This window comes from Arthrobacter sp. LAR12-1-1.1 (assembly GCF_040676555.1).
GTDB lineage: Bacteria > Actinomycetota > Actinomycetes > Actinomycetales > Micrococcaceae > Arthrobacter.
On the sequence record NZ_JBEGIG010000034.1, the window covers coordinates 455,256 to 537,289 of the forward strand.

General features: G+C 67.4%; 75 protein-coding genes and 1 rRNA gene (1 of these 76 only partly in view). 55 read left to right on the forward strand and 21 right to left on the reverse strand.

Annotated features, from left to right (window positions below; all coding sequences use genetic code 11):
• On the reverse strand, positions 1-147 hold the 5' portion of the coding sequence (locus tag MRBLAR12_RS18185) for a MarR family winged helix-turn-helix transcriptional regulator (protein WP_229992966.1). It extends 378 nt beyond the left edge of the window; 147 of the gene's 525 nt are visible here — the first part of the coding sequence; it begins with the start codon at positions 145-147; its stop codon lies beyond the left edge, outside the window.
• A 41-nt stretch (positions 148-188) separates the two neighbouring features.
• On the opposite strand from MRBLAR12_RS18185, the gene MRBLAR12_RS18190 reads away from it, so the two are divergent.
• The 6 genes from MRBLAR12_RS18190 to dapF all read left to right on the forward strand — a co-directional run bounded on the left by MRBLAR12_RS18190 (position 189) and on the right by dapF (position 6,015).
• Positions 189-425: a DUF3046 domain-containing protein gene (locus MRBLAR12_RS18190; protein ID WP_026266606.1), complete on the forward strand. Its 237-nt coding sequence runs from the start codon at positions 189-191 to the stop codon at positions 423-425.
• A gap of 211 nt (positions 426-636) precedes the next feature.
• Positions 637-1,689 carry a recombinase RecA gene (recA, locus tag MRBLAR12_RS18195; RefSeq protein WP_018774457.1) on the forward strand — a complete coding sequence of 351 codons (1,053 nt, stop codon included), beginning with the start codon at positions 637-639 and terminating at the stop codon, positions 1,687-1,689.
• 133 nt (positions 1,690-1,822) lie between these two features.
• Entirely contained in the window at positions 1,823-2,335 is a 513-nt protein-coding gene (locus tag MRBLAR12_RS18200) for a regulatory protein RecX (protein ID WP_229993023.1), read from the forward strand.
• A 208-nt stretch (positions 2,336-2,543) separates the two neighbouring features.
• On the forward strand, positions 2,544-4,007 hold the full coding sequence (gene miaB / locus MRBLAR12_RS18205; protein WP_290369336.1) for a tRNA (N6-isopentenyl adenosine(37)-C2)-methylthiotransferase MiaB: 1,464 nt from the start codon (positions 2,544-2,546) through the stop codon (positions 4,005-4,007).
• Positions 4,008-4,104: 97 nt separating this feature from the next.
• Positions 4,105-5,010, forward strand: coding sequence for a tRNA (adenosine(37)-N6)-dimethylallyltransferase MiaA (gene miaA / locus MRBLAR12_RS18210; protein ID WP_364747530.1), 906 nt, complete (start codon positions 4,105-4,107; stop codon positions 5,008-5,010).
• Between the two features lie 51 nt (positions 5,011-5,061).
• Positions 5,062-6,015, forward strand: a complete 954-nt coding sequence (gene dapF / locus MRBLAR12_RS18215) for a diaminopimelate epimerase (protein WP_229992962.1) — start codon at positions 5,062-5,064, stop codon at positions 6,013-6,015.
• Here dapF and MRBLAR12_RS18220 read toward each other — a convergent pair.
• The gene (locus MRBLAR12_RS18220; RefSeq protein WP_364747443.1) at positions 5,996-6,610 is read right to left on the reverse strand and encodes a class I SAM-dependent methyltransferase; all 615 of its coding nucleotides are present in this window, start codon (positions 6,608-6,610) and stop codon (positions 5,996-5,998) included. The genes dapF and MRBLAR12_RS18220 overlap by 20 nt on opposite strands.
• A 555-nt stretch (positions 6,611-7,165) precedes the next feature.
• Between MRBLAR12_RS18220 and hflX the strand changes: the two genes are divergently transcribed.
• Both hflX and MRBLAR12_RS18230 read left to right on the forward strand, forming a co-directional pair.
• Complete coding sequence (hflX, locus tag MRBLAR12_RS18225) at positions 7,166-8,773, forward strand: GTPase HflX (RefSeq protein ID WP_229992960.1); 1,608 nt, start codon at positions 7,166-7,168, stop codon at positions 8,771-8,773.
• Positions 8,766-10,919, forward strand: coding sequence for an ATP-dependent DNA helicase (locus MRBLAR12_RS18230; protein ID WP_290369335.1), 2,154 nt, complete (start codon positions 8,766-8,768; stop codon positions 10,917-10,919). The genes hflX and MRBLAR12_RS18230 overlap by 8 nt, the downstream gene beginning before the upstream one ends.
• 58 nt (positions 10,920-10,977) lie before the next feature.
• Here the strand turns inward: MRBLAR12_RS18230 and lexA are convergent, their stop codons facing one another.
• Positions 10,978-11,727: a transcriptional repressor LexA gene (gene lexA / locus MRBLAR12_RS18235; RefSeq protein ID WP_229992959.1), complete on the reverse strand. Its 750-nt coding sequence runs from the start codon at positions 11,725-11,727 to the stop codon at positions 10,978-10,980.
• A 363-nt stretch (positions 11,728-12,090) separates the two neighbouring features.
• Here lexA and MRBLAR12_RS18240 point away from each other — a divergent pair, with 363 nt between their 5' ends.
• The 8 genes from MRBLAR12_RS18240 to MRBLAR12_RS18275 all read left to right on the forward strand — a co-directional run bounded on the left by MRBLAR12_RS18240 (position 12,091) and on the right by MRBLAR12_RS18275 (position 18,438).
• Complete coding sequence (locus MRBLAR12_RS18240; RefSeq protein WP_364747446.1) at positions 12,091-12,519, forward strand: LysM peptidoglycan-binding domain-containing protein; 429 nt, start codon at positions 12,091-12,093, stop codon at positions 12,517-12,519.
• An 87-nt stretch (positions 12,520-12,606) separates the two neighbouring features.
• Positions 12,607-13,725: a histidinol-phosphate transaminase gene (locus MRBLAR12_RS18245; protein WP_229992957.1), complete on the forward strand. Its 1,119-nt coding sequence runs from the start codon at positions 12,607-12,609 to the stop codon at positions 13,723-13,725.
• Positions 13,726-13,795: 70 nt separating this feature from the next.
• Positions 13,796-14,422, forward strand: coding sequence for an imidazoleglycerol-phosphate dehydratase HisB (gene hisB / locus MRBLAR12_RS18250; protein ID WP_091557762.1), 627 nt, complete (start codon positions 13,796-13,798; stop codon positions 14,420-14,422).
• Entirely contained in the window at positions 14,419-15,168 is a 750-nt protein-coding gene (hisH, locus tag MRBLAR12_RS18255; protein ID WP_364747448.1) for an imidazole glycerol phosphate synthase subunit HisH, read from the forward strand. Before hisB ends, hisH begins: the two co-directional genes overlap by 4 nt.
• Positions 15,169-15,327, forward strand: coding sequence for a hypothetical protein (locus tag MRBLAR12_RS18260; protein ID WP_364747450.1), 159 nt, complete (start codon positions 15,169-15,171; stop codon positions 15,325-15,327).
• A gap of 43 nt (positions 15,328-15,370) precedes the next feature.
• Entirely contained in the window at positions 15,371-16,117 is a 747-nt protein-coding gene (priA, locus tag MRBLAR12_RS18265) for a bifunctional 1-(5-phosphoribosyl)-5-((5-phosphoribosylamino)methylideneamino)imidazole-4-carboxamide isomerase/phosphoribosylanthranilate isomerase PriA (RefSeq protein WP_229992955.1), read from the forward strand.
• A 13-nt stretch (positions 16,118-16,130) separates the two neighbouring features.
• Positions 16,131-17,063, forward strand: coding sequence for an SseB family protein (locus MRBLAR12_RS18270; RefSeq protein WP_229992954.1), 933 nt, complete (start codon positions 16,131-16,133; stop codon positions 17,061-17,063).
• A 61-nt stretch (positions 17,064-17,124) separates the two neighbouring features.
• Positions 17,125-18,438 carry an MFS transporter gene (locus tag MRBLAR12_RS18275; protein WP_364747452.1) on the forward strand — a complete coding sequence of 438 codons (1,314 nt, stop codon included), beginning with the start codon at positions 17,125-17,127 and terminating at the stop codon, positions 18,436-18,438.
• Positions 18,439-18,546: 108 nt separating this feature from the next.
• Here the strand turns inward: MRBLAR12_RS18275 and MRBLAR12_RS18280 are convergent, their stop codons facing one another.
• Complete coding sequence (locus tag MRBLAR12_RS18280; RefSeq protein WP_229992952.1) at positions 18,547-18,933, reverse strand: DUF1844 domain-containing protein; 387 nt, start codon at positions 18,931-18,933, stop codon at positions 18,547-18,549.
• Positions 18,934-19,363: 430 nt separating this feature from the next.
• Between MRBLAR12_RS18280 and infC the strand changes: the two genes are divergently transcribed.
• From infC to MRBLAR12_RS18300, 4 genes are all read left to right on the forward strand, one after another.
• On the forward strand, positions 19,364-20,446 hold the full coding sequence (gene infC, locus MRBLAR12_RS18285; protein ID WP_229992951.1) for a translation initiation factor IF-3: 1,083 nt from the start codon (positions 19,364-19,366) through the stop codon (positions 20,444-20,446).
• Positions 20,447-20,561: 115 nt separating this feature from the next.
• On the forward strand, positions 20,562-20,756 hold the full coding sequence (gene rpmI, locus MRBLAR12_RS18290; protein ID WP_009358635.1) for a 50S ribosomal protein L35: 195 nt from the start codon (positions 20,562-20,564) through the stop codon (positions 20,754-20,756).
• A gap of 121 nt (positions 20,757-20,877) precedes the next feature.
• Positions 20,878-21,348 (forward strand): 50S ribosomal protein L20, encoded by a 471-nt coding sequence (gene rplT / locus MRBLAR12_RS18295; protein WP_018774438.1) that lies wholly within the window; start codon positions 20,878-20,880, stop codon positions 21,346-21,348.
• 65 nt (positions 21,349-21,413) lie between these two features.
• Positions 21,414-22,310, forward strand: a complete 897-nt coding sequence (locus tag MRBLAR12_RS18300; protein ID WP_229992950.1) for a TrmH family RNA methyltransferase — start codon at positions 21,414-21,416, stop codon at positions 22,308-22,310.
• Positions 22,311-22,512: 202 nt separating this feature from the next.
• Here the strand turns inward: MRBLAR12_RS18300 and MRBLAR12_RS18305 are convergent, their stop codons facing one another.
• Positions 22,513-22,782: a GlsB/YeaQ/YmgE family stress response membrane protein gene (locus tag MRBLAR12_RS18305; RefSeq protein WP_229992949.1), complete on the reverse strand. Its 270-nt coding sequence runs from the start codon at positions 22,780-22,782 to the stop codon at positions 22,513-22,515.
• Between the two features lie 230 nt (positions 22,783-23,012).
• Between MRBLAR12_RS18305 and MRBLAR12_RS18310 the strand changes: the two genes are divergently transcribed.
• Positions 23,013-23,933 carry a cation diffusion facilitator family transporter gene (locus MRBLAR12_RS18310; protein ID WP_364747455.1) on the forward strand — a complete coding sequence of 307 codons (921 nt, stop codon included), beginning with the start codon at positions 23,013-23,015 and terminating at the stop codon, positions 23,931-23,933.
• A 166-nt stretch (positions 23,934-24,099) separates the two neighbouring features.
• On the opposite strand, the gene MRBLAR12_RS18315 is transcribed toward MRBLAR12_RS18310, so the two are convergent.
• Entirely contained in the window at positions 24,100-25,308 is a 1,209-nt protein-coding gene (locus MRBLAR12_RS18315; protein ID WP_364747457.1) for an MFS transporter, read from the reverse strand.
• A gap of 229 nt (positions 25,309-25,537) precedes the next feature.
• Between MRBLAR12_RS18315 and MRBLAR12_RS18320 the strand changes: the two genes are divergently transcribed.
• From MRBLAR12_RS18320 to MRBLAR12_RS18335, 4 genes are all read left to right on the forward strand, one after another.
• Entirely contained in the window at positions 25,538-26,002 is a 465-nt protein-coding gene (locus tag MRBLAR12_RS18320) for a (deoxy)nucleoside triphosphate pyrophosphohydrolase (RefSeq protein WP_364747459.1), read from the forward strand.
• A gap of 88 nt (positions 26,003-26,090) precedes the next feature.
• Positions 26,091-27,233, forward strand: coding sequence for a Re/Si-specific NAD(P)(+) transhydrogenase subunit alpha (locus MRBLAR12_RS18325; protein WP_364747461.1), 1,143 nt, complete (start codon positions 26,091-26,093; stop codon positions 27,231-27,233).
• Positions 27,233-27,619, forward strand: coding sequence for an NAD(P) transhydrogenase subunit alpha (locus MRBLAR12_RS18330; protein ID WP_364747532.1), 387 nt, complete (start codon positions 27,233-27,235; stop codon positions 27,617-27,619). Before MRBLAR12_RS18325 ends, MRBLAR12_RS18330 begins: the two co-directional genes overlap by 1 nt.
• Positions 27,616-29,004 carry an NAD(P)(+) transhydrogenase (Re/Si-specific) subunit beta gene (locus tag MRBLAR12_RS18335; protein ID WP_364747463.1) on the forward strand — a complete coding sequence of 463 codons (1,389 nt, stop codon included), beginning with the start codon at positions 27,616-27,618 and terminating at the stop codon, positions 29,002-29,004. Before MRBLAR12_RS18330 ends, MRBLAR12_RS18335 begins: the two co-directional genes overlap by 4 nt.
• 90 nt (positions 29,005-29,094) lie before the next feature.
• Here the strand turns inward: MRBLAR12_RS18335 and MRBLAR12_RS18340 are convergent, their stop codons facing one another.
• Complete coding sequence (locus MRBLAR12_RS18340; RefSeq protein WP_229992942.1) at positions 29,095-30,240, reverse strand: Rv2578c family radical SAM protein; 1,146 nt, start codon at positions 30,238-30,240, stop codon at positions 29,095-29,097.
• A gap of 89 nt (positions 30,241-30,329) precedes the next feature.
• Here MRBLAR12_RS18340 and pcp point away from each other — a divergent pair, with 89 nt between their 5' ends.
• Positions 30,330-30,971, forward strand: a complete 642-nt coding sequence (gene pcp, locus MRBLAR12_RS18345; protein ID WP_364747465.1) for a pyroglutamyl-peptidase I — start codon at positions 30,330-30,332, stop codon at positions 30,969-30,971.
• A gap of 68 nt (positions 30,972-31,039) precedes the next feature.
• Here the strand turns inward: pcp and MRBLAR12_RS18350 are convergent, their stop codons facing one another.
• The 5 genes from MRBLAR12_RS18350 to MRBLAR12_RS18370 all read right to left on the reverse strand — a co-directional run bounded on the left by MRBLAR12_RS18350 (position 31,040) and on the right by MRBLAR12_RS18370 (position 36,541).
• Entirely contained in the window at positions 31,040-31,678 is a 639-nt protein-coding gene (locus MRBLAR12_RS18350; RefSeq protein ID WP_229992941.1) for an SIMPL domain-containing protein, read from the reverse strand.
• 1 nt (position 31,679) lies between these two features.
• The gene (locus tag MRBLAR12_RS18355) at positions 31,680-32,159 is read right to left on the reverse strand and encodes an eCIS core domain-containing protein (protein ID WP_229993018.1); all 480 of its coding nucleotides are present in this window, start codon (positions 32,157-32,159) and stop codon (positions 31,680-31,682) included.
• Positions 32,160-32,312: 153 nt separating this feature from the next.
• A complete protein-coding gene (locus MRBLAR12_RS18360; RefSeq protein WP_229996144.1) occupies positions 32,313-33,962 on the reverse strand; it encodes an amidohydrolase in 1,650 nt (549 codons plus the stop codon).
• A 116-nt stretch (positions 33,963-34,078) separates the two neighbouring features.
• Positions 34,079-34,990 carry a carbon-nitrogen hydrolase family protein gene (locus tag MRBLAR12_RS18365; protein ID WP_229996143.1) on the reverse strand — a complete coding sequence of 304 codons (912 nt, stop codon included), beginning with the start codon at positions 34,988-34,990 and terminating at the stop codon, positions 34,079-34,081.
• Positions 34,991-36,541: an APC family permease gene (locus MRBLAR12_RS18370; protein WP_364747467.1), complete on the reverse strand. Its 1,551-nt coding sequence runs from the start codon at positions 36,539-36,541 to the stop codon at positions 34,991-34,993.
• 110 nt (positions 36,542-36,651) lie between these two features.
• Between MRBLAR12_RS18370 and MRBLAR12_RS18375 the strand changes: the two genes are divergently transcribed.
• Entirely contained in the window at positions 36,652-37,293 is a 642-nt protein-coding gene (locus MRBLAR12_RS18375; RefSeq protein WP_364747469.1) for a TetR/AcrR family transcriptional regulator, read from the forward strand.
• 101 nt (positions 37,294-37,394) lie between these two features.
• On the opposite strand, the gene MRBLAR12_RS18380 is transcribed toward MRBLAR12_RS18375, so the two are convergent.
• Positions 37,395-38,090, reverse strand: coding sequence for a TetR/AcrR family transcriptional regulator (locus tag MRBLAR12_RS18380; RefSeq protein WP_229993946.1), 696 nt, complete (start codon positions 38,088-38,090; stop codon positions 37,395-37,397).
• 232 nt (positions 38,091-38,322) lie between these two features.
• Between MRBLAR12_RS18380 and MRBLAR12_RS18385 the strand changes: the two genes are divergently transcribed.
• The 12 genes from MRBLAR12_RS18385 to MRBLAR12_RS18440 all read left to right on the forward strand — a co-directional run bounded on the left by MRBLAR12_RS18385 (position 38,323) and on the right by MRBLAR12_RS18440 (position 54,619).
• On the forward strand, positions 38,323-39,996 hold the full coding sequence (locus tag MRBLAR12_RS18385) for an amidohydrolase (protein ID WP_364747472.1): 1,674 nt from the start codon (positions 38,323-38,325) through the stop codon (positions 39,994-39,996).
• A gap of 14 nt (positions 39,997-40,010) precedes the next feature.
• Positions 40,011-41,696 (forward strand): ABC transporter substrate-binding protein, encoded by a 1,686-nt coding sequence (locus MRBLAR12_RS18390; protein WP_364747474.1) that lies wholly within the window; start codon positions 40,011-40,013, stop codon positions 41,694-41,696.
• Positions 41,693-42,646 carry an ABC transporter permease gene (locus tag MRBLAR12_RS18395; RefSeq protein WP_364747476.1) on the forward strand — a complete coding sequence of 318 codons (954 nt, stop codon included), beginning with the start codon at positions 41,693-41,695 and terminating at the stop codon, positions 42,644-42,646. Before MRBLAR12_RS18390 ends, MRBLAR12_RS18395 begins: the two co-directional genes overlap by 4 nt.
• A complete protein-coding gene (locus MRBLAR12_RS18400; RefSeq protein ID WP_229993942.1) occupies positions 42,643-43,503 on the forward strand; it encodes an ABC transporter permease in 861 nt (286 codons plus the stop codon). Before MRBLAR12_RS18395 ends, MRBLAR12_RS18400 begins: the two co-directional genes overlap by 4 nt.
• Positions 43,500-45,155 (forward strand): ABC transporter ATP-binding protein, encoded by a 1,656-nt coding sequence (locus MRBLAR12_RS18405; RefSeq protein ID WP_364747478.1) that lies wholly within the window; start codon positions 43,500-43,502, stop codon positions 45,153-45,155. The genes MRBLAR12_RS18400 and MRBLAR12_RS18405 overlap by 4 nt, the downstream gene beginning before the upstream one ends.
• A 92-nt stretch (positions 45,156-45,247) precedes the next feature.
• The gene (locus MRBLAR12_RS18410) at positions 45,248-46,669 is read left to right on the forward strand and encodes an NAD(P)/FAD-dependent oxidoreductase (protein WP_364747480.1); all 1,422 of its coding nucleotides are present in this window, start codon (positions 45,248-45,250) and stop codon (positions 46,667-46,669) included.
• The gene (locus MRBLAR12_RS18415; RefSeq protein WP_229993939.1) at positions 46,669-47,028 is read left to right on the forward strand and encodes a cupin domain-containing protein; all 360 of its coding nucleotides are present in this window, start codon (positions 46,669-46,671) and stop codon (positions 47,026-47,028) included. The genes MRBLAR12_RS18410 and MRBLAR12_RS18415 overlap by 1 nt, the downstream gene beginning before the upstream one ends.
• Before the next feature lie 57 nt (positions 47,029-47,085).
• Positions 47,086-48,468 carry an aspartate aminotransferase family protein gene (locus MRBLAR12_RS18420; protein ID WP_364747482.1) on the forward strand — a complete coding sequence of 461 codons (1,383 nt, stop codon included), beginning with the start codon at positions 47,086-47,088 and terminating at the stop codon, positions 48,466-48,468.
• Positions 48,469-48,581: 113 nt separating this feature from the next.
• Positions 48,582-50,057: a gamma-aminobutyraldehyde dehydrogenase gene (locus MRBLAR12_RS18425; protein ID WP_364747484.1), complete on the forward strand. Its 1,476-nt coding sequence runs from the start codon at positions 48,582-48,584 to the stop codon at positions 50,055-50,057.
• A gap of 183 nt (positions 50,058-50,240) precedes the next feature.
• Positions 50,241-51,302 carry a phenylalanine--tRNA ligase subunit alpha gene (gene pheS / locus MRBLAR12_RS18430; protein ID WP_090576206.1) on the forward strand — a complete coding sequence of 354 codons (1,062 nt, stop codon included), beginning with the start codon at positions 50,241-50,243 and terminating at the stop codon, positions 51,300-51,302.
• A 3-nt stretch (positions 51,303-51,305) separates the two neighbouring features.
• Positions 51,306-53,849, forward strand: a complete 2,544-nt coding sequence (gene pheT / locus MRBLAR12_RS18435; RefSeq protein WP_364747486.1) for a phenylalanine--tRNA ligase subunit beta — start codon at positions 51,306-51,308, stop codon at positions 53,847-53,849.
• Positions 53,850-53,893: 44 nt separating this feature from the next.
• Positions 53,894-54,619 (forward strand): 4'-phosphopantetheinyl transferase family protein, encoded by a 726-nt coding sequence (locus MRBLAR12_RS18440; RefSeq protein ID WP_229993935.1) that lies wholly within the window; start codon positions 53,894-53,896, stop codon positions 54,617-54,619.
• Between the two features lie 8 nt (positions 54,620-54,627).
• Here the strand turns inward: MRBLAR12_RS18440 and MRBLAR12_RS18445 are convergent, their stop codons facing one another.
• From MRBLAR12_RS18445 to MRBLAR12_RS18460, 4 genes are all read right to left on the reverse strand, one after another.
• Positions 54,628-56,052 carry a M1 family metallopeptidase gene (locus MRBLAR12_RS18445; RefSeq protein WP_414645533.1) on the reverse strand — a complete coding sequence of 475 codons (1,425 nt, stop codon included), beginning with the start codon at positions 56,050-56,052 and terminating at the stop codon, positions 54,628-54,630.
• Positions 56,053-56,100: 48 nt separating this feature from the next.
• Positions 56,101-60,033 (reverse strand): Pls/PosA family non-ribosomal peptide synthetase, encoded by a 3,933-nt coding sequence (locus MRBLAR12_RS18450; protein ID WP_229993949.1) that lies wholly within the window; start codon positions 60,031-60,033, stop codon positions 56,101-56,103.
• A gap of 113 nt (positions 60,034-60,146) precedes the next feature.
• The gene (locus MRBLAR12_RS18455; RefSeq protein WP_229993934.1) at positions 60,147-61,112 is read right to left on the reverse strand and encodes a quinone oxidoreductase family protein; all 966 of its coding nucleotides are present in this window, start codon (positions 61,110-61,112) and stop codon (positions 60,147-60,149) included.
• A gap of 165 nt (positions 61,113-61,277) precedes the next feature.
• Entirely contained in the window at positions 61,278-62,381 is a 1,104-nt protein-coding gene (locus MRBLAR12_RS18460) for a fatty acid desaturase family protein (RefSeq protein WP_229993933.1), read from the reverse strand.
• Positions 62,382-62,548: 167 nt separating this feature from the next.
• Here MRBLAR12_RS18460 and argC point away from each other — a divergent pair, with 167 nt between their 5' ends.
• The 10 genes from argC (at position 62,549) to MRBLAR12_RS18510 (ending at position 72,707) form a co-directional block, all read left to right on the forward strand.
• Positions 62,549-63,592, forward strand: a complete 1,044-nt coding sequence (gene argC, locus MRBLAR12_RS18465; protein ID WP_364747488.1) for an N-acetyl-gamma-glutamyl-phosphate reductase — start codon at positions 62,549-62,551, stop codon at positions 63,590-63,592.
• Positions 63,589-64,755 (forward strand): bifunctional glutamate N-acetyltransferase/amino-acid acetyltransferase ArgJ, encoded by a 1,167-nt coding sequence (gene argJ / locus MRBLAR12_RS18470; protein ID WP_229993931.1) that lies wholly within the window; start codon positions 63,589-63,591, stop codon positions 64,753-64,755. The genes argC and argJ overlap by 4 nt, the downstream gene beginning before the upstream one ends.
• 35 nt (positions 64,756-64,790) lie before the next feature.
• The gene (gene argB / locus MRBLAR12_RS18475; RefSeq protein ID WP_229993930.1) at positions 64,791-65,720 is read left to right on the forward strand and encodes an acetylglutamate kinase; all 930 of its coding nucleotides are present in this window, start codon (positions 64,791-64,793) and stop codon (positions 65,718-65,720) included.
• Complete coding sequence (locus MRBLAR12_RS18480; protein WP_364747491.1) at positions 65,717-67,048, forward strand: acetylornithine transaminase; 1,332 nt, start codon at positions 65,717-65,719, stop codon at positions 67,046-67,048. Before argB ends, MRBLAR12_RS18480 begins: the two co-directional genes overlap by 4 nt.
• A complete protein-coding gene (gene argF / locus MRBLAR12_RS18485) occupies positions 67,045-68,070 on the forward strand; it encodes an ornithine carbamoyltransferase (protein WP_414645535.1) in 1,026 nt (341 codons plus the stop codon). Before MRBLAR12_RS18480 ends, argF begins: the two co-directional genes overlap by 4 nt.
• A complete protein-coding gene (locus MRBLAR12_RS18490) occupies positions 68,070-68,600 on the forward strand; it encodes an arginine repressor (protein ID WP_079551248.1) in 531 nt (176 codons plus the stop codon). Before argF ends, MRBLAR12_RS18490 begins: the two co-directional genes overlap by 1 nt.
• 100 nt (positions 68,601-68,700) lie before the next feature.
• Positions 68,701-69,906 carry an argininosuccinate synthase gene (locus tag MRBLAR12_RS18495; protein WP_229993928.1) on the forward strand — a complete coding sequence of 402 codons (1,206 nt, stop codon included), beginning with the start codon at positions 68,701-68,703 and terminating at the stop codon, positions 69,904-69,906.
• Positions 69,906-71,321, forward strand: a complete 1,416-nt coding sequence (gene argH / locus MRBLAR12_RS18500; protein WP_364747493.1) for an argininosuccinate lyase — start codon at positions 69,906-69,908, stop codon at positions 71,319-71,321. The genes MRBLAR12_RS18495 and argH overlap by 1 nt, the downstream gene beginning before the upstream one ends.
• A gap of 63 nt (positions 71,322-71,384) precedes the next feature.
• Complete coding sequence (locus MRBLAR12_RS18505) at positions 71,385-71,912, forward strand: pyridoxine/pyridoxamine 5'-phosphate oxidase (RefSeq protein WP_229993926.1); 528 nt, start codon at positions 71,385-71,387, stop codon at positions 71,910-71,912.
• Positions 71,913-71,969: 57 nt separating this feature from the next.
• Positions 71,970-72,707 (forward strand): maleylpyruvate isomerase family mycothiol-dependent enzyme, encoded by a 738-nt coding sequence (locus MRBLAR12_RS18510; protein WP_229993925.1) that lies wholly within the window; start codon positions 71,970-71,972, stop codon positions 72,705-72,707.
• Between the two features lie 65 nt (positions 72,708-72,772).
• Here MRBLAR12_RS18510 and MRBLAR12_RS18515 read toward each other — a convergent pair whose 3' ends face one another.
• On the reverse strand, positions 72,773-73,291 hold the full coding sequence (locus MRBLAR12_RS18515; RefSeq protein ID WP_229993924.1) for a methylated-DNA--[protein]-cysteine S-methyltransferase: 519 nt from the start codon (positions 73,289-73,291) through the stop codon (positions 72,773-72,775).
• On the reverse strand, positions 73,288-74,796 hold the full coding sequence (locus tag MRBLAR12_RS18520; RefSeq protein ID WP_364747496.1) for an AlkA N-terminal domain-containing protein: 1,509 nt from the start codon (positions 74,794-74,796) through the stop codon (positions 73,288-73,290). The genes MRBLAR12_RS18515 and MRBLAR12_RS18520 overlap by 4 nt, the downstream gene beginning before the upstream one ends.
• Before the next feature lie 90 nt (positions 74,797-74,886).
• Between MRBLAR12_RS18520 and MRBLAR12_RS18525 the strand changes: the two genes are divergently transcribed.
• Together MRBLAR12_RS18525 and MRBLAR12_RS18530 are read left to right on the forward strand one after the other, a co-directional pair.
• A complete protein-coding gene (locus MRBLAR12_RS18525; protein WP_229993922.1) occupies positions 74,887-75,612 on the forward strand; it encodes a DNA-3-methyladenine glycosylase in 726 nt (241 codons plus the stop codon).
• Positions 75,613-75,695: 83 nt separating this feature from the next.
• On the forward strand, positions 75,696-76,295 hold the full coding sequence (locus tag MRBLAR12_RS18530) for a hypothetical protein (RefSeq protein ID WP_229993921.1): 600 nt from the start codon (positions 75,696-75,698) through the stop codon (positions 76,293-76,295).
• 6 nt (positions 76,296-76,301) lie between these two features.
• Here MRBLAR12_RS18530 and MRBLAR12_RS18535 read toward each other — a convergent pair whose 3' ends face one another.
• Complete coding sequence (locus MRBLAR12_RS18535; protein ID WP_229993920.1) at positions 76,302-76,919, reverse strand: GNAT family N-acetyltransferase; 618 nt, start codon at positions 76,917-76,919, stop codon at positions 76,302-76,304.
• Positions 76,920-77,084: 165 nt separating this feature from the next.
• Between MRBLAR12_RS18535 and MRBLAR12_RS18540 the strand changes: the two genes are divergently transcribed.
• From MRBLAR12_RS18540 to tyrS, 3 genes are all read left to right on the forward strand, one after another.
• Positions 77,085-77,642 carry an adenine phosphoribosyltransferase gene (locus MRBLAR12_RS18540; RefSeq protein ID WP_364747499.1) on the forward strand — a complete coding sequence of 186 codons (558 nt, stop codon included), beginning with the start codon at positions 77,085-77,087 and terminating at the stop codon, positions 77,640-77,642.
• Between the two features lie 150 nt (positions 77,643-77,792).
• Positions 77,793-80,021, forward strand: coding sequence for a HelD family protein (locus tag MRBLAR12_RS18545; RefSeq protein WP_229993918.1), 2,229 nt, complete (start codon positions 77,793-77,795; stop codon positions 80,019-80,021).
• Positions 80,022-80,112: 91 nt separating this feature from the next.
• Entirely contained in the window at positions 80,113-81,426 is a 1,314-nt protein-coding gene (tyrS, locus tag MRBLAR12_RS18550) for a tyrosine--tRNA ligase (RefSeq protein ID WP_229993917.1), read from the forward strand.
• A gap of 127 nt (positions 81,427-81,553) precedes the next feature.
• Here tyrS and MRBLAR12_RS18555 read toward each other — a convergent pair whose 3' ends face one another.
• Positions 81,554-81,883 carry a hypothetical protein gene (locus MRBLAR12_RS18555; RefSeq protein WP_364747501.1) on the reverse strand — a complete coding sequence of 110 codons (330 nt, stop codon included), beginning with the start codon at positions 81,881-81,883 and terminating at the stop codon, positions 81,554-81,556.
• Positions 81,884-81,926: 43 nt separating this feature from the next.
• Here MRBLAR12_RS18555 and MRBLAR12_RS18560 point away from each other — a divergent pair.
• Positions 81,927-82,034 (forward strand): 16S ribosomal RNA (locus MRBLAR12_RS18560); the annotation flags it as partial.

Genomic DNA, 82,034 nt, shown 5'->3' on the forward strand with positions numbered 1-82,034 from the left:
CGGGTGGACCTGGCGCGAGAGCTGGTGGGAAATCGACCGGCCCCGGCGCCAGAGCAGACTCAGCTGGTTCTCGACGGCGTCCAGTGCGGCGTCCGTGCCGGCGTTTCCGGGAGAGGAATCTCCCGCGGACTCAGTTGGGTTGCTCATGGCAACCATTCTAGAGTCCTGGGCCGTGAGAGACTTTACCCGTGCGAATCAGTGACTTTTGGCGGCTTATGGACGACGAGTTCGGGGCCGGGTACTCCCGTGTCCTGAGCAGCTCGCTGGTCCTGGCTGGGGTCGGCGGACGCACAGCGGACCAGGCCCTCAGTGCCGGCGTTCCTCCCCGCCAGGTGTGGCTTGCCCTGTGCGACGTCCAGGACGTCCCGCCGGAGCGCCGCCTGGGCCGGGACGTCAAACCCCGCGACACCACCGGACCGCGCTGACGGCCGACACGCCGCTGGCGTGGGCCGACGCCTGACACGCCGCCCGCTTGTTCGAATATCTGTTCGGATAGCGATATGCTTTTTTTCAGAGCGTTTTCCACATAAGTGGGTGCCTCGACAACTTTGTCGGAGGGTGCCAGTAGCGTCAGTGATGACAGACGAAGGGCCCACAGGGCCACTCCACAGCGAGAAAGTATTAGAGGTGTGAATCATGGCCGCAGCCCCGGATCGCCAGAAGGCGCTCGACGCAGCGCTTGCCCAGATTGACAAGCAGTTCGGCAAAGGCTCGGTCATGCGCCTCGGCGATGAAGTCCGTGCGCCCATCGAAGTCATCCCGACCGGCTCCATCGCATTGGACGTCGCCCTGGGAATTGGCGGCCTGCCCCGCGGCCGCGTCGTGGAAATTTACGGTCCGGAATCGTCCGGTAAGACCACGGTTGCGTTGCACGCGGTAGCCAACGCCCAGCGCCAGGGTGGCATCGCCGCCTTCATCGACGCCGAACACGCCCTCGATCCGGAATACGCCGCGAAGCTGGGCGTCGACACCGACGCGCTTCTGGTCTCCCAGCCGGACACCGGCGAGCAGGCACTGGAAATCATGGACATGCTCATCGGTTCCGGTTCCCTTGATGTCATCGTCATTGACTCGGTGGCCGCCCTCGTTCCCCGCGCGGAAATCGAAGGCGACATGGGAGACAGCCACGTGGGCCTGCAGGCCCGCCTGATGAGCCAGGCCCTCCGGAAAATCACCGGCCGCCTGAGCCAGACGAAAACCACGGCCATCTTCATCAACCAGCTGCGCGAAAAGATCGGTGTCTTCTTCGGCTCCCCGGAAACCACCACCGGTGGTAAGGCGCTGAAGTTCTACGCCTCCATCCGCATCGACGTCCGCCGGATCCAGACCCTGAAAGAGGGCGCGGATTCAGTCGGTAACCGCACCAAGGCCAAAATCGTCAAGAACAAGATGGCCCCGCCCTTCAAGATCGCCGAGTTCGACATCATTTACGGCCAGGGCATTTCCCGCGAGGGCGGCATTATCGACATGGGCGTTGAGCACGGCCTGATCAAGAAGTCGGGCTCCTGGTTCACCTACGACGGCGACCAGCTGGGCCAGGGCATGGAGAACTCCCGCCGCTTCCTGCGCGACAACCCGGAACTGGCGGCCGAACTCGAACGCCTGATCAAGGAAAAGCTCGGCGTCGGCGTGAAGGCCCCGGCCGAAACCGAAGAGTCGCCGAAGCTGAAGGCCGTTGACGGCTTCTAACGCAGGAGCGAACCGTGGGTCAGGGTTCCGTCAGAGGAACCCTGACCCGGACGGCGCTGCCGACCCGCATGCCGATTCCCACGGTTCCCGTGGGTTCCGCAGGTCGTCCGGCTCAAATGCACCGTCTGCGGAACTGGATCCGGACGCGGACCCCGCAGCGGTCGCTCGCGCCATCGTGCTGCGGCAGCTGACGAATTCGCCCAAGAGCCGGCTGCAGCTCTCGCGCAAGCTGGCCGAGCGCAACGTTCCCGAGGACGTCGCCGAGGCCGTGCTGGACCGCTTCGAGGAAGTACGGCTGGTTGACGACGCCGAGTTTGCCGACATGTGGGTCCGCAGCAGGTCCCAAACGCGCAAGCTCGCCAAGGGGGCCTTGCGGCGCGAACTGGCGGACAAGGGCATCGACCCGGAGATTGCCGCCGGCGCGCTGGATCAGCTCAGCGACGCCGACGAAGAATCGGCGGCCCGTGAGCTCGTGGAGCGCAAACTGCGGGGATTCACCGGCGGTGAGGACCGTGCGGAGCGCGACAAGATCACGCGCCGCCTCGCGTCGATGCTCGCCCGCAAGGGATACCAGCCTTCGCTTGCCTTCCGGATTGTGGGCGAGGTGCTCGACGCCGTTACCGCCCGTGCCAGGGGCGGGGATTAGGGCCACCGGTCCGGGGTCTGCGCAGGCCTGGCCACCGCCCCTTACCCGTTACCCTTAACAAGTGAGTTTTACCATTCCTTCCCCAGCGGCCAGCACGACTTCTCCAACAACGCCTCCGGCAGTGCCGCCAGCGGCGCCTGCGACATTCGATGCAGACCCGGCTGCCGCAACGGAAAGTTCCGGACCGGCCCAGCCCCGCACTTACCAGGTGCGCACCTTCGGCTGCCAGATGAACGTGCACGATTCCGAGCGGATGGCCGGCATGCTCGAAGCCGCAGGCTACGTTCCGTCCGCCGGCGAGCTGGCCGACGTCGTGGTCTTCAACACCTGCGCGGTCCGGGAGAATGCCGACAACAAGCTGTACGGCAACCTCGGCATCCTCGCCCCGGTCAAGGCAGCCAACCCGGGAATGCAGATCGCCGTCGGCGGATGTCTCGCCCAGAAGGACCGGGAGACCATCCTCAAGAAGGCGCCATGGGTGGACGCCGTGTTCGGGACCCACAACGTCGGTGCCCTGCCGGCGCTGCTGGACCGGGCCCGCCACAACAACGAGGCCCAGCTGGAGATCCTCGAATCGCTGGATGTCTTTCCCTCGACTCTCCCCACCAAGCGGGACTCCGTCTATTCGGGCTGGGTATCGATCTCCGTAGGCTGCAACAACACGTGCACCTTCTGCATCGTCCCGGCGCTGCGGGGCAAGGAAAAGGACCGTCGCCCCGGTGAGATCCTGGCCGAAATCCAGGCGCTCGTGGACGACGGCGCCATCGAAGTGACACTGCTGGGCCAAAACGTGAATTCCTACGGCGTCGAATTCGGCGACCGGCAGGCCTTCTCCAAGCTCCTGCGCGCGTGCGGTGACATCCCGGGCCTGGAGCGCGTCCGTTTCACCAGTCCGCACCCGGCCGCCTTTACCGACGACGTAATCGACGCCATGGCCGAGACCCCCAACGTCATGCCGCAGCTGCACATGCCCCTGCAGTCCGGCTCGGACAAGGTCCTCAAGGATATGAAGCGGTCCTACCGCTCCACCAAGTTCCTCGGCATCCTGGACAAGGTCCGCGAGAAGATCCCGCACGCCGCCATCTCCACGGACATCATCGTCGGGTTCCCCGGCGAGACGGAGGAGGACTTCCAGGCCACGCTCGATGTCGTGGAGAAGTCCCGGTTCGCCACCGCCTTCACCTTCCAGTACTCCAAGCGGCCAGGCACACCTGCCGCGGACCTCCCGGACCAGCTGCCCAAGGCCGTGGTCCAGGAACGCTTTGAGCGCCTCACGGCCCTGCAGGACCGCATTGCCGCAGAGGAAAACGCCCGGCAGCTTGGCCGCCGCGTCGAGGTCATGGTGACAGCCCAGTCGGGCCGTAAGGCTCAGGAAACCCACCGGCTCTCCGGCCGGTCCCAGGACCAGCGGCTGGTGCACTTCTCCGTGCCCGACGGCGCCGAGGTGCCCCGGCCCGGCGACCTGGTGACGGTCACCATCACGGAGGCGGCGGCGTTCCACCTCATCTCCGATCCTGCCTCGGCGGAGGACTACAGCCTGCGCCGGTCCCGTGCCGGTGACGCCTGGGACCGTTCCCAAGCCGATTCCTGCGGCGCCCCGGCTCCGGCCAGCGCGAAGGGTACCTCCGGCGTGTCGCTGGGCATGCCCAGCCTCCCGGTCCGCGGCCGTTAGCGCCGTGCCGGGCCCGCAGGGCACCACCCAGGCCACCGCGGCGGCCACCGCGGAGGCCACGGCGCCGCAACAGGCTGCACGGCCGGCTGCGCCGCCGGTGATCGCCGTCGTCGGCCCCACGGGCTCCGGCAAATCAGACCTGGCCGTCGCCCTTGCCCTCGAGCTCGACGGGGAAGTCATCAACGCCGACTCGATGCAGTTCTACCGTGGCATGGATATCGGCACCGCCAAGATCACCGACGCCGAACGCCGGGGCGTGCCCCATCACCTCCTGGACATTCTGGACGTGACCGAGGAAGCGTCCGTCTCGGACTTCCAACAGCAGGCCCGTGCCTTAATCGACGACATCCACGGCGGGGGAAAACGGGCCATCCTGGCCGGCGGCTCGGGACTGTACGTCCGCGCCGCGCTCGATGTTCTGGAATTCCCCGGCACGGATCCGGACATCCGACGCCGGCTCGAGATGGAACTGGCCACGGCGGGACCCGCGCCGCTGCGGGAACGTCTGGAGGCCGTGGACCCCGTGTCTGCGGGCAGGCTGGGCGACGACCGCAGAATCATCCGCGCCCTGGAGGTCTTCGAACTCACCGGCCGCCCGTTCAGCTCCTTCATGCCGGACCGCGAGTACTTCCAGCCTGCCATCCAGATCGGCCTCGACGTTGACCGGGAACTGCTCCGGGAGCGCCTGGCCCGCCGCGTCCACGCGATGGTGGACCAGGGGCTGCTGGACGAAGTCCGCCGGCTGGACGCCGCAGGCCTGCGCAACGGCAAGACCGCGCCACGAGCCCTCGGCTATGCCCAGTTCCTCAGGGTCCTCGACGGTGACTCCAGCCTGGAGCGGGCCGTGGACGAAACAATCATCGCCACCCGGCAGTTCGCGCGCCGCCAGCTGACCTGGTTCCGCGCGGATCCCCGGGTCACCTGGCTGGGCTGGCACGATCCTGACCTGGTGGCCGAGGCCGCCGCGCTGTGCCGGGCGACGCCCGTCCTGCCGCCGGCGTAGCGTTCGGGTCTCGGTGCCGGAGCGGTCAGGGCGGAACGGTAACCTTGGACCATGGACGAATCCCAAGCCGTAGCCGCTGACCGTACTGCCGGCGATACCGCACCCCTCAGCGGTCTGAAGTTTTCCAAAGGCCACGGAACGGGCAATGATTTTGTCCTGATCGCCGACCCCAACGGCACACTCTCGCTCAGCCCAGAGCACGTCGCGGCGCTCTGCGACCGGCACCGCGGCATCGGCGGCGACGGCCTGATCCGCGCCGTACCTTCCAGGCTCCTGCCCGAGGGGCAGGAACTGTTGACCGCGCACCCGGACGCCGAGTGGTTCATGGACTACCGCAACGGCGACGGTTCGCTGTCCGAGATGTGCGGCAACGGAGTCCGCGTCTTCGTGCACTTCCTCATCGCCGAAGGCCTCGTGGACCTTCCCGCCGGCGAGTCCCTCGTCATTGGAACCCGGGGCGGGGCCAAGACAATCGTCCGGACCGCTGCGGGCTACGCCGTGGACATGGGCCCCTGGGAGTTCATTTTCCCGGGCGAGGCGACCGCACGGGCCATGGATTCGCTCGTCAGCGCCGAGGGGCTCGAAGTCGCACGTCCGGCCCTTTCCGTCAGCATGGGCAACCCGCACACAGTGGTGGCCCTGGCCGAAACGGCCGAACTCGAGGCCACACAGCTGTTCACGGCCCCCCGGGTGGACCCGACTCCGCCGCACGGCACCAACGTCGAATTCGTTGTTCCGTCCGAACCGCTGGTCCACGACGGCACCGGCACCATCACCATGCGTGTCCACGAGCGGGGAGTGGGGGAGACCCAGTCATGCGGCACCGGCGCCTGCGCCGCCGCCGTCGCGATTCGCCACTGGGCCGGCCAGGGCGCACCGGACGCGTGGAACGTCCACGTTCCCGGCGGCGTCGTCGGCGTGAAATTCTTCCTGGGCCCGGAGGGGCACGAACACGTCGAACTCAGCGGCCCGGCCGTGATCGTCGCTAGCGGGACGCTTTCCTGACCCGAAGGATCCGGAATGACTTCGACGTGCTCTCCCGGGTCACGTTGAAGCTGGAGTCGAGCTCAGCCGCCAGCCAGCGCTGCAGCGAGTCCGAACCGAGGTTCTTCTGGACCACGAGCCAGGCCGATCCACCGGGTGCCAGCCTGGGAATCCACAGGCGCAGGAGGGCATGAAGCTCATCCTTGCCGATCCGGATCGGCGGGTTGGACCAGATCGTGTCAAAGCGCACTTCGGGGTCCACGGCTTCCGGCGTGCTGGCGGTGACGTTGCTCAGCCCCAACAGCCCGGCGTTTTCGTTGGTGAGGGTCACGCAGCGTTCGTTCACGTCCACTGCGTAGACGTGTGCGTGCGGCGCCCGCAGGGCCATGGTCAGGGCGATCGGCCCCCAGCCGCAGCCGATATCCAGCAGGTTGCCCTGCGGCGCCGGAGCCGGGACGTCGGCGAGCAGCACGGCCGTTCCCTTGTCGATCCCGTCCGGGCTGAAGATCCCTGAGGACGTCTGCAGCCGGCGCGTCTCACCGGCAAGATCCACGGTGAGCGGTTTGCGGGTGAAGGGCCCGGCCGGCTGGGCGCTGAAATAGTGTGCAGACTCCATAATGGGCCAGATTAGTTGGCGGCCCGGCCCAATGGGAAACCGGGAGGGAGCGTTGGCGTCTGCTAGGCTAAAAAACATGATCTTGATCTCCAAGTAGCCGGCACGGGTCTTGTCCCGTCTTGTAGCGACTCTGTAGCGACGCAGGTAAACGCCTTCCGCTGAGTGCGCCATCGCAAGGGTGAGTCTTCTCACCCGCGGGCGCCCGCACCACTTGGAATCCAGCCGCTTTCCTGAGCACCTTGTTTTCCAGCACCGTGTTTTGCTGGCACCGTGCTGCTTGGCCCGCTCCCGGGCCCGGCTCGGCGGACGGCACCTACCTCACTGTGTTTCCACAGGCAGCGTTTCCCCCAGCCAGTGGTCCCCACAGCCAGGCGCATTTGCCGCCTCTACCTTCACCCAGCCACCGCTCCGGACGGAGCCAGCCCTGCCCCGGCACCGTTGCCGCGGGCATTCCAGGAGGCCTGCATGACCCCCCGCCGTCAGCCCAGCGCGAATACCGCCCCACAGAGTAACAATCGGCACTATTCTGAAAGTGCCGAACCCTTGAAGGAGACCATGACCAGCCACCCCAACACCGGACCCGATTCAGCAGCCCAGGACATGAGTCCTGAGGAGATCCAGGCTGTAATCGACCGGATCCTTTCCAAGGACACCCCCGCCCCGGGCGCAGGCCGTGGCGGCGGCTCCGGAGCCGGCACCAACGGAGGCGCCGGTGCGGCCGGCGGCCCGACGTCGGTGCTCGGCAAGGCACAGGCCATCTCCCGCCTGGACGAGGTGTACACCAACTTCGACGGCGACCAGCAGGATCTTGAGGAACGCCACGCGCTGCGCCGCAAGGCTGGCCTGTCCACCGAACTCGAAGACGTCACCGAGGTCGAATACCGGCAGCTGCGCCTTGAACGCGTCGTCCTGGCCGGCCTCTGGACCGAAGGCACCCTCGCGGATGCCGAGAACTCCCTGCGCGAACTTGCGGCCCTCGCTGAGACAGCAGGCTCCGAGGTCCTCGACGGGCTCGTCCAGCGGCGGGCCAAGCCGGATCCCGGAACCTTCCTCGGCTCCGGCAAGGCGCAGGAACTGAAAGCCATCGTGATGTCCACCGGCGCCGACACCGTAGTGGTCGACGCCGAACTGGCCCCGTCCCAGCGGCGCGGACTGGAGGACATCGTCAAGGTCAAGGTCATTGACCGCACGGCCCTGATCCTGGACATCTTCGCGCAGCACGCGAAGAGCCGTGAAGGCAAGGCGCAGGTGGAACTGGCCCAGCTGGAATACCTGCTGCCGCGCCTGCGTGGCTGGGGCGAGTCGATGTCCCGCCAGGCCGGTGGCCAGGTGGGCGGCGCCGGCGCCGGCATGGGCTCGCGTGGTCCCGGTGAAACCAAGATCGAACTGGACCGCCGCCGCATCCGCACCCGGATGGCCAAGCTGCGCCGCGAAATCGCCGCCATGAAGCCTGCCCGGGAAACGAAGCGGGCCAACCGCCGTCGTAATGCGGTGCCCTCGGTGGCGATCGCCGGATACACCAACGCCGGGAAGTCCTCGCTGCTGAACCGGCTCACCGACGCCGGGGTCCTGGTGGAAAACGCCCTGTTCGCCACCCTGGATCCGACCGTCCGCAAGGCCGAAACCGCTGACGGGCTGGGGTACACCCTGGCGGACACCGTGGGATTTGTCCGGTCCCTGCCCACCCAGCTCGTGGAAGCATTCCGCTCCACGCTGGAAGAGGTGGCCGACTCGGACCTGATCCTGCACGTCGTGGACGTCTCGCACCCGGACCCCGAAGGCCAGATCGCCGCTGTCCGTACGGTCTTCAGCGAAGTCGACGCGCGCAAGGTTCCGGAAATCATTGTCCTGAACAAGGCCGACGCCGCAGACCCGTTCGTGGTGGAGCGGCTCAAGCAGCGGGAGCCGCGGCACGTGGTGGTCTCGGCCCGCACCGGTGAAGGCATTCCGGAGCTGCTCAAGGCCATCAGCGACGGCATTCCTCGGCCGAGCGTGAAGCTGGAACTGCTGATCCCGTACAACCGCGGGGACCTGCTCAGCAAGCTCCACGAGACCGACGCCGAGATCCTCAGCCTTGACCATGAGGAAACCGGAACCCGTGCCGTGGTGATGGTGCGTGAAGGACTCGCCGCTGAACTGGATCCCTTCATCAGCAATGACTGAGGCAGCGGTGACCAGGGCTGAGGCCGAACCTTCGGACGTTGATCCTGCGGACGTTGAATTGGCCGACGCTGAACCCGCGGACGCGGGAACTGCAGACGCCGATTCGGTTGCCGGTGCGGCCGGCGAGGAGTTCGTGGTGAAACTTCTCGACCGTGCCGTGTCCGGCATGGGCGGCCAGAGCCGCGATGGCCAGCACGAAATGGCCCGGCAGGTGGCGCGCGCGATAGACAGCGGCGACCACCTGCTGGTCCAGGCCGGCACCGGCACCGGCAAATCGCTGGCTTACCTGATTCCGCTGATCGCCCATTCGCTGACCAGCAACAAGCCCACCCTGGTGTCCACCGCAACCTTGGCGCTGCAGACGCAGATCGTGGGCCGGGACCTGCCCAGGCTGCTCAAGACCATCACCCCTGCCTTGGAACGGCCCGTCAAGGTCGCCCTGGTGAAAGGCCGGTCCAACTACGTGTGCAGGCACAAACTCGAGGGCGGTTTCCCGTCCGAAGAACCTTCCGAGGGACAGCTGTTTTCCCTTGGCGAGGACACGAGCGTGCCGCATTTCGCTGCCGCGCTTGGCGGGCCGTCCTCCCAGCTGGGCAAGGAAGTCGTCCGCCTCCGCGAATGGGCCGAGGAGACCGCGACGGGGGACCGCGACGAGCTCATGCCCGGCGTCACGGACCGGGCCTGGCGCCAGGTCTCGGTTACCTCCATGGAGTGCCTCGGCGCGCAGAAGTGCCCGCTCGCGGCCGAATGTTTCAGCGAGCTGGCACGGCAGAACGCCGCCGACGCCGACGTCGTGGTCACCAACCACGCCATGCTCGCCGTCAGCGCCTTCGAGGGTCTGGCGGTGCTGCCCGAGTACGACGTCGTGGTGGTGGACGAGGCGCACGAACTTCAGGACCGCGTCACGGGCGCGGTCTCAGGTCAGCTCTCCGTGGCGATGGTGCACGCCGCCGCGTCCGGGGCCCGGAAACATACGGGCATCACCGTGGACGCGCTGAACAATGCCGCGGCCCACCTGGAGCTGGCCATCGACGGGGTCCCCAGCGGGCTGATGCCCAACGGCCTGAACAGCGGGCAGTTGGACTGCATCGACCAGCTGCGCGACGCGTGCCGCGCCGCCCTGTCCGATTCCAAGGGCGACAGCTCCACGACGGCCGACGGCGGACGCCAGCTGGCGCGCTCACGCCTGATGGTCATCCTGGAACTCTGTGAGCGCCTCCTGGCCGCGCGCGAAAACCGCGAAGTAGTGTGGTTCTCCCGCAACAGCAGCTTCGACCCGGTGCAGGGCTACTCCCAGCCGGACGAGAGCGCGCCGGCCCTGATCAATGTTGCCCCGTTGAGCGTCGCGGGGCGTTTGCGCGAGGGTTTGTTCGCGGACCACACCGTCATCCTGACCTCGGCCACACTGGCCATTGGCGCTGCCTTCGAGCCTGCAGCCGGAGGCCTCGGCCTCGTTGGCAATGGCGCCCCGAGCTGGACCGGAGTCGACGTCGGGTCCCCGTTCGACTATCCGAAGCAGGGTATCCTCTATGTCGCCCGGCACCTGCCCAAACCCGGCCGCGGGACTTCCCCCGAGGCCTTGGATGAGCTGGAGAAGCTGATCCGCGCTTCCCGTGGCGGTGCCTTGTGCCTGTTTTCCTCGCGGCGCGCGGCGGAGGAAGCCGCCGAGGCCATGCGGCCCCGGCTGGGCCTCAGCATCCTGTGCCAGGGGGAGTCGACCATGACGGCGCTCGTGCGGCAATTTGCCGACGAGCCGGACACCTGTTTGTTCGGCACAATGTCCCTCTGGCAGGGCGTCGACGTTCCTGGGGTGTCCTGCCGGCTGGTGGTTATAGACCGGATTCCCTTCCCGCGGCCGGACGACCCGCTGATGACGGCACGCTCGCGGGCCGTCGCCCAGGCGGGCGGCAATGGCTTCATGTCCGTCTCGGCCACGCACGCCGCCATTCGGCTCGCGCAGGGCGCCGGACGGCTGATCCGTTCGACGTCGGACAAGGGCGTGGTGGCAGTGCTCGATTCGCGGCTGTCCACGGAGCGCTACGGCGGATTCCTCCGCGCCGCGCTTCCGCCGTTCTGGCCCACCACCGATTCATCGATAGCCATGGCTGCCCTGGAGCGCCTGGCGAAGGACTCCGCGAACGGCTGAGTCCCACGTTGAAGCGGGAGCTGGCCGGGACTGAAGCCGGCGGCCTCGCCGGGGATGGTTAGAGGGAGCGGAGTACCGAGACGACCTTGCCCATGATGACGGCGTGGTCGCCGAGGATGGGTTCGTACTGGGTGTTTTGCGGCAGCAGCCAGGTGTGGCCGTCCCGCTGGCGGAATGTCTTGACCGTGGCTTCGTCGTCCAGCAGGGCGGCAACGATGTCGCCGTTCACGGCGTCACCCTGGCGGCGGACAACCACCCAGTCACCGTCGCAGATCGCGGCATCAATCATCGAGTCGCCAGCCACCTTGAGCATGAAGAGTTCGCCATGGCCCACGAGCTGGCGGGGCAGCGGCATGACGTCCTCCACTACCTGGTCCGCGAGGATGGGTCCGCCGGCGGCGATGCGTCCGACGAACGGCACCATTGCCGTGTCGGTGGCGCTGGCGAGCTCAGACACCGAGAGGCCGCCGACGGCCCGCAGGCCGCTGGACTTCCCGACACCCGAAATCGGTGTGGTCCCCTCGTCCAGGGTCAGCGGCATGAGCACTTCCATGGCCCGCGGGCGCTTCGGATCGCGCCGCAGGTAGCCGAGCTTTTCAAGCTGGGAGAGCTGATGGGTCACGCTCGACAGGCTGGCGAGGCCGACGGTGTCGCCGATCTCGCGCATGGAGGGCGGGTAGCCCTTGTCCGTGACGGACCGCTGGATGGTCTCCAGGATTTTCTTTTGCCGGACGGTGAGGCTCTTGGGGGCCCGGGCGGGCTGCGGGCTCCGTGAGGTGGCCCTGCCGCCGGTGGCTTGTGCTGCCATGTTCGCCAACGCCTTTCCGTTCCGCCCGGCTGCCGTGGCTGCTGTCACCGGGACCTTCCGGCCTGAAATGTCAGACCCTGCTGATCAACTACTAACGAATTCACACAGGGAGTTCGTTAGTGGTTGTCCTGTCCCTCAAAAATAGGCCAGCCGCAGGGCTTTTTCAAACATTTGTTCTAGCGAGTCTCGACATCGTTCGTTAGTAAGTGCTAAAACAGAACGAGCAAGGTTCGAATATGTGTTCGATTTCGAGGTTTCCACTTCGGATCCGCTGTTCGGTTCTATGTTCGAAGGTTCGGCCGGTTGGCGGCGAGTACGTGGAGTACGCCGGGCGGCACCGTATGGTCCAGGAGGGCTCAGTTCATGTCAGCTTCAAGCGCGTTTCAAGACACTTTTGTTCAGGGCGTCTTTGTTCAGGGCGTCACGAATCACAACCGCAGCGGGGCGGGGGCCGCGGTTTCCGGCCGCCGGCCGAAGCAGCCGCCGCTGCGGCTTACCCAGCGCGGACGCTTCGTCTTCTTCGGTGTCCCGCTGATCCTTCTGGCGGCGTTCATCCTGTCGCTCAGCGGATTCCTCAACGCTCCCGCGAAAGCAGCGGATTCCGCTGACCAGCTCTCGCTGACGCCGACTGTCACCGTGACGGTGCAGCCGGGGGAGTCCCTCTGGGCCATTGCAGGGTCGTTGGCTCCGGAGCGCGATCCCCGCGACGTCGTGGCCGATATCGTGCAGCTGAACAACCTGGACGCCGCCCGTGTGATGCCGGGCCAGCAGCTGTTCGTCCCGTCCAAGTAGTACCCGCCAAGCCAAGCGACATCCCCCAAGTGCAGTCGCGGACGTCACAGTTTCAGTGCCCGTCCCGCTACCACTTAAACTGGTCACGTGACTGACCAGCTTGAGCGCCTCAACCGACTGCCCCTCCGAACCAATCTGCGTGGCCTGCGTCCGTATGGTGCGCCGCAGCTGGACGTCCCCATCCTGCTCAACGTCAACGAGAACACCCATGGTGTCCCGGCCGATGTCCGCGCGGCGATCACCGAGGCCGTCAGCTCCGCCGCTGCCGGGCTGAACCGCTATCCGGACCGCGAGTTCACCGAATTGCGCGAGGCCCTCGCCGAATACCTTGGCCACGGCCTGGACGCGGAGAATATCTGGGCCGCGAACGGATCCAACGAAGTCCTTCAGCAAATTCTCCAGGCATTCGGCGGCCCCGGCCGGACGGCCCTCGGGTTCCCTCCGACGTATTCGATGTACCCGCTGCTGGCTTCCGGCACGGATACGGAGTACATCGTCGGTGCCCGCGCCGCGGACTATGGGCTCAGCGCGGAATCGGCGGCCCGGCAGGTGCGCGAGCTTCAGCCCAACATTGTTTTCCTGTGCTCCCCGAACAACCCGACCGGTACGGGGCTGGGGCTTGATGTCGTCGAGGCCGTTTATGACGCCGGCGAAGCCAGTCAAACCATCGTGATCGTTGACGAGGCCTACCACGAGTTCGCCCACGACGGCACGCCCAGCGCGCTCACCCTGCTGCCTGGCCGGGAGCGGCTCATCGTCTCGCGCACCATGAGCAAGGCCTTCGCCCTCGCCGGCGCAAGGCTTGGCTACATGGCCGCCGCACCGGAAGTCGCGGACGCCCTGCGCCTGGTCCGTCTCCCGTACCATCTCTCCGCCATCACCCAGGCCGCGGCCCTGGCCGCCCTGCGCCACCGGGGAGCGCTCATGGCCGACGTCGAGGACATCAAGCGCCAGCGCGACCGGATCGTGTCGGAACTGACGCGGCTGGGCCTGAGCCCGGCCGCCTCCGATTCCAACTACGTGTTCTTCGGCGGCCTGGAAAACCCCCACGCGGTCTGGCAGGACATGCTGGACGCCGGTGTCCTGATCCGCGACGTCGGCATCCCGGGGCACCTTCGCGTGACCGCCGGCACTGAGACAGAAACCACAGCCTTCCTTGAGGCGCTTGAACGCATCCTGAACGGCTCCGCAAAGCCGCAGGCCTAGACTTGGTGGGGAGCCCGAGCGCCCCGCCAGACTGCCCAACACCCTGCCTTCTTCCAAAGGACACATCTACATGAGCAACACGGGATCCACCGCCGCCGAGGGCCGGACCGCACGCATGGAACGGACCACCAGTGAGTCCTCGGTCCTGGTCGAGATCAACCTGGACGGCACCGGCGTTTCAGACATCAGCACGTCGGTCCCGTTCTACGACCACATGCTGACCGCCCTCAGCAAGCACTCCTTGATTGACATGACCGTCAAGGCCACCGGCGACACCCACATCGATGTCCACCACACTGTCGAGGACGTGGCCATCACCTTCGGCGAGGTTCTGCGGACCGCCCTGGGGAACAAGGCCGGGATTCGCCGGTTCGGCGAGGCGACCGTGCCCCTGGACGAGGCCCTCGCACAGGCCGTCGTAGACGTCTCCGGCCGTCCGTACCTGGTCCACGCCGGTGAGCCGGCAGGCCAGGAATACCACCTGATCGGCGGCCACTTTACGGGCTCCCTGACCCGCCACGTCTTCGAGGCGATCACGCTGCACGCCGGGATCTGCCTGCACATGAACGTCACTGCCGGGCGCGACCCCCACCACATCGTCGAGGCCCAGTTCAAAGCCTTTGCCCGGGCGCTGCGCGCAGCCGTCGAACCGGATCCCCGCGTCGAGGGCATTCCGTCCACAAAGGGTGCTTTGTGACCGGCCCGCTGCTTCGCGACGGGGCCATCATCGACCCCGCCGCCGCGACCAAGCCGGTGTCCCCGGAGGGCAAGCCCACCGTCACGGTGCTGGACTACGGCTCCGGGAACGTCCGGTCCGCCGTCCGCGCGCTTGAGCGGGCCGGCGCCGAGGTCATCCTCAGCTCCAAGCCCGAAGACGTCCTCAACGCCGACGGCCTCGTTGTCCCCGGTGTCGGCGCCTTCGAAACCGTCATGCGCGAACTCAAAGCCGTTGACGCCATCCGCATGATCGGCCGCCGTGTCGCCGGAGGCCGCCCCGTGCTGGCCATCTGTGTCGGACTGCAGGTGCTGTTCGAGGCCGGCGTCGAGCACGGCACGGAAGCCGAGGGCATGGGGGAGTGGCCTGGCAAGGTGGAGCTGTTGCCGGCCGACGTCGTGCCCCACATGGGCTGGAACACCGTCTCCGTCCCGGAGGGGTCCAAGCTGTTCGCCGGGGTCGAGGGCGAGCGCTTCTACTTCGTGCACTCCTACGGTGTCCAGCACTGGGACTTCGACGTCATCCAGCCGAGGATGGCGGCGCCCCTGGTGACCTGGTCCGACCACGGTGCCCCGTTCATCGCGGCTGTGGAAAACGGCCCGCTGTGCGCCACCCAGTTCCACCCGGAGAAGTCCGGCGACGCCGGCGCCCGCTTGCTGCGCAACTGGGTCCAGGGCCTGCGCCCCACGTCCCCGGAACAAACCGCAGCCCCGGAACGGACCGCCTAGATGTGGTCCCTGGTGCTCATGGGCGTCGCCGGCCTGCTGGTTGGCGGCGCGATCTCCTTCCGGCAGCAGAAAAGTCCGCTCTGGGTGCAGATCGTTTTCTACATCCTGGCCGGAATGTCGCTGCTGGCTGCCTACCTCCTGACCCTGCCGGCGGCCTGACGGCCCCGCTCCCAACTACCATCCCCAAGCTGAGGACTCCACGATGACCACCGAAACCCCGCTGCCCGTACTTGAGCTACTGCCCGCCGTCGACGTCGTCAACGGCCAGGCCGTCCGGCTCGTGCAGGGCGAAGCCGGCAGCGAGACGAGCTACGGTACCCCGCTGGAGGCCGCCCTCAACTGGCAGCAGCAGGGGGCTGAGTGGGTGCATCTGGTTGACCTGGATGCCGCGTTCGGGCGCGGCTCCAACGCCGAGCTCCTGCGCGAGGTCGTCGGCCGGCTCGATATCAAGGTGGAGCTCTCCGGCGGCCTGCGCGACGACGAATCCCTCGAGAAAGCCCTCGACCTCGGCGTTGCCCGCGTGAACCTGGGCACCGCGGCACTGGAGAACCCGGAGTGGACGGCCCGGGTGATCGAACGCTTCGGCGACAAGATCGCCGTCGGCCTGGATGTCCGCGGCACCACCCTCGCCGGCCGGGGCTGGACCAAGGAAGGCGGGGACCTCTGGGAGGTGCTCGGCCGCCTCGAGGACGCCGGCTGCGCCCGGTACGTCGTCACCGACGTGACCAAGGACGGCACGCTCCAGGGCCCCAACGTCGAACTCCTGCGCCAGATGGTCGAGAAGACCGGCAAACCGGTGGTCGCTTCCGGCGGCATTTCCAGCCTTGAGGACCTCTTGGTCCTGCGTTCCCTGGTGCCGCTCGGCGTCGAAGGCGCCATCATCGGCAAGGCCCTCTACAACGGCAACTTCACCCTGCCTGAGGCCCTCGACGCAGCCGGCCGCCGCTAGGCGGTCAGTGCCCATGACGCACACCCACGATCCCCACGACTCCCATGACGCAGCGCAGCCGGGCACCGGGGCCGGTCCGGTCCGGCATCTGCCCGGACACATCGCGGCCGCCCTTGCCGGCGCCGGCGGGGCCACGGACTCCGCCGGCCAACCCTGGGCGGGCCGCAGTCTGTCCGGCGATGACGCAAAGATCCACAATTTCGAGGACGACGACGGCACTGCCGACGCCGGCTACCTGGCGGCATTGGCCGGCCTCGCCGCGGGCACGGGCGACGAGGCGGCCGTGGTGGCCGCGCTTGCCACCGCCCGGGTGTTCGTGCCAATCCTCGCCCAGCTCGCCGAAGAGGGCGAGGCCGCGGCCGGGCCCCACGGGGACCAGCTGCACTCGGACAAACAGGCCGACATGGCCCTCGTGACGCTCAAGGCTCCGGACGGGCGGACCGCCATGCCGGTGTTCACCTCGGCGGCGGCACTGAAGGCGTGGCACCCGGAAGCCAGGCCGGTCGCCGTGTACGCGGCCCGCGCCGCCCTGTCCGCGGTCGCGGAAGGCGCCGAGCTGCTGGTGCTCGATCCCGGCTCCGACCTGACGTTCGTGGTGCGCAGGCCGGCGGTTTGGGCCCTCGCCCAGCAGCAGACCTGGACACCGTCTTACGCCGATCCGGACCTCGCAGGGGCCCTCGGGGAGGGCGCAGTTAGCTTTCCGGCGGTCCGCCGTGTTGAAATTCATCCTGGGGGTGGAGTTGCCTCGGCCACGGCCGATGGCAGGCGGCTCCCCGGTGGGGGAGCCGGTCCGGAACTCCGTGTGGTCCTCTACCTTGAAGACGGGCTCGACGCCGCCGGCGTACAGTCCATCGTCGCTGGCCTCAACAACGCCTGGGCCCGGAATGAAATCTTTGCCGAGCGGGTTGATTCGATCGAGGTCAAGCTGCAGCGCGCAGCACCATAGCTGACGGCCCAACGGGGGGACTTCCCGGTGCTGCCGTGGCAGTACCAGAAGGAAGTAGTCCGTGAACTTCGCGCTTTACCGTCAGTTGCTGGCCGTCCGGCCCATCAGGCGGCTCCTGCTGGTCGGCATGATCGCCCGCATACCGCATTCGGCGGCCGGCGTCCTGCTGACCCTGCACATCGTCCTGACCCTCGGCCAGGGCTACGCGGCCGCCGGCGCAGCCGCCGCCGTGATGACGATCGGAATCGCTGTCGGCGCGCCCTGGCGCGGGCGCCGGGTTGACACCGCGGGGCTGCGTAAGGCGCTGATTCCGTCCGTCATCTCCGAGACCGTGATCTGGTCGATCGTGCCGCACGTGTCCTACGAGGCCTTGCTTCCCTTGGTGTTCGTCGGAGGCCTGCTGACCCTCCCCATCTTCAGCGTGGTGCGGCAGTCGCTGGGCGTGCTGGCCCCCGGTGAACAGCGCCGCACGGCCTTTACCCTGGACGCCATCGCCACCGAACTGGTCTTCATGATTGGCCCCGCTGTCGGAGCCGTCGTCGCCACCAGCGGGCACTCCGTCCTGGGCCTGACTGTAGTGGGAGTAGCCACGTCCGTCTCGGGACTCTTCCTCATGTGGTTCAACCCGCCCACCCGGAGCGCTTCCCCCGACGCCGCGCTCGAGGCGCAGGAACTGGAATGCGCGGAAGCCGCCGTCGTCGCCGCCGCGCCGGCCCATCTGCAGGAGGCCGCAGCCGAACTGGCACCCCTGGCAGCCGCCGCCGAGGAACGGCGCCAGCGGGGCTCCGGCCTGCGACACAGGGTCATCCACAACTTCAGCTGGTTCACCGCCGCCGTCGCCGCCGTATTTGCTGTCGCCGCCGGTGCCGGCATGGTCCTCAGCGGCACCGACGTCGGCATCGTTGCAGCCCTACAGACCGGCGGCCACGAGGCCGAAATCGGTATCGTGTTCCTCTTCTGGTGCGCGGCCTCGGTGGTGGGCGGCATCCTCTACGGCGCCATGCACCGGCCCATCTCCCCGATCCTCTTGCTGCTGGGGATGTCGGCGCTGACCATCCCGATGGCCTTCGCGACCGACGTCTGGACGCTCAGCCTGCTCGCGCTGCTGCCGGGCCTGCTGTGCGCGCCGGTGTTGTCGGCGGCCTCGGAAAAGGTGGCCGAACTGGTTGACGAAAGCCGGCGCGGCGAGGCGATGGGCTGGTACGGCTCATCGCTCACCGGGGGAGTGGCCCTGGGTGCGCCGCTCGCCGGGCTGTTCATCGACCTCATCGGCCCCTCGGCCGGCTTCGTGTCCGTGGGGCTGGCAGGCGTGGCCCTCTGCCTGGTGGGACTCGTCCTGCAGCACGTGCGGCGCCGCCGCCTGGCCCACGCCTGACCGTCCGCTGACGCCGCGTGCGGCACCGCAAACGAAGGGCGTTAACGACGACGGCGGCGGGCGGACCTCAGTGGTCCGCCCGCCGCCGCTTCATAGTGACGAAAGTACTTAGTTGACCGGGCCGGTGTACTTCTCGCCCGGGCCCTTGCCCGGAGCATCCGGGATGATTGATTCCTCGCGGAAGGCCAGCTGGAGCGAGCGAAGTCCATCGCGCAACGGTCCCGCGTGCTGGGAGCCAATTTCCGGCGCCGCCGCGGTCACCAGGCCGGCGAGGGCGGTGATCAGTTTGCGGGCCTCGTCCAGGTCCTTGAGGTCCTGGGCATTTTCCTCGGCGGCCAGGCCGAGCTTTACCGCGGAGGCGCTCATCAGGTGCACGGCGGCCGTGGTGATGACCTCGATCGCGGGGACTTCCGAAATGTCGCGGATCTGCTGCGAGACGTCGGCCTGGGGGGCTGCGGGCTCGAAGACGTGGGAATTGCTGTCTGAAGTGCTCATGCTGGTAAGCTTGTCACAGACCGACTAAATGTCGTTATTTTGCAGTGATTCAGGTTGTGCTTCTGGCTGAAGTTCGAGCCCGAAGATGGCGCCCGGCGACGCACATGTGCGTTGAACGGGTATCTTTCTGTAGAGTTGACTTTAGTTTGCAAGCGGAGTTCTCTCCCACCCGCGTCAGCCGCGAAACTTCCTTAGGGAAGCCCCTCCCTCACAGGAGACAAGGTTGCCGGGTACCTGGTCGGGCACTACTTCGGACTCCGGTCCGCAGGAAGTGCATGTCGCCCCACTGAGGGCGGCACTCCGATCTCGAGGCCTTCGATTGCTCTGGCAATTGGGGGCCTTCTCTTTTTGCCGGTGGAATACCCCTCACGAACACAGGAGCTTTAACATTAGCGAGCCAAGAATCAATGAGCGTATCCGCGTCCCCGAGGTGCGGCTGGTCGGCCCTGCAGGCGAACAAGTAGGAATTGTCCGTATTGAGGATGCCCTGCGTTTGGCTGCCGAGTCCGATCTTGATCTCGTTGAAGTTGCACCGCAGGCGAAGCCTCCGGTGTGCAAGCTGATGGACTTCGGCAAGTACAAGTACGAAGCCGCTGTCAAGGCACGCGAGGCCCGGAAGAACCAGACCAACACGGTCCTGAAGGAAATCCGCTTCCGCCTGAAGATTGATACTCACGACTACGAGACCAAGCGCGGCCACGCTCTCCGCTTCCTCGGTGCCGGCGACAAGGTCAAGGCCATGATCCAGTTCCGTGGCCGTGAGCAGCAGCGCCCCGAGATGGGCATCCGCCTGCTCCAGCGTTTCGCCGACGACGTCGCCGAAGTTGGTGTGGTGGAGTCCAGCCCGCGGATCGATGGCCGCAACATGGTCATGGTGGTTGGCCCGCTGAAGAACAAGGCTGAAGCCAAGGCGGAGGCGCGCCGCGCAACGCAGCGCGCAGAAGCCAAGGCTGAGAACGAAGCCAAGGCTTCGGGACGCGTCGATGTCTCCGGTGGCAACGCCCCGCTGACCCAGACGCTCTCTGACCTCCTGCCGGAAGGTTATGTCGTATCGCCGGAGGCTCCCGCAGCGGAGGCTCCCGTCGAGGAAACCAAGGTCGAAGAGGCCCCGGTTGAAGAAGCCAAGGTCGAAGAGGCCCCGGTTGAAGAAGCCAAGGTCGAAGAGGCCCCGGTCGAAGCAGCCAAGGCCGAAGAGACCAAGGTCGAAGAGGCTCCTGCCCAGGAAGCACCGAAGACGCCTGCTCCCAAGGTGGCCGAGAAGCCGGCGGAAGCCAAGGCTCCCGCGGCTCCGAGGGCAGCCGAGAAGCCGGTGGAAGCCAAGGCTCCCGCGGCTCCGAAGGCTGCTCCGGCCAAGGCTCCTGAGGAAAAGGCAGCCGCTCCGGCCGCTCCGGCGGCGGCACCGAAGCCGGTTGCTGCTCCGAAGCCGGTGCCGAGGCCTTCAGCGCCGAAGCCCGCCGCACGGCCGGCCGCCCCCCGGGCTGCCGCCAAGCCTGGCAGCAAGAAGACCAACTAGTTCACGGCTGCCGGACAGAAATGTCCGGCAGCAGGCAACCAGCATGCCGCCCGCAGGGGCGGCTGCACGAAAGAGCTGCAGACTTTTCTGCGGATACGTAAGGAGATCGGTTCCCATGCCGAAGATGAAGACCCACAGCGGTGCTAAGAAGCGCTTCAAGCTGACCGGTAGCGGCAAGCTGCGCCGCCAGCAGGCCAACCGCCGCCACTACCTCGAGCACAAGTCCTCCCGGCTGACCCGTCGCCTTGCCGGCGACAAGATCGTCTTCAAGGGCGACGCCAAGGTCATCCGGAAGATGCTTGGCATCTAAGTTCCAAGTTCTCTGACTGTTCGCCACCTGGCAGCAGTCAACTACCAAAAAGGCTTCTCAGGCCAGCCGGACCGATCCGGCAGTAGACGCTTGGGATCAGAATTTTCTAAGGAGTACGCACGTGGCACGTGTGAAGAGGGCGGTTAACGCCCACAAGAAGCGCCGGGTTATCCTCGAACGCGCAAAGGGCTACCGTGGACAGCGTTCACGCCTGTACCGCAAGGCAAAAGAGCAGCTGCTGCACTCGTTTGTGTACAGCTACGGTGACCGCAAGAAGAAGAAGGGCGACTTCCGCCGTCTTTGGATCCAGCGCATCAACGCCGCATCGCGCGCCAACGGCCTGACCTACAACCGACTGATCCAGGGCCTGAAGGCCGCTGAGGTTGAGGTTGACCGCCGCATGCTGGCCGAGCTTGCCGTTTCCGACGCCAACGCCTTTGCTGCGCTGGTCAAGGTCGCCAAGGACTCGCTGCCCGCCGACACGTCCGCTCCGGCCGTCCAGGCTGAGGCCGCTCCGGCTCCGAAGGCTGCCAAGAAGGCTCCCGCGAAGAAGCCTGCTGCCAAGAAGGCTGACGCCGAGGCCGCAAAGTAGTTCCTGCCGCCGTTGAAAAACTGCGCCGTTCGAGAACCGGCTGCGAAAGCAACTAAGGTTCTTATATGAACGAAACCGGGCGCCCGCAAGACTTTCCACTTTCCAATCCTCGAGCTGATCGAGTGAGGAAGGTGGCACAACTTGCCGGGCGCCCGGCCCGTTTAAAGCGCAGCGAGTTCCTTGCGGAGGGGCCGCAGGCCGTGCGCGAGGCCCTGACGCTGCACCAGAAAAGGATTGCCGCGGGCGAGCCCGGCATTGTTTATGAGGTCTACGCGAGCGAGGCCTGCCTCGACCGGCACCCGGATCTGGAGGCCCTCGCGGAGGGCACCACCGCGTACCTCGCCACCGACGAAGTGCTCGCCGCGATGGCGGACACGGTCACCCCGCAGGGCATTCTCGCGGTCTGCGGTTTCCTGGACGTGAGCCTCGAGCGGGTGCTTGACGCCGCGCCGCGGCTCATCGCGGTCCTGTGCCAGGTCCGCGACCCCGGCAACGCCGGCACCGTCCTGCGCGCGGCCGACGCCGCCGGCGCCGACGCTGTCATCCTGACCGCATCCAGCGTCGACATCTACAACCCCAAGGCCGTGCGCTCGACGGCGGGATCCCTCTTCCATCTGCCCGTGGTGCTCGGCGCTGACGCGGCGGAACTGGTGGCCCGCTGCAAGGAACGCGGCATCGGAATCCTCGCGGCGGACGGCCAAGGCCAGCTGAACCTGGACCGTCTCCAGGACGAGAACGCGGCCCGCCGCCTGGGAGCCGCCGCCTCCGAGTCGGTCTACGCGCTGGAGAACCCCACGGCCTGGCTCTTCGGCAATGAGGCACAGGGTCTGTCCGAGGAAGAGATCGCGCTGGCGGACCACAGAGTGGCCGTGCCGGTCTACGGGGGAGCCGAAAGCCTGAACCTCGGCACTGCAGCCACCGTCTGCCTGTACGCCAGCGCCCGCTCCCAGCAGGCGCGCTAGGGGTCGGCCCAGGGTTCAGCAGGGAGCAAGCACGTCCGGCAGCCGGCAGGGCAACCAACGGCAGTGCAAGCAACGGCGGTGTGACTAACGGCGGTGTGACCAACGGTGGTGTAAACGACGGCGGGGCCCACCGAATGGTGGGCCCCGCCGTCGTGCTGTCACTGCCGCTCCACACACAGTGTGCAGTCAGTGCCTTGAAGAATTATGTGGTGGTCTTGTTGCGTCCTGTGATGGCGCCGTAGATGAGGGCAGCCGCTATGCCACCGACAATGGCCAGCAGCCAGGAACCGAGATTCCAGAATTCCATCGTGCCGCCGCCGAACAGCAGGTCCCCGATCCAGCCGCCGACAACTGCGCCGACGACGCCGAGCGCGAGGCTGGTAACCCAGCCGCCGCCGACCCTGCCGGGCACGACTGCCTTGACGATTGCACCTACTATGAGTCCGAGAATGATCCAGCCAAGAAAGCCCATGTCTCCTCCTACATATTCGTCGGCATCCAAATTGTGAATCCCGAATATGGCTTCAAGCTAACATAGGGCCGATTGCTTGTCAGCAGGGGACTACCCAATCGTTACGTGGCTGCGTTGGTCACTGTCGCGGTTCGGCGGCAGCCTGGAAACGGGTACGGTATTCCTTGTGGGCGCTGGGTTCTTCCGGTGTTCGCATACACCCCCGAAGAACCCCACAAGGAGAAGCTCACGTGGCTGCAAATGGCGGTACCAAGGCGATTCTCGCGGCACTCGCCGCAAACCTGACCATCGCCGTTTTGAAGTTCGTCGCCTACTTTCTGACGCTTTCCTCGTCAATGCTGGCCGAGGCGATTCACTCGATCGCAGACTCCGGCAACCAGTTGCTGCTCTTGGTCGGCGGCAAGCGCGCGCAGCGGCAAGCCAGCCCCGAGCACCCCTTCGGCTACGGCCGCGAGCGTTACATCTACGCCTTCATCGTCTCGATTGTGCTTTTCAGCGTCGGCGGCCTGTTCGCACTCTATGAGGCCTGGGGAAAGATCCAGCACCCGCACGCCATTGAAGGGGACTTCTGGTGGGTGCCGCTTGCCGTCCTGATTGGCGCGATCATTGCCGAGTCCTTCTCGTTCCGGACAGCGATCATCGAATCCAACCACCTCAGGGGAAAGCAAGGCTGGATCAAGTTCATCCGCAATGCCAAGCAGCCGGAACTCCCGGTGATCCTGCTGGAGGATTTCGGCGCCCTCGTGGGCCTGGTGTTCGCGCTCTTCGGCGTGGGCCTGACGCTCCTGACCGGGAACGGCATCTGGGACGCCCTCGGCACCGCGATGATCGGTCTGCTGCTCGTGGCGATCGCTGTGGTGCTGGCCATGGAAACCAAGTCCCTGCTGCTGGGCGAGTCGGCCACCCGCGATGACGTCGCCAAGATCCGCAGCGCGATCGAAGCCGGCGGCACCACCATCATTCACCTCAAGACCATGCACCTTGGCCCTGAGGAGCTGCTGGTGGCGGCCAAGATCAGCATCGGCCGCTCGGACTCGGGCCAGGACATTGCGAAGGCGATTGATGACGCAGAGGTCCGGATCCGCGAAGCCGTCCCGATTGCCCGGGTTATCTACCTGGAACCGGACGTGCAGCGCGTCAGCGCCCCCTGAGCCGCATGGCGGTCCAGCCCGGCCCCAAATAAGACAACGGCCCTAAAGACAACGGCAGTCCCTAAAGAGAACGGCAGTCCTGTCCAGTTCACCACTGGACAGGACTGCCGTTCTTTTCGAGCATGTCCGCCTTTGCCCTACCGTCGTGCCTGGGCCAAGGGGCCGGCTAGGAGGCCAGCGGCCGCCTGCGTTCCACGGCGCCGCTGATGGCAGCGACCCCGAGCCCCAGCACGGCAAGGACCGCACCTACGAGCGCGGGCGCGACGTAGCCCCAGCCCCAGGCGATCACAAGGCCGCCCAGGAAGGCGCCCAGGGCGTTAGCGACGTTGAGCGCCGCATGGTTGAGCGAGGAGGCCAGCGACGGCGCGTCGGGGGAGGCATCCAGAAGCCTGGTCTGCAGGGCCGGCACCAGCATGGACCCGGCGGCGCCAACCACGAACACCATGACCAGAGCGGACCAGGCCCAATGGACGCCAACGGCATAGACCACGAGTGCCACCGCCGTGGCGGGCAGCACCCAGTAAATCGTGCCCATGACGGACTTGTCGGCGATCCTGCCGCCAACGATGTTGCCCACCACCATGCCCACGCCGTACAGTGCCACGACCAGCGGCAGCCAAGGCGCTGGGAGACCGGCCACGGAGGTCATGGTGTGCGCAATGTAGGTGTAGGTCGCGAAGAAACCGCCGAAGCCGACGATGCCGACCAGGATCGCAAGCCACACCTGGAGCCGCTTGAGCGCGCCGAGCTCACGGCGGAAGCTGGCGTCTGCGTGCGGTTTCTGGAACGGGACGAACTTCCACAGCATGGCGAGCGTAATGATGCCGATCAGGCCGACCAGCAGGAACAGGAGCCGCCATCCGTAGCTCTGGCCAAGCCAGGTTGCGAAGGGGACGCCGATGACGTTGGACACCGTCAGCCCCGCCATGACCATCGAAATGGCCCAACCACGCTTGGTCGGCGCCACCAGGGAGGCGGCAATCACGGCCGCGACCCCGAAGAAGGCGCCGTGGGGCAGACCCGCGGCGAACCGGGACACCAGCATGGAGCCGTAGTCCGGGGCGAGGAAGGAACTGAGGTTGGCGATGCTGAAGAAGAGCATGAGTCCCAGGGCCAGGTACTTCCGCGGGAGTTTGGCCCCGACGGCGGCCAGCACGGGCGCGCCGATCACGACGCCGAGGGCGTAGGCCGAAATTAGGTGACCGGCCTCGGGCGTGCTGATGTTCAGGCCCTGTTCGATCTCCTTGAGCAGGCCCATCATGGTGAATTCTGTGGTGCCGATGCCAAATCCGCCCATCGCCAGGGCAATAATGGCCAGGGCAACATGGCGGGTGCCGGTCTTGGACGGCGCCGGGGCGTATGTGGTGGTTGTCATTCGTCTTTTCGGGGAGATTTTCCGGGAAGGGTCCGGAGGGGATCGGACAGATAAATATGCTTTAAAGAACGGGGAGGGGGCGCCGAATATTCCGCAACTGGTTCGGGCGGCCGCCTCCACCATTGTCCCCTACCCGGCCGCTCGCGGTCCCCCGTCCCCGTTTCCCCGCTTCCGACCCGTTCCCCGTGCTCGCGACGCCGGACCCGGCGCCCGTCTTAGACTGGGGGGCGTGACTGGACTCATTGGCGTTGTTGGCGGCGCAGTAGTGGACTCCCTGGCCGAACCGGGCATGCTCCTGGTGGCCCGGCGCACGGCGCCGCCGCAGTTTGCCGGAATGTGGGAGTTCCCGGGCGGAAAGGTGGAGCCAGGCGAAGCAGCCGAAGACGCCCTGCACCGCGAGCTCCGGGAAGAACTGGGCGTGCTGGTGCGGCTCGGGTCCGAGCTGCCGGCGGAGGCCGCCACGGGCTGGCCGCTCAACGAAAAGGCGGCGATGAGGGTCTGGTTCGCCGAACTCGCTGAGGGAGAGCCCCGGCCGCTGGAAGACCACGACGAACTGCGTTGGCTCGATCTCCGCAACCCGGCGGAGGTCCTGGGCCTGCCGTGGATCCCGGCGGACTTCCCCATCGTAGAAGCCCTCCTGGCCGCAGTCCGGGCCACCGGGCCGCGCGGAGTGGGAGCCGGGATTAGCAGCTGACCCGGACGCGCCGACGGGTTTTGGATGCCCGCCTCTCGCCAAACCGTCAGGCATGTGCCTACTCTGAACGCAATCGAGAGGAGTGGCCGTGCAGGTCGGTGTCGGACGAGAGCAGCGAGCCGGGGAACGCCGCGTTGCGGCCACACCGGAGACGGTCCAGCAACTGACAGCCCTCGGGCTCCATCTCCTGGTGGAGAGCGGCGCCGGCACCGAAGCAGGGTTCGTGGACGCCGCCTTCAAAGAGGCTGGCGCCACGGTGATCTCCGACCTCCCGTTCGAGGCCCTCGACGTCCTCCTCCATGTGCGCCCGCTCACCCCGGAGACCGCGGCCCGGCTTCGGCCCGGCACGGTCACCATCGGCCTGGGGTCGCCGGCCTCGGAACTGCCGACTGTCCGCGCGCTGGCCGCCGCCGGGATCACCTCGTTCGCCCTGGAACTGCTTCCGCGGATTTCCCGGGCACAGTCCATGGATGCGCTCAGCTCGCAGTCCCTGGTGACCGGCTACCGCGCAGTGCTCGAAGCCGCCGTCCGGTACCCGCGGTTCTTCCCGCTCTATATGACCGCCGCCGGGACCATCCCGCCGGCGAGGGTGCTGGTCCTCGGGGCCGGTGTCGCCGGTCTGCAGGCGATCGGCACGGCGAAACGGCTCGGCGCCCGGGTGTCGGCCAACGACATCCGGGCCGCCTCCGCCGACGAGGTCGCCTCGATGGGGGGCACTTTCATCAACCTGGACGTCGATGCGGCGGCCGAAGGAACCGGAGGCTACGCCCGCGCCCTCGGCGAGGACCGGGCGCAACGCCAGCGCAGCCTCCTCGCCCCGCACGTCGCTGCAGCGGACATCCTGATCACGACAGCGGCCATCCCGGGCCGGGCCGCTCCCTTGCTGGTGACCACCGCTATGGTGGCCAGCATGCGGGCCGGATCGGTCGTCGTCGACCTCGCCGCGGAGTCCGGAGGCAACGTCGAAGGCGTGATCGCCGGCCAGGACGTCCAGGTGCCGGTCGACGGCGGGTCGGTCACGCTCGTGGGCCTGCAGGACGCTGCATCCGCCATGCCGTCCGACGCGTCCCGGCTTTTCGCCCGGAACGTCAGCAACTTCCTCGCCCTCATGACCGAAGGCGGTGCAGTGGCTCCGGACTTCGACGACGACGTGGTCGCCGGAACGTGCCTGACCCACGGCGGCGCCGTGCGGCATGCCCCCAGCGCTGCAGCACTGGAAACGGAGGCATGATGGGCCCGGTCGCGGTGCTGACAGTGGTGGTGCTCGCGGTGTTCGTCGGCTTCGAAGTCGTCTCCAAGGTCACCAGCAAGCTGCACACACCTCTCATGTCCGGCGCCAACGCCATCCACGGCATCATCCTGGTCGGCGCCATCATTGTGGCCGGACAGGCCAGCGACCCGTGGGTGCTTGGCATCGCGCTCCTGGCCGTGGTCCTGGCAACCGTCAACCTGGTGGGCGGCTTCGTGGTCACGGACCGGATGCTTGAGATGTTCAGCGGACACAAGCGGGCACGCACACCCGCCTCAACCGGCGCCGCCACAGCCGGCGGAACCGCGGGAGCAGGACACCCCGGTGACGGGGGCTCCGGCGGCGGCGTGGCGGGGGAGGGCCGATGAGTCTCCTGACCCCCGAATGGACGGCCCTGCTCTACCTTGCGGCTGCCGTCTGCTTCATCCTGGCGCTCAAAGGCCTCAGCTCGCCGCGGACAGCCCGCCGCGGCAACGCCATCGGTGCCGCCGGGGCGCTCCTCGCCGTCGTCACCGTGTTCTTCTCGGCGCGGCTGGAAAATATTCCGCTCATCCTCGTGGCCATTGCCGTCGGCTCCGCGATCGCCGTCCCCGTGGCCCGGCGGGTGCAGATGACCCAGATGCCCCAACTGGTGGCGCTCTTCAACGGCGTCGGAGGCGGGGCCGCCGCACTCGTGGCCGTACTGGAACTTGGCCACAACGAGGATCCATGGGTCCGCCTGGCCGTGGTCTTCACCATGCTGGTGGGCGCGGTGTCCTTCGCCGGCTCCGCGGTGACTGTGGGCAAGCTGCAGGAACTCATCAGCACCCGCCCGCTGCTGTTTCCCGGCATGCCCTGGGTCATGGGGGCCGTCCTGCTGGGGGCCGTCCTGCTGGGGGCAGTCATCTCGGGTGGGCTCGTGGTCCTGACCGGGTCGCTCGGCTTCTCGCTCGCGCTGCTGGGCCTGGGACTCGCTGCCGGGCTGCTCCTGGTGTTGCCCGTCGGCGGGGCGGACGTGCCGATCGTGATCTCCCTGCTGAACGCCTTCACGGGACTGGCGGTGGCAGCGTCCGGTGTGGTCCTGGGCAATGTCCTGCTGCTCGTCGCCGGGACGCTTGTTGGCGCCAGCGGCACAATCCTGACGAAGGTCATGGCCTCGGCCATGGGCCGCGGAGTCGCCGGCATCCTCTTCGGGGCGTTCAAGGGCGGCTCGACGGCGGGTTCCACCGCCCTGAGTGACCGGCCCGTACGTTGCTCGTCGCCGGAGGACGTTGCCGTCCAGCTCGGTTACGCCCAGCGGGTGGTGATCGTTCCCGGCTACGGACTCGCCGTGGCGCAGGGCCAGCACACCGTGGCGGAACTTGCCACGGCGCTGGCTGCCCGTGGCGTGGAGGTGGTCTTCGCCATCCACCCCGTGGCCGGACGCATGCCGGGCCACATGAACGTGCTGCTGGCCGAGGCCAACGTGCCGTACGAGTCGCTGCGGGAGCTGGCCGAAGTCAATCCCGAGTTCGCGAACACGGATATCGCGCTGGTGGTCGGCGCTAATGACGTCGTCAACCCGGCGGCCAAGTCCTCTCCGGGTTCGCCGATTTACGGGATGCCGATCCTGGAAGTGGTGCAGGCCCAGCAGATCGTGTTCCTGAAGCGGTCGATGCGCCCGGGATTTGCCGGCATCGAGAACGAGCTCCTGCATGATCCCAAGACCACGCTCCTGTTCGGGGATGCCAAGGATTCGCTCGCCAGGGTGCTGGGCGCGGTCAAAGCGCTCTAGGTTCACTGCGCTCTAGGTTCACTGCGCTCTAGGTCAAGTGGCTTCAGGTTCACTGCGCTCGAGGCAAGACGCGCTGCGGTGGGGCGGGCTTCAAAACAATGTGGGCTGGGCTGTGTTGGCCTGGGCTGAGCTGGTGAGGCCAGCATGCCGGGCGCCTGCGTGCCCGGCCGTGTCCGGGATGCTTCCCGCCGGGTACTGGGCCTCTTCCTGGCGGGCGTCGTCGTCGGTGCCGCCGTCCAGATCCCTGTGGCTGAATCCCTGCGAGCCGGAAAAGCCGTGCAGGCCCTTGAAATAGCGGATGCGGCCGGCCAGCCAGGCCCGGTATTCCTTGGACGCATAGGACCCGCTGCCGTACAGCCGGCGGTACTTGCCGGCCAGTTGCGGATGTTCGCGGGCGATCCACTGCATGAACCATTCACGGGTGCCCGGTTTCAGATACAGTGCGCCGGCCGTGACACCGGTGGCGCCGGCCGCCGCCAGGGCGCCGAAGAGGGAGTCGAGGGCGTCGTCGCTGTCCGATAGCCACGGCAGGATGGGCATGGCCATGACCCCGCAGGGAAGGCCGGCCTCCCGCAGCCGGGAGATGAGCTTCAACCGTGCCCGCGGCCCGGGCGTGCCCGGTTCCACGGCCTCGGACAGTTCTTCGTTGGTCATGGCCAGCGAAATGCCCACCCCCACCGGCACCTGGGCCGCGGCATGCTTCAGCAGTGGAATGTCCCGGGCCAGGAGCGTGCCCTTGGTGAGTATGGACAGGGGAGTGCCGGAATCGGCGAGGGCACCGATGATGCCGGGCATGAGCTGATAGCGGCCCTCGGCGCGCTGGTACGGGTCCGTGTTGGTGCCGAGGGCCACATGCTCGTGCTGCCAGGAGGGCTTGGCCAGCTCCTTGCGCAGGATCTCGGCGGCGTTGATTTTGACCACAACCTGGCTGTCAAAGTCCAGGCCGGCGTCGAAGTCCAGATAGGTGTGGCTCTTGCGCGCGAAGCAGTAGACGCAGGCATGGCTGCAACCGCGGTACGGGTTGATGGTCCATTCGAAAGGCATCCGCGAACCGGCAACCACCTTGTTGAGCACCGATTTGGCGGTGACCTCATGGAAGGTGATCCCGGCAAACTCCGGGGTGGACACGGACCGCACCAGCCCGGCCAGCGGCAGCAGGGCCGGTGCGGCTGGCGAATCGGCGGAAAGGGCGGCCGGGGAATCGCCGCGCTCAAGTGCTTGTGCGTCCCATCTCATGCCTATATTCGAATGTATGTTCGACTAAATGTCAAGGATGCCGCCTGGTCGCCGCGCGCAGCCTTAGGGCGCGTTGCTAGGCTGGGGCGATGATTCTCCTGACCGGGTTCGAGCCGTTCGGCGGCGAGACGGCCAATCCGTCGTGGGCCGCAGCCGGTGCGGCGGCACGGCTGCTCCAGTCCGAAGGGCTGGATGTCCAGGCGGTGGAACTGCCTTGCGTCTTTGGCGCCTCGGCCAAGGTATTGACCGAGACCCTCGAGCGCTTCCGTGCGGAGCTTGTGCTGTGCGCCGGCCAGGCTGGCGGGAGGGCGCGCATCTCGCTGGAGCGGGTGGCCATCAACTGCGATGACGCCCGGATCCCGGATAACGCCGGCAACCGGCCCGTGGACGAACCCGTGGTGCGCGACGGGCCGGCGGCTTATTTCACGTCGCTGCCCGTCAAAGCGGCGCTCGCGGCGTTGACGGCCGAGCAGATCCCGGCGGAAGTGTCCCAGAGCGCCGGGACCTACGTCTGCAACCACGTCTTCTACGCGCTCATGCACGCCCTGCGGCTCCGTCCGGGGACCAGGGGAGGGTTTGTCCACGCTCCCTACGCGGACACCCAGCTTCCGGCCGGGAGCAGCACCCCGTCGCTGCCAGCGCACCAGATGGCGGCGGCGCTCGCCGTCGTCGTCCGCACCGCGCTTGCGACGACGGCGGATCTCAGGCTCGCCGCCGGCGCAACGCACTAGCGGCGTGCCATCCGAGGGATCAAGCGGGCAGCGGCCGCCGTCGGCGACACGAGCAGTTACTCAAACAATTACTCGAGCAGTTCCCAGACGACGCCGATCGTGGCGGTGACGCTCGACTCGCCGGCCTCAACGGTGAGCGAGTCGGACGCCACCGCCCGCTGCATCTTCGCCACCGGGACCGGCGCCTGGAAACCGGTGTGCTGGGTAAGGGAAAGGACCCTGCCCAAGCCAGCGCCGGAGAGTGCGGCGTAGTGGGCGGCGGTGTTGCGGGCGTCCTGCCAGGCGGCCTCCCGGGCACGCGCCTCGACGGCGGCGGAGTCCGCGAAGCCGAGGCTCAGCCCGTTCAGCCGGACGGAGTCGCCGCCGGCCGTAACGGCAGCGGCAAGGATCTGCGAGGACGCGGACAACGCTCGGATCCTGACGGTGAGCGTGCTGGAGGCCAGATAGCCGGTCACGGTCTGGCCCTGGCCATCCTGCCAGTTCAGCTCGGCCCGGACGTTCAGCCCGGAGGTAGACATGTCAGCGCTGTCCACCCCATGTTGCCGGAGCTCCGCCGTGATGGCGGCCGATCGTGTGCCGGCCTCGGCGTAGGCCTCGACCACGGTCTCGCGGCGGCATTCAACGCCGATCGACACGGTCAGGAGGTCCGGCACCGCCTCGGCACTGCCGGTTCCTGTGACCGAGATGGTTCTGGGGGTCTCTGTCATGTCAGGCCTCATAACGTTCGGGGGCAGAAACGCCGATACTGCGTTTTCTTCGTTGGATCCGTGGAGCGGTCCCGGGCATGCCGGGCCGGGGGTAGCCGCCTGCTTCCAGACCGGCGTGGCGCTCGAAGAAGTTGGCGCTGCCCGGATTGCCCGTCCGCCAGAGGGACCAGCCCGCGGCGATGAAGTACAGCGGAAGGAAGGGCCACCCAAGGCACCAGGCGTACTGGGTACTGTGGCGCTCCTCGTGACCCAACAGCGCCGGATTGGCGCGGGCGGATTCCGGGCCGGCGCGGAACACGATCACGTTGCCCACGGTGAAGGCCGCGGCAAACGGAAGCCGCCAGCGGTAGCGGCTCGCGATCAGCAGTCCGCGCGGACCGGAGCTGACGGGCGTCCGGGCGCCGGCTGCCAGCAGCAGGCCCAGAAGGGTGGACCCGTTCAGCAAGTTGGCGATCTGGCGCAGCCGTTGTCCGGACGTCATGAGGCCATGGTAGCCGGGGGTGTGCCCGACGGTCAGGGAGCCGCAGAGACTAAACGGCCAGGGACGCCAGGACGCCGGGTGGGTGGGGCGGCCGCGGGACGTGGAATCCCGCTGGAACCGTCGCGTTGGCACGCCTTGGGCCGCGACGTCCGCTTAGTCTTGCCGGCTAAAGACAATTTCTCCATCCACCCAGGTCGACTCGATCGGGAGCCCGATGATGTCGTCGGCGGAAACCAAGAGTGGATCGTCGGCCCATACCGCGAGGTCGGCCTTGTTGCCGGGCCGGATGGTTCCTTGGTCATGGTCTCCTTGGGCCTCGGCGGCCCAGACCGAGAAGCCCTTGAGCGCTTCGAGCGCTGTCAACCTCTGTGAAGGTTCAAAGACGGGCGCATCGGTCCGGCCCGGGATCCGACGCAGGCGGGCCCATGCCATGCCGATGCGCGCGTCGTACTGAGCCACTGGCCAATCCGAGCCCAGCGCAACCGGAGCGCCTGAATCTATGACGTCGCGGATCCTCCAGGCCCGTTTCGATCGCTCGACCCCCAAACGACTGGACCATGAATCGGATCCGTCCGCCTTTCGCCACTGCATGTGCAGGGGCTGCATTGATGCTGTGATGCCCGCCGCGGAAAGACGTGCAAGATCCCTATCCGCAAGGCATTCCAGGTGCTCAATGCGGTGCGGAGCTCCTCGGCGGGACCGCACGCCGGCCGAGACATAGGCGTCGATCGCAGCACCGATGGCTCGATCACCGATAGCGTGCGTCGCGACTTGAAATCCTGCATCGCCATATTGTTTGACGGTTGCAGCATAGTCCGCCGGGTCGGGCCAGAATGATTTCAGTCCGCCGCCCAACGTGTCCGGTTCATAGAGCCAACCGGTTCCCGTATCGATAACACCATCAAGCAAGAGTTTGACGAGCCCACCGCGCCAGCGGCGACCCTGTCGATCCTTCGACAAAAGGTATGACCGCGCTTCCTCGGCAGCCAGGCCAGGGCTGTGCTCGAGTGCGCAAACCAGCCTGACCGGCAGACCCGGTCCGGTGCTATCGATCTTGTCGATGAAATCGAGCGAAGCAGTATCGCCATCCATGATCGTTCCCGAGGTAATGCCGGTTCTCGACAGGCAAGAGATCAGCTCCCGTGCCCTCTCAACGGCCTGCACTGCAGAAAGAGCCGGCGCGGTGGATCCCACCAATTCGTAGGCAGTGGATTCCCGCAACTCTCCGGTTGGGTTGCCTGCCTCGTCAACAACAATCTCTGACATGTCGCAAAACCGGCGCCCACCCGTGATGCCACTCAATCTCAGAGCTTCTTTGCTCGCCAGCGCGGTATGAAGATCAAACAGGAGAATGTACGTCGGCAGGCCGTAGACCGATTCCTCAATCAGGTCAGCGGATATTCGCCTTCCTGCAAAGACGCCGTAGTCAAGGTTCCATCCCCGGACCCACCCCGCTGAGTTCTCCGAAAGCACTCTGGCTGCTTCGGTGCGCAGGGCGGCGAGGAAACCGTCGAAAGTAGACACTGAGCCGAGATCGACGCCGACCGTGATTTCCGACCCTTGGATGGGATGGATGTGCCCGTCAATGAGCCCCGGCGTGATTGTCTGGCCGTTCGCATCGTGCACTTGGGTGCGTGGACCGCGATGTTCGCCAAGAAGGTGTTTGCCACCAGCGGCGAGGATCCTGCCGTTCGCGATGACGATTGTGCTGGCAGATGGCTGCCTTGGATCGAGTGTGTGCACCTTGGCATTGACGATGACAGTGTCCGCGGTTCTGAGGTTAGATGGCATCAGACTTCCCATGATTTTGAGTATTGAGCGTGTTTGCCGACGACTGTTGACGGGATCAGGGGTGCGTACCTCCGGAGGGGGCCGGAGGTACGCACCGGGCGTTGTAGGGGCGCTGCCTTATGCGGGTGTCAGAACCTCGAGGCGCTGAATTGTTTCGCGCGTGAAGCGTCGGGGTCCGAAGTGCTCCAGGCCGGGGGTTGGAAATGCGCTCCGCCGTACATCGGGTATGACAGGATCCCCTGCTGGTCGTGGAGCTGTGCCCAGGGCCGGTTGATGCCGTGGGTTCCGTAGCGGCGGACCTGTGTGACCCGGTCGAGATCAAGGACTCCGTAGAGGATTTCCTCGCCTCCTCTGGCGTGCTGCATGATGGTGCCTTCCGGGTCCACGATGACGCTTTCCCCGACTGCTGATGGGTCAGCGCCGTTGACGTTGACGACGTAGACCTGGTTTGCGAAGGCATTGGCACGTGACATCACGATTTCCATTTCCCTGTCCCGGGTCGTGGTCAGGGTGGGCTGGATGATGACTTCCGCTCCGAGCCATGCCAGTTGCCGGGCGACCTCGGGAAAGCTTCCATCGAAGCAGATGGCGAGGCCTACGCGTCCCCGGTCCGGGATGTCGAAGGTCACGAACGAACCGCCCGGCGTCGTTGTTTCGAACGGGCGCCAGGGAAAGAGCTTCCGGTACCGGGCCACGATCTCGCCTTCGGGGGAGACAGCGATTGCCGTGTTGTAGGTGTTTCCGCCGTCGGTTTCCAGCAGGGATCCGGGCACGAGCCAGACCCCCAGGCGGCGGGCCAGCTCCGCGATCCGGTCGGTGAGCGCGCTGGGGATGGGGCCGGCCGAGCGGGTTTCGCCCTCAGGGTCCGGGATCAGGAATTCCCCGGGTGCTGCGAGCAGAAGTTCGGGTGCGACGATGATGTCGACGTCAGGTCCGAGCTCTTTGGCGGTTTCGGCCTGGGCGGCGAAGCGTTCCCAGGTTGCTTCGACGTCGTAGGGAACGGGTTTCGTTTGGATTGCTGCAATGGATAGGACGCGCATTTATGCCTCGGTTTCGCTGCTCAGGATGGATTGCAGTTCGTTGCGGGTGGAGAAAGTTCCCCGGGGGATCGTTTGCCCGTAAAAGTAGGGCCGGAGTCTGGGGCGGATGATGGCAATGACCAGAACACCTAGCGCCAGGGCGCCGATTCCGATCCAGAACACGGTTCCGATGCCAAGCCAGGAGAGCCCGGCGTATTCGGGGGACATCATGTCGACGGCGCTGTACGCAAACGCTCCCGTCATCAGAAGGGCGCCCAGACCCGGAAGGATGCCCTTCAGGACAAGGGCTGAGGCGGACGTGCGCATCTGGGGAGCAAAATACACGACGCAGGCCAAGGCCGTCGCGGCGTAGTAGGCGGCGATCATCAGGCCGACTGAAAGTATGGCCAGGCCGATGAAGTCGGCGCTGATCGCTGTCAGAAGCAATGTCACGGCAATGCTCAGGAGCGCCCACCAGAGGATTGACGTGGTGGGTGTCCCCCTGGACGTATGCATCTTCGTGGTGGCCGCGGGCAGTGCGCCGTAAGTTCCCATGCTGAGCCAGGACCGGGGGTTGCTAACCGCGACCGTCATTAGGGCCGCCAAGGCCGAGATGCCGACGGCGAGGATGATGATCTGCCCGAAGAAGCCGCCGGTGGCTTGGGGGCCGAGCACAGACAGGACGTCCGAGACGGTTGCGGGGTCCGTGATGCCTGCGATCCCGGCAAAGCCGACGGCGGCCGTCGCGGTCACGACGTAGAAGAACAGAAGTATCACGGTGGTGATGACCACGGCCCGCCCGGGTGTTCCTTTGCGGTCGGTCGTTTCCTCATTGACCGCGATCAGCGCGTCCCAGCCCCAGTAGATGAACAGACACAGGATGACGCCGTGGACCAGGCCGGAGAGATCGCCGGAGGCAAAGGGATTGAACCAGTCCAGCCTTGGCTGCTCCGCACCTTCCGCCGCGGTGCCGGCGGCCATGGCAGTAAAGGCCCCGATGCAGAAGCCGCCCAGGGCAATCAGCTGCAAGGCAATCAGCGCGTATTGGAGCCACGCGGAGAGTTCAATTCCCCGGGCCGCCACAACGCCGCTCAGCGCGATCAGCCCGCACGCGATGGCGGCGATGATGACCGGTTGGGAAGCTGCCCAGCCGAGCCCCAGGAAGGTCAGAAGATACGTCGTGGCAACCTGCGCCAGGGCCGCGCTGGAGATGAAGGTGGCAATCTGGGGGACCCAGCCACCGAAAAACCAGCCCGTCCCCGGGCCGAAGACACGCGAGATCCACACGAATACCCCGCCACAATCAGGCATTTCCCGGTTGAGATCCCGGAAGGCGAAGGCCGTGAACAGGATCGGCACGAATCCCAGAAGGAACTCCGCGGGTGTGCTCGACCCGACCGCCAGGACAACGAAACCCAGGGTCACCGCGAGGCTGTACGCCGGGGCCACAGCGGCAAGACCCAATGCCACCGTCGGGCCGATACCGATCGATCCGGCCTTCAATCCCTTGCTCGCAGCGGCAACCGGAACGGCGGGGGGTGGGACGGTGGGGGGTGGAAGGGGATGTGACACGGAGACTCCTCATCGAATCAAAGTTATTTGAATCACATTCAAATTTGAATGCCATTCAATACGGGTCTAGACTCGTTGTCAATAGGCATCGGGCCAAAGGGGGAGTGGCAATGGCAAACCTCAGCAAGAGGGAAGGGCGCCGCAGGGAGATTGCGGCGGCAGCACAGGCCGTCGCCGCCCGTGACGGCGCAGAAGCTGCGACGTTGCGCGCGATTGCGGCGGAGGCAGGCATGGCCCCAAACGCCGTGCTGTATTACTACGGAAGCCTGGCCGAGATCACCGCGGCAGCCGTCCACGCCTCTTCCGCCAGATTTCTCACGCGGCTATCGGAGGCAGCGGACACCGGCATGAGTCCGACCGTCAGGCTCGCCGCCGTCATCAGCGCAGGCACGACGGCAGGGCTGGAGGATGATGCCTTCCGGATTCTTTACGAGTACTGGACCCATTCGCTCAGGGACGCGGAGCACCGACGGATCCAAGAGGAACTCACCCGCACCCAGCAGCTGATTTATGAACGGATCATTGCCGATGGAACGCAGGCCGGTGAGTTCTTTCCTGTCCTTGAACCGGCGAAGATTGCGCGTACCCTTGTGGCCCAGGAAGACGGTCTGGTCATGGATGTTCTCGCCGGCACCGCCAGCAGCGATGATGTGCTCGACCTGGTCGCCAGTCTTGCTTCGGCCCTTCTGGGCCTCGACCGGAACACGCTCCTCGATCACATCATTAGTCGCAACTTCTCCAACGCGCCTTAGTTTCCGGCGGTACCTGCACGCACTTTGTCCGTGGGCACGCCGTTGGCGTCAGCAGTCAGCCGGCAGCGGCGCTATTGCGGGACAAGGCCCTGGTGTGCCAGCTACCGTTTGCGGCGCTCGACGGTTGCGTCAACCGCGTCGAGCAGGGCGTCAACGCCCAGGAAGAAGACCTCGCGGTCACGCAGCGCGAGCAGCTGCTCCCGCAGCGCATTGATCTGCGGATGCGATGCCGACGTCACGGCCAGAGAGCGACCCATCCACGATCCGTGCTCCTCGGCCGCCACGCCCTCACGCATGCTCAGCCCGCGGGCGATACCGGCCGCATAAGAGAGGACGTAGGTCGACTGGGCCGCGTAATGCCGCACGATGTCCTCACCCTCAAGTCCGGCGACGCTGAGCCCATCGAGGATGAGTTCGACGATTTCGAGCTCCGCGGGACCCCCCGTGCTCAGCACGATCGCCTCGGCACCGATCGCCGGATATTCGGTGAACAGGTCGATCGTGGCAGTGGCCAGCTGCGTCAGGCGCGTGCGCCACTGCTCACGCGGGGCCGTCACGCGCTCAAGGCTCATCGCGAACAGCCGGTCCAGGAGCGACCCCATGAGGTTGTCCTTGCTGCGGAAATGCCGGTAGATCGCCGTCGGATCAGCGCCGAGCAGCGCACCCAATTCCCGCACCGTGACGGCCGTAGCGCCCGGCCTCGCCGCGATCTGCAGCCCGGCAGCAATGATCGTCTCGGCGTCGAGCCGCGGCTTAGCCCGCGCCGTCGCGCGCCGCTCAGCGAGAGGATTCGCCACTTGACCCACTCCTTCTTGCTGTCGGCTGACAGCAGTACATCACAATCACTGGCGGCGGATGTTTCTCCGCGCCGGGAAACGCGAATTCACCGTCCCCCAGCTACCAGTATGGCGCGGTCCCCAACGAAGTCAACTTTGTAGTCAACACCGTTGACATGGTTGCTGATTCGTGACTAATGTCACTGGGGATCGACCAGAGGTGCAACGACGCACCGCAACCCAGGAGGCTCACTTGGCGACAAAGACAGACTTGATCTTTACGGGCGGATGGACCTTCACCGCCGCATCGAACACGCCGGAACGGCTGGGAGTCGCAGTATCCGACGGCCGCATCAAGGCGATCGGGCCCGACGTCGAGATTCTCGCGGCGGCCACGGAGCAGACCCGGGTCGTCGACCTGGACGGCGCCCTCCTGATTCCGGGCTTCCAAGATGCGCACGTTCACCCGGCGTCCGCCGGAATGGAACTTCTGCAGTGCAATCTCAGTGGTGCGGAGAGCGCGGCCGACGCGCTTGAAACGATCGCCGCGTATGCCGCAAAATACCCGGGCGCGGAGTGGATCCTCGGCGGTGGCTGGTCGATGGACCATTTTCCGGGCGGCACGCCGACCCGGCAGGCGCTCGATCGGCTCGTGCCGGACCGCCCTGTGCTGCTCTTCAACCGCGACCATCACGGCGCTTGGGCCAACACCCGGGCCTTTGAACTCGCCGGCATCCACGCGGGGACCGCGGATCCTGCAGACGGCCGAATTGAGCGCGAGTCCGACGGCAGCCCGGCAGGTACGGTTCACGAAGGCGCGATGAACCTGTTTGACCACGTGCGGCCCGCCGCGCACCCCGATCTCGTCTACGCCGGGCTGCTCCGCGCCCAGGAGGAGCTGTTCGGATTCGGCATAACTGGCTGGCAGGACGCCGCCGTCGGCGCCCTGTTCGGCGCATCCGACACGCTCGAAACTTACAGCGCGGCCGTCTCCGAGAAGACGCTGCGCGCTCACGTCCGTGGAGCCCAGTGGTGGGAGCGCGATTCCGGCCTTGAGCAGCTGCCCCGCCTGACCGAACGCCGGGCAGACGTCGCCGCGCGGCTTCCGGGCGACGCGTTTTCGGCCGGGACTGTCAAGATCATGGTGGACGGGGTAGCGGAGAACTTCACGGCCGCCATGACGACCCCCTACCTGGACAATCACGGCCACTGCACGGACAACGCCGGGCTCTCCTTCATCGACCCGGAGCGGCTCAAGGAGTACGTGACGGCACTCGACGCGGCCGGTTTCCAGGTACATTTCCATGCACTCGGCGACCGTGCCGTCCGCGAGGCCCTGGACGCAGTCGAGGCCGCCCGCCGGGTCAACGGCCCCAGTGGTAACCGGCACCACCTGGCGCACCTGCAGGTAGTCAGCGAGGCGGATGCGCCGCGGTTCGCCGAACTCGACGTCGTCGTCAACATGCAGGCCTTGTGGGCCTGCCACGAAAGCCAGCTGGACGAGCTCACCCTGCCCTTCCTGCCGGCCGACGCCGAATCGCGCCACTATCCCTTCGGCGAACTCCTCGCCAGCGGGGCGCGCCTGGCCGCCGGCAGCGACTGGCCGGTATCGAGCGCAAACCCCATCGAGGCGATCCACGTCGCAGTCAACCGGGTGGCACCGCACTCTCCCTCCGGCCCCCTCGGCGACCCCAGCCAACGGCTCGACCTTGCCACAGCACTGACCGCGTACACGGCCGGCAGTGCCTATGTGAACCACCGGGACCACGACACGGGCATGATCGCGCCCGGCTACCTCGCCGACCTCGCCGTGCTCCGGCCGAACCCCTTCGAGCTGGCCCCGCAGGATCTCCACACGACCGCCGTCACCTCGACCTGGGTGCGCGGCGAACAGGTCTACGCGGCCGCCAGCAACACCAATCGATAGCACTGGAGGACGTCATGACCATAGAACCTCAACCACCCCTCTCCGCCGCGCGCCGTCCCCGTGGCGTTCCGGCCCGGCGTTCCCTCGCCGCCACCGCCGTCCTCCTCACGGGTTTGCTGGCGTTGGCCGCCTGCACGGGCGGCGCGAAGACCCCAGTGAGCGGAGCGGCGAACTACGAGCTGACCGCCACGACGCCGGCACCGGCGGGGGAACTGGGCTCCTTCACCTGGTCGATCTATGCGGAGCCCGCCTCCCTCGACTACGCGCACGCCTTCGACTACCCGGACAATCAGGTGCTCAGCAACGTGTGCGAGTCCCTGTTGCGCTGGAACGCGGACCTCAGTGTCTCGCCAGGCCTCGCGGAGAAGTGGGACAACCCGACGCCGACCACCTGGGTGTACTCCATCAGGCCGGGCGTCACCTTCCACGACGGCACGCCCCTCACGGCGGCGGACGTAGTCGCATCCCTCCAGCGCCATCTTGACCCTGCAGTCGGCTCATATTGGAACAGCTCGTACACCAACGTGTCCTCCATCGAGCAGACCGGCGAGATGCAGGTCACCGTCACCACCACGATTCCCGATTCACAGTTCAATCTCTCCATGGCAGCCAGCCCCGGCACCGTGGAGTCCGCCGCCACACTCGCCCGGGACGGCGCCGACTACGGCAACTCCACCGCCGGCGTCAACTGCACCGGCCCGTTCTCGCTCGGGAAGTGGGACTCGGGCGAGGCCATAACGCTCGAGCGCTACGACGCCTACTGGGACAAGAACCTCGTGGCCAAGTCCCAGCAGGTGAAGTTCGTGTTCCTGTCCGACCCGAACACACGCGTCAACGCCTTCAAATCCGGTGAGGTCGACGGCGGCTGGATGATCCCGTCGAACGCCATCGGAGGCCTTAAGTCCTCGCCGAACGGCAAGATCTACTTCGGCACCAGCACCGCGATCGCGAGCGAGATCGTCACGGACATGTCCGGCCCGCTCGGCGATGTGCGCGTCCGGAAGGCACTCATGATGGCGATCGACCGCCCAGGACTGGTTGCCGCGGCGGAACAGGGCCATGCCAAGGTGACGGACGCCCTGACCTCCCGCTCGGTCTGGAACGGGGCCCGGAAGGAGGTCTCTGACGGGGCATACGCCGGCCTGGAGAGCTACCCGCTGGATGTCGCCGCCGCCACAAAGCTTGTCAGCGACGCCGGGGCGACCGGCAAGGAAATCGTCATCGCCACCTCCCCGCTCTCCGCCGGAGCTGACGTCATCGCCCAGGCCGTCTCGTCCGCCGCGACCTCGATCGGCCTCAAACCGCGCATCGACTCGATTTCGCCCGCCAAGTACACGACACTGTTCTCCGACGCGGCCGCCCGGAAGGGCATCGACCTGCTGTACACCCAGTGGTATCTCTCGACCGCGGACCCGCTCGACATGTTCGGTGTCCTGCGCACCGGCCAGTTCAGCAACTACGGTGGATGGTCGAACCCGGAATACGACGCCGTCGTCAACAAGGCGGTTGGCATCGCCGATCCCAGCGACCGCGCCCGGGAAGCCGACAAGGCCCAGCACATCGTCAACGACGAGCTGCCGTGGCTGCCGCTCTATGAGGTGCCGACGACCGTGTGGCTGGGCTCCCGGATCACCGGGGTGTCGCCGTCGATCAATTACATGTACTTCCCGTGGGCGGCCACCATCGGTGCGCAGACATGACCATCGCCCTCATCCTGAAAAAGCTCGGCGCGCTTGTCCTGACCGTCTTCGTGGCCTCGGTCCTGGTCTTCTTCTCCATGTACCTCGTGCCCGGTGACCCCCTCGGTTTCCTCCTGCGCGGGCGCAGCCCTAGCCCGGAGGCCATCGCCGCGGTGACCGCACAGTACGGGCTCGACAAGCCGGTCCTGGCGCAGTACGTCGACTGGCTGGTCAATGTCCTGCACGGGAACTTCGGCCGGTCCTTCCAGTACCGCGAGGACGTCAGCACCCTGCTCGCCTCCCGCGCACCGACGACACTTGGGCTGATCGTCCTGGCCGGGCTCATCATCGCAGTGCTCGGTCTCGCGGCCGGTATCGTCTCGGCCCTCGCTCGCGGGAAGGCCGCGGACCGGATCATCCTCACCGCGTTGACGGGGCTCGCGGCGATCCCTTCCTTCGTCGGCGCCATCGTGCTCATCGCGCTCTTCGCCGTGCAGCTCGGCTGGTTCCCCTCATTCGGCAGCGGAACAGGGTTTCTGGACACGCTTTATCACCTCGTGCTCCCGGCCCTCGCCCTCGCTCTCGCCTTTGTGGCGCTCGTGGCACGGGTCACCAGATCCTCGATGCTGGATCAGCTCGGCCGGGAGCACGTGGAGGTCGCGGTGAGCCGCGGCGTCGCCCGCGGCGCCGTCGTGCGCCGGCACGTGCTGCGCAATGCGCTCGGGCCCATCCTCACGGTGAGCGGCGTCCTCGTCGCCGGCCTGCTCGTCGCCAGTGCCGTGGTGGAACAGGCCTTCGGGCTCTCCGGCATCGGCTCCCTGCTGGTCCAGTCCGTTGACCGGCTCGACTTCCCCGTCGTCCAGGTCATCGTGCTGCTCATTGTGCTGATCTTCGTGACCGTGAATACGGCCGTCGACCTGCTCGCTTCCGCCATCGACCCCCGCAGCAAGGCAGGTGCAGCAGCACGATGACCACGTCAACGTTCACCCGTACCGGGCTCCGCCCGTTCCGCCTCCCGGCAGGCAACGCCCTTTTCCTAACCAGCATCGTCATGGTGGGCATCATGGTCGCCGCCGCGGCAGCCGCGTCGATCATCGCTCCCTACGACCCCGACTTCGTCGACCTCGGAAACGTCCTGTCCGACCCCACGGCCGCGCACTGGCTCGGCACCGACGCCGCCGGCCGTGACACCCTGAGCCGGATGATGTTCGGCGCGCGGACCTCGCTGCTGGGCCCGCTTCTGGTCGTGGGGCTCTCGACGCTCCTCGGCATCGCGCTTGGGCTCCTGGCCGGTTGGTTCGGCGGCTGGATCGATTCGGTCCTGGGCCGGGTCTTCGACCTGCTTTTCGCGTTCCCCGCCCTGCTGCTCGCCATCCTTGCGGTCGCGCTCTTCGGCAAGGGGCTCACGGCGCCGGTGATCGCGATGATCATCGCCTACACCCCGTATGTAGCGAGATTCGTCCGATCGCTCGTCATCTCCGAACGCGCCCGGCCCTATGTTGCGGCCTACCGGGTGCAGGGATTCTCCGGTGGGTGGATCGCCGTCCGGCGGGTACTTCCCAATGTCATGCCGACCGTCGGGGCACAGTCCACCCTGAACTTCGGGTATGTGCTCGCTGACCTCGCGGCCCTGTCATTCCTTGGCCTCGGTGTGCAGCCACCGACGGCCGACTGGGGCTCAATGATCAACGACAGCCGGGGTGCGTTGCTGAGCGGCCAGGCGCTGCCCGCCTTGGTGCCGGCGATCGCCGTCGTGCTGGTCGTGATTGCTGTGAACGTCATCGGGGAAGAGCTCTCCGATCGAATCGGCGGAAGGCTGCCCTCATGACTTTGCTGGAGATTTCCGAGCTGACCATCGATTTGGCGGGCGGATCGGCTTCCCGCCTGCTGGACGGCATGTCCCTGCGCGTTGAAGCGGGAGAGACTGTGGGGCTCGTCGGGGAGTCCGGGTCAGGCAAGTCGCTGACCGCCCGGACCGTGCTCGGTCTCCTGCCGGCGGGCGCCCGCACCGGTGGATCCGTGCTTCTCGACGGAACGGACATGCTCCGCTGTTCCCCGGGGGAGGCCCTCGCGCGGCGACGCGGCACCGTCTCGATGGTGTTCCAGGATCCGCGTTCGGGGGTGAACCCGGTCCGGCGCATCGGTGACTTCCTCACCGAATCGCTCCGGCTGTGTCACGGCTGGTCGAGGCCCGATGCGGACAAGAGGGCGCTCGATCTGCTCCGTTCGGTCGGTTTGCCGCGGCCGGAGTCGCACCTTTCGCAGTTCCCGCACGAGCTCTCCGGCGGGATGCTGCAGCGGGTCATGATCGCCGGCGCTCTCACTACTTCGCCCCGCCTGCTCGTCTGCGATGAGCCGACGTCGGCGCTCGATGTAACGACCCAAGCGGAAATCATCGCCGTACTCAGGCAGCAACAGGAAACGCGCGGCATGGGAATGCTGTTCATTACGCATGACCTGAACCTCGCCTCGGCGCTGTGCGATCGGGTCTACGTGATCCACGCGGGGCTGATCGTCGAGCACGGCAACGCGCGGGCCGTCTTCGCGAACCCTCAGGCCGAGTACACGAAGCGGCTGATTGCGGCGACGCCGAGCATCACCTCCGCCGTTGCCCGGCCGGTGTTGGCCGATGCGAACGGCCCGAACCCCTTGGACGCACGCGTTGACGCCCCCGACCCGCGCACTCCGGCGCTCGAGGCCCGCGGGCTGACCAAGACATACTCGATTCGCGGCGCGGAGGACCTCCGCGCCGTCGACGACGTGTCCTTCTCGGTGGACCGGGGCGCAGCCCTGGCGCTCGTCGGCGAATCAGGCTCGGGCAAGTCCACACTGGCGAGAATGCTCGTGGGGCTGGAGCGTCCCGATGCGGGTGACATCCTTGTCGACGGGGTCTCGCGGTCCCAGCGCCCCGGCGGCCGCGAGGAAAGGCTGGGACGCGCCCGGGCCGTGCAGATCGTCTTCCAGGACCCGTATCTGTCCCTCGACCCCCGTATTTCGGCCGGGTCCGCGATCGAGGATGCCGTCCGCCTGCACTCGCCCTCGCGCCACGCCGACGCCCGGGCGCGTGTGCTGACGCTGCTCGATCAGGTCGGGCTCGCCGCAAAGCACGCCCAGGCCCGGCCGCGCACGCTCTCCGGCGGGCAGCGCCAGCGGGTCGCTATCGCCCGGGCCCTGGCAGCCTCACCGGAGGTCCTCGTGCTGGACGAGGCCACCAGCGCCCTCGACGTCTCGGTCCAGGCCCAGGTTCTCGACCTCATCGACGAAATCAGGCGCGAACGGGGGCTGACCCTTGTGTTCGTCAGCCATGACCTCGCCGTCGTCCGGCGCGTGTGCGAAACAACTGCCGTGATGCGTCAAGGCGCCGTGGTCGAATCCGGCGCAACGGCTGAGTTGCTCGAACACCCCCGGCACCCTTACACGCGGCTCCTGATCGACTCCATCCCGAAACCCGGCTGGAGCCTCGATGCCATTGCACGGTGAGGCTCCAGCCCGGATCCCCAAAGCCATGTCCGTAGGCCCGCCCCTCTGCTGCCGGACGGTCCACCCCCACCACACACCATCGGAGCGACGCCATGACCACTTACGACACCGCCGAATCATCGACCAGCCGGCAACAAATCACAACGGCGCTCGACGGCGCCTCCCGGGCGCCCTACTGGCTTGATGACCCGGCCCGTCCCCAGCCCCTGGCCGCACTGGCTTCGGACACCACCACGGATCTGGCCGTCGTCGGAGGCGGCTACACCGGGCTCTGGACGGCACTCATGGCCAAAGAACGTGACCCCGGCCGCCGGGTGGTGCTGCTGGAAGGAAACCGTATCGGTTGGGCCGCGTCCGGCCGGAACGGCGGCTTCTGCGACGCCAGCCTGACCCACGGCGAGGCCAACGGGGAAAAGCACCTCCCCGACGAATCAGCACGCCTCCATGAACTGGGGATGGAGAACCTGCAGGAAATCTCAGACGCGATCAAGAAGTACGGCATCGACTGCGGCTTCGAATGGACGGGGACTCTCAACGTCGCCACAGAAGACCACCAGGTCGCGTGGCTGCGGGCCGAGAAAGGCAAGAACCCGGACGTCCTATTCCTGGATGAAACGGCCATCCGCGCCGAAGTGGACTCTCCCGTCTACAGGGCCGGGCTCTGGGACAAAAAGGGCAGCGCCATGCTCAACCCCGCCCGGCTTGCCTGGGGCCTGCAACGCGCCTGCCTGGAACTCGGCGTCGAAATCTACGAACACACGCCCGTCCGCGGCCTCACCCGCACCCCCCACGGCGTCCGGCTTGCAACGGACGCCGGAACGGTCACGGCCGCCGACGTGGCGCTGGCCACCAACGTCTTCCCCTCCCTGCTCAAACGGACCCGCCTGCACACCGTCCCGGTCTACGACTACGTGCTGATGACCGAGCCGCTCAGCGCCGAACAGCTGGCCGCCATCGGCTGGTCCAACCGGCAGGGACTGTCCGACCTGAACAACCGCTTCCACTACTACCGGCTCACCGAGGACAACCGCATCCTCTTTGGCGGTTACGACGCGGTCTACTACTTCGGCCGCACCGTCAAACCGGAATATGACCAGCGCGAGCAGACCTTCGAACGGCTTGCGGCACATTTTTTCGCGACGTTCCCGCAGCTCGACGGCGTCAGCTTCACCCACAAGTGGGGCGGAGCCATCGATACTTGCAGCCGCTTCTTCTCCTTCTTCACCACCGCGCACGGCGGACGTGTCGCTTACTCCGCGGGTTACACCGGACTGGGCGTCGGGGCCACTCGCTTCGGGGCCAGCGTCATGCTGGACCTGCTCTCCGGATCCACCACCGAACGCACCCGGCTCCGCATGGTCCGGAAGCGCCCGCTGCCCTTCCCGCCCGAGCCGCTGGCCTGGCTCGGCGTCAAGATCACCACCGCGGCGATGGTCCGCGCAGACCGGAACCAGGGCCGGCGCGGGCCGTGGCTGAAACTCATGGACGCGGTTGGAATGGGGTTTGACTCCTGATGAGACTCGAACTGATTCCCGGCGCTCCGGTGGACACGACAGCGCTTTCCTTGCTGCACGAAGAAGTGCAACCCGGGAAGGTAGCCTCCGGCGCACCGACCACGGCCACCCATGCACTGGGCAGCTTTGCAGACCTGGCACTCGGTGTCTGGGAAATGTCTGCCGGCGGCATGTACGACGTCGAGGCGGAGGAACTCTTCATCGTCATCGCAGGGAGGGCCACCGTGGAAATCCACGGGGACGACCGCGGGGCGGGCAGCGCGGCCCTCTCGCCAGGAACACTGATGCGCCTGGGCGCGGGCATGCGCACCACCTGGACCGTCCACGAACGCCTGCGCAAGGTCTACCTCAGCCCCTAGCGACCCACACACTCTTGTAATCCAGCTCAACCACTGATTGAAGAAAAGGTGATATCCGTGACCAAGCTAGCTGAGCAGCGGAACCGGACCGATTTGAAGGCCGCAGCGCGGGACAATCTCTGGCTGCACTTTTCCGCCCACCCCCAGACGAACGACGAGCTGCCGATGATCGTGCGCGGCGAGGGCGCCTACATTTACGACGACAAAGGGCGCAAGTACCTCGACGGACTCGCGGGCCTGTTCACAGTACAGGTGGGCCACGGCCGCACGGAACTGGCCGACGTCATGGCCCGCCAGGGCTCCGAACTCGCGTTCTTCCCCCTGTGGTCGTTCGCCAACAAGCCCGCCACGGAACTGGCCGAACGCCTGGCGCAGCTCGCCCCTCAGGGCCTGAACAAGGTGTTCTTCACGAACAGCGGCTCCGAGTCGGTGGAGTCGGCATGGAAGCTGGCGAAGCAGTACTTCCGGCTGACCGGACGGCCGCAGAAGCACAAGGTCATCTCGAGGTCCACGGCGTACCACGGCACCACGCACGGCGCCCTGTCCATCACCGGGATCACGGATCTGAAGGTTGATTTCGAGCCGCTGGTGCCCTCCACGCACCGTGTCCCCAACACCAACTTCTACCGGGCCGCGCAGCACCCAAACGACCCTGCTGCCTATGGGCTGTGGGCTGCCAACGAAATCGAGGCCGCCATCCTGGCCGAAGGCCCGGAAACCATTGCCGCCGTCTTCCTGGAGCCGGTGCAGAACGCCGGCGGCTGCTTTCCGCCCCCGCCGGGCTACTTCCAGCGGGTGCGCGAAATCTGCGACCAGTACGACGTCCTGCTGGTCAGCGATGAGGTCATTTGTGCGTTCGGGCGGCTCGGCACCTACTTCGGTGCCGAGAAATTCAACTACGTTCCGGACATCATCACCTGCGCCAAGGGCCTTACCAGCGGCTACGTGCCCATGGGTGCCATGATCTCCTCGGACCGCCTCTTCGAGCCCTTCGCAAAGGGCGATGCCTTCTTCAAACACGGCTACACGTTCGGCGGCCATCCCGTTGCCGCCGCCGTGGCGCTGGCCAATCTGGACATCTTCGAGCGCGAGGGCCTCAACCAGCACGTCCTGGGGAACGAGGATGCCTTCCGCAACACCCTCGAAAAGCTCCTTGACCTGCCGGTCGTGGGGGACGTGCGCGGCAGCGGCTACTTCTATGGCATCGAACTGGTCAAGGACAAGGCGACCAAGGAAACGTTCACCCCGGAGGAAAGCCACCGGATCCTCAAGACCTTCCTCTCCAAAGAGCTCTTCGAAAACGGCCTGTACTGCAGGGCCGACGACAGGGGGGACCCCGTCATCCAGCTCTCCCCGCCGTTGATCGTCGGGCAGTCCGAGTTCGACGAAATGGAGCAGATCCTGCGGCACACGTTGACGGCCGCCGAAGCCCTGCTCTAGCCCGGCAACGGGGACGGTTCCCACCGCCCCGCTCTGAACGACCTCTTGTCGGCCAAGAGCGCCTCCGCCGCGCAGGCGCTTCGCCGACGTCAAACAAGAAAAGGAAGACACACATGCACCAGTTCATCTCCGGGCAATCCCAGACCGGCACCTCCGGCCGCAAACTGGATATTGTCGATCCGTCCACCGGTGCAGTGGTGGAAACGGTCACCCTCGCGAGTGCCGCCGACGTCGACCTCGCCGTGGCTGCCGCGCGGGCCGCATTCCCGGCATGGTCCACCACCACCCCGGGTGAGCGCTCAGCGGTGCTTTCCCGTTTCGCCCGGCTGCTGGAGGACCAGGCGGAGGACTACGCCCTGGCGGAAAGCCGTCAGACCGGCAAGCCGCTTCGTCTTGCCCGCGAGTTCGATATCCCGGGGACCATCGACAACGCGGACTTTTTCGCCGGGGCCGCCAGGAGCCTTGAAGGCAAAGCCACCGCGGAGTACTCCCCGGACCACACGTCCAGCATCCGCCGCGAACCCATCGGCGTGATCGGATCGATCTCGCCGTGGAACTATCCGCTGCAGATGGCGGCGTGGAAGATCCTTCCTGCCATCGCCGCCGGAAACACCATCGTCCTTAAACCGGCCGAAATCACTCCACTGACTACCCTGATGTTCGCCCGGACCCTGCAGCAGGCGGGCCTGCCGGACGGTGTGGTGAACATCATCGTCGGTGACGGGCCCGAAGCCGGCGCAGCACTCATGCGCCACCCGGAGGTCGACATGGTCTCCTTTACCGGTTCCACCAGCGTAGGCCGGACCGTCCTGGAAGCCGCCTCCACCAACTCCAAACGGGTCCATCTGGAGCTCGGCGGGAAGGCGCCGTTCGTCGTTTTCGAGGACGCCGACCTCGAGGCAGCCGCCCACGGTGCCGTCGCCGGAAGCCTGATCAACACCGGACAGGACTGCACGGCCGCGACGCGGGCCATCGTGCACCACAGTGTCTACGAGGAGTTTGTTACCAAGGTCGCTGAGCTCTACCGGGGAATCCGGGTGGGAGCGCCGGCGGACGAGGAGACCGACATCGGGCCCATGGTCTCCTACGCCCACCGGGACCGGGTGGCCTCGATCGTGGACCGCGCCCGGGGTTACGCCACAGTGGTCACCGGCGGCGTAATCCCCGGCGGAGACCTGGCCGCGGGCGCCTTCTACACCCCCACGCTGATCATCGACGCCGCGCCGGACAGCGAAATTGTCCGCAATGAGGTCTTCGGTCCCGTACTGACGGTGCTGCCCTTCGCCACCGACGACGACGCCATCGCCTTGGCCAACGACACCCCGTACGGGCTCGCGGCTTCGGCCTGGACCCGCGACGTGTACCGCTCCCTGCGGGCCAGCCGCGAGATCAAGGCCGGCTGCGTATGGATCAACGACCACATCCCGATCATCAGTGAAATGCCCCACGGCGGCGTGAAGGAGTCAGGCTTCGGGAAAGACATGTCCGCCTACTCGTTCGACGAATACACCCAGATCAAACACGTCATGTTCGACATCACCGGAATCGCCCACAAGGACTGGCACCGGACCATCTACCGGCTCCGCTGACGGCTGGGGACGGCCAAGGCGCGGACGAGGGTGGCGCGGGCTCCTGAAGCGACATTGCCTTGGGGCCGACGCCCGTCTACTAGACTGGGGACAGTGACCCTAAGCCTTGCCGAGAACCCGCGCCGTGCCCTGTGCCCGTGCCGTGTGCTGTGGCATGATCCGACTCGTAGCTAAGAACAGTAGATGACTGAAACTTTGCCGGGCGCCGCCGTCCCGAATCCTTTGGATGAAGCCGCCATTACCGCTGCCGTAGACCAGGCCGTTGCCGCCATCGCCGCTGCCGCGACCCTCGATGAACTCAAGGCCGTGCGCCTCGCGCACACGGGCGAAAAGTCCGCGCTGAGCCTCGCCAACCGTGAGATCGGGGCGCTTCCCAAGGACCAGAAGGCCGCCGCCGGCAAGCTCATGGGCGCCTCCAGGGGACGCGTCAACAAGGCCCTCGCGGACCGGACGGTAGAGCTCGAGGCCGAGAACGACGCGCGGATCCTCGTCGAAGAGACTGTGGATGTCACGGCGGCACCGCGCCGGCGCCGTGCCGGTGCACGCCACCCGCTGTCCACGCTGCAGGACCGGGTGGCGGACATCTTTGTCGGCATGGGCTGGGAAATCGCCGAAGGGCCCGAGGTCGAGTCCGAGTGGTTCAACTTCGATGCTCTGAACTTCAAGCCGGACCACCCCGCCCGCGACATGCAGGACACGTTCTTCGTCGAGCCGCCCGAAGCCCACCTGCTCATGCGCACGCACACCTCCCCGGTGCAGGTCCGCTCCATGCTGGAACGGGAGCTGCCCATCTACGTGCTGTGCCCGGGCAAGGTGTTCCGCACGGACGAGCTCGACGCGACGCACACTCCCGTGTTCCACCAGTTCGAGGGCCTGGCCATCGACAAGAAGCTGAGCATGGCGGACCTCCGCGGCACCCTGGAGCACTTCGCACGCCAGATGTTCGGTGCGGAAGCCCAGATCCGGCTGCGCCCCAACTATTTCCCGTTCACCGAGCCGTCCGCAGAGCTCGATATCTGGCACCCGGGCGCCAAAGGCGGCCCCAGCTGGATCGAGTGGGGCGGCTGCGGCATGGTCAACGCCAACGTCTTGCGCGCCGCGGGCATCGATCCGGACGTCTATTCCGGTTTTGCCTTCGGCATGGGCATCGAACGCACCCTCATGTTCCGCAACGAGGTTGGCGACATGCGCGACATGATTGAAGGCGACGTACGTTTCAGCGAGCACTTCGGGATGGAGATCTAAACAGTGCGTATCCCACTTTCCTGGCTGCGCGAATTCGCGCAGGTACCGGCCGAAGCAACGGCCGAAGACGTCATGGCCGAGCTCGTCAAGGTCGGACTCGAAGAAGAAGCAGTCCACCGCCCCACGGACACCCTCCAGGGTCCGATCGTGGTGGGCCAGGTGCTGAGCATCGTCAAGGAACCCCAGACCAACGGCAAGACCATCAACTGGTGCCAGGTCCGGGTTGTCCCCGAGGGCCAGCAGCAGACCCTGACCGGCGACGGCATCGACCCCTCCGGCGTGCAGGGCATCATCTGCGGCGCCCACAACTTCGTCGAAGGCGACAAGGTGGTGGTCACCCTCCCGGGCGCGGTGCTGCCGGGCGACTTCCACATTTCCGCGCGCAAGACCTACGGACACCTCTCCGCCGGCATGATCGCCTCCGTGCGTGAGCTCGGCATCGGCGAGGACCACGACGGCATCCTGGTGCTGTCGAGGATCGGGCTGGATCCCGAAATCGGCACCGACGCCATGGAACTGCTGGGCCTTTACGACCAGGCCGCGGAAATCAACGTCACCCCGGACCGCAGCTACTGCTTCTCCATCCGCGGTGCGGCCCGTGAATACGCGCACGCCACCGGCACCGCATTCACGGACCCGGTCTCCAAGGTCCGGGTCCCGGAGGCGCTGTCCGGCGGCTACGGCGTCAAGCTCAACGACGACGCCCCCATCTACGGCAAGCCCGGCTGCGACCGTTTTGTGGCCCGCACCGTGCGCGGTGTCGATGCCACCCGGCCCACCCCGCCGTGGATGACCTCCCGTCTCCGGCTCGCCGGCATCCGGTCCATCTCCTTGCCGGTGGATATCTCCAACTACGTCATGCTCGAGCTCGGGCAGCCGAACCACTGCTATGACCTGGACAAGCTGGCCGGCGACATCGTCGTCCGGCGCGCCACGGCAGGGGAGAAGATCACCACCCTGGACGAGAAGGAGCGCACGCTCGACGTCGAGGATCTGCTGATCACGGACGAATCCGGGCCGATCGGAATCGCCGGCGTCATGGGCGGTGCCCACACCGAGGTGTCCGATGCCACCACGAACGTCCTGGTTGAGGCCGCGCACTTCGACGAAGTCTCGATCGCCCGCGCCCGCCGCCGCCACAAGCTGCCATCCGAGGCGTCAAAGCGCTTCGAACGCGGCGTGGACTGGCAGGTGGCCGATGTCGCCGCCCAGCGTGTGGTGGACCTGCTGGTCGACCTCGCCGGCGGAACGGCCGACGAAGCCGGGACCGACGTCGGGACCGCGCCGGACGCCGTCACCATCGAACTGTCGGCAGAGTACGCGGCAGCCCGGATCGGGATCGACTTCACCGAGGAACAGATCCTGACCTCGCTCGAAGACCTCGGCGCCGTGGTTGCCAAGACCGGCAACGGCTACACGGTGACGGCCCCGAGCTGGCGCCACGACCTCGAGACGAAGGACGACCTCACCGAGGAAATCGCCCGGCTGGTCGGCTACGACAAGATCCCGGCCACCCTGCCGGTGGCGCCCCCGGGCCGTGGCCTGACCCGCGTCCAGCAGCAGCGCCGCCGCCTGATCCAGGCCCTCGCCGATGCCGGACTCACCGAGGTGCTGGCCTACCCGTTCGTCTCCAAGGCCGCCAATGACACCTTTGGCGTCCCCGTCGAGGGCGCGGAGCGCAAGGCTCTCAAGCTGGCCAACCCGATCAGCGAGGAGCACGGCTTCCTGCGGACCTCCGTCCTGCCGGGCCTGATCGAGGTTGCCAAGCGCAACCACTCCCGCGGTTTCCGCGATCTCGCCCTCTTCGAGGCCGGTCTCGTGTTCCTGCCCGGGGACCAGCTTGGCACCGCCGCGATTCCGCCGCTCGGCGTCAAGCCCAGCGACGAGGTACTGGACGGCCTGTACGACGGCGTCCCGGACCAGCCGCTGCACCTCGCCGCTGTGCTCACGGGGCACGACTCTCCTGCCGCCCCGGCCCACAGCCCGCGGGCGTGGGACTGGGCGGACGCGGTGGACATCGCCCGGATCGCCGGGGACGTGCTCGGCGTCGAACTCCTGGTCACGCAGGGCCGGCACCAGGCCTTCCACCCGGGCCGGGCAGCGCAGCTTGAACTGCGCACCGGCGAAGTCGTGGGCTACGCCGGCGAGCTGCACCCGAAGCTGCTGGCGGCACATGACATGCCGGCCCGTTCCGTGGCGCTGGAACTGAACGCCGACGCCCTCTTCGAGGCGGCTGCCGACGTGATCGTGGCCCGGCACATCTCGACGTACCCCGTGGCCACCCAGGACGTGGCCCTCGTGGTGCCGCAGGACGTCCCGGCGGAAGAGGTGCTGGCGGCCCTGCGTGAAGGCGCCGGCGAGCTGCTCGAAGACGTTGCACTGTTCGACGTCTACGCGGGCAAGGGCATCGAGGAGGGCAAGAAGTCGCTGGCCTTCAGCCTGCGCTTCCGCGCCAACGACCGCACCCTGACGGCCGACGAGGCCTCGGCGGCGCGTGAAGGTGCCGTTGCCGCTGCCCACGAACGCTTCGGAGCGGTGCAGCGCTGAGGACTGCGCTGGTGACAGCGCTGGCTTTCTGAAAGGGGCGGGTCATGGCACCACACCTTGTTGTGCGTGCCTGCCCGCCCTTTGGCGTTCCAGGAGACCGCGGTGTGCCGCGGCCTCCTGCGGAATCCCCGGCTGCGTCGGAGCTGGAACGCGACTCGCGTTCCCTGCTGGACGGGGCCGAGCTCGAGCGGGCCCGGGCCATGACCCCGCGGACCCGGCAGGACTTCCTCGCCGGCCGGCTCGCGCAGCGGCGGTTCGCCGCCGGCCTGCTCGGCGTCCCGGCGTCGGACCTCACAGCCTGGTACAGCTGTCCACGCTGCGGCACGGGCTCGAACATCTCACACGGCAAGCCCGGCTACCAGCTCCGCGGCGAGGCCGTGCCGCTGCTGCTGAGCCTGTCCCGCGCGGCCGGCTGGACGCTTCTGGCCGGGCTCGTGGACCCGGATCCGGGCCAGCGCCTGGGCATCGACGTCGAGGATCCGGCCCGGGCGGACTTCGATGGGTTCGACGATGTCGTGTTGACCCCGGCCGAACAACTGCACCTCGCCGGCCTGGACGGCATCGCTCTGCTGCGCGGCCGGGCACGGCTCTGGGCGCGCAAGGAGGCGTGGCTCAAGATGCTGGGCACGGGGCTGCAGACGGCGCCGGACACCCTCGACGTGCTCGCCCCGACCGTGGACGGCCGTGCCGGGCTCCGGGACCTGCCGCCGGCCGAGACAGGACTGCCCGCGGACCTCGTGGCCGCCGTCGCCGCCGCGGTCCTTCCCTAGTCCTTCCCTCAGAGCCTGGGCGGTGCTGCCTGCGGGAGCGGCGGGAGGGTGTGGTCAAACAGCCACGGGTGCAGCAGGGCCTCTGCGTCGAGGCCTGTCGTGTGGGCGGCCGCGACGATGAAGTCGGCAGTGGTCACGGTGCCGTGGCGGAAGCGGTCCGTCCAGTCGTGCAGCAGGGCGAAGAATGCGAGGTCGCCGCAGCGAACCCGCAGTGCGTGCAGGGCCAGGGCTCCGCGTTTGTAGACCCGGTCGTCAAACATCAGCTCCGGGCCGGGATCGCCCACCATCAGGTCCTGCGGGGCAGCGGCGAGCTTGCGCCAGGCGGCGCGGGCGCGGGCCGCCACCGACATGATGCCGGCCTCTTCAGACCAGAGCCATTCCGCGTAGCAGGCAAAGCCCTCGTGCAGCCAGATGTCTTTCCACGTCGCAGTGGTGAGCGAATTCCCGAACCACTGGTGGGCAAGTTCGTGGGCGACCATCCGCTGCGAATCCCAGTCCTGCCGCAAATGATTTGGGCCCAGGATGGACAGTGTCTGCGCTTCCAGCGGGATCTCCAGCACGTCTGAAGTGACCACCACGGTGTACTCCGGGAACGGATACGGGCCAAAGCAGTTGGTGAAGGTCCGCATCATGTCAGGCTGGCGGGCCAAGGCGGCCCGGGCGCCCGCCGCCAGCGCCGCCGGAACGGCCACGTACTGCGGCACATGCCCCGACGGCCGCTCGGCGTTGAGCGTCAGGAGTTCGTAGCGACCGATCTGCACCGTTGCGAGGTACGTGGCCATGGGTTCGGCCTGCTCGTACACCCAGCTCTCGCGGCTGGCCCGGCTGGTGCGGGAGAGCAGCACGCCGTTGCACACGGCCCGGTAGTTCGCGTCGGTGGTCACCGTGATGAGGTAGCTCGCCTTGTCCCGCGGGTGGTCATTGCAGGGGAACCAGGAGGCGGCGCCGTTGGGCTGGCCGGCGACCAGCACACCATCGGAGAGCTCTTCCCAGCCGACTTCGCCCCACAGGCCGCGGCGCGGCGCAGGGTAGCCCTCGTAGCGGATGTCCAGGGTGAAGGCCTCGTTGGCGAGCAGCGGACCGTCGGGGTAGATGACGAGCTGCTCGGCCCGCTGGGTGAACCTGCGCACCCTGCGTCCGTCGAGCTGGATCTTCGTGGCCCGCAGTCCGGCCAAGTCCAGGACGATCGCCGACGTCGGGAGCTGGGTGACGGCGTGCAGGACGGCGCGCCCGGCAAGACGGTTGCTGCTGACCCGGTAGTCCAGATCGAGTTCATAACGGGTGACGCGGTAGGCGTTGGTCCCGTGGCCCGGCATATAGGGGTCCGGTGCGCCGGCTGCCGGGCCGGTTGCCCGGCTGATCTCGCGGCTGATTTCCCGGCTGATTTCCCCGCCTGTGGCGGCGGCGCCGCTGCTTGGTGCGCTGGTGCTCAATGGACGGACCTTCGGGTTGTGGTGCGGGTGGACGTGCGCAGGCCGGGCCTACCGGGGCCCGGCGGGCGGCGCGGGCCCGTCCCACGGGCTGACCGGATTGCCCATCCAGTACGTCCCGGCGGGGACGGTTTCGCCCCGCATGACGAGGGACGCGGGACCCACCGTGCCGCCGCTGCCGATCCTGGCCTGCGGCAGGATGACGCCGTGCGGCCCCATGGTGGCTCCGTCATCGAGCGTAACAGTGTCGATGCTCATGACACGGTCATGGAACAGATGGGTCTGGACGACGCACCCGCGGTTGACGGTTGAGTTCCTGCCAAGGGTGACCAGGTCCGCCTCGGGCAGCCAGTAGCTTTCGCACCAGGTCCCCGCACCGATTTTCGCGCCGAGTGCCCGCAGCCACCACACGAGCGCCGGAGTCCCGGTGGCCGCCCGCGCGAACCACGGGGCGCTGACCATCTCAATGAAGGTGTCCACCACCTCGTTCCGCCAAATGAAGGAGCTCCACAGCGGGTGCTCGCCGGGGCGGATGCGGCCCACCAGCAGCCACTTGGCCGCTACGGCACTGCCCGCGGCTGTGGCCCCGGCAAGCAGGACCACCACCCCGCTCAGGACGGCGGCGATTCCATAATTGAAGACTGTCGCCATCGCGTCGAACGCGAGCATCACGCCGACGGCGATCGCGACTGTCAGCATGACCGGGACGAACCGGCACAGCTCCCACAGGGCGCGCGCGACCTTCAGCCTCCGGGGCGGCTGGTAGGTCCGGGTGTCGTCGGAGGCGATGGCGGTGCGCCGCAACCGCACGGGCGGGCTGCCGAGCCACGATGTGCCGGCCTTCGCCTTGGCCGGCGTCGCGGAGAGGACCGCCACGAGCGAGTTCTTGGGCACGTTGCGCCCGGCCGCCGTCATGCCCGAGTTGCCCAGGAAGGACCGTTTGCCGATCTTGGCCGGGGCAATCCGCATCCATCCGCCGTCGAGTTCGTAGGACGCCACCATGGTGTCGTCGGCCAGGAACGCGCCTTCGCCCACGGTGGTCATGCTCGGGATCAGCAGCACTGTCGAGGCTTCCACGTTGCGGCCGACCTTCGCGCCGAGGAGCCGCAGCCAGACCGGCGTAAAGAGGCTGGCGTAGACCGGGAACAGCAGATCCCGGGCCAGGTCCAGAACCCTCTCGGTCGCCCAGACCTGCCATCCGATCCGGCTCCTGACCCGGTAGTAGCCTTCTGCGAGGCCGACGCTGAGGAGCCTGGTCGTGGCCAGGATCAGCAGCAGGTTGGTCAGGAACCATGCCAGCGCTGCCAGGGGGATCGAGAGCACAATGCCGGGGAGGGCTGCGGGCAGGGAGGAGCTGCCCTGGATGAAGGCGAAGATCACGAAGGCCGCGACGGCGGCGGAGACATAGGGGATGAGCGCCAGCATGGCGGATGCCGCGGCGAAGCCGGCAAACCACAGCCGGCCCATCAGCCGGTGCTCGGGCGCGGAGTCCGGCCACGAGTGCCGCGCCTTGCCGCGGCGCTCGGCCGGTGACCCGGCTACCAGCTGCCCTGCCTTGACCTTCCCGATCACCGCGGAGCCCGGCTCCACCTGCGCGCCGGCACCCACGGTGGCGCCCGGCATGAGCGTGCTGCGGGCGCCGACGCTTGCGCCGGGGCCGATCCGGATCGCGCCGATGTGGACACGGTCGCCGTCGATCCACCAGCCGGACAGATCGACTTCAGGCTCGATGTTGGATCCGGCGCCGAGGGACAGCAGACCCGTGACGGGCGGCAGCGAGTGCAGCTGGACGTTCTCGCCGATCTTCGCGCCCAGCGCCTTCGCGTAGTAGGGCACCCAGGGCGCGCTGGCCAGGCTGATGGCGCCGGCGAGGTCCTGGATCTGTTCCGCGAGCCAGAGCCGGAGGTGCACCCGCCCGGACCGCGGATACGTGCCGGGCACGACGTTGCGGAGCAGGAGGCGCGCGGCGGCAACGGAGAGCAGCATCCGCCCGGCGGGGCTGACAAAGACCAGCCAGGAAGCGCCCACCCACCACCACGAGACCGTTGGCGCGGCGCTGAATCCGGCGAAGGCGGCCAGAAGATTGTTCGCGGCCATCAGGTAGGTCAGCCAGCGCATGCCGACGAGGATGTGCAAGGGAACGCCCAGGAGCGTCTGGAAGGCCTGGGACTTGCGCGCGGTGGGCCGGACGGTGCGCTCCTGGGCGGCGACCATTCCGCCCTCCGGCAGCGACTGCCGTGCCTCGTCCACCAGGGCGCCCACCCGGGGCGTCGCGTAGATATCGGCCACCGTGATGGTGGGGTAGCGGACGCGCAGGGCTGACACGAGCTGTGCAGCGGCCAGCGATCCGCCGCCGTAGGCGAAGAAATCGGCGTCGAGGCTGGTGACTGGGCTTCCCAGTACCGCGCTCCACTGCTCCACGATCCACTGCGCGTCATCGGGCAGGTTCAGCGGGGCGCCATCGGCCTCGACAGCTCCGGTTCCGCTCAGCGGCCAGGGCAAGGCGTGGCGGTCCACTTTGCCGCTGGTCTTGGTCGGCAGCGAATCGACGAGCGTCAGCAACGGGATGAGGGGCGCCGGCAGGCTCTCGCCCAGCAGTTCGCGCGCGGCCGCGAGGTCGATGTCCCGGCCCGAAACGGCGGCAAGGTAGCCGACCAGGATCTGGTTGCCGGCAGCGGTGGTCTGCACCGCCGCCGCGGCGCCGGCGACGTCCGGCAGCGACTGCAGGGCGGCGTCGATTTCGCCGAGCTCGATCCGGCGGCCGCCAAGCTTGACCTGTTCATCGGCGCGGCCCTGGAAAATGAGGCCCTCTGTTTCGTACTTCACGAGGTCGCCGGAGCGGTAGGCGCGCGGCCAGCCCAGGGACGGCATGGGGGCGTATTTTTCGGCGTCCTTGACCGGGTCAAGGTACCGGGCCAGCCCGACGCCGCCGATGATCAGTTCGCCCACCTCGCCTTCGGCGACGGGCAGCGAAGAGGCGTCGACGACGGCGAGGTCCCAGCCGTCCAGCGGCAGGCCGATCCGGACGGGGCCGGGCGCGCCGAGCCGCGCGGCACAGGCGACCACGGTGGCCTCGGTGGGCCCGTAGGTATTCCACACCTCGCGTCCTTCGACGGCGAGCCGCTCGGCAAGGTCAGGCGGACACGCTTCCCCGCCGAAGATGAGCAGCCGGACACTTTCCAGCGATTCCACGGGCCAGAGCGCGGCGAGCGTGGGGACGGTGGAGACCACAGTGATGCCGTGGCTGATCAGCCACGGGCCGAGGTCCATCCCGGTCCGGACCAGCGCCCGGGGTGCCGGAACAAGGCAGGCACCGTGGCGCCACGCGAGCCACATTTCCTCGCAGGAGGCATCGAAGGCAACGGACAGGCCGGCCAGCACCCGGTCCTGCGGGCCCACCGGATCGCCCTGCAGGAAGATGCGGGCCTCGGCGTCCACGAACGCGGCGGCCGAGCGGTGCTGGACCGCGACGCCTTTGGGTGTGCCGGTGGAGCCGGAGGTGAAGATGACCCACGCGTCGTCGTCGGGGCCTGGCGGCCTGGCATCGGGGAACGGCCGGGGGTGGTTGCTGTCCGTGACGATCTTCCCGCCGGCGCGGAGGATGGCGGCCACCCTGGCCTCGCCGAAGACCAGTTTGGCCCGCTCATCCGGATCGTCGGCGTCCACCGGGACGTAGGCCGCACCGACCAGCATTACCGCCAGGATCGAGACGTAGAGTTCGTTGGTGCCCGACGGTATCCGGACGCCGATCTTGTCTCCGGCGCCCAGCCCGGCGAGGTGCAGTTTCCGCGCGGTTGCCCGGACTTCGCCCATAAGCTGGGCGTAACTGAGCGAGCGGTGCCCGTCGTCGAGGGCGGAAGCGTCCGGGAACCGGGCGGCGGTATCGCGGAGGATGTCGATGAGCGTCCGCTCCGCCGGGGCGGAGCGTGCGCCCGGCAGCTGCGGCTCGTAGACGGTGGCGCTGGCAGCCGGAAGACTCTGCACCGTACCGGCGTCGGGGGCTTCACTCGGGGTCAGTCGTTGCTCGGTCACTGGCGCATTGTCCCTGCAGGAGATGAACGGATGGTGTTGCTGTGCGGCCTAGGAGACCGTACGGCTTAGGGGACCAGGATGACTTTGCCGGTGGTGCGGCGCTGTTCAAGGTCGTCGTGTGCACGCGCTGCCTCGGCGAGGGAGTAGCGGGCGCCGATCCTGACCTTGAGGCTGCCTTCGGCAGCGGCGGCAAAGACTTCGTCGGAGCGCCAGCGGCGTTCCCGGGCGTCGCGCAGGTAGTGGGCCATGGTCGGCCGCGTGAGGTAGAGCGAGCCGCCGGTGTTGAGCCGCTGCGGGTCGAACGGCGGGACCGGGCCGGAGGCTCCGCCGAAGAGCACCAGCATGCCCCGGATGCGCAGCGACGCCAGGGAGGCGTCGAAGGTGTCTTTTCCGACGCCGTCGTACACGACGTCCGCGCCGGTGCCGTTGGTCAGATCCCGGACGCGTCCCGCGAAACCTTCATAGCGCAGCACATGGTCGGCGCCGGCGTCGCGGGCCAGCTGCTCTTTCTCGTCCGTCGAAACGGTGGTGATGACACGGGCGCCCCTGGCCTTGAGCAGCTGGATCATTAGGAGTCCGACGCCGCCGGCGCCGGCGTGGAGCAGGACCGTGTGGCCGGACTCGACCTTGAAGGTGGAGTTGATCAGGTAGTGGGCGGTCACCCCCTGCAGCGGCAGGGCCGCGGCGGTGAAATCGTCCAGGCCGTCGGGAACCGGGAGGGCCTTGTCCTCGTCGACGAGTGCATAGCCGGCGTAGCAGTCAGCGCCCTCGGCCGTGGCCACCCGGTCGCCGGGAGCGAACCCGGTGACGGCATCGCCGACCTCCTCCACGGTGCCTGCGGCCTCGGAGCCGGGCGTGAAGGGGTAGCTGACCTTGTAGATGCCGCTGCGCTTGTAGGTGTCGATAAAGTTCACGCCCGCGGCGGCGACCTTGACGAGCAGCTGGCCGGGCCCGGGAACGGGACGAGCTGTTTTGTCGAGCTCCAGGACCTCGGGGCCCCCGGCCTGGCGGGCGACGATTGCGTGCATCATGTGGCTCCTTTTCCGGGCGGGAAAGTCTGTCCCGGTCCCTGGGTCCATCCTAGGGACACCGGCGGTAACCATGAAGGGGCGTTCCGTAACCGACCGTCACGTGATGCTTCACGTGCCAGCGTCCGGACGTGGCGGGTCCTGCGCGGACGCCGCCTGATGCGTCCCTTAGTAGCGGCGGGTGACCGTTGCCATCGGGCATTCGAAGTGCCGGCCCGCGGCGAGTCCGACATCGTTGAGGTAGCGGACGATGATGGCGTACGACTGCATCAGGGTGGTTTCCGTGTACGGGACCTGGTGCTTGGCGCAGTACTCGCGGACGATCTTGGCGGCCTTGTCCAGCTGGGGGCGGGCCATGTCCGGGAACAGGTGGTGTTCTGCCTGGCGGTTAAGGCCGCCGAGCAGGATGTCCATGAAGCGGCCGCCCGAGATATTCCGGGACGTCAGGACCTGGCGGCTGAAGAAGTCCACCCGGCTGTCCGCCGGCAGCACCGGCATGCCCTTGTGGTTCGGCGCGAACGACGCGCCCATGTAGAAGCCGAACACGGCCAGCTGGACGCCGATGAAGGCGAACGCCATGCCCAGCGGCAGGAAGGAGAACGCGAGAACGGGCAGCAGGCTGAGCCGGACGGCGAGGATCGGAATTTCAACCCAGCGGTGCGTGACCTTGGCGCGGCGGACGATGAATTTCACGGAGTCGATCTGGAGTCCCAGGCCCACCAGGAACAGGAGCGGGAAGAAGAACCAGCCCTGCTTGCGCGTCAGGAACGCGAGGCGCCCCTGGCGGTCGGCTACGGCTTCGGGGTGGAAGGCGATGGGGCCGGGCGCGATGTCCGGGTCCTTGGAAATGACGTTCGGGTGGTTGTGGTGCGCGCCGTGCTTCTGCTCCCACCAGGAGTAGCTGATCCCGGCCACGGACGTGGCGAGCAGCCGTGCTGCCCAGTCGTTGGCGCGGCGGGACGCGAAGATCTGCCGGTGCCCGGCCTCGTGGGCCAGGAAGCTCAGCTGCGTGCACAGGATGCCCAGGGCGGCGGCGATCAGGAGCTGGAACCAGCTGTCACCGATCAGCGCGAACCCGAACCATGTCGCGGCCATCAGGAGGGCAAGCACCGAAAACACGGTGACGTAGAAGCCGACTCGGCGTTCCAGGAGACCGGCAGCCTTCACGGTCTTGAGCAGTTCCGAATAGCTGAGAACGACGGCGTTGGGTTGCCTGACTCGCGATTTGGGGCGTACTGAATCTAGAGGAGGAGGAGTGAGCGTAGTGGTCATAGGGAGCCTGCCTCGTTGCTGTTTACGGGCAACGTTGCAGCTGACATTTGCAGCTGCACGGTCTGGATCACCCTTTACCAAGCATACGCCCCGGGGGTTCCCGGACACGGCCGCATCCATGCATAAATATCGGCATCTATGCATACTCTTGCTGTATAGTCGTGCTTATGACTATTTCTGTTGCCGTTTCCGGGGCGAGCGGTTATGCCGGCGGCGAGGTCCTGCGGCTCCTCGCCGGCCATCCCGACGTCACCATCGGCGCCATCACGGCCCACAGCAACGCCGGTTCCAGACTAGGGGAATTGCAGCCGCATCTCCATGGTCTGGCGGATCGGATCCTCGAGGACACCACCGTGGATAACCTGGCCGGGCACGACGTCGTGTTCCTGGCGCTTCCGCACGGAGCGTCCGCGGAGATCGCGGCGCAGCTGCCCGCCGGGACCCTGGTTATCGACGCCGGCGCGGACCACCGCCTCGAGGACCCGGCGGCCTGGGAGAAGTTCTACGGTTCCGCGCACGCCGGAACCTGGCCCTACGGTCTCCCGGAACTGCCCGGTCAGCGCGACGCCCTCCGCAGCGCCACCCGGATCGCCGTCCCCGGCTGCTACCCGACCTCGGCCCTGCTGGCCCTCATGCCCGGCTTCAGCAACCAGCTGCTGGAAGGCGACGACGTCGTGATCGTCTCCGCATCCGGCACCTCAGGGGCCGGCAAGGCCGCCAAGGTCAACCTGATCGGCGCCGAAGTCATGGGCTCCATGAGTCCCTACGGGGTAGGCGGGGGACACCGGCACACCCCGGAGATCGAGCAAGGACTCTCCAAGGCGCTTGGCGCTCCGGTCACCGTCTCCTTCACGCCCACCCTGGCGCCAATGAGCCGGGGGATCCTCACCACGGCGACAGCCAAGGTCCGGCAGCAGCCAGGACGCAGCGTCACTGCCGCGGAGCTGCGCGCGGCCTGGTCCGAGGCCTACGACGACGAACCGTTCGTCCACCTGCTCCCGGAGGGGCAGTGGCCCTCCACCAAGTCGGTCCAGGGCTCGAACCACACGGTCATGCAGCTGGCCTTCGATGAGCACACCGGCCGCGTGATCGTGTGCTGCGCCATCGACAACCTGACCAAGGGGACCGCCGGCGGGGCCGTGCAGTCCATGAATATCGCCCTCGGCCTGGCGGAATCCGCCGGCCTCAACCTCCAGGGAGTCGCACCGTGAGCATCACCGCACCGCAGGGATTCCGCGCCGCCGGCGTGACGGCAGGGCTCAAGGCTTCCGGCAAGCCGGACGTTGCCCTCGTGGTCAACGACGGTCCGTCCAAGGCCGCCGCGGCGGTCTTCACGTCCAACCGCGTCGCCGCGGCCCCCGTGCACTGGTCCCGCGAGGTGGTCAAGGACGGCCGCGTGGACGCCGTTTTCCTCAACTCCGGCGGAGCGAACGCCTGCACCGGGCCCCAGGGCTTCCAAAACACCCACACCACCGCGGAGAAGACCGCCGAAGCCCTCGGCGTCTCCGCCACCGACGTCGTCGTCTGCTCCACCGGACTGATCGGCGAACAGCTCCCCATGGAAAAAATCCTGGCCGGGATCGGTTCCGCCACCGCCGCTCTGGCCGCCGACGGCGGCCCCGCGGCAGCCACCGCGATCATGACCACGGACTCCGTCTCCAAGCAGGCCGTCTTCTCCGGCACCGACGCCGAAGGCACACCGTTCACCATTGGCGGCATGGCCAAGGGCGCCGGCATGCTGGCCCCGGGCCTGGCCACCATGCTGGTGGTCCTGACCACGGACGCCGACGTCCAGCCGGGCATGCTCGACGCGGAACTCCGCAACGCCACCCGGGTCACCTTCGACCGCGCGGACTCCGACGGCTGCATGTCCACCAACGACACCGTGGTGCTGCTGGCGTCCGGGGCCTCCGGCGCCGTGCCGTCCGCCGTCGACTTCCGCACGGGCCTGACCCAGGTCTGCGCCGAGCTGGCCCGCAAGCTGATCGGCGACGCCGAGGGTGCCAGCCACGACATCGCGATCCGGACCTTCAACGCCGCGAGCGAGGGGGACGCCGAAATCGTCAGCCGCGCTGTCGCCCGCTCCAACCTGTTCAAGACGGCGATTTTCGGCAAGGACCCCAACTGGGGCCGCGTGCTGTCCGCCGTCGGTACCACCGACGCGGCGTTCGATCCGGACCAGCTGAACGTGTCCATGAACGGCGTGCAGATCTGCCGCAACGGCAGCATCGGCGATGACCGGAACCTGGTGGATCTCGAACCGCGTGAGGTCCTGGTCGAAATCGACCTGCAGGCCGGCGGGGCCGAGGCCACGATCCTCACGAACGACCTCACCCACGACTACGTCCACGAAAACAGCGCCTACTCCAGCTAATCCGCCTGGAAGGACGAGCAGTAAGGACGAACAGCATGAACACCCAGACCCGCGAGACGACATCCCAGTCCGACGCCCGGGACAAAGCCGCCACGTTGATCGAGGCGTTGCCTTGGATCCAGCGCTTTGCCGGCAGCACCATGGTGATCAAGTACGGCGGCAACGCCATGGTCAACGACGAGCTCCGCCGCGCCTTCGCCGAAGACGTCGTGTTCCTGCACCACGTCGGCATCCACCCCGTGGTGGTTCACGGCGGCGGCCCGCAGATCAACGCCATGCTCAGCCGGCTCGGGATCGAATCCGAATTCAAGGGCGGGCTCCGCGTCACCACACCCGAGGCCATGGACGTGGTCCGGATGGTCCTCACCGGCCAGGTGGGACGCGAACTCGTGGGCCTGATCAACTCCCACGGCCCGTACGCCGTCGGCATGTCCGGCGAGGACGGCGGACTGCTCCGCGCCGTCCGCACCGGCACCGTGGTGGACGGCGAGGAGGTGGACCTGGGCCTCGTCGGGGAAGTGGTGGGCGTCAACCCGGAAGGGATCGTGGACATCCTCGCGGCCGGCCGGATCCCGGTAGTCTCCACCGTTGCCCCGGAGATCTCCGCAGACGGATCCACCACCGGGCAGGTACTTAATGTCAACGCGGACACGGCGGCGGCGGCGGTCGCCTCGGCCCTGGGGGCATCCAAGCTGGTCATCCTGACCGATGTCGAAGGCCTCTACGCCAACTGGCCGGACAGGTCATCGCTCATCTCGTCGCTGACGGCTTCGGAGCTGCGAGAGATGCTGCCGCGCCTTGAGTCCGGCATGATCCCGAAGATGGCGGCCTGCCTGAAAGCGATTGACGACGGCGTCGAGCGCGCCCACATCGTGGACGGCCGCCTGCCGCACTCGATGCTCCTGGAAACATTCACGACCGCCGGCATCGGCACCCAGGTCGTCCCCGACGAGGAAAGCAAATGAACCAGATCGAAACTGCACCTTCCACGGATCTCGAACACTCTCCGGTAGCCGACCTGGTCCACTCGCGCGCCACCGGCGCGCAGTGGCTCTCCCGCTACTCCTCCTCCCTGCTGGGCGTCTTCGGCACCCCGCAGCGGGTCCTGGTCCGCGGCGCCGGCTGCCTCGTGTGGGACGCCGACGGCAAGGAGTACCTGGACCTGCTCGGCGGCATCGCCGTGAACGCCCTCGGCCACGCCCACCCGTTCGTCACCTCGGTGATCTCCAGCCAGCTGGCCACCCTGGGCCATGTCTCCAACTTCTTCACGAGCCCCACCCAGATCGCCCTTGCGGAGAAGCTGCTGGAACTGTCCAAGGCACCTGCCGGGTCCAAAGTGTTCTTCGCCAACTCCGGTACCGAGGCCGTTGAGGCGGCCTTCAAGCTGGCGCGCCGGAACACAGGCCCGGACGAGACGCCGCGCACCAAGATCATCGCGCTCGAAGGCGCCTTCCACGGGCGCACCATGGGCGCCCTCGCGCTGACGGCGAAGGAAGCTTACCGGGCGCCGTTCGCGCCGCTGCCAGGCGGCGTCGTGCATGTCCCGTTCGGTGACATCGATGCCCTCCGCGCCGCCGTGGACGACACCACCGCCGCCGTCTTCCTCGAACCGATCCAGGGCGAGGCCGGCGTCCGGCCGCTGCCCGCCGGCTACCTGTTGGCCGCCCGCGAGGCCACCAGCGCCGCCGGCGCCCTGCTGATCCTCGACGAGGTCCAGACCGGCATCGGCCGCACCGGCAAGTGGCTGGCCAGTGAGGACGCCGGGATCGTGCCCGACGCCGTGACCCTCGCCAAGGGCCTGGGCGGCGGCTTCCCGGTCGGCGCGCTCGTGACGTTCGGACCGGAAACGTCCGAGCTGCTGACCGCCGGCCAGCACGGCACCACCTTTGGCGGCAACCCGGTGGCCACTGCGGCCGCCCTCGCCACGCTGCACGTCCTCGAAAACCAGGACATCCTGGCCCACGTCCGGGGCGTGGGGGAGCACCTGCGCGCCGGCCTCGCCGGAATCGCCGGCGTCACCGAGGTCCGCGGGGAGGGGCTGCTGATCGGCTTCGACCTCGACGCCGACGTCGCCCCGGGCGTCGTCACCGCCGGGCTTGACGCCGGTTTCATCGTCAACAGCCCGGGCCCGCGCACCATCCGGCTGGCACCGCCGCTGATCCTGACCACCGAACAGGCCGACCGCTTCCTGGCGGCACTGCCCGCGTTGCTCGAGACCGCAAAGTCCACTGCCGAAAAGTCCGCCGAACAGCCCGCCACTTCAAGTAACAACGCCGCAAAGGACGCCAAGTGACCGCCGTCGTGACCGCATCAGTGCCCACCCGCCACTTCCTCAAGGACACGGACCTCACCCCGGCCGAACAGGCCGAGGTCCTCGAGCTCGCCGTCCGGATGAAGGCCGCGCCCTACAGTGTGCAGCCCTTCGCCGCGGCAGGCAGCGGCCGCCAGACCGTGGCCGTCATCTTCGACAAGACCTCCACCCGGACCAGGGTCTCCTTCGCCACCGGCATCGCGGACATGGGCGGCAACGCGCTCATCATCAACCCCGGCGAGGCGCAGATCGGGCACAAGGAATCGGTCGAGGACACCGCCAAGGTGCTCGAACGCATGGTGTCCACCATCGTGTGGCGCACCGGCGCGCATGCCGGGCTTGTCGCCATGGCCGCGAACTCCCGCGTTCCGGTCATCAACGCCCTGTGCGATGACTACCACCCGTGCCAGCTGCTGGCCGACCTCTTGACCGTCAAGGAGCACAAGGGCTCGCTCAAGGGCCTGACCATGGCGTACCTGGGCGACTCGGCCAACAACATGGCCAACTCCTACCTGCTGGCCGGCGTCACGGCCGGCATGAACGTCCGCATCGCGGGACCGGCAGGGTACCTGCCGTCTCCGGAGATCATCGCCGCCGCCGAGGACCGTGCCGCGGAGACCGGCGGCTCCGTGCTGGTGACGGTCGACGCCGTGGAGGCCCTCCTGGGCGCCGACGTCGTCGCCACCGACACGTGGGTGTCCATGGGCCAGGAGGCGGAGAAGGAAGCGCGGATGAAACTGTTCCGCGACTACTCCGTGGACGCCGACGCGATGAAGCTCGCGGCGCCGGACGCCGTCGTGCTGCACTGCCTGCCGGCCTACCGGGGCTACGAGATCGCCGCGGACGTCATTGACGGCCCGCAGTCGGTGGTCTGGGACGAGGCTGAAAACCGGCTCCATGCCCAGAAGGCGCTGATGGCCTGGCTCATGCACCGCTCCGGCCTGGCTGTTGTTGACGGGCTCGCGCCAGTTGATGGGCTGGCACCGGTGGACGGCTTGGCCTGATGTCCGTCCAGCCAGCCTCTCCGGGGGCCAGCCCGGCCACCAAGACAGCCCGGCAGGCGCGGATCACAGCGATTCTGACGGGCGAGTCGGTCCGTTCCCAGGCTGAGCTCGCGGCGCTGCTCGCGGACGACGGCGTCCAGGTCACCCAGGCCACGCTCTCCCGCGACCTCGTGGAACTCGGCGCCGTCCGGGTCCGCGGCAAGGACGGCGTGCTGGTCTACGCCGTCCCGGGGGAGGGCGGCGAACGGGCGGCCAAGAGCGGCGTCACGCAGGAAATCCTCGACGCCCGGCTGACCCGGTTGTGCGGGGAACTGCTCGTCACCGCCGAGGCCTCGGCCAACCTCGTGGTGCTCCGGACCCCGCCGGGCGCCGCAAACTTCCTTGCCCTCGCCATCGACCACTCCGTGATGCCCTCGATCCTGGGCACCATCGCTGGGGACGACACCGTCCTGCTTGTCACCCGGGACCCCCTGGGCGGCGCGGACATCGCCGCACGCTTCCTGCAGTTCGCCGAGGAAGCCGGCCAATAAGCCGCGCAACGCCCCGGGCACAACCGGGCTTGTGACAGGCTTGCAGCAGAGAGATTTTTCCCACACTTACAGCATCACCAAACAACTAAGGAGCATTTCCGTGACTGAGCGTATTGTTCTGGCCTACTCCGGTGGCCTGGATACTTCCGTAGCCATCGGCTGGATCGGTGAAGCCACCGGCGCCGAGGTCATCGCCGTGGCGGTCGACGTCGGACAGGGCGGCGAATCGCTGGAGACCATCCGCCAGCGCGCGCTGGGCTGCGGCGCCGTCGAAGCCTACGTCGCCGACGCCAGCGACGAGTTCGCCAACGAGTACTGCGTGCCCACGCTGAAGGCCAACGCCCTCTACCAGGGCCACTACCCGCTGGTCTCGGCCATCTCCCGCCCGGTGATCGTCAAGCACCTGGTCAAGGCCGCCCGCGAATTCGGCGCCACCACCGTCGCCCACGGCTGCACCGGCAAGGGCAACGACCAGGTCCGCTTCGAAGTCGGCATCCAGACCCTCGGCCCGGACCTGAAGTGCATCGCACCGGTCCGTGACCTCGCCCTGACCCGCGACAAGGCCATCGCGTTCGCCGAGGAAAAGGGACTGCCGATCGAGACCACCAAGAAGAACCCGTACTCGATCGACCAGAACGTCTGGGGCCGCGCCGTTGAAACCGGCTACCTCGAAGACATCTGGAACGCCCCCACCAAGGACATCTACGACTACACCGCCACCCCGGAATTCCCGCCGGCGCCGGATGAGGTCACTATCTCCTTCGAGGCCGGCGTGCCGGTCGCGATCGACGGCGTCAAGGTCACCCCGCTGCAGGCCATCAAGGAACTCAACCGGCGCGCCGGCGCCCAGGGCGTCGGCCGCATCGACGTCGTCGAGGACCGCCTCGTGGGCATCAAGTCCCGCGAGATCTACGAGGCCCCCGGTGCCATGGCGCTCATCACCGCGCACAAGCACCTCGAGGACATCACGATCGAGCGCGAGCAGGCCCGCTTCAAGGCGACCGTCGGCCAGCGCTGGGCCGAGCTGGTCTACGACGGCCAGTGGTTCTCCCCGCTCAAGCGCTCCCTCGACGCCTTCATCGAGGACACCCAGCGCTACGTCACCGGCGACATCCGCATGGTGCTCCACGGCGGCCAGGCGATCGTCAACGGACGCCGCTCCGAGACCTCGCTCTACGACTTCGACCTCGCCACGTACGACACCGGCGACACGTTCGACCAGTCGATGGCGCGCGGCTTCATCGAGCTGTGGGGCATGTCCGCCAAGGTTGCCTCCGGCCGCGACATCCGCGTCGCAGGTCAGTAATGGCGTCCGCCACCAATGAAGGCGCGCTGTGGGGCGGCCGGTTCGCCGGCGGCCCCGCGGACGCCCTCGCCGCGCTGAGCAAGTCCACGCACTTCGACTGGCGGCTGGCCCGCTACGACATCGCCGGGTCCAAGGCGCACGCCCGCGTGCTGCACAAGGCCGGGCTGCTGGATGACGCCGAACTTGAGGGCATGCTTGCCGCACTGACCCGGCTGGATGAGGACGTCGCCTCCGGCGCCTACCTGCCGGCGGAGTCGGATGAGGACGTGCACGGTTCACTCGAGCGCGGCCTGATCGAGCGCGCCGGCACCCAGCTCGGCGGCAAGCTCCGCGCCGGCCGGTCCCGCAACGACCAGGTGGCCACGCTGGGCCGGATGTTCCTGCGCGACCACGCCCGGATTATCGCCCGCGGCGTGCTCTCAACGATCGACGCACTGGTGGACCAGGCCAAGGCGCACCAGGGGGTGGCCATGCCCGGCCGCACCCACCTGCAGCACGCCCAGCCGGTCCTGCTCAGCCACCACCTGCTCGCTCACGCCTGGGCGTTGCTGCGTGACGTGCAGCGGCTCCAGGACTGGGACAAGCGCGCCGGCGTTTCGCCCTACGGTTCAGGTGCCCTGGCGGGCTCCTCGCTGGGCCTGGACCCGGAGGCCGTCGCAGCCGACCTGGGCTTTTTCTCGGCGACGCACAACTCGATCGACGGCACCGCCTCCCGCGACGTCTTCGCCGAGTTCGCCTGGATCACGGCCATGATCGGCGTGGACCTGTCCCGGGTCTCGGAGGAAGTGATCCTGTGGGCCACGAAGGAGTTCTCCTTCGTCACCCTGCACGATTCCTACTCCACCGGCTCCTCGATCATGCCGCAGAAGAAGAACCCGGACGTGGCGGAACTGGCACGCGGAAAAGCCGGCCGGCTGATCGGCAACCTGACCGGGCTGCTGGCCACCCTGAAGGGGCTGCCGCTCGCGTACAACCGCGACCTGCAGGAGGACAAGGAGCCGGTCTTCGACGCCGCCGATACGCTGGAGGTCCTGCTCCCGGCAGTGTCCGGCATGATCGCGACGCTGAAGTTCAACACCGAACGGATGGAAGCGCTGGCACCGCAGGGCTTCGCGCTGGCGACGGACATCGCCGAATGGCTGGTCCGCCAGGGCGTTCCGTTCCGCGAGGCGCACGAGCTCTCAGGCGCCGCGGTGAAGCAGGCCGAAAGCCGCGGCGTCGAGCTCTGGGACCTGACGGACGAGGAATACGCCGCCATCTCGGAGCACCTGACGCCAGAGGTCCGCACGGTCCTGTCCACTGAGGGTTCGCTCAACAGCCGGAACTCCCAAGGCGGCACCGCACCGGCCGCCGTCGAACGCCAGCTGCTGGCCCTCGACGGCGAGCTCGCCGGCGTGCGGACGTACGCGGGGTAGCACCGGTCTCTACGCGCGGGGGCCCTCTGCGGATGGGGCCCTCGCGGCGGTTAAGGTAGGCACATGAGCGAACCGTTCCGCCAAATGCTGCGTGCCCTGCCCGATTTCCCGGAGCGCCTCCCGGACTTTGACCCGGACTCCGCGCCCGCGGACCCGGCAGAGCTGTTCCGGCTGTGGCTGGACGAAGCGCTGGCGGCCGGGGTGCCGCAGCCCAACGCGTGCAGCCTGGCCACCGCCGATGGGCAGGGCCGGCCGTCGTCGCGGATGCTGATCCTGAAGGACATCGACGCCGACGGCTGGCACTTCGCGACCTCCCGGGAATCCCGCAAGGGCCAGGAGCTCGCGGCCAACCCGCACGCGGCGCTGAACTTCTTCTGGCAGCAGCAGGGCCGCCAGGTGCGGGTGGCCGGGGACGTCGTGGAGCTGTCCGCCGAGGCCTCGGCCGCGGACTGGCAGGCCCGGCCGGGCGCCGACGGCAGCGAAAATGAAAACACAGACTGGCAGCTCTACGCCATCCGGCCCCGCGAAATCGAATTCTGGCAGGCCCGGCACGACCGCCGGCACATCCGGCACCGCTACGCGCCCCGCTGACCGGGTTCCACTCAGTTAATCCGACTTAATTGGGTGGCTCGGTTTAGGATGGGCGCCATGACCTCAATCACACCAGAGAACCTTCGGGCAGATCTGCACCGTGCCGCCGACGTCGTGGCCGGAATCGCAGCGAAACTGACGGAACAGGACATCAAAGCGCCGTCGGAATTGCCCGGCTGGAGCCGCGGGCACGTGCTGGCCCACATCTGCGGGATTGCCAACGCGATGGGCCGCCAGCTCGAATACGCCGCCCGCGGCGAGGGCGTGGAGCTTTACGACGGCGGCTTCGAGGGGCGGAACCGCGCCATCGGGATGGCGGCCGGCCACAGCCTCGCTCAGCACCGGGCCGACCTCGACTCAGCGTTGGGCAGGGCCCTGCGCGCCTTCGACTCCCTCGATGCGGCCGGCTGGCGCGAGCCCATCACCTACCGCGGGGGAGTCGTGTTCGACGGCGGCCTGGCGCTATGGCGCGAACTCATCATCCATGCGGCCGATCTCGGCACCGGCCACGGACCGGAAACCTGGAGCCGCCCCTTCTGCGGGCACCTCTTCGATTTCCTCTCAGCCCGGGTGCCCGAGGGCCAGCGCTTTGTGCTGCAGCCGCTCGGCCTGCCCGCGGTGGCCATCGGGAGCGGCGGAACCTCGACGGTGATCAACGGCATGCTCACGGACATCGCCGCGTGGCTCGCCGGCCGCACACCCACCCTCGGCAGCCTGCGCGCTACCGCCGCGGCCGACGGCGTTGACCTTCCGGAACTGTTGCCCTGGCCCGCCGGAGTGCCCGTCAACAACTAAAGTCCCTGGTCCATGGCCGGCCATCCCCCGCCCGGCGCGGTGCCCGGGTCCGTGCAGCCTTAGGCCTAGGGCCGTGCCGTTGCGAGGGCGAGTTCGCGTTCCCGGTCCAACAGGCTGCCCTTGACGGCCAGCCCCCAGCGGAATCCGCCCAGGGTCCCGTCGGTGCGGATGACGCGGTGGCAGGGAACAAACAGGGCCGCCGCGTTGAAAGCGCAGGCACTGGCCGCCGCCCGGACGGCCTTGGCGTTGCCGGAGAGCTCCGCATACTCCGTGTAGGTCACCAGGCGCCCCGGGGCGACCGTGCGCAGCACATCCCAGGCGTGGCTGCGGAAAGGTCCGGACTTCTGCAGCACCGGCACGGCCATGGCCGGTTCCGGATCGCCGGAGTAGAACGCCTCCACGGCCGCAGAGATGGAGCCCAGGCCGGCAACGGTCTCGAATTCGCCAGGCAGCAGGTCCGCGTGGATCTGCCCGGTCAGCTCACCGGGAACGGCGGTCCAGCCCGAAGACAGGACGGCGCCGTCGCGGGCAATGATGGTGAAAGGACCGTCCGGGGTGGACATGGTCAACAGCTGGGCTTTCATGGTTTCGCTTTCTTCGGAGTCTGCTTTTGAGCTGGAGACGGCGCGCGCGCTGCGGCCTGGGCAGCCGCTGCTGCGCGCCAAAGGTGCATGGTGGCGTAGGACCGCCATGGGCTGACCTCACGGAAATCAGTGGTCAGGGCGCCGTCGGGGTTCTGGGCGAGTGAGCGGATGCCGTTGCGGACGGCGGCATCGTTGGCCAGGAACACATCCGGCGCGCCGATAACCCGCATCGCGACGTATCCCACGGTCCACGGCCCGACGCCGGCCAGCGGCAGGAGTTTGGCCTCCAGCCCGTGCACGTCATCGCCGTAGCCGAAGTCCAGGTCGCCCGAAGCCATCGCCGCGGCGGCGCCCCGGACGGAATCGATCCGCCGCTGCGGGCCGCGGAGCAGTTCGAAGCCGGTCTCCGCAATCTGGGCGGCCGTCGGGAACAGCCGGTGGAGACCGTCGTCGGGCACCAGGCTCGCGCTCCCGGCCACGGACAGCTGGACCAGGGCGGTCCGCGCGGCGGCCACTGTGATCTGCTGGCCGATCATGGCCCGGATCAGCAGCTCCTGCGGATCCACGGCGCCGGGCATCCGCATGCCGGGTGTGCGCGCCACCGTGGCGGCCAGGCGGGGATCGGCGGCGAGGGCGGCATCGATGGCGACGGGATCGGCGTCCAGGTCCAGCAGGCGGCGGACCCTGCTCAGCAGGGCGGCCAGGTCCCGGAGATCGACGGCGCCGATGGTCAGCACGAGCGGACGCCCGGCCGCGCCGGCATCGTAATCCACCCGGAAGCGGGCATCGCCGTGCGTCAGCTTCAGGGTCCGGGCGTAGGAACTGGAAGTACCTTCCTCGATCCCGTGGATGGCACGGACGGCGAGGAAGTCGAAGACGCCGGGGTCGAACGGTTCGCGGTACGGAAGATTGAGCGTGAGCGCGGTGGTCGCTGCGGGGGAGCGGTGATGCCGCGCAGTAGCCCGCAGCGCGGAGGGCGTCATCGCAAAGACCTCGCCGATGGTCTCGTTGAACTGGCGCACGCTGCTGAACCCGGCGGCGAAGGCGATATCCGAGACTTTCATGCCGGTGGAGACCAGCAGGGTGCGGGCGGTCTGGGCGCGGCTCGCCCGCGCCAGGGACAGCGGACCGGCGCCGAGCTCGTGGCTTAGGATCCGGTTGAGCTGGCGCGAGGAGTAGCCGAGCCGGGCCGCCAGCCCCTCGACGCCGTCGCGGTTGATCACGCCGTCATTGATGAGCCGCATGGCCCGGCCGGCGATATCGGAGCGCACGTTCCAGGCCGGAGTGCCGGGCACGGCCTCGGGTAGGCAGCGTTTGCAGGCCCGGTAGCCGGCGTCGTGCGCGGCAGCGGACGTTTCATAGAACGTGACGTTGTCCGCCTTGGGCGTCCGCGCTGGGCACGAGGGCCGGCAGTAGATGCCGGTGGTCCGGACAGCGGTATAGAACTGCCCGTCGAAACGGGTGTCCCGGGCGTCGATTGCCCGGTAGCGCTGCCAGAAGTCCATGACCCCATCCTGCCAGCTTCGCTGGACACCTGCTAGCGGAATTCGGACACGGCCGTGTGGTCCTCCGGCGGCGTTTGTTAAAGTCTGAGCATGACGTCGAGCCCGCCTCCTGCCCGGCCCGGCACGGGTACAGGTACCCAGCCCGGCACGGTGACAGGCGCGGCCGCGCCGCTCCGGGAGCTGCTCTCGGCCGATGCACGGCACGTGGCGCCGCTGATCCTCGGCGCCGTGTTGACGCACGACGGGGCCGAGGGCTCCGTCTCGGTGCGGATTACCGAGGTGGAGGCGTACCTCGGCCCGCATGATTCCCACCATCCTGACCCCGGGTCCCACACCTTCCGCGGCCAAACGGCCCGCAACGCGCCGATGTTCGGCCCGGCCGGCCACCTCTACGTGTATTTCACCTACGGGATGCACCATTGCGCCAATATCGTGTGCGGGCCCGAGGGCGTTGCGTCGGCGCTGCTGCTGCGGGCCGGCGAGGTGGTTGCGGGGCACGAACTGGCCAGGGCCAGGCGCCCGACGTCGAAATCGGACATCGACCTCGCCAGCGGGCCTGCCCGGCTGGCCACCGCACTGGGGCTGACGACGGCGGACAGCGGGCGCGACGCCCTCGCGCCGCCGTTCCGGCTGGAACCGCCCGCGCACCCGCCGGAAGGGGTCGCTTCAGGCATCAGCTCCGGTCCGCGCGTTGGCGTCTCCGGCGCGGGCGGCAGCCACGACTACCCCTGGCGGTTCTGGCTCAGCGGCGACCCGACCGTCTCCCGCTACAAGGCGGCAAAGGCGCCAAAGGCGGCAACCACCCGCGGCGCGTAACGCGGCAGGCACTCGGCAGGCACCCGGCAGGCACCCTGCAATCAGCCTGATGCCGCGCCCACGGTGGGGGATGATGGAGCATTATGGGCGAGGGGAAACGCGGAAAACCGGGCAACGAGCTGGAACGGCTCCAGATCTTTGCGCAGCTGGCCACCGAGTACTTCCGCATGGTGGAACTGTTCACCCCTGACGGCGAGCAGATCGCGGTGGACCCCGTCGAGGCAGAGCGCAGGCACTGGGTGGAGCTCTTCCGTGCAGCCCTGCTGCGTAAATTCATCGTTCCGGAAGAACACGTTTCGCTCAAACTCGTAGTCAGGGCCCTGCGCCTGTGCAACTACTCGGCGGACCCCCGGATAACCGAGGGCACGGCAGAAGCGGCCGGCTTGTTCACGAACGGGATGATCCGGGACCGCCCGGCGCTGATGGCCGAAATCGCCCTGGATGACCATGACCTGTTCGAGGACGTCCTCTACGGTCGGCTCCTGCATGGTGACGCCGACAGGTTCCGCCGGTCCGGGTGGGCTGAGGACTACAGCCGGCTGAGCAGCGTGGCGGCCGGCCGGTTCGACGCCGAGCGCGCGCTCAGAACAGCGCTGGGCGTCGTCTCCTACGGGCTTGCCAACGAACTCCTGCGCCCGCCGGAACCGGGCGGCGACACCGGGCCCCCAACGGCAGAAGCGTAGGAATTTCTAGGAGGCGGCGAAACTGCTGAGCCCGTAGTCTGCGCTAACGGCGAAGGGGGCGAGGCGCCGCCGAAGCTCTTCCCGCACTGGCGGCCACTCCTGCGAGAGGATCGAAAAGACGGCGGTATCCGCGCGTCCTCCGCCCGGGGCCGCCCGGTGGCCGCGGAGGATCCCCTCGAATTGGGCGCCGAGCCGCTCAATCGCCGTCGCGCTCCGGGTGTTGCGGGCGTCGCAGCGGAAGGCCACCCGGTGGACTTCCAGTACCTCATAGGCGTAGGCGAGGAGCATATGCTTGCTCGCCGGATTGACGTGGCTGCCCCAGAACTGCCGCCCGTAAAAAGTTCCGCCGATTTCAAGGCGTTGCTGGGCCGGGACGTAGTCGCGGAGGGACGTCGTGCCCAGCAGGGCGCCGGTGCGCCCGTCCGTCACGGCGAACGGGATGGTGGCGGGATCCTCCAGCCGAGACTGGAACAGTGCTGCCAGTTCGCCGCCCGTCCCCGGCATGGGCGCCGCCATGCCTGCCCACATGCCGGGATCCACGAAATCAAAGAGGCCTGCCGCGTGATGCGGAGCCAGCGGAACCAGGCGGACCCCATGGCCGGAGAGGACGATTTCGTGTCGCATTCGAGCATTCAATCACCGCCGGGGTGGACGGGACCGGCGTTTCCGGCGCCGCCCGCGTGAACATTGGATGACTGATGGGTTGCCGCGTGGCCGCCGGCCCCGGGCCAGCCGGCGCCGGCGGCCACGGCCCTGCAACGTCCCGCTACCAGCCAGTAAGGTGGATGGGTGAATCAAAGCGAGCTGAACCAGACCAAGACAGCACTGCCCGTGGATGAGCTGATCGAGAGCCTGTGCGCCACCATCCCGGACTATCCCAAACCCGGAATCAGCTACAAGGACCTGACCCCGGTGTTCGCCGACGCCACTGCCTTCGGGGCCGTCGTCGATGCCCTGGTGGGACCATTCCAGGGCCAGTTCGACGCCGTCGCCGGAGTGGAAGCCCGCGGCTTCCTGCTCGCGGCGGCCGCAGCGTACGCCACTGGGACCGGAGTCATCACGGTCCGCAAGGCCGGCAAGCTGCCGCGCGAAGTGTTTTCCGAGTACTACGCCCTGGAGTACGGCACCGCCACCCTTGAGCTGCACACCACGGACCTGGCGCCCGGGAGCCGGGTGCTGATCCTCGACGACGTGCTCGCCACCGGCGGTACGCTCGGCGCCGCGGCGCGGCTGTTCGAGCGGTGCGGGATCCACGTCGCCGGCGTCGGCGTGGTCATGGAACTCGACGAACTTGCCGGCCGCACGGCCCTCACCGGCCACAACGTCCGCTCCCTGCTGCGGATCTAACGGGGACTGCGGGGCTGGACCATCCGGGTCGTGTCGGTAGAATTCCCTGACGAAGACTGCCTTGGCATTGTTTCGGCGACATGCAACAGCCGTGTCCGCCGAAATGGCTGTAGAATGGTGGGTCCGTCTTTTTCGATAGGGGAACGTTCGATGCACGACGCTGATTTGGCCCATGAACGCGACTATGTGGCCGGACTTTACGCCCGGCTCGATGAGTTGCGGGTGGAGAAGCGCACCCAGCTGGCCCAGGTGCGCCGTGCCGGTGCCGTGGGCACCATGCAGAACGTTTCCGAACGCGATGCCTTCGCGGCCCTCTACGAGGACCGCCTCGCCCAGCTCGACGCCGTCGATGACCGGCTCGTATTCGGCCGCCTGGACCTGGATTCCGGGGAGGCCCAGTACATCGGCCGCATCGGCCTGACCACCGAGGATCTGCAGCGGCTCATGGTGGACTGGCGGGCGCCCGAGGCCGGCCACTTCTACCAGGCCACGGCGTTCGACCGGCAGGGTGTCCGCCGCCGCCGTCACCTGATCCTGCAGGGCCGCGAGGTCAAGGCAATCGAGGACGACGTGCTCGACGCCGACATGCTTGCCGACAGCGATTCGCTCCAGGGTGAAGGCGCCCTGCTGGCGGCCCTGAACTCCAAGCGGACGGGCCGGATGTCAGACATCGTCGGCACCATCCAGTCCGAGCAGGACCGGATCATCCGTTCCTCCATCTCCGGCGCACTCGTGGTCCAGGGCGGTCCGGGCACGGGCAAGACCGCTGTCGCCCTGCACCGCGCCGCGTACCTGCTCTACACGCACCGGGACAGGCTCAAGAGCGCTGGCGTCCTGCTGGTGGGGCCGACGTCGTCCTTCATGAACTACATCGAACGCGTGCTGCCCTCGCTCGGCGAGACCGGTGTCGTGATGGCGAGCCTGGGCCGGCTCATGCCGGGCATCGCCGCCGTTGCCGAGCCGGACTCCGCCGTAGCCGCCATCAAGGGCCGGCTGGACATGGCCGACGTGGTCGCCAACGCCGTGGCCAACCGGCAGCGCATTCCGGCCGGAAACCGGATCCTTGAGGTCGACGGCCGCAAGCTGGTCCTCACGCCGCGGCAAGTCCGCCGCGCCAAGGAGAGGGCGCGCGCCACGGGCAAACCGCACAACGAGGCCCGCGTGTCCTTCGTCAAGATCCTGCTCCGCGAACTCACCGAGCAGATGACGGAACTTGTGGAGGCCGGCAACATCGGCAACAACGCCGACCGCTCCTATCTGGCGGAGGACGTCCGGTCCGCCCGGGATGTCCGGATCGCCCTGAACCTGTGCTGGATGCCGATGACCCCGGAGAAGCTCGTGGGGGAGCTGCTGAGCAAGCCGGCCGTCCTCGAGGCATGCACCCCCAACCTCACCCCGGAAGAACGCGCGCTGCTGCTCCGTCCTGCCGGTTCGCCGTGGACCGAGTCCGACGTTCCGCTGCTCGACGAGGCCGCCGAATTGCTCGGCGAGCTTGATGCCGCCGCCGGACGGGGACTGGCGCAGCAGGAACAGGACCGTGCCCGCGACCTTGCCAATGCCAAGCAGACCCTGGTCAACATGGAAACCGCCGGCGTGGACGTCCTCGTCACAGCTGAAGACCTGGTGGACCAGAACCAGGAGCGCGAGACGCGGCTGACCGCTGCAGAGCGTGCCACCACGGACCGCAGCTGGGCCTTTGGGCACATCGTGGTGGACGAAGCCCAGGAGTTGTCACCCATGCAGTGGCGGCTGCTGGTCCGCCGCTGCCCGCTGAAGTCGTTCACGATCGTGGGCGACATCGCCCAGACAAGTTCCGTTGCCGGGGCCAACTCCTGGCACAGCGCATTGGGCCCCATGTTCGGCGACCGCTGGCAGCTCGAGGAACTGACCGTCAACTACCGCACGCCGTCCCAGATCGCCGAGGCCGCTGCACGCATGGCTACCGCGGCCGGACTGGTGGTTTCGGCGCCCAAGGCTGTCAGGGAAGGCCGCTGGTCCCCGGTCATCGACAGTGTCGGCAGGGGCCAGATCGTCAACAAGCTTGTCGAGGTGCTTCCGGAGGAGCTGGACGCCATCGAGGGCGGACTGCTGGCGGTCATCGCCGACGGCGAGCTGCTGCCCGAGGCCAGCGCGGCGCTGCGGGCCGTGTACGGCCACCGTGTCGGGACCGGAGCGGGCAGTTACGCCCAGGACATCGTGGTGATCAGTCCCCGCGAGGCAAAGGGACTGGAATTTGACGGCGTCGTGGTCCTGGAACCGACAGACATGCTCAACCACGAGCACGGCCGGGTGGGCGACCTGTATGTGGCCATGACCCGGCCAACCCAGCGCCTGCGGCTCATCGCCGCCGCCGGAATCCCGGCAGGCATCGAGGAGTAGGCCGGCAACCGGGCAGCAATGGCTGTCCGGTTGCCGGATGCACGGCGTCAACTGCGATGCGGGTGACGTTGATCCTGCTAACTTAGATTGCGTGTCCCAGCTAAATATTCTCGATGCCCAGCAGAACGACCCCAGCTTTGCCAATATCTGGCAGGAGCTGAAATGGCGCGGCCTTGTCCACGTCTCCACGGATGAGGCGGAGCTCGAAAAGCTCCTCGCCGGCGAGCCCGCGACGTATTACTGCGGCTTCGATCCGACCGCGCCGAGCCTGCACCTGGGCAACCTGGTCCAGCTCCTGCTCATGCGCCGGATCCAGCTGGCCGGCCACAAGCCGCTCGGACTGGTGGGCGGTTCCACAGGACTGATCGGTGATCCGCGTCCGACGGCGGAACGCACCCTCAACACCAAGGACACTGTGTCCGAATGGGTGGGCTACCTGCAGGCCCAGGTCCGCCGCTTCCTGAGCTTCGAGGGCGACAACGCCGCCCAAATGGTCAACAACCTGGACTGGACGGCGCCCCTGAGCGCCATCGACTTCCTGCGCGAGATCGGCAAGCACTACCGTGTCGGCACCATGCTCCGCAAGGACGCCGTCGCGTCCCGCCTCAGCTCCGAGGAAGGCATCAGCTACACGGAGTTCAGCTACCAGATCCTGCAGGGCATGGACTACCTGCAGCTGTTCCGCGACTACGGTTGCATGCTGCAGACCGGCGGCTCGGATCAGTGGGGCAACCTCACCAGTGGCACCGAGCTCATCCGGAAGGTTGAGGGCAAGCACGTCCACGCCCTGGGAACGCCGCTCATCACCAACTCTGACGGCACCAAGTTCGGCAAGAGCGAGGGCAACGCCATCTGGCTGGATCCGGCCATGTGCAGCCCGTACGCCTTCTACCAGTTCTGGCTGAACACCGCGGACGCCGACGTCGCGGACCGCCTCAAAGTGTTCACCTTCCTCAGCCGGGCAGAGATTGAGGCACTGGAACTCGCGGTCGCTGAACGGCCGTTCGCTCGCGAAGGCCAGCGGAAACTGGCGTACGAGGTGACCTCGCTGGTCCATGGCGTGGAGGCCACGGAGAAGGTCATTGCGGCATCGGCCGCGGTGTTCGGCAACGGCGATCTTTCTGTGCTGGATGAAGCGACATTGAAGGCGGCCACCTCCGAGCTGCCGTCCGCCACTGTCGACGCCGGCGCCCTGGGCATCATCGAGCTGCTGGTCGCCTCCGGTCTGTCAGAGAGCAAGTCCGCCGCGCGCCGCACCGTGGGGGAAGGCGGGGCCTACGTCAACAATGCGAAGATATCCGACCCCGACGCCGTTATTGCGGCCAGCCAGTTGCTGCACGGGCGCTACCTGCTCCTGCGCCGGGGCAAAAAGAACCTGGCAACGGTGGAAGTCTCCGCGTCCTGACCAGCTTCGAAAACGCACCCTGCACGCTCCTTCCCGGCCGATTTGCACGGCCGGGGGGGAGCGTGTATTGTTTTCTGAGTCGCCGCCGTTGAGTGGTGACAAACCCCCACAAATGAGAAGCAATTCTTCATGCGCTAGGCGCACACAATGGAAATTGCTTCAATTCTGCTGGGCGGATTCGCTCCATAAAGTGAAATTCGGATGAAAATCGCGGATTTGCAAAGTGGAAATGAATGAAATAAGCTGTAAACATCGCAGCGAAGAAAAACGAAATAAAAAATTCATTGAAATGAATTGTTTCGGCAAGTATTCGAATGTGTCTGTTGTTTGAGAACTCAATAGTGTGCCAAGTTTGTTGATACCAATTTATTGTATATGGATTGGTTGAATGTGCCGGGCCCGCCACCCCGTGGTGTGGTCTGGTGTTTTTGGCTGGTTTCAAATTTTGTGCAGCCATTTTCTCCCGTTTTCCCGGGGGTGGTGGTTGTGTCTGTTTTACTTCAACGGAGAGTTTGATCCTGGCTCAGGATGAACGCTGGCGGCGTGCTTAACACATGCAAGTCGAACGATGACCCGGTGCTTGCACCGGTGATTAGTGGCGAACGGGT

What these genes read in the sequence shown, in the direction of transcription:
- MRBLAR12_RS18440 (WP_229993935.1), top strand. Translation starts at nt 53,894, where the DNA reads ATGGCACCACACCTTGTTGTGCGTGCCTGCCCGCCCTTTGGCGTTCCA.
- argB (WP_229993930.1), top strand. Translation starts at nt 64,791, where the DNA reads ATGAACACCCAGACCCGCGAGACGACATCCCAGTCCGACGCCCGGGAC.
- MRBLAR12_RS18240 (WP_364747446.1), top strand. Translation starts at nt 12,091, where the DNA reads ATGTCAGCTTCAAGCGCGTTTCAAGACACTTTTGTTCAGGGCGTCTTT.
- MRBLAR12_RS18280 (WP_229992952.1), bottom strand. Translation starts at nt 18,933, where the DNA reads ATGAGCACTTCAGACAGCAATTCCCACGTCTTCGAGCCCGCAGCCCCC.
- MRBLAR12_RS18350 (WP_229992941.1), bottom strand. Translation starts at nt 31,678, where the DNA reads ATGACAGAGACCCCCAGAACCATCTCGGTCACAGGAACCGGCAGTGCC.
- MRBLAR12_RS18425 (WP_364747484.1), top strand. Translation starts at nt 48,582, where the DNA reads ATGCACCAGTTCATCTCCGGGCAATCCCAGACCGGCACCTCCGGCCGC.
- MRBLAR12_RS18395 (WP_364747476.1), top strand. Translation starts at nt 41,693, where the DNA reads ATGACCATCGCCCTCATCCTGAAAAAGCTCGGCGCGCTTGTCCTGACC.
- MRBLAR12_RS18365 (WP_229996143.1), bottom strand. Translation starts at nt 34,990, where the DNA reads ATGCGCGTCCTATCCATTGCAGCAATCCAAACGAAACCCGTTCCCTAC.
- MRBLAR12_RS18480 (WP_364747491.1), top strand. Translation starts at nt 65,717, where the DNA reads ATGAACCAGATCGAAACTGCACCTTCCACGGATCTCGAACACTCTCCG.
- recA (WP_018774457.1), top strand. Translation starts at nt 637, where the DNA reads ATGGCCGCAGCCCCGGATCGCCAGAAGGCGCTCGACGCAGCGCTTGCC.
- MRBLAR12_RS18410 (WP_364747480.1), top strand. Translation starts at nt 45,248, where the DNA reads ATGACCACTTACGACACCGCCGAATCATCGACCAGCCGGCAACAAATC.
- priA (WP_229992955.1), top strand. Translation starts at nt 15,371, where the DNA reads ATGACCACCGAAACCCCGCTGCCCGTACTTGAGCTACTGCCCGCCGTC.
- hisB (WP_091557762.1), top strand. Translation starts at nt 13,796, where the DNA reads ATGAGCAACACGGGATCCACCGCCGCCGAGGGCCGGACCGCACGCATG.
- MRBLAR12_RS18515 (WP_229993924.1), bottom strand. Translation starts at nt 73,291, where the DNA reads ATGAAAGCCCAGCTGTTGACCATGTCCACCCCGGACGGTCCTTTCACC.
- MRBLAR12_RS18460 (WP_229993933.1), bottom strand. Translation starts at nt 62,381, where the DNA reads ATGACCACTACGCTCACTCCTCCTCCTCTAGATTCAGTACGCCCCAAA.
- MRBLAR12_RS18360 (WP_229996144.1), bottom strand. Translation starts at nt 33,962, where the DNA reads ATGGGAAGTCTGATGCCATCTAACCTCAGAACCGCGGACACTGTCATC.
- hflX (WP_229992960.1), top strand. Translation starts at nt 7,166, where the DNA reads ATGACCAGCCACCCCAACACCGGACCCGATTCAGCAGCCCAGGACATG.
- MRBLAR12_RS18535 (WP_229993920.1), bottom strand. Translation starts at nt 76,919, where the DNA reads ATGCGACACGAAATCGTCCTCTCCGGCCATGGGGTCCGCCTGGTTCCG.
- MRBLAR12_RS18405 (WP_364747478.1), top strand. Translation starts at nt 43,500, where the DNA reads ATGACTTTGCTGGAGATTTCCGAGCTGACCATCGATTTGGCGGGCGGA.
- lexA (WP_229992959.1), bottom strand. Translation starts at nt 11,727, where the DNA reads ATGGCAGCACAAGCCACCGGCGGCAGGGCCACCTCACGGAGCCCGCAG.
- MRBLAR12_RS18490 (WP_079551248.1), top strand. Translation starts at nt 68,070, where the DNA reads ATGTCCGTCCAGCCAGCCTCTCCGGGGGCCAGCCCGGCCACCAAGACA.
- MRBLAR12_RS18510 (WP_229993925.1), top strand. Translation starts at nt 71,970, where the DNA reads ATGACCTCAATCACACCAGAGAACCTTCGGGCAGATCTGCACCGTGCC.
- MRBLAR12_RS18230 (WP_290369335.1), top strand. Translation starts at nt 8,766, where the DNA reads ATGACTGAGGCAGCGGTGACCAGGGCTGAGGCCGAACCTTCGGACGTT.
- MRBLAR12_RS18315 (WP_364747457.1), bottom strand. Translation starts at nt 25,308, where the DNA reads ATGACAACCACCACATACGCCCCGGCGCCGTCCAAGACCGGCACCCGC.
- MRBLAR12_RS18555 (WP_364747501.1), bottom strand. Translation starts at nt 81,883, where the DNA reads ATGGCTGCACAAAATTTGAAACCAGCCAAAAACACCAGACCACACCAC.
- MRBLAR12_RS18415 (WP_229993939.1), top strand. Translation starts at nt 46,669, where the DNA reads ATGAGACTCGAACTGATTCCCGGCGCTCCGGTGGACACGACAGCGCTT.
- argC (WP_364747488.1), top strand. Translation starts at nt 62,549, where the DNA reads ATGACTATTTCTGTTGCCGTTTCCGGGGCGAGCGGTTATGCCGGCGGC.
- MRBLAR12_RS18220 (WP_364747443.1), bottom strand. Translation starts at nt 6,610, where the DNA reads ATGGAGTCTGCACACTATTTCAGCGCCCAGCCGGCCGGGCCCTTCACC.
- MRBLAR12_RS18520 (WP_364747496.1), bottom strand. Translation starts at nt 74,796, where the DNA reads ATGGACTTCTGGCAGCGCTACCGGGCAATCGACGCCCGGGACACCCGT.
- MRBLAR12_RS18375 (WP_364747469.1), top strand. Translation starts at nt 36,652, where the DNA reads ATGGCAAACCTCAGCAAGAGGGAAGGGCGCCGCAGGGAGATTGCGGCG.
- MRBLAR12_RS18355 (WP_229993018.1), bottom strand. Translation starts at nt 32,159, where the DNA reads ATGACGTCCGGACAACGGCTGCGCCAGATCGCCAACTTGCTGAACGGG.
- dapF (WP_229992962.1), top strand. Translation starts at nt 5,062, where the DNA reads ATGGACGAATCCCAAGCCGTAGCCGCTGACCGTACTGCCGGCGATACC.
- pcp (WP_364747465.1), top strand. Translation starts at nt 30,330, where the DNA reads ATGATTCTCCTGACCGGGTTCGAGCCGTTCGGCGGCGAGACGGCCAAT.
- argH (WP_364747493.1), top strand. Translation starts at nt 69,906, where the DNA reads ATGGCGTCCGCCACCAATGAAGGCGCGCTGTGGGGCGGCCGGTTCGCC.
- MRBLAR12_RS18335 (WP_364747463.1), top strand. Translation starts at nt 27,616, where the DNA reads ATGAGTCTCCTGACCCCCGAATGGACGGCCCTGCTCTACCTTGCGGCT.
- MRBLAR12_RS18300 (WP_229992950.1), top strand. Translation starts at nt 21,414, where the DNA reads ATGAACGAAACCGGGCGCCCGCAAGACTTTCCACTTTCCAATCCTCGA.
- MRBLAR12_RS18400 (WP_229993942.1), top strand. Translation starts at nt 42,643, where the DNA reads ATGACCACGTCAACGTTCACCCGTACCGGGCTCCGCCCGTTCCGCCTC.
- MRBLAR12_RS18270 (WP_229992954.1), top strand. Translation starts at nt 16,131, where the DNA reads ATGACGCACACCCACGATCCCCACGACTCCCATGACGCAGCGCAGCCG.
- MRBLAR12_RS18545 (WP_229993918.1), top strand. Translation starts at nt 77,793, where the DNA reads ATGCACGACGCTGATTTGGCCCATGAACGCGACTATGTGGCCGGACTT.
- MRBLAR12_RS18530 (WP_229993921.1), top strand. Translation starts at nt 75,696, where the DNA reads ATGGGCGAGGGGAAACGCGGAAAACCGGGCAACGAGCTGGAACGGCTC.
- MRBLAR12_RS18390 (WP_364747474.1), top strand. Translation starts at nt 40,011, where the DNA reads ATGACCATAGAACCTCAACCACCCCTCTCCGCCGCGCGCCGTCCCCGT.
- rpmI (WP_009358635.1), top strand. Translation starts at nt 20,562, where the DNA reads ATGCCGAAGATGAAGACCCACAGCGGTGCTAAGAAGCGCTTCAAGCTG.
- MRBLAR12_RS18305 (WP_229992949.1), bottom strand. Translation starts at nt 22,782, where the DNA reads ATGGGCTTTCTTGGCTGGATCATTCTCGGACTCATAGTAGGTGCAATC.
- pheS (WP_090576206.1), top strand. Translation starts at nt 50,241, where the DNA reads ATGACTGAAACTTTGCCGGGCGCCGCCGTCCCGAATCCTTTGGATGAA.
- MRBLAR12_RS18505 (WP_229993926.1), top strand. Translation starts at nt 71,385, where the DNA reads ATGAGCGAACCGTTCCGCCAAATGCTGCGTGCCCTGCCCGATTTCCCG.
- MRBLAR12_RS18455 (WP_229993934.1), bottom strand. Translation starts at nt 61,112, where the DNA reads ATGATGCACGCAATCGTCGCCCGCCAGGCCGGGGGCCCCGAGGTCCTG.
- MRBLAR12_RS18330 (WP_364747532.1), top strand. Translation starts at nt 27,233, where the DNA reads ATGGGCCCGGTCGCGGTGCTGACAGTGGTGGTGCTCGCGGTGTTCGTC.
- MRBLAR12_RS18340 (WP_229992942.1), bottom strand. Translation starts at nt 30,240, where the DNA reads ATGAGATGGGACGCACAAGCACTTGAGCGCGGCGATTCCCCGGCCGCC.
- MRBLAR12_RS18525 (WP_229993922.1), top strand. Translation starts at nt 74,887, where the DNA reads ATGACGTCGAGCCCGCCTCCTGCCCGGCCCGGCACGGGTACAGGTACC.
- MRBLAR12_RS18260 (WP_364747450.1), top strand. Translation starts at nt 15,169, where the DNA reads ATGTGGTCCCTGGTGCTCATGGGCGTCGCCGGCCTGCTGGTTGGCGGC.